At 42.3% G+C, this 115,343-nt stretch carries 114 protein-coding genes and 2 tRNA genes (2 of these 116 running past the window's edge); 53 read left to right on the plus strand and 63 right to left on the minus strand.

The features are described from left to right. On the plus strand, positions 1-1,062 hold the 3' portion of the coding sequence (locus JW872_01315) for a hypothetical protein (GenBank protein MBN1549279.1). Its footprint begins 246 nt before the window's first position; the window shows 1,062 of its 1,308 coding nt (coding positions 247-1,308); the start codon falls outside the window, past its left edge; its stop codon occupies positions 1,060-1,062. Here JW872_01315 and JW872_01320 read toward each other — a convergent pair. Next, positions 1,059-2,009, minus strand: coding sequence for a hypothetical protein (locus tag JW872_01320; GenBank protein MBN1549280.1), 951 nt, complete (start codon positions 2,007-2,009; stop codon positions 1,059-1,061). The genes JW872_01315 and JW872_01320 overlap by 4 nt on opposite strands. Positions 2,010-2,124: 115 nt before the next feature. Between JW872_01320 and JW872_01325 the strand changes: the two genes are divergently transcribed. Genes JW872_01325 through JW872_01360 form a run of 8 tightly spaced genes read left to right on the plus strand, consistent with a single transcriptional unit; the run spans position 2,125 to position 9,786 of the window. Beyond that, positions 2,125-3,345, plus strand: coding sequence for a type II secretion system F family protein (locus JW872_01325; GenBank protein MBN1549281.1), 1,221 nt, complete (start codon positions 2,125-2,127; stop codon positions 3,343-3,345). A gap of 10 nt (positions 3,346-3,355) precedes the next feature. Further along, positions 3,356-3,787: a type II secretion system major pseudopilin GspG gene (gspG, locus tag JW872_01330; GenBank protein MBN1549282.1), complete on the plus strand. Its 432-nt coding sequence runs from the start codon at positions 3,356-3,358 to the stop codon at positions 3,785-3,787. After that, positions 3,774-4,325 carry a type II secretion system protein gene (locus JW872_01335; GenBank protein ID MBN1549283.1) on the plus strand — a complete coding sequence of 184 codons (552 nt, stop codon included), beginning with the start codon at positions 3,774-3,776 and terminating at the stop codon, positions 4,323-4,325. Before gspG ends, JW872_01335 begins: the two co-directional genes overlap by 14 nt. Positions 4,326-4,338: 13 nt before the next feature. After that, complete coding sequence (locus JW872_01340) at positions 4,339-4,749, plus strand: prepilin-type N-terminal cleavage/methylation domain-containing protein (protein MBN1549284.1); 411 nt, start codon at positions 4,339-4,341, stop codon at positions 4,747-4,749. Continuing rightward, complete coding sequence (locus JW872_01345) at positions 4,746-5,630, plus strand: prepilin-type N-terminal cleavage/methylation domain-containing protein (GenBank protein ID MBN1549285.1); 885 nt, start codon at positions 4,746-4,748, stop codon at positions 5,628-5,630. The genes JW872_01340 and JW872_01345 overlap by 4 nt, the downstream gene beginning before the upstream one ends. Continuing rightward, entirely contained in the window at positions 5,627-6,670 is a 1,044-nt protein-coding gene (locus tag JW872_01350) for a hypothetical protein (protein MBN1549286.1), read from the plus strand. Before JW872_01345 ends, JW872_01350 begins: the two co-directional genes overlap by 4 nt. Before the next feature lie 15 nt (positions 6,671-6,685). Then, positions 6,686-8,323 (plus strand): MCE family protein, encoded by a 1,638-nt coding sequence (locus JW872_01355; protein MBN1549287.1) that lies wholly within the window; start codon positions 6,686-6,688, stop codon positions 8,321-8,323. A 32-nt stretch (positions 8,324-8,355) separates the two neighbouring features. After that, on the plus strand, positions 8,356-9,786 hold the full coding sequence (locus JW872_01360) for a hypothetical protein (protein MBN1549288.1): 1,431 nt from the start codon (positions 8,356-8,358) through the stop codon (positions 9,784-9,786). Here the strand turns inward: JW872_01360 and JW872_01365 are convergent. Together JW872_01365 and JW872_01370 are read right to left on the minus strand one after the other, a co-directional pair. Then, entirely contained in the window at positions 9,762-10,334 is a 573-nt protein-coding gene (locus tag JW872_01365; protein ID MBN1549289.1) for a hypothetical protein, read from the minus strand. The genes JW872_01360 and JW872_01365 overlap by 25 nt on opposite strands. Continuing rightward, complete coding sequence (locus JW872_01370) at positions 10,297-10,971, minus strand: hypothetical protein (GenBank protein MBN1549290.1); 675 nt, start codon at positions 10,969-10,971, stop codon at positions 10,297-10,299. Before JW872_01370 ends, JW872_01365 begins: the two co-directional genes overlap by 38 nt. A 112-nt stretch (positions 10,972-11,083) precedes the next feature. Between JW872_01370 and JW872_01375 the strand changes: the two genes are divergently transcribed. Further along, positions 11,084-11,569, plus strand: a complete 486-nt coding sequence (locus tag JW872_01375; GenBank protein MBN1549291.1) for a hypothetical protein — start codon at positions 11,084-11,086, stop codon at positions 11,567-11,569. Here the strand turns inward: JW872_01375 and ybeY are convergent. From ybeY to JW872_01390, 3 genes are all read right to left on the minus strand, one after another. Continuing rightward, positions 11,540-12,010, minus strand: coding sequence for an rRNA maturation RNase YbeY (ybeY, locus tag JW872_01380; GenBank protein ID MBN1549292.1), 471 nt, complete (start codon positions 12,008-12,010; stop codon positions 11,540-11,542). The two genes, JW872_01375 and ybeY, sit on opposite strands and share 30 nt — an antisense overlap. Next, on the minus strand, positions 12,007-14,457 hold the full coding sequence (locus JW872_01385; GenBank protein MBN1549293.1) for a valine--tRNA ligase: 2,451 nt from the start codon (positions 14,455-14,457) through the stop codon (positions 12,007-12,009). Before JW872_01385 ends, ybeY begins: the two co-directional genes overlap by 4 nt. An 81-nt stretch (positions 14,458-14,538) precedes the next feature. Beyond that, entirely contained in the window at positions 14,539-16,824 is a 2,286-nt protein-coding gene (locus JW872_01390) for a tetratricopeptide repeat protein (GenBank protein MBN1549294.1), read from the minus strand. 149 nt (positions 16,825-16,973) lie between these two features. Here JW872_01390 and JW872_01395 point away from each other — a divergent pair, with 149 nt between their 5' ends. The 4 genes from JW872_01395 (at position 16,974) to JW872_01410 (ending at position 20,528) form a co-directional block, all read left to right on the plus strand. Continuing rightward, positions 16,974-17,681: a hypothetical protein gene (locus JW872_01395; GenBank protein MBN1549295.1), complete on the plus strand. Its 708-nt coding sequence runs from the start codon at positions 16,974-16,976 to the stop codon at positions 17,679-17,681. A 12-nt stretch (positions 17,682-17,693) separates the two neighbouring features. Beyond that, positions 17,694-18,878 (plus strand): tyrosine--tRNA ligase, encoded by a 1,185-nt coding sequence (locus tag JW872_01400; protein ID MBN1549296.1) that lies wholly within the window; start codon positions 17,694-17,696, stop codon positions 18,876-18,878. Positions 18,879-18,970: 92 nt separating this feature from the next. Then, entirely contained in the window at positions 18,971-19,723 is a 753-nt protein-coding gene (locus JW872_01405; GenBank protein ID MBN1549297.1) for an ABC transporter ATP-binding protein, read from the plus strand. Between the two features lie 10 nt (positions 19,724-19,733). Continuing rightward, complete coding sequence (locus JW872_01410) at positions 19,734-20,528, plus strand: hypothetical protein (GenBank protein MBN1549298.1); 795 nt, start codon at positions 19,734-19,736, stop codon at positions 20,526-20,528. Here the strand turns inward: JW872_01410 and JW872_01415 are convergent. Both JW872_01415 and JW872_01420 read right to left on the minus strand, forming a co-directional pair. Beyond that, positions 20,503-21,744, minus strand: a complete 1,242-nt coding sequence (locus JW872_01415; GenBank protein MBN1549299.1) for a hypothetical protein — start codon at positions 21,742-21,744, stop codon at positions 20,503-20,505. The genes JW872_01410 and JW872_01415 overlap by 26 nt on opposite strands. A gap of 13 nt (positions 21,745-21,757) precedes the next feature. Continuing rightward, on the minus strand, positions 21,758-22,468 hold the full coding sequence (locus tag JW872_01420) for a deoxynucleoside kinase (protein MBN1549300.1): 711 nt from the start codon (positions 22,466-22,468) through the stop codon (positions 21,758-21,760). Positions 22,469-22,642: 174 nt separating this feature from the next. Here JW872_01420 and speE point away from each other — a divergent pair, with 174 nt between their 5' ends. Then, entirely contained in the window at positions 22,643-23,668 is a 1,026-nt protein-coding gene (speE, locus tag JW872_01425; protein MBN1549301.1) for a polyamine aminopropyltransferase, read from the plus strand. 46 nt (positions 23,669-23,714) lie between these two features. Here the strand turns inward: speE and JW872_01430 are convergent, their stop codons facing one another. From JW872_01430 to JW872_01440, 3 genes are all read right to left on the minus strand, one after another. Then, positions 23,715-24,128 (minus strand): hypothetical protein, encoded by a 414-nt coding sequence (locus JW872_01430; protein ID MBN1549302.1) that lies wholly within the window; start codon positions 24,126-24,128, stop codon positions 23,715-23,717. Positions 24,129-24,247: 119 nt separating this feature from the next. Further along, positions 24,248-24,769, minus strand: coding sequence for a hypothetical protein (locus JW872_01435; protein ID MBN1549303.1), 522 nt, complete (start codon positions 24,767-24,769; stop codon positions 24,248-24,250). Positions 24,770-24,895: 126 nt separating this feature from the next. Further along, positions 24,896-25,489 (minus strand): Hsp20/alpha crystallin family protein, encoded by a 594-nt coding sequence (locus tag JW872_01440; protein MBN1549304.1) that lies wholly within the window; start codon positions 25,487-25,489, stop codon positions 24,896-24,898. Positions 25,490-25,585: 96 nt separating this feature from the next. On the opposite strand from JW872_01440, the gene rlmB reads away from it, so the two are divergent. The 4 genes from rlmB to ftsZ all read left to right on the plus strand — a co-directional run bounded on the left by rlmB (position 25,586) and on the right by ftsZ (position 29,659). Beyond that, complete coding sequence (gene rlmB / locus JW872_01445; protein ID MBN1549305.1) at positions 25,586-26,317, plus strand: 23S rRNA (guanosine(2251)-2'-O)-methyltransferase RlmB; 732 nt, start codon at positions 25,586-25,588, stop codon at positions 26,315-26,317. A 145-nt stretch (positions 26,318-26,462) separates the two neighbouring features. Then, a complete protein-coding gene (locus JW872_01450) occupies positions 26,463-27,209 on the plus strand; it encodes a hypothetical protein (protein ID MBN1549306.1) in 747 nt (248 codons plus the stop codon). Beyond that, entirely contained in the window at positions 27,209-28,441 is a 1,233-nt protein-coding gene (ftsA, locus tag JW872_01455) for a cell division protein FtsA (protein MBN1549307.1), read from the plus strand. The genes JW872_01450 and ftsA overlap by 1 nt, the downstream gene beginning before the upstream one ends. A 9-nt stretch (positions 28,442-28,450) precedes the next feature. Further along, on the plus strand, positions 28,451-29,659 hold the full coding sequence (gene ftsZ / locus JW872_01460; protein MBN1549308.1) for a cell division protein FtsZ: 1,209 nt from the start codon (positions 28,451-28,453) through the stop codon (positions 29,657-29,659). Between the two features lie 108 nt (positions 29,660-29,767). Here the strand turns inward: ftsZ and JW872_01465 are convergent, their stop codons facing one another. Then, complete coding sequence (locus JW872_01465) at positions 29,768-30,361, minus strand: AbrB/MazE/SpoVT family DNA-binding domain-containing protein (GenBank protein MBN1549309.1); 594 nt, start codon at positions 30,359-30,361, stop codon at positions 29,768-29,770. 296 nt (positions 30,362-30,657) lie between these two features. On the opposite strand from JW872_01465, the gene JW872_01470 reads away from it, so the two are divergent. Further along, entirely contained in the window at positions 30,658-31,365 is a 708-nt protein-coding gene (locus tag JW872_01470) for a laccase domain-containing protein (protein MBN1549310.1), read from the plus strand. A gap of 118 nt (positions 31,366-31,483) precedes the next feature. Then, positions 31,484-34,003: a preprotein translocase subunit SecA gene (secA, locus tag JW872_01475; GenBank protein MBN1549311.1), complete on the plus strand. Its 2,520-nt coding sequence runs from the start codon at positions 31,484-31,486 to the stop codon at positions 34,001-34,003. A 4-nt stretch (positions 34,004-34,007) separates the two neighbouring features. Here the strand turns inward: secA and JW872_01480 are convergent, their stop codons facing one another. The 8 genes from JW872_01480 to JW872_01515 form a co-directional block, all read right to left on the minus strand. Next, complete coding sequence (locus tag JW872_01480; protein MBN1549312.1) at positions 34,008-34,547, minus strand: hypothetical protein; 540 nt, start codon at positions 34,545-34,547, stop codon at positions 34,008-34,010. Positions 34,548-34,556: 9 nt separating this feature from the next. Next, positions 34,557-35,030: a hypothetical protein gene (locus JW872_01485; GenBank protein MBN1549313.1), complete on the minus strand. Its 474-nt coding sequence runs from the start codon at positions 35,028-35,030 to the stop codon at positions 34,557-34,559. 67 nt (positions 35,031-35,097) lie between these two features. Beyond that, on the minus strand, positions 35,098-36,033 hold the full coding sequence (locus JW872_01490; GenBank protein ID MBN1549314.1) for a UDP-glucose 4-epimerase: 936 nt from the start codon (positions 36,031-36,033) through the stop codon (positions 35,098-35,100). A gap of 3 nt (positions 36,034-36,036) precedes the next feature. Continuing rightward, on the minus strand, positions 36,037-36,549 hold the full coding sequence (locus tag JW872_01495; GenBank protein MBN1549315.1) for a hypothetical protein: 513 nt from the start codon (positions 36,547-36,549) through the stop codon (positions 36,037-36,039). After that, entirely contained in the window at positions 36,546-37,526 is a 981-nt protein-coding gene (locus tag JW872_01500; GenBank protein ID MBN1549316.1) for a hypothetical protein, read from the minus strand. Before JW872_01500 ends, JW872_01495 begins: the two co-directional genes overlap by 4 nt. Continuing rightward, a complete protein-coding gene (locus JW872_01505) occupies positions 37,523-37,759 on the minus strand; it encodes a hypothetical protein (GenBank protein MBN1549317.1) in 237 nt (78 codons plus the stop codon). The genes JW872_01500 and JW872_01505 overlap by 4 nt, the downstream gene beginning before the upstream one ends. A 19-nt stretch (positions 37,760-37,778) precedes the next feature. Continuing rightward, complete coding sequence (locus JW872_01510; GenBank protein MBN1549318.1) at positions 37,779-38,684, minus strand: hypothetical protein; 906 nt, start codon at positions 38,682-38,684, stop codon at positions 37,779-37,781. Between the two features lie 16 nt (positions 38,685-38,700). Then, on the minus strand, positions 38,701-40,257 hold the full coding sequence (locus JW872_01515; protein ID MBN1549319.1) for a hypothetical protein: 1,557 nt from the start codon (positions 40,255-40,257) through the stop codon (positions 38,701-38,703). A 164-nt stretch (positions 40,258-40,421) separates the two neighbouring features. Here JW872_01515 and JW872_01520 point away from each other — a divergent pair, with 164 nt between their 5' ends. Continuing rightward, positions 40,422-41,666, plus strand: a complete 1,245-nt coding sequence (locus JW872_01520) for a histidine--tRNA ligase (GenBank protein MBN1549320.1) — start codon at positions 40,422-40,424, stop codon at positions 41,664-41,666. On the opposite strand, the gene JW872_01525 is transcribed toward JW872_01520, so the two are convergent. Together JW872_01525 and bamD are read right to left on the minus strand one after the other, a co-directional pair. Next, positions 41,655-42,278 carry a phosphatidate cytidylyltransferase gene (locus JW872_01525; GenBank protein ID MBN1549321.1) on the minus strand — a complete coding sequence of 208 codons (624 nt, stop codon included), beginning with the start codon at positions 42,276-42,278 and terminating at the stop codon, positions 41,655-41,657. The genes JW872_01520 and JW872_01525 overlap by 12 nt on opposite strands. An 11-nt stretch (positions 42,279-42,289) precedes the next feature. Continuing rightward, positions 42,290-43,132, minus strand: coding sequence for an outer membrane protein assembly factor BamD (gene bamD / locus JW872_01530; protein ID MBN1549322.1), 843 nt, complete (start codon positions 43,130-43,132; stop codon positions 42,290-42,292). Between the two features lie 179 nt (positions 43,133-43,311). Here bamD and tadA point away from each other — a divergent pair, with 179 nt between their 5' ends. From tadA to JW872_01550, 4 genes are all read left to right on the plus strand, one after another. Continuing rightward, positions 43,312-45,024 carry a Flp pilus assembly complex ATPase component TadA gene (gene tadA, locus JW872_01535; GenBank protein MBN1549323.1) on the plus strand — a complete coding sequence of 571 codons (1,713 nt, stop codon included), beginning with the start codon at positions 43,312-43,314 and terminating at the stop codon, positions 45,022-45,024. Then, positions 44,978-45,523: a hypothetical protein gene (locus JW872_01540; GenBank protein ID MBN1549324.1), complete on the plus strand. Its 546-nt coding sequence runs from the start codon at positions 44,978-44,980 to the stop codon at positions 45,521-45,523. The genes tadA and JW872_01540 overlap by 47 nt, the downstream gene beginning before the upstream one ends. Continuing rightward, positions 45,520-48,225, plus strand: coding sequence for a translocation/assembly module TamB domain-containing protein (locus JW872_01545; GenBank protein MBN1549325.1), 2,706 nt, complete (start codon positions 45,520-45,522; stop codon positions 48,223-48,225). Before JW872_01540 ends, JW872_01545 begins: the two co-directional genes overlap by 4 nt. A 474-nt stretch (positions 48,226-48,699) precedes the next feature. Beyond that, positions 48,700-49,296 carry a hypothetical protein gene (locus JW872_01550; protein ID MBN1549326.1) on the plus strand — a complete coding sequence of 199 codons (597 nt, stop codon included), beginning with the start codon at positions 48,700-48,702 and terminating at the stop codon, positions 49,294-49,296. Here JW872_01550 and JW872_01555 read toward each other — a convergent pair. Then, positions 49,277-50,317 carry an RluA family pseudouridine synthase gene (locus JW872_01555; protein ID MBN1549327.1) on the minus strand — a complete coding sequence of 347 codons (1,041 nt, stop codon included), beginning with the start codon at positions 50,315-50,317 and terminating at the stop codon, positions 49,277-49,279. The genes JW872_01550 and JW872_01555 overlap by 20 nt on opposite strands. 94 nt (positions 50,318-50,411) lie before the next feature. Between JW872_01555 and mgtE the strand changes: the two genes are divergently transcribed. The 4 genes from mgtE (at position 50,412) to JW872_01575 (ending at position 52,722) form a co-directional block, all read left to right on the plus strand. After that, the gene (mgtE, locus tag JW872_01560; GenBank protein ID MBN1549328.1) at positions 50,412-51,773 is read left to right on the plus strand and encodes a magnesium transporter; all 1,362 of its coding nucleotides are present in this window, start codon (positions 50,412-50,414) and stop codon (positions 51,771-51,773) included. 78 nt (positions 51,774-51,851) lie between these two features. Further along, a tRNA-Lys gene (locus JW872_01565) sits at positions 51,852-51,927 on the plus strand. A 15-nt stretch (positions 51,928-51,942) separates the two neighbouring features. Then, positions 51,943-52,020: transfer RNA gene (locus tag JW872_01570), tRNA-Glu, on the plus strand. Positions 52,021-52,077: 57 nt separating this feature from the next. Then, positions 52,078-52,722 carry a class I SAM-dependent methyltransferase gene (locus tag JW872_01575; protein ID MBN1549329.1) on the plus strand — a complete coding sequence of 215 codons (645 nt, stop codon included), beginning with the start codon at positions 52,078-52,080 and terminating at the stop codon, positions 52,720-52,722. Between the two features lie 151 nt (positions 52,723-52,873). On the opposite strand, the gene JW872_01580 is transcribed toward JW872_01575, so the two are convergent. Beyond that, the gene (locus JW872_01580; protein ID MBN1549330.1) at positions 52,874-54,115 is read right to left on the minus strand and encodes a hypothetical protein; all 1,242 of its coding nucleotides are present in this window, start codon (positions 54,113-54,115) and stop codon (positions 52,874-52,876) included. Positions 54,116-54,267: 152 nt separating this feature from the next. On the opposite strand from JW872_01580, the gene JW872_01585 reads away from it, so the two are divergent. Continuing rightward, positions 54,268-54,720, plus strand: coding sequence for a DUF1499 domain-containing protein (locus JW872_01585; GenBank protein ID MBN1549331.1), 453 nt, complete (start codon positions 54,268-54,270; stop codon positions 54,718-54,720). A gap of 202 nt (positions 54,721-54,922) precedes the next feature. On the opposite strand, the gene JW872_01590 is transcribed toward JW872_01585, so the two are convergent. Beyond that, entirely contained in the window at positions 54,923-55,126 is a 204-nt protein-coding gene (locus tag JW872_01590; protein ID MBN1549332.1) for a hypothetical protein, read from the minus strand. Positions 55,127-55,294: 168 nt separating this feature from the next. On the opposite strand from JW872_01590, the gene JW872_01595 reads away from it, so the two are divergent. The 3 genes from JW872_01595 (at position 55,295) to JW872_01605 (ending at position 57,336) form a co-directional block, all read left to right on the plus strand. Beyond that, positions 55,295-56,059, plus strand: a complete 765-nt coding sequence (locus JW872_01595; protein ID MBN1549333.1) for a hypothetical protein — start codon at positions 55,295-55,297, stop codon at positions 56,057-56,059. Between the two features lie 11 nt (positions 56,060-56,070). Then, positions 56,071-56,733: a hypothetical protein gene (locus tag JW872_01600; GenBank protein ID MBN1549334.1), complete on the plus strand. Its 663-nt coding sequence runs from the start codon at positions 56,071-56,073 to the stop codon at positions 56,731-56,733. Between the two features lie 99 nt (positions 56,734-56,832). After that, on the plus strand, positions 56,833-57,336 hold the full coding sequence (locus tag JW872_01605; GenBank protein ID MBN1549335.1) for a hypothetical protein: 504 nt from the start codon (positions 56,833-56,835) through the stop codon (positions 57,334-57,336). Here the strand turns inward: JW872_01605 and mutL are convergent, their stop codons facing one another. Continuing rightward, on the minus strand, positions 57,337-59,109 hold the full coding sequence (gene mutL / locus JW872_01610; protein ID MBN1549336.1) for a DNA mismatch repair endonuclease MutL: 1,773 nt from the start codon (positions 59,107-59,109) through the stop codon (positions 57,337-57,339). It lies immediately after the preceding gene. Between the two features lie 130 nt (positions 59,110-59,239). Here mutL and JW872_01615 point away from each other — a divergent pair, with 130 nt between their 5' ends. Beyond that, a complete protein-coding gene (locus JW872_01615) occupies positions 59,240-59,731 on the plus strand; it encodes a hypothetical protein (GenBank protein MBN1549337.1) in 492 nt (163 codons plus the stop codon). On the opposite strand, the gene JW872_01620 is transcribed toward JW872_01615, so the two are convergent. The 5 genes from JW872_01620 to JW872_01640 all read right to left on the minus strand — a co-directional run bounded on the left by JW872_01620 (position 59,706) and on the right by JW872_01640 (position 63,293). After that, positions 59,706-60,302: a PilN domain-containing protein gene (locus tag JW872_01620; protein MBN1549338.1), complete on the minus strand. Its 597-nt coding sequence runs from the start codon at positions 60,300-60,302 to the stop codon at positions 59,706-59,708. The two genes, JW872_01615 and JW872_01620, sit on opposite strands and share 26 nt — an antisense overlap. A gap of 36 nt (positions 60,303-60,338) precedes the next feature. Continuing rightward, a complete protein-coding gene (locus JW872_01625) occupies positions 60,339-61,052 on the minus strand; it encodes a hypothetical protein (protein MBN1549339.1) in 714 nt (237 codons plus the stop codon). Between the two features lie 3 nt (positions 61,053-61,055). After that, positions 61,056-61,940: a peptide chain release factor N(5)-glutamine methyltransferase gene (prmC, locus tag JW872_01630; GenBank protein ID MBN1549340.1), complete on the minus strand. Its 885-nt coding sequence runs from the start codon at positions 61,938-61,940 to the stop codon at positions 61,056-61,058. Positions 61,941-62,023: 83 nt separating this feature from the next. Further along, positions 62,024-62,632, minus strand: a complete 609-nt coding sequence (locus tag JW872_01635; protein ID MBN1549341.1) for a hypothetical protein — start codon at positions 62,630-62,632, stop codon at positions 62,024-62,026. Then, the gene (locus tag JW872_01640) at positions 62,604-63,293 is read right to left on the minus strand and encodes a ribonuclease HII (protein ID MBN1549342.1); all 690 of its coding nucleotides are present in this window, start codon (positions 63,291-63,293) and stop codon (positions 62,604-62,606) included. The genes JW872_01635 and JW872_01640 overlap by 29 nt, the downstream gene beginning before the upstream one ends. A gap of 109 nt (positions 63,294-63,402) precedes the next feature. On the opposite strand from JW872_01640, the gene JW872_01645 reads away from it, so the two are divergent. From JW872_01645 to JW872_01665, 5 genes are all read left to right on the plus strand, one after another. After that, complete coding sequence (locus JW872_01645; protein MBN1549343.1) at positions 63,403-64,077, plus strand: helix-turn-helix domain-containing protein; 675 nt, start codon at positions 63,403-63,405, stop codon at positions 64,075-64,077. A gap of 169 nt (positions 64,078-64,246) precedes the next feature. Next, entirely contained in the window at positions 64,247-64,735 is a 489-nt protein-coding gene (gene rpsF / locus JW872_01650) for a 30S ribosomal protein S6 (GenBank protein ID MBN1549344.1), read from the plus strand. 17 nt (positions 64,736-64,752) lie between these two features. Further along, a complete protein-coding gene (locus JW872_01655) occupies positions 64,753-65,043 on the plus strand; it encodes a 30S ribosomal protein S18 (protein MBN1549345.1) in 291 nt (96 codons plus the stop codon). A gap of 70 nt (positions 65,044-65,113) precedes the next feature. Further along, on the plus strand, positions 65,114-65,863 hold the full coding sequence (gene truA / locus JW872_01660; protein ID MBN1549346.1) for a tRNA pseudouridine(38-40) synthase TruA: 750 nt from the start codon (positions 65,114-65,116) through the stop codon (positions 65,861-65,863). A gap of 2 nt (positions 65,864-65,865) precedes the next feature. After that, on the plus strand, positions 65,866-66,438 hold the full coding sequence (locus JW872_01665) for a GNAT family N-acetyltransferase (protein MBN1549347.1): 573 nt from the start codon (positions 65,866-65,868) through the stop codon (positions 66,436-66,438). Between the two features lie 9 nt (positions 66,439-66,447). Here the strand turns inward: JW872_01665 and JW872_01670 are convergent, their stop codons facing one another. Beyond that, positions 66,448-67,179, minus strand: a complete 732-nt coding sequence (locus JW872_01670) for a hypothetical protein (GenBank protein ID MBN1549348.1) — start codon at positions 67,177-67,179, stop codon at positions 66,448-66,450. Further along, the gene (locus tag JW872_01675; GenBank protein ID MBN1549349.1) at positions 67,176-68,729 is read right to left on the minus strand and encodes a 2,3-bisphosphoglycerate-independent phosphoglycerate mutase; all 1,554 of its coding nucleotides are present in this window, start codon (positions 68,727-68,729) and stop codon (positions 67,176-67,178) included. Before JW872_01675 ends, JW872_01670 begins: the two co-directional genes overlap by 4 nt. 60 nt (positions 68,730-68,789) lie before the next feature. Between JW872_01675 and JW872_01680 the strand changes: the two genes are divergently transcribed. Continuing rightward, a complete protein-coding gene (locus JW872_01680) occupies positions 68,790-69,449 on the plus strand; it encodes a hypothetical protein (GenBank protein ID MBN1549350.1) in 660 nt (219 codons plus the stop codon). Positions 69,450-69,468: 19 nt separating this feature from the next. After that, entirely contained in the window at positions 69,469-70,203 is a 735-nt protein-coding gene (locus JW872_01685) for an RsmE family RNA methyltransferase (GenBank protein MBN1549351.1), read from the plus strand. Here JW872_01685 and tsaB read toward each other — a convergent pair. The 3 genes from tsaB to ruvX all read right to left on the minus strand — a co-directional run bounded on the left by tsaB (position 70,189) and on the right by ruvX (position 71,613). Then, positions 70,189-70,845 carry a tRNA (adenosine(37)-N6)-threonylcarbamoyltransferase complex dimerization subunit type 1 TsaB gene (tsaB, locus tag JW872_01690; protein ID MBN1549352.1) on the minus strand — a complete coding sequence of 219 codons (657 nt, stop codon included), beginning with the start codon at positions 70,843-70,845 and terminating at the stop codon, positions 70,189-70,191. The two genes, JW872_01685 and tsaB, sit on opposite strands and share 15 nt — an antisense overlap. Then, positions 70,842-71,021 carry a hypothetical protein gene (locus JW872_01695; protein MBN1549353.1) on the minus strand — a complete coding sequence of 60 codons (180 nt, stop codon included), beginning with the start codon at positions 71,019-71,021 and terminating at the stop codon, positions 70,842-70,844. Before JW872_01695 ends, tsaB begins: the two co-directional genes overlap by 4 nt. A gap of 193 nt (positions 71,022-71,214) precedes the next feature. Continuing rightward, positions 71,215-71,613, minus strand: a complete 399-nt coding sequence (gene ruvX / locus JW872_01700) for a Holliday junction resolvase RuvX (protein MBN1549354.1) — start codon at positions 71,611-71,613, stop codon at positions 71,215-71,217. Between the two features lie 119 nt (positions 71,614-71,732). Between ruvX and JW872_01705 the strand changes: the two genes are divergently transcribed. The 4 genes from JW872_01705 (at position 71,733) to JW872_01720 (ending at position 78,323) form a co-directional block, all read left to right on the plus strand. After that, positions 71,733-73,058, plus strand: a complete 1,326-nt coding sequence (locus tag JW872_01705) for a sodium:alanine symporter family protein (GenBank protein ID MBN1549355.1) — start codon at positions 71,733-71,735, stop codon at positions 73,056-73,058. 6 nt (positions 73,059-73,064) lie between these two features. After that, entirely contained in the window at positions 73,065-74,468 is a 1,404-nt protein-coding gene (locus JW872_01710) for a UDP-N-acetylmuramoyl-L-alanyl-D-glutamate--2,6-diaminopimelate ligase (GenBank protein ID MBN1549356.1), read from the plus strand. A gap of 134 nt (positions 74,469-74,602) precedes the next feature. Further along, positions 74,603-76,585, plus strand: a complete 1,983-nt coding sequence (locus JW872_01715) for a sodium-translocating pyrophosphatase (GenBank protein MBN1549357.1) — start codon at positions 74,603-74,605, stop codon at positions 76,583-76,585. 103 nt (positions 76,586-76,688) lie between these two features. Continuing rightward, positions 76,689-78,323: a hypothetical protein gene (locus JW872_01720; protein MBN1549358.1), complete on the plus strand. Its 1,635-nt coding sequence runs from the start codon at positions 76,689-76,691 to the stop codon at positions 78,321-78,323. A 3-nt stretch (positions 78,324-78,326) separates the two neighbouring features. On the opposite strand, the gene JW872_01725 is transcribed toward JW872_01720, so the two are convergent. Next, a complete protein-coding gene (locus JW872_01725; GenBank protein ID MBN1549359.1) occupies positions 78,327-78,710 on the minus strand; it encodes a thioredoxin family protein in 384 nt (127 codons plus the stop codon). Positions 78,711-78,866: 156 nt separating this feature from the next. Here JW872_01725 and JW872_01730 point away from each other — a divergent pair, with 156 nt between their 5' ends. Then, the gene (locus JW872_01730) at positions 78,867-80,186 is read left to right on the plus strand and encodes a hypothetical protein (GenBank protein ID MBN1549360.1); all 1,320 of its coding nucleotides are present in this window, start codon (positions 78,867-78,869) and stop codon (positions 80,184-80,186) included. 4 nt (positions 80,187-80,190) lie between these two features. Here JW872_01730 and JW872_01735 read toward each other — a convergent pair whose 3' ends face one another. Further along, the gene (locus JW872_01735) at positions 80,191-80,712 is read right to left on the minus strand and encodes a DJ-1/PfpI family protein (GenBank protein ID MBN1549361.1); all 522 of its coding nucleotides are present in this window, start codon (positions 80,710-80,712) and stop codon (positions 80,191-80,193) included. A gap of 20 nt (positions 80,713-80,732) precedes the next feature. Between JW872_01735 and JW872_01740 the strand changes: the two genes are divergently transcribed. Beyond that, the gene (locus JW872_01740; GenBank protein MBN1549362.1) at positions 80,733-80,978 is read left to right on the plus strand and encodes a hypothetical protein; all 246 of its coding nucleotides are present in this window, start codon (positions 80,733-80,735) and stop codon (positions 80,976-80,978) included. A gap of 517 nt (positions 80,979-81,495) precedes the next feature. After that, positions 81,496-83,349, plus strand: a complete 1,854-nt coding sequence (locus JW872_01745; protein MBN1549363.1) for a transketolase — start codon at positions 81,496-81,498, stop codon at positions 83,347-83,349. On the opposite strand, the gene JW872_01750 is transcribed toward JW872_01745, so the two are convergent. From JW872_01750 to JW872_01765, 4 genes are all read right to left on the minus strand, one after another. After that, on the minus strand, positions 83,338-83,802 hold the full coding sequence (locus JW872_01750; protein MBN1549364.1) for a hypothetical protein: 465 nt from the start codon (positions 83,800-83,802) through the stop codon (positions 83,338-83,340). The two genes, JW872_01745 and JW872_01750, sit on opposite strands and share 12 nt — an antisense overlap. A gap of 116 nt (positions 83,803-83,918) precedes the next feature. Then, positions 83,919-84,848 (minus strand): hypothetical protein, encoded by a 930-nt coding sequence (locus JW872_01755; protein MBN1549365.1) that lies wholly within the window; start codon positions 84,846-84,848, stop codon positions 83,919-83,921. Positions 84,849-84,949: 101 nt separating this feature from the next. Further along, positions 84,950-85,720, minus strand: coding sequence for a deoxynucleoside kinase (locus tag JW872_01760; protein MBN1549366.1), 771 nt, complete (start codon positions 85,718-85,720; stop codon positions 84,950-84,952). Between the two features lie 112 nt (positions 85,721-85,832). Then, complete coding sequence (locus JW872_01765) at positions 85,833-86,876, minus strand: AAA family ATPase (GenBank protein MBN1549367.1); 1,044 nt, start codon at positions 86,874-86,876, stop codon at positions 85,833-85,835. Between the two features lie 104 nt (positions 86,877-86,980). On the opposite strand from JW872_01765, the gene JW872_01770 reads away from it, so the two are divergent. Next, complete coding sequence (locus JW872_01770) at positions 86,981-87,643, plus strand: hypothetical protein (protein MBN1549368.1); 663 nt, start codon at positions 86,981-86,983, stop codon at positions 87,641-87,643. Here JW872_01770 and JW872_01775 read toward each other — a convergent pair. The 6 genes from JW872_01775 to dnaG all read right to left on the minus strand — a co-directional run bounded on the left by JW872_01775 (position 87,633) and on the right by dnaG (position 96,901). Beyond that, positions 87,633-89,195 carry a hypothetical protein gene (locus JW872_01775; GenBank protein MBN1549369.1) on the minus strand — a complete coding sequence of 521 codons (1,563 nt, stop codon included), beginning with the start codon at positions 89,193-89,195 and terminating at the stop codon, positions 87,633-87,635. The two genes, JW872_01770 and JW872_01775, sit on opposite strands and share 11 nt — an antisense overlap. A 71-nt stretch (positions 89,196-89,266) precedes the next feature. Then, a complete protein-coding gene (locus JW872_01780; protein MBN1549370.1) occupies positions 89,267-89,740 on the minus strand; it encodes a hypothetical protein in 474 nt (157 codons plus the stop codon). A gap of 2 nt (positions 89,741-89,742) precedes the next feature. Continuing rightward, the gene (locus tag JW872_01785; protein ID MBN1549371.1) at positions 89,743-91,305 is read right to left on the minus strand and encodes a hypothetical protein; all 1,563 of its coding nucleotides are present in this window, start codon (positions 91,303-91,305) and stop codon (positions 89,743-89,745) included. A gap of 53 nt (positions 91,306-91,358) precedes the next feature. After that, complete coding sequence (locus tag JW872_01790) at positions 91,359-92,675, minus strand: HlyC/CorC family transporter (GenBank protein MBN1549372.1); 1,317 nt, start codon at positions 92,673-92,675, stop codon at positions 91,359-91,361. Positions 92,676-93,005: 330 nt separating this feature from the next. Then, a complete protein-coding gene (gene rpoD / locus JW872_01795; GenBank protein MBN1549373.1) occupies positions 93,006-95,126 on the minus strand; it encodes an RNA polymerase sigma factor RpoD in 2,121 nt (706 codons plus the stop codon). Then, a complete protein-coding gene (gene dnaG, locus JW872_01800; protein MBN1549374.1) occupies positions 95,123-96,901 on the minus strand; it encodes a DNA primase in 1,779 nt (592 codons plus the stop codon). Before dnaG ends, rpoD begins: the two co-directional genes overlap by 4 nt. Before the next feature lie 75 nt (positions 96,902-96,976). Here dnaG and JW872_01805 point away from each other — a divergent pair, with 75 nt between their 5' ends. Continuing rightward, entirely contained in the window at positions 96,977-97,432 is a 456-nt protein-coding gene (locus JW872_01805; GenBank protein ID MBN1549375.1) for an ankyrin repeat domain-containing protein, read from the plus strand. On the opposite strand, the gene JW872_01810 is transcribed toward JW872_01805, so the two are convergent. From JW872_01810 to JW872_01820, 3 genes are all read right to left on the minus strand, one after another. Beyond that, a complete protein-coding gene (locus tag JW872_01810) occupies positions 97,386-98,180 on the minus strand; it encodes a prolipoprotein diacylglyceryl transferase (GenBank protein MBN1549376.1) in 795 nt (264 codons plus the stop codon). The genes JW872_01805 and JW872_01810 overlap by 47 nt on opposite strands. 24 nt (positions 98,181-98,204) lie before the next feature. Beyond that, positions 98,205-100,001 (minus strand): tRNA uridine-5-carboxymethylaminomethyl(34) synthesis enzyme MnmG, encoded by a 1,797-nt coding sequence (mnmG, locus tag JW872_01815; protein ID MBN1549377.1) that lies wholly within the window; start codon positions 99,999-100,001, stop codon positions 98,205-98,207. Between the two features lie 123 nt (positions 100,002-100,124). Further along, a complete protein-coding gene (locus JW872_01820; GenBank protein MBN1549378.1) occupies positions 100,125-100,769 on the minus strand; it encodes a hypothetical protein in 645 nt (214 codons plus the stop codon). A gap of 347 nt (positions 100,770-101,116) precedes the next feature. Between JW872_01820 and JW872_01825 the strand changes: the two genes are divergently transcribed. Continuing rightward, positions 101,117-102,178 carry a phospho-N-acetylmuramoyl-pentapeptide-transferase gene (locus JW872_01825; protein ID MBN1549379.1) on the plus strand — a complete coding sequence of 354 codons (1,062 nt, stop codon included), beginning with the start codon at positions 101,117-101,119 and terminating at the stop codon, positions 102,176-102,178. A gap of 160 nt (positions 102,179-102,338) precedes the next feature. On the opposite strand, the gene JW872_01830 is transcribed toward JW872_01825, so the two are convergent. The 12 genes from JW872_01830 to JW872_01885 all read right to left on the minus strand — a co-directional run bounded on the left by JW872_01830 (position 102,339) and on the right by JW872_01885 (position 115,070). Then, on the minus strand, positions 102,339-103,169 hold the full coding sequence (locus JW872_01830; GenBank protein MBN1549380.1) for an ankyrin repeat domain-containing protein: 831 nt from the start codon (positions 103,167-103,169) through the stop codon (positions 102,339-102,341). A 28-nt stretch (positions 103,170-103,197) separates the two neighbouring features. Beyond that, positions 103,198-104,754 carry an ankyrin repeat domain-containing protein gene (locus tag JW872_01835; protein ID MBN1549381.1) on the minus strand — a complete coding sequence of 519 codons (1,557 nt, stop codon included), beginning with the start codon at positions 104,752-104,754 and terminating at the stop codon, positions 103,198-103,200. 229 nt (positions 104,755-104,983) lie between these two features. Further along, positions 104,984-105,592, minus strand: a complete 609-nt coding sequence (locus tag JW872_01840; protein MBN1549382.1) for an ankyrin repeat domain-containing protein — start codon at positions 105,590-105,592, stop codon at positions 104,984-104,986. Positions 105,593-105,932: 340 nt separating this feature from the next. Further along, positions 105,933-107,222: an APC family permease gene (locus tag JW872_01845; protein MBN1549383.1), complete on the minus strand. Its 1,290-nt coding sequence runs from the start codon at positions 107,220-107,222 to the stop codon at positions 105,933-105,935. Positions 107,223-107,238: 16 nt separating this feature from the next. Then, positions 107,239-108,576 (minus strand): APC family permease, encoded by a 1,338-nt coding sequence (locus tag JW872_01850; GenBank protein ID MBN1549384.1) that lies wholly within the window; start codon positions 108,574-108,576, stop codon positions 107,239-107,241. A 151-nt stretch (positions 108,577-108,727) separates the two neighbouring features. Next, positions 108,728-109,357 carry a hypothetical protein gene (locus JW872_01855; GenBank protein ID MBN1549385.1) on the minus strand — a complete coding sequence of 210 codons (630 nt, stop codon included), beginning with the start codon at positions 109,355-109,357 and terminating at the stop codon, positions 108,728-108,730. Positions 109,358-109,413: 56 nt separating this feature from the next. Continuing rightward, positions 109,414-110,157, minus strand: a complete 744-nt coding sequence (locus JW872_01860) for an RNA methyltransferase (GenBank protein MBN1549386.1) — start codon at positions 110,155-110,157, stop codon at positions 109,414-109,416. Then, positions 110,158-111,291 carry a tRNA-guanosine(34) transglycosylase gene (locus JW872_01865; GenBank protein MBN1549387.1) on the minus strand — a complete coding sequence of 378 codons (1,134 nt, stop codon included), beginning with the start codon at positions 111,289-111,291 and terminating at the stop codon, positions 110,158-110,160. Between the two features lie 6 nt (positions 111,292-111,297). After that, positions 111,298-111,957: a queuosine precursor transporter gene (locus JW872_01870; protein MBN1549388.1), complete on the minus strand. Its 660-nt coding sequence runs from the start codon at positions 111,955-111,957 to the stop codon at positions 111,298-111,300. Between the two features lie 93 nt (positions 111,958-112,050). Then, complete coding sequence (locus JW872_01875) at positions 112,051-112,602, minus strand: hypothetical protein (protein MBN1549389.1); 552 nt, start codon at positions 112,600-112,602, stop codon at positions 112,051-112,053. A gap of 54 nt (positions 112,603-112,656) precedes the next feature. Further along, positions 112,657-113,619, minus strand: coding sequence for a UDP-N-acetylmuramate dehydrogenase (gene murB, locus JW872_01880; protein ID MBN1549390.1), 963 nt, complete (start codon positions 113,617-113,619; stop codon positions 112,657-112,659). Between the two features lie 122 nt (positions 113,620-113,741). Next, positions 113,742-115,070: a hypothetical protein gene (locus tag JW872_01885; protein MBN1549391.1), complete on the minus strand. Its 1,329-nt coding sequence runs from the start codon at positions 115,068-115,070 to the stop codon at positions 113,742-113,744. A 102-nt stretch (positions 115,071-115,172) separates the two neighbouring features. Between JW872_01885 and JW872_01890 the strand changes: the two genes are divergently transcribed. Continuing rightward, positions 115,173-115,343: the beginning of a leucine-rich repeat domain-containing protein gene (locus JW872_01890; GenBank protein MBN1549392.1), read on the plus strand. The gene runs 3,015 nt beyond the window's last position; the window shows 171 of its 3,186 coding nt (coding positions 1-171); it begins with the start codon at positions 115,173-115,175; the stop codon falls past the right edge of the window.

The raw sequence follows: 115,343 nt of genomic DNA on the forward strand, positions 1-115,343 counted from the left end.
TCTGAAACAGATGTTTTGCAGATTTGGGAATGCGAACAAAATGCGTTAGCTATGTTGAAAGGGTTGCCGTCATCGACAAATCTAGGGAGCTTTGCACAGCTTGCCAACATTGATGATGACGATGGAGTGCGGGGGCATATTGTCCTTACCGGTGATCTGTCTATGCAGGCAAACGTTCCGTTTCATTTTCGTTGGTATCTGCCGCATGGATTTATTTTTGGAGCTTATCTTCCTGTGTTATCCATGAAGCTTGATGATATTTCTATTATTGATCGTACACAATCGATTACTGCGGAAGACCTGTTGGTTAAAAGTGTGCTTACCAATAACATTGTAGCTAATGTTCGTGCACTAACTGGAATCAAGTTGTGCGGGTGGGAGCAAGTTGGTATAGGTGATCTATCCTTTATGATGGATTGGCAGCGTAACTATCCACAAGCAAAAGAATTACTCAAAAATGTTCGGCCTCGTTTACGAGTTGGACTTACATTGCCGACAGGAAAGAAAACTGATGAAGATGAACTTCTTTCAGTACCATTCGGGAATGATGGCTCGTTTGGCGTTGTCTTTGGGGGGGGGCTCGATCTGACCCTTGGGTATAAACTCAAAGTTGGTGCTGATGCAGAGTTTCTCAACTTATTTAACAATATGCGCGAGCGGCGAATTAAGACATATAACACACAAACTGAACACCTATTCCCAGTCAAGGTCGGTGTATTAAAGGATTATGGTTTTACTGAACGCTTCAATCTCTATCTTGAATTTTTTGAAGTCGTTAAAGGGCTCACGCTCAGAGGGACTTACCAATACTATCAGCACCACGAGGATGAATTGAAGGTAATTGGCAATCAGTATTCTAGTATTATTGCGAATACGTCACAGCGGTTTGAAGAGTGGACAATGCACAATGTCATTCTTAATCTGAATTACGACTTTCGCCACATTGTTTCAGATGACTCATGGTTTAAGCCGTACATTGCATTCTTTTATAAAAAAGGAACCAATGGCAAAAATTGTGTTCTTACCGATACTTTTGGATTTACGTTTAGCCTGAGTTTTTAGGTTGGGACCACGTCTGTAATCATGCCAGATTCAAATGCTTGTTTCTTTGCAAGACCCTCATACAGTGTGCGCTGCAGTGCTTGAGCCTTTGTTTCTAAGAGCTCTTCTTGCTCTTCGATGCTTGTTAAAGCTGAGTTGGTTTGTGTGGCGTAGAGAGCTTCTTCAAAGAAATCAAGATCAAGCATACTTGCTGTTGTATCTACAAAGTATCTAATGCGATGTGTTAGTGACCATGCAAGCTCATTAAGATCATCGTAATCACCCACAATATGTGCATCTGCAAGTCGTGCGACATGCTCTGCAATGGAGTTCATGTTAGACCAGAGTTCGCGATCTTTTGGATCCCATACTAACTTGCTGAGCCCAATTTCTATGAAGCGGATTATGGATTGGCGGAGATACTCAAGAGGAATCTCTTGGTAGGCATCAGGATCTATAGTGACAAGCAATTTTTCTGATAACGTATCGATATGAGTGCGCGGATTGTCTTTAAATCCGCGCCACTGATTAATAAGGCCGTCAACCAAAATTTTGCGAATTTCTTCTTTACGTTCTTCAGGATCGCGGGGGCTTGCTTTAAACCAGTACCCAACCCTGTCGGGAAGAAGTTCCAAAAATCCTGCGAAAGTATAAGCGTTTACGTGGGAACATCCCTTTAATTTTTGTCCGAATAAGGAGAAAGCTGCTTTCACGTATTCACGATCTTCACCGGACTCTTTTGCATGAATAAGGAACTGGTCAAGGTGACTCATGTTGTGTGGAAGAAAGTCTTCTGCATAATGCCTTGAGTTGTAAACTGATTCGAAAAAGAGTTCTAATCCTGAAGGAATTTTGAGAGGCAAAAGGAATAAGTCGAGATTGGGGTTATTCTCAAGTGTGTCATATGCTTGCAAACCTGATAGTATTACAGTAAAGATCAATAGTAAGACGCATTTTTTGATATTCATACCCAACCCTTTTAGATGAATAGCGCTTGTACTGCTTTTTCATCTTCGATTGTAGCATGGCGTAAGGGCCAAGCGCAATGAGCATGACCGGTAGACGGGTAAAGTTGAGGTTTGTATGGCATTATATTTGTATCAAGCGTTTAATAAGGCTGGTAAGAAAATTACCGGAACCTTAGATGCCTCTTCAGGAACTGCTGTACGCGATCAACTAGGTAAAAGGGGGCTGTATCCAATTTCTGTTATTCCTTCTTCACCTGAAAAAGAGCGTGGATTTCGGCTTGCAAGTCTCTTTGAGCGATCTGTGTCAATTAAAGACAAGATTATGTTTACTAAACAGTTTGCTGTCCTTCTCAAATCAGGAGTTGCTCTTGTAGATGCCCTTGAATTGCTTGTCGATCAATTTGAGGGACGGTTTAGATCAATATTGATTACCATCAAAGATAATGTGCGTGAAGGTAAGTCATTAGCAGAGTCGCTTGGTGCGTATCCAAAGGTATTTGATACTACCTATGTCCAATTGGTTCGTGCGGGTGAGGCAACGGGTAGACTTGAAATAATTCTAGAACGTTTAACAAGTTATTTAGAAAAGACTGATGACCTTAATAAGCGTGTTAAATCTGCCATGACCTATCCACTGATTCAGATTGGTATTATTGGTGTGATTATGATTTTTCTCATGACGTTCGTGGTCCCCAAATTGGCGGAAACATTTCAACGCCAAGGACAAGAACTTCCTGGCATGACAAAAGCGCTTATGTCTATTTCTTATTTTCTTTCTCATTATTACCTTGTGCTCTTATTATTGCTGGTGGGTGTAGTTGCTTTGTTTGAGTACTGGCGTAGTACCGAGGCCGGAGGACGGTTGTTAGATCGCATTAAGTTGAAGCTTCCCATTGTGAAATATTTTACACGTATGAGTGCTGTAGTTCAGTTCAGCAGGACCTTAGGTATGCTTGTTGAGGGTGGTGTGAATCTTGCAGAGTCTCTTGATATAGTTGTGAAGATTATTGATAACAAAATTTTAGCTCAAGAGCTTCGTGAGGCCCGTGACAAAATTATAAAACAGGGTAAGATTGCCCAGTTTCTCAAGCAGACGGATATTTTCCCACCAATAGCCGTCCATCTTATCAAAACAGGAGAGGAGAGTGGGAGTTTAGATACCATGTTGATGACCGTTGCAGAGAACTATGAGGTAGAGCTCAATGAGCTGGCTGATGGCTTATCGACAGCTCTGCAGCCGCTCATGCTTCTAATCATGGCAGTTGTCGTAGGATTTATTGTGTATTCAATTGCGCGGCCGCTTATGAGCCAAAGTGCTCTTGCGGGTATTATGTAGGAGGAATTGTATGCAGATTCACAGTCGTCCCAAACATGTTAAGTCAGGATTTACGTTAATCGAAATTATTATTGCAATCGCAATAATGAGTTTCATGATGGCTGTTGTTGCACCAGGGGTGTATAAATGGCTTGGATTTGGAAAGGTTCGTCAAACAGAAGCAAATGTTAAGGTGCTTCAAACATCAATCTTGCATTTCAACTTGGATACTAATGGTTATCCACAGCGGTTGGAAGATCTTGTTCGTCGTCCCTCAGATGAGCGACTTTCTGCAAAATGGCGAGGTCCATATGTTGAAGGATCAAATATACCTGACGATGGTTGGGGTGAGCCATTTGTATATCGCGTAAAACCGGGGGCACAGCCGCCATATGAACTGTATTCATACGGTGAAAACGGTCCTGACGCTCCTCGGGAGGAGTGGATAGGTGTCAAACACTAAGGGGTTTTCCCTCCTCGAGATTATCGTTGCCATAGCATTGCTTGCATTTGCAACGTCAATTGTTGTTCCTGCATTGCGCCAGCGACGTGTAACCTATCAACGTGATGATTTGGTGATTAATTTGAATGCACTTATGAAGCTTGGTTGGGAGCAAGCAATCATTACAGGTAAGGTGCATCGTGTTTGGTTTAATTTGGGTAAGAATCTTATCGAAATCCAAGTTCAGCAAGATAAGAATTCTGGTCAGGATAAATCCTTTATCCGGATAGACTCGGAGTATTTGCGGCCTTCATATGAATGGGCACAATCGCTTCAGCTTAAAGACTTTTTCATCGAGGGCGAGGATGAGCTACATAAGCATCACCAAACAGATGAAGTGTGGTTTTTTATCACTCCCGACGGGCTGACACAGAATGTATCGTTGAATATATTTGATACACAAGATACGCAACAGTCTGATGCAGGTGCTGGATTTAGTTTAATACTAAATCCGTTTACTGCGCAGTTTTCCGTACAATCATCGTTTTACTATCCATAAGGAAGGTACGGGTATGCATTATCGTGGGTTCACGTTTGTTGAGGTTGTTCTGACTATTGCCTTAATTGGCTTTATTCTGACGCCATTGCTTGTAGTTCAGAATAACGTTCTACGTTTGGTGATGAAATCCAGTGATCGCGCACGACGTATCTTCATCCTTAAGAACGCGTTTTCTGAAGCAGCCATCAATGTAGATAATGAAGAAGATGTCACGAATCGTTCTTTTGAAAAACAGTATGAAGTTCCCCATATGTCATTAAAGTATACTGTTATGCCGATTGTGAAAGAGTCATCACTGAAAGGGTTTTCAGAAGTGTATCTTTTGAAAGCTTATGGTTCCTGGCAGCGCATGTATCAGGAACACTCTGAAACCATGATCAGTTTCTTATTTGTGCCTCCTAACGAGAAAAAGGAATCGTCATGAGGCGCGGGTTCACTTTGATTGAAATTGTCATAGGACTGGCGCTATCCTCATTACTGGCAGCTGCGTTATATAGTTCATTATTTCAAACACAACGAACACAATCATTAGTAGATTCATTTTCTGAATTGGATTCTTCATTGCTTTTGATAATGCATCAATTGGAACATGATTTTGCAGGAGCCGTAGTTTTTTGCGAGCCAAAGAAACAAACAAAGAAAGAAGCAGATAAAACAAAAACTCTCAAGCAACAGTTTTTTGGAGCTTGTCACGATGATACTTTTAGCATTGTGACGTTTCTTTCTACCAATCCATTGAGTCGTTATGCTGTGACAACACCGCGCCTTGTTCGTATTGCCTATCGTTTGAAAAAAAATCAAGGGAACGGCCTCTATTCGTTGATGCGGCAAGAGTCAGACAATCTACATTGGTTTTCGCAGCGTGAAGAAGAACAACCAAAACCGATACTTTTATCCGGTGCTATTGAAGTATTGTCATTAGACTATATCGTAACTGACACGAGTGGAGAAAAGTCGGAGGTCAAAACATATAGAGAATGGAATAGTGATGCAGAAAAGAAGGATAAGAAGCAGCCAGATGTCGCGACTCCATCGTATATAGGCATAACGTTGACCATGCGTGATAGTGTAACAAGCCGCTCAGAGACTGTTTCATGTAAATTTCCAATCTATTCAACAAAGCAGTGGTGTTATGAGTTGAAACCACAAGAGAAGCAAGTTGATCAGTCCAAGCAACAGGTTGAGCGACCGAAGAAAAATGCTTCGGTTCTTCCACAGGGACTTTCTTTTAAAAAACAAAGTGTACGTCCCAAAAAACGAACCATCACATTAGCGCGTCCTGCACGAGGAAAAAGGAAATCATGAAGACGCAGAGATCGGGTTATATTCTCGTTTTGGCCCTTTTGTTGTTGACGTTAGGCATCGTGATCACAACAAATATTTTTAATACCGGATCAGTGTATAGTATGCAGACGCGAACACTTGTTGATCGTGAAAAGGCTCGTCAAGTGGCTGTAGGTGGCCTGGAGCTTGCTAAGCGTGAATTAACAATTACGCTCACTGATGAACAAAAAGAAAAGCAAAAAAATGATTCTGCGTTAGAGACTAAACTTCTTCTTGCACACCTGTTGCCTGTATTAAATCGTATGCAGCGTTTCGTGCTCAAAGAAGCGGTTGATGGACTTGATGGAGAAGTTGGGATTTGTATTAGTTCTGAGTTCGGGAAAATTAATCTAAATGTCTTGTATGATTTCAAAAATAAGAAATTTATTGGAGAAGGTAATCCCCAGGGCGATATGAGAAAGGTTGCACAAGCGGTATTCAATAAACTTCCCAGGGCGGAACAGGATGGAATGTTTGCTGCATTTGAGCGCTTTTTAAAAAAACAGGAACAACCACTTAGTGACACGACCGAGCTGTTAAGTATTAAGGAATTTCAGCAATTTGGTAATGACCTTTTCTATCAACCGCCACTTTCTAAAGAGAGCAGGACCGTTGCATTGACTGATATATTTACCGTTGAAAGAACTACAGCAGAATTAAATCCATGGCTCTTGTCTAATTCATTGTGTATACTACTCGGATTGCAAGCGGCAGAGGTAAATGATATTTCCAATAGGAAGTCTGAGGGTAAAAAATGGGCACAGAATTTTGTGAACAAATGGACCCTAGAAAATGATTGGAATACTAGATTGCAACCGATTTATAAGAAAGATTTCGCAAGTCTTCCGAAGGAATTTGTTTCTCTTTTGAACACACAATTTGAATCCGGTACATTTTCTGTGCTAAGTTATGGGAAAGTTGGTAACATTACGCAACGAGTTTATGCCATTCTAGAGAAACAAACGGCGGTGCAAAAAGGGAGAGATCTCCCGTTTGTTGTAAAAAAAATGTATTGGTTTTGATAAAGGGGATGAACGTTGCAAGTAAAAACCGAAACACGAGTTGGCGTTTTTATCATCATTGCCATCGGTATCTTCTTTTATATGACGTTCCAGATTGGCGTCTTTCGGCTTGATCGTAGTAACTACGTCCAATACACGGTGTATTTTGAAGATGTTTCTGGATTACAGAAAAAATCGGATATCAAAATTGCCGGCGTAAAAGTTGGGTGGGTTGAGTCGGTTGATCTTTTGCAAGATGAGATGCAGGCCAAAGCTCATATAATGGTTCAGAAGAAATATCGTTTGCATCGTGATGCATATGCGATTGTCCGTCAGGATGGTCTGTTGGGTACTAAATACTTAGAAATTGTTCCAGGAGATCCCCTTTTGCCTGGACTTGGATCTGGTGAATCTTTGAGTAAGCCTGGTAAGTCGCCCGTTGATATCGATGAGTTACTTCAGCAGTTTAAGGATATTGCAACAAATGTAGAGGATGCGACTGACTCTATCAGACATGCTATTGGTGGTGACGACGGAAAGACTAAGCTCAAAGAAACATTTGATGATCTTAATGCTGCCGCAGATCGCATGGCAGAATTCTCCTCAACCTTTAACAGAATTTTGACGAATAACGAAACAAATGTTGATTCCATCATGTCCGATTTCAAAAACTTTAGTCATGATTTGAAAGATGGATGGCCCACGATGCAACAAAGTATTGAACGTATTTCTGATGTAGTTGATCGTGACTTTCAACGTTTGACTGACAAGTTTGAATCAACAGCAGAATCTCTTGAGGAAGCGGCTATTCAAGCGCGCCAAGGATTACGGAGCTTTGGTGAAGTTGCAGATAAATTGAATGAGGGGCGGGGTCTACTTGGCAAACTTATCACCGAAGATGAGACGTACCACGATATTAAGTATGCTGTTCAAGGCCTCAAAAATTATTTTGCCAAGATGGAGCGTGTTGGCATTGTCTTTGATGCGCACTCAGAAGCAATGTGGGGTAAAGCAGAATATTTCTATGATCCGCTCGATGAAGATTTTTACATGCAGGATGCTAAGGGTTATTTTGGTGTAAGAATTCATCCAACAGAAGATTATTTCTTTGTTATGCAAGGCGTTTCAAGTCGCAAAGGATGGATAGAGCGAGAACATATTGAACGGGTTGTTGAGCCAATTTTGATTGAACGCATTGATGAGTCGCTTCGAATGGGTGATGAAGTGACAACAACATCTGTTCCGGTAACGATTATGGCGCCAGAACCTGGTGTAGAACATATTACGACACGTCACCAACGAGACAGTCGTCTCAGATGGAACTTGCAACTTGCTAAGGCGTACAAGGATCTTGCGATTCGCTTCGGATTGTTTGAAAGTTCGGCAGGTGTAGCAATCGATTATGACTTACCATTGCATTCTGATAGTTTCCGTTGGATTACCAGTATAGAATTGTATGACTTCCTTGGGGATTATCGTATTAATGATGGTAATCCTCACCTCAAGTGGTTGAACAGGGTCTTTGTCTTCGATCATCTATACATGACCTTCGGTGCTGATGACTTTATCAGTAAACACAACGCCAATGCATTCTTTGGTGTCGGATTACGGTTTGGCGATGATGATATCAAGTATCTAGTGTCAAAAGCTGGAACTGGTTCGTTGCTGGAATAATCTGTCTCTACCATAGTCCGATAGGTTACGCGATGACAATGCGGCTTATCTTCTTGTGTTATATAGGTACTTGTTGTGGGGCTCCCGTATCATTGTTGGAACAATCGGCTTATTGTCTGGGATGTACAGTAACTATTCCTCTTACCAATGCAGGTGCGCCCGATCTTTCAAAGCTTGCATCGTACATTTACCATCTCTCGGATAGCAATGAACGAGCGCGCGCCATAATTGTTGATGAAGTTCGTAAACGATACGGCTCTATGCTTGCTCAGATAGAACAACAATGGTTTCCAGATGATTGTTCAACAAGTGATTGTCTTGCCAGTCGCTGGTACCACGAGAAGGATGTTCCTGCGTGTGCAACGAGGCAGTATGTCTATAATTATCCAAACCCAACACAAGATAGTCTATGGTTTCTATTGCCGCATGATGAGCATGATGTAGCCTTAGGCAACGATGCGAATTGTGCTGATCAGACTCTCAGAGCTTTAAAGTTGCTTGCATCGTATCATGCGCATGACCGTGGACATCGTATTCGTATGTTTTCGTGCAATGTGCGTACGACTATGCAGGCCATCCATGCGTTTATCCAAGAAGAGTATGAAGATGGTATTGCGCCGCTTGTATGTGTTACTCATCGAGAAAGCAGTCCTTTAGTACAGGAACTTGCTATGACCTATTCTGTTGATTTGTATCTTCATCTAGGAAATGGATATAATCCCGAACACGGTAGGGGTGTTCCGGTACTGAAAATTCCTTATCAAGAAGAACAGCATCGATCCTGGTGGTCACGCGCATTGCCAACGCTGCTTGTTGGTGGTGTGGAAAAGACAGCAACGTTTGTTAGCAAACAAGTGTTACTTGCAGCTCGTACACCGCAGGGATACACCAGAATTATGACAGCGGCGCGTTCAGTAGGTGGTGATGTGGTAATGAATGGTCTTCATCAAACAACCCGTCTTGGTGCATATCTTATGAAGAATCCTGCCCTTGGTCATTATGCATATGCGGCGGCGGTTATTGTTCCTTTGGCATGGGATGCATACAAAGCATATAGCAATGACAGTGGTGCGATAGAGGCAGGAAGCAATAGATATTGCCACAGTGGAGGAATTACTCTGCAGATGTCGGTTCTGAATCGGGAAAGTACATACGCAGAACTACCTAAAATGATCAAGGCATTACCCTATATTATGAGGGATATTATCGAGCATTTTCAATTTCATGTAGTACGGGGAGGCACTTTTTGTGTTGATATAAATGAGGCATATGATCCACCATATGTGATTATGCTTGCGCCTCAACAGATGTTGCATGTTCCTGACTATCCTGTTGTTCTATGGCCTTCTCAGATATTCTATGACCATAGAGATTCTGCTGGTTGCTATGACCAAGAAGTTGGAGAGAGTACGCGCCAATCAGAGTTACTTGTGCGGCGTTACGCGGTTATTGTGCCAAAATAAAGTAGTTGTTGTGATAATGTTTTGGCCTGTTCGTATTGTCGTTTGATTGTGAGATTTTCCAGTTCTTGGATAGTTTGCTGTTGTTGTTTAAGTGACTCAGCGGTTATTTGTAGTAGGCGGCCAAGGCAACAGTACCACAGTAATTGTGCATACCAATGTTGTCGTTGTAGAAGATGTAGTTGGTTTACAATTTGATCCAGAGGAGAGGAAGTGCTAGATGTAGGCGGTTGCGCGAGTACTACAATTATGAGCAAGAATAGAGATTGAATCGTGTCATGATGTATAGTCTGTTTTGGTGCAGTAGATTCTTTCGGGAGATGGCTTTTGAGAAGGACAATAGCTGTTGTATTCTCGTGTTGTTGTGCGTGATCACAGAGTGTATCAATAAGTCTAGGCGTTAATCGGTGTAGTCCAAACAGTTGTAGTTGGCGTATGAGTGTTACATCTCCTCCACATTCTATGGTTTTTTTGAGTTGTGCAATATTTACTGCGTTGACATTCCAATGGGTGCTACTCAGGAGAACACATAACGTTATTATCTTTTTCATAATAGTTCTTTTTTTTGAATACTTGTGTCCATGTAAGCATATAATGAGAAAGGGTGTTAAGTTGCTCAATACTAGTTTGTGCTTGCTCTTGCATAAGAATATGGTTACGAAAGAACATGGTGAGAGGGGTCTTAGCAATGAACGAGCGCAGTGAAAGATAATTTTGTAACATTTCCTTTTCGCCAATGATATCATTGAGTGCCGCTATACACGGCTCGAGCTGGTTGTATTCATTTTCGCAATATTTTACGTGGACCTCGTACAAAAGATCTTCGTCATTGTAGGAATGGTATCGCAGCCATGTTGCCCAAGAGTCAGGAGATGAGAGAATGTGCTCTCCACGCTTTATAATCGCAATACAATAGAGAAAAACGAGACTACCCCCTGCGAGAAACAATGAGTGTATAGGGTTATACCGTGATGTTGTCGCAGGAAGAGCTGTTGGTTCTTGAATTTGATGAATATGTGTTACGGCATGGGTTCCATGGATTAAGATTCCATGAGATCCTGAGTAACTTTGTATAGGTTCTGATTGTTTGAAAGCGAGAGCCCCAAGTGTTGCTGAAAAAAGATAAGGTAGTGCTTTTGAAATAACAACACCGCCGGCGGCTACTATGCCGCCTGCAATTGACCACATACGCATCCCTTCCCCCAAAGAGCATCTCTTTTCTACACTAAGGGCCGTAAGTTATAAAAGGCAAGGGTTTGTCCGTAAGAATATCAAAAACTATCTATGTAAGGAGTCTGATATGAAGAGTATTTTATTTTTTATTCCTGGTGCAGTGGAATTATGTATACTTTACCTGGCTATTCTTATTGCTTCGCTGATTTTTATGAAGCAAAGAGGTATTACAAATAAAGCATTGATTTGTATATCATTGTTCTTTGCATATCTACTTCAGATATTATTCTGGACGTTGCTTATTGATCATTTTATTCCTTGGCTGATCTCCATGTATGGGGTTAACCCTCTTCGACAATTAAACCCATTTGTAGGGTACATTTCGTGGCCGGCAACGTTGATCAACCTCGGGGTGCAAATGGTATTTACCCTTGTCCTTAACGTACGTGTGATGCTTGGTCTATTTGCAGTTGTTGGCAAACCGATACAACCTCGTTTAACGCTAACTATTGCAATGATCTTGAGTACGGTCGTCGGTTATTTATTTAAGTATTCGATTGGAGCGGGATTGTTCAGATTATTGTTACGAGCTTCTGTTTTTAGCCTTCGATAATACCGAAAGTAGCTCATTCTCTTTGGCTTGCATTTGTTCGTATTCCTGATCTGTTTGATGATCGTATCCGAGCAAATGACAGATACCATGCACAATCAATATGCGTAGATGATCCTGGAGTGTCCGTTGCAGCTCATGGGCGCCTTCACGAGCAAAGGCTGGTGCAATAATAATATCTCCGAGGTTTTTCTCATCGTCATTGTGTGGCTTTATACGTTTGCCAGGGCGCAGATCGTGGTGCATGGGAAACGAAAGAACATCAGTGACATAATCCTTGTCTCGGTATTGTTTATTGTATTGATGCATGCCAGCATCTGAGATAAAAAGAATGCCGATATCAAAATCGCCATAACCAAGAGATGTTAATAATTCTTGTATATCTTTTTTGATGACAGCCTTATCAAGCGATATAAGTGATTGCTCATTCTTGATGGTAATCATGCATCCACCACAATGGTTGCAAATAATTGACCATCATGCTTTATCATTTCAGTAGTACCAGTAGATGCGTATGTAATAGTTTCCGCTTGAGTAACTCCGAAGAGCGTTGCTTCATTCTGTTGGAACACAGGGAGAACATCTTGATTTTCTATTACTAAGGTTAATGTCTTGAGTGGAGTTTTTAATGAAAGTTGCTGTTCTGTTTTTAGCCGCCTGACCGCATCAATTACGGCAAGCAGATGTAACATGTCATTAGCGCTATGCTGATAGTTGTATGAGATTTGTATGTCTTCAAACCGTGTTTGATGCAGGGATTTTGGCATGCCCAGGGTTCTATAAAGTTTTTGATAAATAGTTTCAGTAATGTGTGGTAAGTATGGCGCATACCATTGTAAAATTCTTAATCCAACATGATGGAGTGTCCATCTGGTTGCAGTAACGATTGCGGCATCGTAGCTCGTTTCATTGAATAATTGGTGCTTGATAATCTCAAGATAGTTGTCGCAGAAATCATGCCAGAAAAATCTTTCAATGGTAGATAACGCAAGTCCAAACTCATGTTTTTCAAGGTATGACTGGTAGCTTGTAAAAGTTGCACTCGCCTTGTGAAGCAGCCATTCATTTGTGGTGCCAAGAGAGTCAGGTTTTTTATTAGGTGTTTTTATGATGTGTTCTTTTGTAAATAAGAATGCGTTCCATAACTTGGTGACTAACTTGCCACCAATTTTCAATTGGTTATCTGAGAATGGAACATCGTGACCTAAGCTTCCAGATGCGGTCCAATAGCGAATGGCATCAGCAGAATAGGTTGCCAGTAGATTTTCTGGGGTAAGCCGTACATTGCCACGTGACTTAGAGATTTTTTCTTTTGAATCACTCAACACATGTCCTGAAATAACAATATCATTCCAAGGTATAATTTGTTGGTGCATCCATGCCTTGACGATAGTATAGAATGCCCATGTGCGAATGATATCATGTGCTTGGGGCCGCATACTCATTGGCAAGAAAGACGTGGATTCAAAAACATCGCTATGATTTTCATACAAACTTTTACATAAAAACGGTGTTAGTGAAGATGTGTTCCATGTGTCCATGATGTCAGTATCAGGAGTAATGTTGGAACCCTTACACTGAGGGCATGATGTCGGGGCATCGGTTTCTTGTGGGTCTACAGGCAGCTGTGAGCTATCTGCAAGAATCACTTCGTTGCATTTGGTGCAGTGCCAGGCTGGGAATGGGATACCATAGAACCTTTGACGTGACAGACACCAATCCCAACTAATATTTTCTACCCAATTAATATAACGTGGCTTCATAAATGAAGGATACCAATTGATGGTATCTGCGAGCTCAATAAACTTCTGTTTATGGTCTAAAATATTTAGGAACCATTGCGTGAGCATGACGTATTCGATTTCTTTTTTGCAGCGCTCGTGGACATTGACAGAATGAGTGATGGCTTTCTGTTGGACCAATGCCCCCGCTTCTTTGAGCACTTCAATTGTTTTTGCTCGAGCCGCCGCAACGCGAAGCCCTGCAAGAATGCCAGTATTTTGCGTCCATTTGCCATCAAGGCCAACAGATTTTTTGAATGGGAGGTTATATTTTTTGTACCAAGCAATGTCAGTCTTATCACCAAAGGTGCAGACCATCACTAATCCTGTTCCTTTTTCTGGATCAACATCTTCATCTGTCATAATGGGGACGTCAAAATTGAACACCGGAACAATAGCTCGCTTTCCTTTTAGATGCTGATAGCGGCTGTCATGTGGATGATAGAGTAGCGCAACACATGATGGCAGCAATTCAGGCCGTGTAGTCCCTACAACCAATGGCTTACTGTCTGAGCTGGTAAACACTATATCATTGAAATGTGAAGCAACCTCTTTATCATCGAGTTCTGCTTGTGCAACTGATGTACAGCATGTAGTGCAAAACAAGGCAGGTTCGTGTTTGCGGTAAATAAATCCTTTTTTATAGAGTCGTATAAAGGATTCTTGAGAAATTTTTCGCACTCGATCATCAATAGTGGAATAACATGCGCTCCAATCGACTGAAAGACCCATGGCGCGCCATAGTTTTTCAAATGCCTGTTCGGCTTCCTTGGTTTCTGCTAGACAGAGCTTGATAAAATCTGATCGCTTCATATTGGGAGCGTATACGTCTTTTTTCTTTTCAACATATCGCTCAGTTGGAAGTCCATTATCATCGAAGCCAAATGGATAAAAAACTGAGTAACCCGACATTCGTTTATAACGTGCAATGATATCGGTTTGTGTGTAGGAGAAGATATGGCCGATATGCAGGGTTCCGGAGACTGTCGGAGGTGGGGTGTCTATGGTATAGGACATCCCTGGGTTATTGGCGCGGGAATAGGTCTGCTCCTGTTCCCACTGCTCCTGTATGGCACGCTCAGCTTGTAAATGGGTATATTTCTTATCCATAGGTACTATCGATTATGGTTACAAGGCATAGAATTTTGATGTTTTATCAGGATACTTGCCCCGATACTGATAGTCAAAACTCTAGGCCATACGATCTAGTTCTATTAAGGCATTCCGAGCAATTTGTTTAAGTTCTGCAGGTAATTCGCGATGATTCAATGCTCGGTTGAGAATAAATCGGGCTTGCTGGTAGTTACCAGTTTTGGTATGGCATGCTGCAATTCTTAGATCAATATGCTGGAGCTTTTCCTCCAAAGATTTCGCTTTCTCGAAGCATTCAAGCGCCTCAGTGATTTCATTAAGATTAAAATGACATTCTGCAAGATTGTTGTATCCGAGCGCATGGTTTGGTTGTAACGATAAGAGCATTGCATAGCATTGTTTTGCTTCAAAATACTCCTGCTTTGAAAAGTGATAATTGCCAAGATTGAGAGCTGCTTGGGTTTTGATTGAAATGACGCCCTCATTCGCGGGAGCTTTGAATGTGAGAATGTGACGTAAAATATGTGAGACTTCTTCTTTGCGATCAAGAATCATAGCCATGATAGCGTATTCATTCCATCCAAAAATATTTAGGTCAAAATCTGCTTCGGTACACGCTTTTCTGAATGAGTCATATGCTTTTTCAAAGAGCTCTTTTTGTTGGCCTTTGTCAGAGACGGTTTGTGCCCAAAATTTATATGCACGTCCCTGATTATAATAAGCCTTTCCATAATGTGGTCGAACTCTAAAGGCTCCTTCTAATGCATTAATTGCTTCAGGATATCGCTTTTGTTTAATGAAAAATGAACCGAGATTATTGTACCCTTCTGGGTAAGATGGATTTATTTCCAAGCTTTGCCGTAATGTGTCAATTGCTGCATCCATGCGTCCTAGATGAGAGTAGGAAACGGCAAGATTATTGAGTGGGTCAGAATATAAGTGATCCATTTTGTATGCTTTTTTGAAATAAGGAACTGCTTCTGCAAACTTATTCTGGTCTGCGAGGGCAACTCCAAAATTATTATATGCACGGGCTCGTTTTGGCGCGACCTTCAAAATAGCTCCCCAAAATTCTTCTTTGGTTCGCCAGACTTTATTACGCTCTAATGTTGCAAAACTTAGCGGCAATGCAAGGCATGATGCGATGACGGCCAGGAACGATGGCTTTGCAAATTGTCTTTCTGAAAAGTGGCCAATTTTTTTGATAACGAATACAATTCCGGCTGCTATAAGTAAAAGCCAACCAACAGATCCAAGATATGTTTTATAATCGGCTAGAAGTTCTGGTGTTGGAATAATACTTGCGCGGGGTAGGATACTGATAAAGAACCAAATTAAGCCAAATGCAATAACATTCGCCTTATTGCGATAGAGAAGATAAAGAATAAAGGCCCCGATAATCAGCAGGATTAAAAATGGTCCAATACAGTCTGGCGCAAAGAAGTTATCAACAAGCATCCAATCGTAATCAACACTAATATTGAATGGCCACACAAAGATCCAGAGATAATGAAGGATTACTTTGAATTCTGAAATGAAATAATGCAGCGGATAGATTTTGTCTGTTCGCTCTGTGGTAATCATGTTTCCAACATTATTATCTGCATGTGTTTGAAGGGTTGCAATATCGGTAAAGAATTTCGGTCGTAGATAATAGACAAACCAATAGATTACGATGCTAAAGACAATGGCATGAATCCATAAACGTTTTTTGAATGACATCCAATTGCCTTGAGCAACAAAAAACCAATCAGTAGCGATGATCAGGAGCGGCGAAATGATGGTGGATTCCTTGGCGCCTGTTGAGAATGCTGCAAGAGCAAATAAAAGGCCAGTTAATAACCACCTCATGATTCCATTTTGTACATAGCAACGTGCTAAAAATGTTACGGCCATTCCGACAACTAGTAGCCCTGCGACACCTTCCATGCGGCCTTGAATCACATATGAAACAGTTTGTGTTTGAGTAGGGTGCAAGAGAAATAAAATGCTTGTAACAAGTGCAATAAGGAATGCGTTTTTTTTGAAAAATGATGATGCTTTGAGATTAGAGAGCCCAAGGACTGCAAACAAAAATACGAGGATGGAACTTATGATATGGATGATAACATTGAAGATCCTAAAGTAGTACGGGTTCTCTCCACCCATTCCAAAATTCACAGAGTTGAGCCATAGACCAATCCAGCGGGCACCAGCGAAAAATTGGTTATAAAGATTGAGTTCACGTATTTGATAGAATTTTTTTATGTTTGCGTCATCATCAAATTGGAATGGATAGTGAAGTGATGGGTAATAAGTAATGATGCCTGCGATAACTAAACCTATGATAGGTACTAACCAGTGATAGAGTGTCAGTCTGGATGCCAATGATTCTTTTCTACTCATCAGGAACTCCTTTGTCTGATTGACATGAGGGTAGTCTACTGAGAGGGTTTTGTTTGTCGAGGATTGATTCATTGACCGGGTACACCGGATCTTATACGATATTTTTGATAGAATCCTTTCTCAAAGCTTATTTTAGAAATGGGTGATGTATGAATTTAAAGACGGCAGGATTACTCAGTTCCTTTATTTCCTCAGCAATTGCTTATGTCGTTGCTGTTGTTGTGAGTGGTTATATCCAAGCATGGTTTTCAAAAAAACTTGGTGATGATACCGCAGAGCGCCATGGCTTTTTATCTTTGAATCCAATGATCCATATTGATGTTATTGGGTTTATTGTCTTTATCTGGACGGGATATATTGGATGGGGAACAATCGTTCCTATTAATCCACAAAATTTTTCTGGAAAGTATAAACAGCTTGAGTTTGCGTTAGTGCATTTTAGTCGGCCATTAGCAAATTTGTTCTGTGCATTTATCGTGTTATTTATGACAGTTGTATTTTTTGGTGGGCTTACATTGCCTATTCCTCAACCTCACCTGGTGGCAACTATGACACCGCTTGCCAATGCTCTTAAATTGATACTAGCAAAGACGGCCTTACTCAATATTTCATTTGCAGCATATAGTGTACTTATGTCGTTGGTTTATATGGTGCTCCCTTGGTTTGCTCGTAAAACCACGGCGTCATGGATGTTTAGTGATGTGTTGTTCTTGATTGTAATGTTTTTTGCATTGATCGCGTTTTGGGAGCCGCTCATGCATATTTTTTGGATGATTATCATGGGTCTTGAAATTATGGTGTGGAAGATATGGTCGGGACTTCTTTCACTTTTTGGGCTTATGAAACTCTATCGATAACGAAAGTAATTCATGAAGGCTTTAGAAATTATAAAAAAGAATGCAGTGCAGATTTTGCCTGAGCAGGAATTAGAAAAAAAACTTAAAAGCCAAAAAAAGCTTAAAATTAAATTGGGTATGGATCCAACGGCTCCAGATCTTCATCTTGGACATGCGGTGGTATTGCGTAAGATGCGTGAATTTCAAGACCTTGGGCATGATGTGATTTTTTTGGTCGGCGACTTTACGGCACGGATTGGTGATCCAACCGGTCGTTCCAAAACACGTCCACCATTAACCGAAGAGGAGATCAAAAAAAATACACAAACATATTTTGAGCAGGTCAAAAAAATTCTTAATCCTAGTACGGTAACTATTCGTCATAATTCTGAATGGCTTGATCTTCTTCCAATAAAGGAAATGGTCAAACTATGTGCGAAAGTTACGCTTGCGCGACTTACCGAACGTGAAGATTTTGCGACACGTATCGTGAGCCAAACACCCATTGGATTTCACGAACTTTTATATCCACTTTTTCAGGGATATGACTCTGTTGCCTTAAAATCTGATGTTGAGTTGGGCGGCACGGACCAAACGTTTAATCTACTGATGGGTCGGTTTTTACAAGAGCAATATGGGCAAGAGCCCCAGGTAATTCTTACTATGCCACTCCTTCGTGGGCTTGATGGTATAAATAAGATGTCTAAATCACTGGGGAATGCCGTGGGGATTGATGAACCTGCAGACCAGGCATATGGCAAATTAATGTCGATCTCAGATGAGCTTATGTGGCATTATTTTGGACTGCTGCTTAATAAAACATCTCAGGAGATCGAGAGTATGAAACATACAGTTGTGGATGGTTCACGTCATCCTATGGATCTCAAAAAACAGATGGCGCACGGTATCATTGAAGCGTTTTGGTCCAAAAAAGATGCCGATGCTGCACAAGAGCAGTTTGAGGCTGTCTTTCAAAAACGGGATTATTCAAAGGCGCAACAAGTGGCTTTTGCTCGAGGAACAGACAACCCCTTGTGGATTATTGATTTTCTCCGTCTTTTTGGCGCAATTACTACATCTTCAGAAGGGCGACGACTTATCCAAGCAGGTGCTGTTTCTATCGATGGTGAGGTGATCAAAGATTTCAAGGCACAGGTTTTCTGGAGATCTGGCATGCATGTGAAGGCTGGAAAACATAAGATTTATACGATCAAATAATGCCTCTCGTTGGAATGTCTTTCAGAAAAGTGCTACAGTAGGACTTACCTGACGTTTTCCTTTTAGAAATGTTGTGTTCGATGAGGCAGAGTATGTCACAGGATTTTTTGCGTTTGCATAATCTCAAAAAGTATTACTACGCCAATGGGCGCGTTACTAAGGCACTTGATGGTGTATCATTTTCCATCGGAGCTGGCGAGATTATGTCGTTGCTCGGTGTAAACGGTGCGGGCAAAACAACGCTTTCTGCATTACTCATTACATTGACTCGACCAACGGACGGGGATATAACGTGCAATGGGGTTTCTATCTACAAAGATATTCCCGCGTTTCGCAAACTAGTTGGTTTTTGTCCGCAAAAGCCCAATCTTAATGAAGACTTAACAATAGAACAGTTACTCTGGTTCTCCGGAAAATATTATGGACTTCCTGAGGCAAGGTTGAAGGAACGCATGGAGCATTTGCTTGATGCGTATTCGTTGCAACCATATCGCACATCAAAACCTGACGTATTGTCAGGGGGTTATGCGCGGCGGGTGCTTATTGCACGCGCCTTGATTCACGATCCCAAGCTTCTTGTTCTCGATGAGCCGACCGTTGGGCTTGATCCTCATATTCGACACCAGCTCTGGGAAAATATTCGTGATCTCAAAAAACAGGGAGTTTCTGTTTTGTTAACGACGCACTACCTAGATGAGGCAGATGTGCTTTCAGATCGTGTATGTATTTTGGATAAGGGCAAGTTAAAGCTTATTGACACCCCAAGTAACCTGAAAGCAATGCATAACAAGAGTACGCTTGAATCATTATTTATAACTCTCATGAATGAAGAACCTAAGGATTAGTAGGAAGCTCATGCAGAATCGCATTCAACAATATGCTGCTGTTATGTGGCAGCTTCTTAAAACGGACTTTGTGGTATTTCGACAGAATTTTCTAGATGATGTTATCAATATTTTTGTTTGGTTAGTAAGTTTCGTAGCGATTGTGGCACATATCTATCCTAAGATGGGACTTACCAGTTCCTTTGGTATGTTGTTTGCATTTTCTATGATGGCAGGCGAAAGTTATTGGCGTATTTGGAATAGTAGCTTCTTACTTATTGATGATCTTGAGGGAAAGCGAATCATTGATTATTACTGTACATTGCCGATTCCATCTTGGATGGTCTTTCTTAAGGAAATTTTGGCATTTATGTACAAGAGTCTTATCTTTGGAGCCATAATGTTCCCAATCCTTCTTATACTTCTCGGGGACTATATGGTGTGGGACTCCTTTTCTAGCATGAAACTTATTTTTATGTTTCTTGCTGCCACATGTTTTACTGCAACAATGTTTCTTTTCCTTTCGAGTTTTATCGTCGATCGCAATAATCTCCGAAAGATTGGTATTCGTATTTTATTTCCATTATGGATGTCCGGCGCGGCTGAATTTCCATATAGGGTTATACAGGCAGCGCTTCCTACATGGGCTGGTTCATTACTCCTATTGAATCCAGTGATTTACCTTATGGAAGGAATGCATAATGCAACGCTTGGGCCTTCAGGCTTCTTCCCATTTTGGATCTGCATGGTGGTTACTCTGTGCGTTTCAGTCGCATTTGGGATTGTTGGGATTATTCGATTTAAGCGACGGCTTGATCTTGTTTAAAGATGACCGAATTTTTCTCTGCGCAACTAGCAAGTTTTAAAAGCCTAAACGAATCAACTTTTCTATAAATTTCACCGTTAGCTTTCAGCAATTGTAGACTTGCGTTTTGACGATGTAATGCAACGAGTTCTTCTATTGAGTGAACTTTATACAAAACTTTATCCAGCGGTTGCTCAACGACCTTACCGTATCCAAGTGCATATCCACGCGCTCCAATTAGTGTGTTTTCTTCTGTATTAATAACAAAAAGCCCACCTGGGACCCAAAGAAGATCTCCGTTTTTAAGAAGTTCGTCTGGCTGTAGTGCGGTAAGATGCTGCGATGCAATCAGAGTTGTTTTGAAAGGATAAGGTAATCCTGCTATTTGTGCCATGCGTAATATAAATGAAGACGCATCATAGCCAGAATGGGGTTGTTCTATTTCATCCCTTGTCCATATTCCTGCCGTTTGATCCAAATAGGATACGTCTACGCATTGTGCTGGTTTATTGGCATACCAGTGACATAGGCTATTCCCACCCCAAGAAAATGGAATAACTTTATCTGGAGGGCAGCTTGTTAAGAGATTTTTAATTAATAGCATAAAGAGCTGTTGGGATTCTGGTAAGGTGCGAGCAAGTTGGGGTAAGCAGTGTCCTTTTGGAACGTGAATCATACGCACAGAGTTGGTTTTGAAATTGGGTACAACTAAGCAATATGTGATATCGGTATCCTCTGCTTCTTGTCGAATAAATTTGGTCCCTAAAGAATAGGTCTGGCCTACTTCTGTATCAGTGTAAGGCAAGGTTAGTGTAACTGTTTTTTTGGCAGCATCGCTAGACGGGATTGCATCAATAACAATACCAGCTAATTGTGAAAGTGGCGTGAGATTTTTCTCGAGGACCCAATAACATTGTTCGAGGCCCCCTCCAGGATCTTGATCATAATAAAGAGTTGGTATTCTGCACAATACTTGGCCATCTTTTCGTGTGACTATTTCAACCTGTTCATTATAGAGACCCTGATATCCACGAGGGCAATGATAAGTTTGATGTTCTATTGATAATGGAAGAGCCGCTACCAATTCTTCAGCAGAAGTACTAGCGGCTACGGCTAGCTCGCTTGGTTCCCTAAATGTCATGTCTGCAACAGGAACAGTTATGACGGCCCACTCAGCACATAAAGAAGTTGTGACTAGAAAAGTTAGGCTTAACATTGTTTGAAATAACATTTTCATGCTATGACCTTTCTTACCAAACTGTACTAATTTGATGTTTTTGTTGGATTATTTTCTTGTGGAGTCTCTCAATTTCATCGATAAATGCAGCGACCTTTTTCGCGTGTGCCTTCATGATGGAAGGGTGCGCTTCGAATTCTTCGTTGCATTCCAAAACTAATACAGGGGTTTCTTTAAGCTCGGGAAGTACATTCTCTTTTTTAATGAGAAATCGCTCATGGCAATCATGGATTTGTTCAAGGTATTTAAGCGGAATAGTTGTTTCTGAGCTTCGACCTCGTTTTGTTGTTCGCTCAAGTGATGTTGTGGGATCTGTCTTGAGGTAGATAAATCCTTGTGGAGTGGTGCACTTGTTCTTGACTAAAAAATGGAACCATTGATTATAGATATCCCATTCCATGCTGGTCATCAGTCCTGTTTCATAGCCATTGAGGGCAAAACAATAGTGCCCAGAATAGATTGAACGCTCTGCAATATGGTATGGGGATGGATGTACCTGTTCTTTCATGTGCTCTTGGACACGGCAGGCCATCGCAAAGGTTTCCATTGTATAAGCCCAACGGTGTGGATTTTTGTAGAAATATGCGAGAATCGATTCGCCGTGAGAGTCGCTTTGCCAGCTTTGTCGCGGTTCCAGTGTGACAGAGACGTACGGAAGATGCTCGGCAAGAAGATTTAAAAAGGTGGATTTTCCCGCTCCGATGTTACCTTCCACTATGTACATACATGCTCCTCTTCATCAAAAAACCACCGTAAACTTGGCGATCAGTATAGAGTAATGTCATAGTCATGACAAAAGAAAAATCGAAGATAGTAAAGTCGGCTTGACAGGGGGGAGAAAGGTGTCAAACTTGCACCCATATTTTTCTGTTTTACCTCATAAAATCTAAGGATGGCTATGAGAAAAATTGCAGTCTACATGCTTTATTTTGTGGCAGTATCTAGTCGGATTTTTCCCATACAAGAAACCCTTTTAACGATACCTTCAAGTGAAAACACATTGTGGCATATACAGAGGTCTGGAAACGAAAAGCAGACGATCTTTATGGAAAATTTTGAGCTTACGCGAGGTGCGACGCTTGCTATTGAGATTGAGGGAGATGGTCCGCTAGAAAAAGTGGTCTCACCCTTTCAGACCATTGAGGTGTACCAAACAAAGCCATTCGGGAAAATGCTCGTCAATGATGGCGTTATCATGCTGACCCAGTACGATAACTATGCCTACCATGAAATGATTGCGCACGTGCCGCTGATGTCACATCCTTACCCTAAAAGAGTATTGATTGTTGGTGGTGGAGACGGTGGAACATTGAAAGAGGTATTGAAGCATGGGTGTGTTGAAGAAGTTGTATTATGCGAGATTGATGAAGAAGTGATCAATATCTGTAAACGTCATTTTCCCGAATTGACCAAAGCATATAATGATCCTCGAGTCACCATTGTTATCGATGATGCGGCTGCGTATGTTGCAACAAAAAAGGACTACTTTGATGTGATCTGTGTTGATTCAACTGATCCGATTGGCCCAGGCATTGTTTTATTTGAAGTTCCTTTCTATGAAAACATGAGAGATGCCTTGACTGAAGATGGTATTGCTGTTGCACAGGGAGAATCAATGTATTATCACCGTGACGCCATTAAAGGCTGGGTAGATCGTAATAAATCTATTTTTCCCATATCACTGTACTACTACACTGTGATGCCGACCTATCCAAGTGGTACCATTGGATTCCTGTTCTGTTCCAAGAAATATCGTCCATTGGAGTATACATGCGAAGATTGGTTTGAGCAGCGAGTTAAAGCATTGCCTGATTTACATTACTATACAGAAGATGTGCATGCGGCATCGTTTATGCTTTTGAATGCTATGTCCAATGTCCAAAAAGTCGATGATCTTGATATCCTTGATATCGAATGGGATTAACTAGGAAAGCAAAAGGAAGCGATTATTCGCTTCCTTTTTTAGTGTGTTATTGTTGGACGTATTGCGCTTCTGGTTCAAAGGCAATGGCGAAATTTTTCCTACTGCGACGCAAAAACATATTCGTAAGTTTGTGAAGTGCATAGGTTGCTACGCCACATCCCAGTGTTATCAAGAACATATTTGTCGGAATATCGCCTAGACTGTTAAGCCGGCTACCAGTTAATGTGAGCGTTGCTCCAAGAAATGTGACTGAAGCAAACATCGCTTTAAATAAGGTTCCCATGCCATATCCACTCAGATGCGCTGCTCCAAATAGCATAGCCCGGTCGCGCATACATTCTTCGTCCTCTGTTGGTCTGTGGACCACAACGATTTTTTCTGCGCGGGGTGAATGAATTCCGTAAGATAAGGATGACGCCAGAAGAGTCAGTGCAAGGCTGGAATATAAAGTAGATTTCATAATAACGACCTCCATGATGTTGATACATGCACATTGACGAAATTTCAGAATAGGTGCTCTGGAAGCGTTCGTCAAAAAATAGGGCCGGTATTGCCGGCCCTATCGGTAAAATGGATATGTTAGTGCTCTGCTCGAAGGGCTGTGAGTGCTTCTTGTGCTTGTTTAGCCAAGGGCCTATTCCTCCGGGTCTGAGATTCGGAATCTCCACCAGCTCTAATAAGCCCGTCTTCTGCGAGTGCTCTCACGTCAAAGGCATTTGCCCAAGCGAATTTTCCCCACCAAGATTCTTTGACCAGATTAAGGTCATTACCAGTTCTACGTGCGTTCATATACAATCTAGCCAGTCTATCCGCGAGGAAGTTATGCATAGGTAGACGCGCAAGAAATGCAGTGATGAGTATGCCAGCTTCCTTAACATTGCTTTTGATTGCTTTATGTTTGAAAAGCCCTGTGTCCTGAAGAACCCTATTGGTCGATGGTATCGAGTGGCCTACAAACACTCCAACCATATAACCGCAGCCTATCATGATGGCAAGAGACCGAAGAACTTCGCCAGCTGTGGGGGGTACAGCAGCATGCAAGGGCTGCGAACTTGGTAGTGCAATGAGCAAGCCTGCTAAAGCAACTTTATAACGATTCATAAGGATGCTCCTAAAAAATGAAAGTGGTACAGAAAATTTAGTATTTAATGTATCAGGTTGTTTTTGTTGTGCAAGAAAAAAGGCCCGAATATATCGGACCTTTTTTGATAATCGCGTTAAGCTATTTTACAGTGGCAATTCTGTTTTGTCGCCTTGTATGAGTTCCTTTTCATACTCTTGCGTTACTGCCTTAGTTGCTTCATCTACTGCTGTCTTTGATTCCTCTGTAGCGATTGCGATGGTAGTTGGGCCTTGTTTGACCAGTGGCATTGTGATGATAAGGATACCATCCTTATACGAAGCAATTGTTCTGGCGGCATCAACTTCATGTGGAAGTGAGCGAATAAACTCGTACGCGCGCGCAGTTTCTGCATGGTCATCACGCGCTGAACTACGGGCTGACAATTTTAACATGTTGCGCTCGATACTGAGTTTAAAATGATCAGGATCAAAGTTAGGAAGGACAAGGGAAGCTATTAGGCTTCCATCCTTTGTTTCCAGTTTCATTGTTGCTTGTGATTCATGATCTGAGAATGCATCAAAAAAACTATCCCAACGATTATCGAAAAAAACATCGAAGCGCTTATTGAGCTCTTCGAATTCGTGATGAACTCTATCGAACTCCTCTAAAAGTGCGTCGTGTATGGTAGCATTTTTTGCATTAAGCACTCCTAACTGAACGATAAGTAACGTTGCTACAAAAGCGTGTCGTAGATTCATAAAAGCCTCCTCTATTTACGTAATTTTGCGTTAACGCTACGCTTACCAAGCAGAAACACTATAGCAAAAATACCCCTTGATTTAAATAGGATAGATATGACCAAAAAGCGAGTAGAGCTACAAACTGAGTTACTATATGGGCTCCATCCTGTTCATGAGGTGCTTCTTGCCAGGCGGCGCAAACTGGTCAGACTCTACACGACGAAACCTGAGCCAAAGGGCTTTGCTCAGATAAAAAAACTTATTCAAAATCAACGGGTTCCTATCCAATATGTCCCCCGAGCAACCTTAGCCTCGATGGCACAAACAACAGATCATCAAGGTGTAGTTGCATATGCTGCTCCATATCCATTTAGGAAAAAACCATTTGATACACAAAAGCATCCCTTTTTAATCATGCTTGATGGCATTCAAGATCCACGGAATCTTGGAGCGATTCTTCGTTCTGCGTATTGCATTGGAGTTGATGGTGCCATGGTAACACAAAAACAATCCGCGCCACTCAATGCGGTGGCCCTTAAATCATCAGCAGGGCTTGCTGAGCGTCTTGAGATTATGATGGTGCCATCAGCGCAGGCGGCTGTGCATCTTTTAAAAGAATCTGGTTATTCATTGTACTTGGCGACGACGGATAAAGCTCACAATGCTCTTGAAGTTTCTTATGCAAAACCTTTGTGTGTTGTCATTGGAAGTGAGGGACAAGGAATAACGACCGCCATCTTACATGAAGGCGAGCGCATTCAGTTGCCTCAGGTCGCAGACGATGTGTCATACAACGCATCAGTCGCTGCAGGGATCCTTCTCTTTCTTATTCGTCATCGCATATAGCAAAGCTGAATTGCGATATGCTATATGCCTTCTTTATTATGAGGCTCGCTATCAAAATATTGACTATCATAACGCAGAAACGTTATGAAGATAGGAGATCATTTGCATAAAAGGGATATGCAATGGTGGAAAGAGGAGAGTGGTAATGAAGGCCGTACGAAGTGCCGTCATCTTGGGCATGGTAGTGCTCGCCGTGATGTGGAGCTTTGCACGTAAGTCCACACCGGTTCCGGCTGTGGTGCTCTTTTCTTTTGATGAATTTCTTTCACGTTCTGAACAGGACAAACTTATTATCTATTGTGCGGATCATATTCGATCGAAAGGGCTTGTGGGATTGCAAGCCGTTAAGGATGTATTTGCTTCGTTGGCAGATATATCAGCGAGACGAGCATCATCAAAAGCATTTACTGTTCATGTAACGTCTGCGCAGCCGAGATTATTTGTTAACAACACATATGTTCTTGCACAGGGTCCGGTATTATTGCCGTGTAGTGTCTATGCGCAAACAACACTGGAACAGCTGCCAAAAATGACCGTTGCGCATGATGAGTTTCGGCGCACGACACTTCCCAGGGATATGGAGTCATTTATCGTTAATAACGGAAGCGATATGCTACATCAGTTTGATGTAACGTGGCTAAGCCCAACATCTATTATTGCATATAACAGGGATGCTCGTGATTTTGCAATTTTGTGTGGCCAGGAGACGGTACCAAATCGAGAAGGTATTGCTACATGTCGCTCAATCTACACACAGCTCAAACCAAAGTTACAACAATGCGTTTGTGCTGATGTTCGCTTTGATAATCAAATTATTGCGTTTTATGAAAAAAAAGATCTGTTACAACAGGAACCATGTAGTGACATGATAATCAGGAAGGGGATCAGGTAATGGCACGAATAGCTCAGGATACGGTATGGACTGCAATTGATATTGGAACAACGAAAATATGCGTGTTGATTGCACAACATCTGGGTGATAATACATTTGACGTTTTGGGCTTTGGAAAGACCCCTTCTGAGGGATTGAGCAAGGGTGTTGTAGTTGATATTGCTAAAACGGTGGGATCAATTAAACGAGCTGTTCAGGAAGCTGAGTTGATGGCCGGTATGACTATCGACGTTGCTCATATTGGTGTTTCTGGTGCTCATATTAAGTCACTTAATTCACATGGCGTTGTGCCTATAAAACGTGGCGAAGTGCGGCATGAAGATATACAAAATGTTATTGCCTCAGCGCAGGCGGTACCTGTTCCTGAGGGGCAACAAATTCTTCATGTCTTACCGCAATATTTTGTTGTGGACGGTCAAGAAAAGGTTCAGGATCCTCTTGGAATGTACGGTATTCGCCTTGAAGCACAAGTTCATATTATTACTGGTTCGGTGGCGTCGGTACAAAATCTTATCAAATGTTGTGAAATGGCAGGCGTAAGAGCTGGAGATATTGTTTTGGAGCAGCTTGCATCTGCTGAGGCAGTATTAACAAACGATGAACGGGAGTTGGGTGTTGCCGTTCTTGATATTGGGGGCGGGACGTCTGATCTCGCCTTATATCAAAATGGAAGTATTCGACATACCATGGTCCTTCCGATTGCAGGGAATCACTTCACAAATGATCTGGCTATTGGATTACATACTACACTCAGAGATGCCGAGCGGGTGAAACGAGAGCATGGTCTGGCCTTGCTTGAACTTTTAGAAGATGACGATGTACTCGAAGTAGAAATGGTACAGGGAAATGAAAAGAAAATTATTTTCCTGAAGGACTTAGTGTCAATCATTCAGCCGCGTTCTTATGAGTTATTGTCATTGGTACATGAAGAAGTGATCAAATATCATTTACAAGCATTTATGCGATCTGGGCTTGTTTTAACTGGTGGCGGATCGCTTTTGCGCGGCATGAAAGAGCTTGCAGAGGAGCTGTTTGAAGTTCCGGTTCGTATTGGTGTGCCGTCATCAAGTTATGCCTTGCCGGATGTATTGCAGTCTCCGGTTTACGCGACGGCATACGGATTATTGGTACATGTGGTCAAAAAAGAAGGGGGACGCGCGTTCACACGAGAAGGCTATGTTGTAGGTAGAATTTTGGATCGAATGAAATCTTGGGTATCAGATTTTTTTTAAGGAGTAGTGATGATCGAATTTGAAAGGGAGAAAGAGAATTTATCGGTTGCAGTGGTAAAAGTAGTTGGTGTTGGTGGTGCAGGCGGCAATACGCTTAACAGCATGATAGAAGCTGGTTTTGAGGGCATTGAATTCATTGCAACCAATACTGATGCACAAGCATTACGGATGTCGAAAGCTTCGCATTGTATTCAACTCGGTGTGAAATCTACCAAGGGGTTAGGGTCAGGGGCAAATCCAGAACTCGGTAGACGAGCGGCAGAAGAAGATCTTGATAAGGTGTTAGAAGCTGTAGGTGATGCTGACATTGTATTCTTGTCTGCTGGTATGGGCGGTGGTACCGGATCAGGTGGTTTGCCTGTTATTGCGCGTGCACTCAAACAAAACGGCATTCTTACCGTTGCCATCGTAACGAAACCGTTTGTGTTTGAAGGGAAACGGAGAGCTCGTATTGCAGATGAAGCGATAGAGGCTTTGAAGTCTGATGTAGATACATTGATTGTGATCCCAAATCAGAAGCTTTTGGGCGTTGTTGACCAAAACGTTTCGATGATTGATGCGTTTTCTATGATCAATAATATTTTGAATCAATCGGTTAGAGCTATTTCAGACATTATTTCTAAGCCGGGACATATTAATGTTGATTTTGCAGATATGCGTGAGATCATGCAAGGCATGGGGCTTGCTGTTATGGGCACCGCTCGTGGAACGGGCGAAAGCCGCGCACGTCGTGCTGCAGAAGAAGCAATCAGCTCACCATTGTTGGAGAATATGTCTATTGCTGGCGCACGCGGTGTTTTGCTGAATATCTCGGGTGGTGTGGATCTTGGGCTTCATGAAATTAGTGAAGCTGCATCTGTTGTCTATGAACAAGCAGATGAAGATGCAAATATCATTCTTGGATCAGTGATTAACCATGACTTGCATGATGAGATTGTGGTGACCATTATCGCAACAGGGTTTAATACTGAGAAGAAACAAAAACCACAACTAGCAAAGAAGGAAGTCGATATTAAGCAAGCGGTATTAAGTGCAGCAGAGCTTCTTGATGAGCCAGAACATGAAATTGTTGCCGCACCGCAAGAGATTGCACCAAAAGAGCAGATTGCTGCTCCGGTGGAAGATCTTCCAGAAGCAGGAATGCTTGATATTGATGATCTTGATGTTCCAACGTTTTTGCGTAAGGAAATGAATCAAAAAACAGTTGATAGTGAATAATAACGAAGAACGATGCGGGCGGGTGGCACGGTTTCGTACACCCGCTTTGTTTTGTAGAACCGTTACGTAATACTCCTCCCGTTCAGACACGGGAGGAGTATGGTATTGTTATTTTTTGGTTGTGATACTACCAGATGGAACTCCAAGTGATGCATTTACGTCTTGCATTTCCTTATCCATCTGAGCAAGCTTTGGGGCATACTTGAGACGAAGGGTCAAAAATTCTTTGAGCCAGTCTTTTGAGGAAGAATCACCGTCATACTTTTTAGAAAGCAGATCAAGCTCTCGCTTGAATTCCTCACTATTAAGCAGCTGGATTTCGCCCATATATTTCTTCATTATTTTCCCGTAGGCTTCTTGCAATTTCTTTGCATTTTCAGTTCCCGGTAGCCACTCTTCAAGTGCTTTCATGTAATGAGGATCGCTTTCCAAACCTTTGTAGGATGTGCGGAGATTAGCTTCTATCATGTCGAAGACAGGATTTCTTGGAGTGTTATATGATGCTGACCTTGTATGTATATTTTCAATGTCTAACATCATAGAATCGGTAGCTTTTGCTGCTTCTTCGGCTCTAACTATAAGGGTGTCGCCCTCTATTCTTAGTTTGACCACAGAATCTTCGTTGATATTCAGAAGGGCTAAGATGCTGCGATCGAGCACTAGAGCATTGCTGTTTCCATATTTAACAAGTTTTTTAAGCATAGTATTTCTCCTGATAGTGAGGTGTTATTAATGTGCGGCCTAGTAATCATGAATAGTACGCAGTATTTACTAGGAATGATACATAGTATTGTATAATGTATCTACATTGTCAAATATTGTTAGAAAAAAGATTTGGGCATGGCTGGAATGAGGGGGTGCAGGCGTCTTTTTTATAGTATGTATCATCTCTGGTTGCGAAGGACTTAGGGGATGAGTGGGTTCACATATTGACATGTACCTCTCTTCAATGCATTCCTAAGGTAATGCCCAGAGAGGGCTATGCCCGAAGAGGTGGTATGTATCCCGACCAGTTCCGTTACTCCTATATATTTAGCGATGCACGTTACGCATTCAGAACACAAGATTTTTCTGGCGAGACTGGCGCATCACTCTTAAAGTGTGAGCCCTTTCAACAGATACATGAATGTGACGCTCTCATTTTTTTAAAACAAGTCCATGGGACCAATGGTGTGGCAATAGGATCACGTGATGAGGCGAAGAGATTTACAGTTTTTTCAACGCATGCAGATTATGCAATGACACATGTTCCACGTGTTGCTCTAGGTGTAATTACTGCCGATTGTGTTCCACTTTTATTCTATGATTCCAGAAATAGAGTGGTTGCCGCTGCACATGGTGGTTGGCGTGGAACGGTTGCTGGCATTGGGGGCATTGTTATTGATCATATGAAGCGAGAGTATGGTACGCACCCAGCAGACCTTGAGGTTCGCATTGGTCCCTCGGCTGGACCATGCTGCTATGAAGTTGGTGATGAGGTTCTTGTACATGTTCGGCGCTACTCCTGGGGACATCAGGTTATCTCGGGAAGGATTTTTGATTTGCCTGGATTTCATCATAGATACCTATCAGAATGTGGCGTTCTTCAGGGAAAAATTCAGATGGAGGACCATTGCTGCACGATCTGCAATAAGGCTTATTGCTCCGTGAGAAGACAGTCGGGAACACTTGATCGGCAATTTTCTCTTGTGATGTTATCGAGGTAAATTGTTGATAGGTTGCTTTTTTGATACCCTGGAACCAACGAATATTAGTTTCTAGCCTTGGGGGTATTCCCCGATCGTAAGGATCATAGTGAGTATTATTCAGAAGTTTTTGACTGTGATGATTGGTACTGCCAACGCCCGTCAATTAAAAAAACTCCAACCAACTATTGATACAATCAATGCATTGGAACCTGAAATTAATGGTCTCAGTGATGATCAACTCAAAATAAAAACTGTCGAATTTCGTGAGCGACTTAAGGGGGGCGCAACTCTTGATGATCTGCTTCCTGAAGCCTACGCTGTTGTTCGTGAAGCCTCCAAGCGCGTGTTGGGACTACGTCATTTTGATGAGCAGCTTATGGGTGGTATTGTTCTGCATCAAGGTAAAATTGCAGAAATGAAAACCGGTGAAGGTAAGACGCTTACTGCGACTTTACCATTATACCTTAATGCGCTGTCTGGAAAGGGTGCACACCTAGTGACTGTGAACGATTACCTGGCACGTCGTGACGCTCGGCGCGAGGGTCAAATATATACATTTTTAGGATTGACGGTTGGGATTATTCAACATGGCCTGACGGATGTAGAACGTAAGACGGCATACAACTGTGATGTTGTCTATGGTACGAATAGTGAATTTGGATTTGACTACCTGCGCGATAATATGAAGTTTCGTTTGACGGATTATGTGCAGCGTGATTTGAACTATGTCATTATTGACGAAGTTGACTCGATCTTGATTGATGAAGCACGAACTCCACTTATTATTTCTGGTCCAACAGATGAGGGTAGCAAGCTTTATCTTCTTGCTGATAAAGTCGTGCGTCGTTTGCGTGAAAAGGATGACTATGAAATCGATATCAAAGATCGCAATGTCCAGCTGACAGAAGCTGGTGTTGACAAGATAGAATCTGCGTTCAGCATCAAAAATCTTTATGCGGTTGAGCATCTCAATATTCTACATCACATTCAGCAAGCTCTTAGGGCTCATGCGATCTTTAAGTTGGATGTTGACTATGTAGTTCGTGACAATCAAGTGCTTATTGTCGATGAGTTTACGGGAAGGATTTTACCAGGTCGTCGATACAGTGACGGGTTGCATCAAGCGTTAGAAGCAAAAGAAGGCGTAAAGATTGAGCGTGAAAGCCAAACGCTCGCATCGATTACTTTGCAAAACTTTTTCCGTATGTATAAAAAATTATCTGGTATGACTGGTACCGCTGCAACGGAAGCCGAAGAATTCCATAATATCTACAAGCTGGATGTGGTTTCTGTCCCTACACATGAATTGATGATCCGTGATGATAAAGATGATCTTATTTTCTTAACAAAAAATGCCAAGTACAAGGCAATTGTTCAGGATATTCAAGAGCGTCATGCCAAGGGTCAACCGGTGTTGATAGGTACTGTTGCTATTGAGACCTCTGAATTTATTAGTCAGGTATTGTCGATGAGTGGCCTTCCGCATGAAGTATTGAATGCCAAGCAGCATGCACGTGAAGCAGAAATAATTGAATGTGCGGGTGAACCGGGACGCGTTACGATTGCTACAAACATGGCTGGTCGTGGTACTGACATTAAATTAACCCCAACATCAAAAGCGGCAGGTGGATTGTATATTCTTGGCACTGAACGCCATGAAAGTAGGCGTATCGATAACCAGCTTAGGGGGCGTTCTGGCAGACAAGGTGATCCGGGTGAGTCTCGTTTCTATATTTCGTTAGAAGATGATCTTATCCGCCGGTTTGGCGGAGATCTAATGCAACGACGTATGACTATGGCTGGCATGACTGAGGATGAGGTAATCGAATCTCGCATGATCTCAAAGATGATAGAGAATGCTCAGGAGAAGGTAGAAAAAGATAACTTTGATAAACGTAAAAATACGCTTGAGTATGATGACGTACTCAATCAACAACGTAAGGTTGTGTACCAATTTCGTCGAGATATTTTGGATGGCGAAGAACATATCTTTGACCTTGTTCGCGATATGATCATTGGTACAGTCCAAGATATATTACTTCGTATTGCTCCAAAGCGTTCATTGCAGCCAGAGCAAGTGACAGAAGCTTTTGATGTGATGAGTAAGCTAACGGGGCTTCCCGTTGAAGAGTTTCGTAACGCTGGTTTAAATACTGCCAATACCGATACACTCAAAACAGGTTTGGTGGAATTTCTTGTGAACAAATATCAGATGTATCGTACTCAGTCAGATGCCCCTGCCCTTAAGGAAGCAGAAAAGTGGCTCATGCTTGAGACGCTTGATCATGCCTGGAAACAGCATATGTTGAACCTCGATTCGCTTCGTGATGGCATCGGGTTACGTGGGGTTGGGCAAAAGAATCCGCTTATTGAGTATAAGCTTGAAGCGTTTGATATGTTTAAGGAGATTATGGAGCAGATCAGATTTGATGTGGTGCATCATATCTTCCACCTCAATCTTGAACGCTTTAATAGTCATGATATTGAGCAGAAACGTGAGCGTGAGCTCGAGGCATTGAACTTCATTAGTTCAGGTGATTCTACTACTGGAGATGAAAGCTCGAAAACCTATGCGCGTGGCGAAGACAAGATCGGCCGCAACGACCCGTGTCCTTGCGGCTCTGGAAAAAAATACAAAAAATGTTGTATGAAGTAAGCGCCTACTTTACGATTTCCATAGCAGGTGTGTCCCCAAAATATTTTGTTCCTATGATAGCAACCTGATTATTGTTGTTGTCTCTAACATGAAACTTGAAGACTTCTGATGTTTTATCTTCAAATTTGGTGGATGAGGCAGGAAGTGATGCGTGGTAGCTTAGTGTAGATAGGTTTAATTGTGTGTTGCCATCATGGTTTGAGAGCCAGTCTACGCGATAGGCGAGGTTAAAGAAGAGTGGGGATTTTTTATCTTCAACGTATATAAAGAAGGCAGCAGTATTAGGCAAGAGCTTCTGAGCCCCGGGTGCTATTCTAAAATCGCCACTGAGCTGTGTAAAGTCGGTTCCCATTTGTCTACGCTTGCTTCCTGGTTCTGGAACAAATATTTTGGTCCACTCTTTTCCGCTGTTTGGATTAACAAGGTTACTAGCTGGACCGGGGACAACAATTACATTGTTTTGATCATTAACGAGGGTAAAATTTACTGCAGCAGATGCTCCTAGTATTTGCAGTGATAACACTATAAGCGTCGTTCTTTTCATTCTTTCTCCTTACATAGTGAACAACATATCATACCGAGTTTTTTGTGACACTTGAGCTTCTTTAGACTCTTTTGGCACGGGAATATTTGCTATGGCAAATGTGAATGTGAAAGATGTGTCTTGTATGACGATCAATCCATCTGTATCTGCGGCGGTAACAATAGAGTTAACATTTAAAATAATCTGCGGTTTGTTTAGGGTGGATTCTTGTGGATTGGGTGACTCCACAGATGAGAGAGAAAGGAGATAAGCTTTTTTTACCGCTAAACCTTGATGAATGTATATAACTATGGTTTGGCTAGGTTGCATGTCCCCAACCTTGTGGGATGATTCGGCTTCCAGGGCTATGGTTGCATTGCTAGCATTTTTTCCGCCGAGAGTAGATATTAACACTTGTGCGCCAAAATCATTTACGATAGTAACATGCACACCTTCTGAAGAACAGCCTAATGCAATTAGGGCTAGTAGATATCTATATGTCATTTATTTTCCTTAAAGTTGTTATACGGCAGCATAGAAAAATCGATTATTTTTTTACAAGAGTTGTGTATTAAAGTATTACGTTCGATTGTATCGTGTGGTATCCATATCGCTGGTAATATGCAATAGAAGAACGGATGATAAATGGTATATCTGAGTAGCGTGGTTTCCATGCGAGAATGTCATATGTCCGTGATGCATCAATTGGTCTGCCAGGCATGCATTGTTGTGCTGTGGTTATATAGGAAACTGGTCTTTTCGTAATTTGTTCTATACAGGCAACAATATCTTGTAATGAAGTATTTTTCCCAATACCCACATTAAATATGTCTGAATAGTTGGTTTGTTCTAAGTGAAAGAGTGCCTTTACATATGCGTCAGCAAGATCTTGTATATGAATATAGTCGTGAAATACATGAGTATTGTTTAGGGATATCAGCTGTTGTGTGTGTGCTGCATGGATGAGCTCTGGAATGGGGTTGCCGATAGAGGACGATTGTGGTGCTAATGTAGCCTCAGGTAATGCACCAGATGCAATATCATGTCGTAAAATAATGGTTGAAATGTTATGTGAAGAAGTTAGTTCTAAGAGCATTTGTTCTACAACGTCTTTGCTAATGCGGTATGCGTTGCTAGGGTAATGATGTTGTGTACATAGTGAAAAAGGCTGTTCTTCAAGGACAGAACTATGTGATTTGAAGAGGAGCTGTGTCACGTTATGTTCAATCATGGATTCGATGAGTCGTAGTGTTGAGGCGACGTTGGTGGTGTAGGGAAAGGCTGTATGTGTTTCTGCACAGTGTATAACTGCGGTGATACGATAATGAGTAAAAAGATCATGGAGTACTTGCTTATCACAGAAGTCATCTTGCACTATGGTCGCCCATGGGTAAGCGAGAGTCTCTTTTGTATCTAGAAGCACTACTTGGTAGCCATGTCTAGCTACGGCGTAAGCAATATGAGAACCACAGTATCCCAATCCTCCAGTGATCAGGATAGAGTTCATAGGTTATTGTCCCTGTTGATTTGTGCAGTCTTCTAGAAGTTTGATGCCTTGTTCATCATACAGGCGCGCTTGTACGAGCTGTTGTGTTTGTTGATTAAGTTGATCTATTTGGAGTTTTTTTGTTTCTAGTTCGAGTATAAGTGCGTTGCGCTCTTCTGCGATTGGCCCTTGAATTCCTTCGATAACTTCAATAGTTAATTGGCGTTGTGTCTCCGATTGTCCTATAACCATTGTATCTTGGACTTTATTTTTGATTTGTGCTTTTTCATTTTTATTTAAAGAACTTTGTTGTGCTGCGGCATCGAGAGCAAGGAGAGTTAAGTTTCTATTGCCAACAGAGTTGCCGAGTTCATATTCAATGGTATCTATTGCAGAAAAAAATGCGCTCAATGTCCCAGAACTTTTTGCAGAGTTTAATGCCGCATATGCACGATCCATGGGTGTTGGTACAACGATGGGGCATAGCGCTACATTGGTATAAAAAATCATAATCACAATGATACTGTAGTGTTTCATTCGGAATCCTTTTCGGATTGATTTCTTTCCGTTCGTTTGTTCATGAATGGACGAATTTCTATGAATGAAGGAATATCACGATTAAACAAGTTAGCTTTTAATTGTTCGCAGCTATTTTCTTTTAAGAAGGAAAAGGCTTGACTTTTATATGCGCTATAAAGAGCGCCGAATTTTCCAGTAAATCCAATCGGTGTTTTCGTTACATCTAATACAAATGTTTCAATATCCGGGGATCCAAGCCCTCCCATAAAAGAGGTGCAATACTCTATGTAATCGCTAGAAGAAGTTGGCTGGATAGGAGTATCCGGGGTATTGCTATACAATACATTTATTGTCAGTACAAAGGCATCGAGTTGTGAAAAACAGGGATAATTTTGGGGCAAATCAGATGGCGTGATATTGGATGTATCAAAGAACTGTCTGGTGAGACTGTTGGCAATTTCATGCTTCGTTATTTTTCCTTTTATTCCTTTGAGCGGAATGCCATCAATGATATTCTGCAATTCTTGTTTGCTGATATCGAAGTTGGCATGTTCCATGAACAGTGCTTTCTGATTTTTTATTTTTTCGTTGAACGGTTGAGCTTTTGATTCCTCTTCAAGAAGGAGTTCTTTGAGATCAGGTTCATTGTTTGGTGTTGATGTGGTGATGAGATGCCAATAAAGATCTTCTGCAGTACTAACTGCTGTTGGGTGGGGACGTACAATTGGAAGAGGTATATATGTACCATTGTCATCATAAAATGGTGTGAAGAGACCATCATATTGACCATTTAAGAACCATGGATAACCATGATCTAGGTCTATCTGTGGTAATGCACGAGTTACTTTATCTTCGTCATATACTAGTGATTCTGGGAGGGGAAATGCCTGGAGATATATTTCTGGAACAAAATATGGTTCTCCATGAGGCATAATGGGTTCTTGGGCATTGAGCCCCCATATCGATACCAAAAGAATTAGCAATCTGTTGGTCATCCGTTTCCCCTTCCTTCTTGTTCATGTCGGAGGCCTACAAGAACAAGATTAAAAAGAACTTCTTTTTGGATGATGGTATCGATATCTTCTTGGTTTTGTTTGAGTGTCGATCCAATGGTATCTCTAGTACAGTTATTTGCTGTTGTTTCTGTTATTGTTTTCCTATAGATGAAAAAAGGTGTCAGCGAAATGAGGCTAATAATCAGTGCCAGGCCGAAACGTTTATAATTCACGCAATTATTCCTTTTTTGATTAACATGGAGGAAGTGTTCCTTGTACTATTTCCTTCAGTTGATTCAAATTAATTACGCACGATTTTTTCTCTGGAGAGAAACGGAGCCCATCTTGAAGATTGCTAAAAAGGTGGCTGTTCTCGTCTTTTAAAATAGTCAAATCAGTTAGGTATGTTTTTTGTTCCAATTGTGTAAGTAGTTGCGATGCATCACGCAGCGGCTTTCTTACTTTTTCTATAACATCAGAACATTCTGTATATGTTGAGTCAGTAATACTTGGAGTTGTTTCATCTATATTGGATAGTGTAGTACAGATACTATTACGCAAGATGGTATTTTTACGTGATTCTTTAATGAGGGTCTGAAGGTCTGGGCAGGTTGTTGTTTTCCCCGCAATTTGTTGTTGCAGGCTATCGATAATACCTTCTTGTGTTTGAATAGTAGATTCAAGTTGTCTCATGGTTGCTTGGTCGGCTATGAGACTTGCACTACAGGTTTCGAGATCTTGTTGTAAGTGAGAAGCATCGACATCTGTAGTTGGTACAGATCGCGGGACAGTCGCCATGAGCCGGTCGAGTGTGGTGTCAATGAATGCCTTTTGTTCAGTTGTTCCACCCGTATCGCGGGATTGTTCAATCTTAGCTTGAATTGTTTGATATTCAGTATCAGAAATTTGGCTAGCATTTTTTGTATTAGCAGCATCAAGGGAGACGGCCAATAGGTAGATTTGTTTCATAAAGAATCTACTACCTAAAAGACTGTTAAAATTGTTGCAGCCATTAGTATATGCCTGAACAATCTCCTGTGATGTTTGCGCATTTTGCACTGCAGCTCTAATCTCTTGCAATTTTATATCGGCCTGCTGGCTTAATGATGCATGTAGAAGTAATGGCATGCATAAGAGAAGTGGGAGATATTTCTTCATGACTGTTTTCCTTTTTTTAAATTGAGAATCCAGCTTTGAACCAAACTTCCCATCTGTCTGCGATTGGATTTGAGGAGCCAAATTCGTATAATCCACCAAACCCAAGGAATGGCGGAACTGCTTGATCATCCCAGTGGATTCCAATAGAACCATATAGCATGAAACTAATCGAAGAAGGATGTAGTGCAGAGCTTAGGTCGAGATCGGATTCCTTTATTGGTTTATAGCGATCGGTATTGTTAGCTGTATCAACGGCTAGGACATTGAGATCTACATCGTTGAATATCAATCCGTAATTCCACATATGCATGTCAGCGTAACTCATGCTTTCTGCGGCGGTTCCTCCAGCTGCAGCATTGACGCCTGCAATAGCAGGGCCTTCCTCCCATTTGCATGCAAGCTCACCATCTTCTGTTTGGCTGTAGTATGAGTTGAATCCAACTTCTGCACGAAGTCGTCGATGGTTAACGACAAAGGCGGTATTGGTTTGGAAAAATCCGCCAGGTCTGATCTTCATTTTCTTGGTAAGATAGTTAATACCCGGTGATGTTGTGGTTGCTGCAGAATCAGTAAAGACGTTGATATAGCGGCTCCATGATTTATCTTTGAGGTCAAAGGAGCGCATTTCGTCGCTTTCGAATAAATAATGACTGCGTTGATCGGTGCACCACCAGATAGATGTAGTATCATTGTTCCATATTTTGAATCCTACAGCACCGCCCCAGAGTACACCCCAGTGTTTGTTGTTTCCTATCATTGGCTCAAAAACATAGGTTGCTTGTGGTCTGTTTCCTGTTGGGAAAATAATACCAGCAAATGTAGTGCGGTAGCATTTTTGATCGCGTACAGAATCTTGTCCAACTCTAATTTCAAAATCAGAAATTCCTGTTTTATCAAGAGATCCAGGATAGATCTTGCCGTAGTTCCAGGAAGATTGATTCATGGCTGCGGCTACACTTGCAGGATATCCTGAACGAATCGTGACATTGACTGTATTGGTTAACATTGTTTCTTGAAGGTTCATGGCATTAGAAACATGAATTATTGGAGCTGTTGTATCAATCCACCAGCCTTTATCTTCATCATCCGAGAGCGACTGTTTGTAGTTGAGCGCCGTTCCAATAAAACTTTGTTTTGGGCTAAACGTAATGCGACTGGCAAAGTTATAGTCTTCGGAGATGATATTAAAATTGTGTGCAAGGATATCGTAGTTATCATCTTTAAAATTTTGTGAGCCTCCTGCGTAATATGCTCCAACAGCCGCTGCAGTATCGGGATTTGGTCCTTCTGCAATAATAATTGAATTTTTATGCCATGGTAAAAAAAAGCGCGCTAAACGATCAGAGGCTGTTGTTTGTCCACCAAAAACGGTTGTCTGGAAGCATCCCCAGATCCCATTCTTTTTCCCCAACATGCGGTCGCGATATTGATTAAGATGTTCTGGGCTTCCTGTTGTATATTGCGGACGTATAGAAAAGAAAGTATGGCTTGTTGCTTCATCAGCATGTGAATCTATGGATAATATGATTGAGGGACCTATGAGAGCAAGTGCCAAAAGTAATAACTTCTTCATATAAAACTCTCCTTATGAGTAGTCAATGCCCTTTTTTTCGGGAATCGATATGAGAGACATACCACGCGGTTATTATAGCTGTCAATCTATGTACAAGCGGGTATTGTTTTCCTAGACTACTTTAAGAGAGTGATACAATTGTTCTTTAATCAGTGAGTGGATGTATGATACGGCGTGTTAAAGGGACTCAGGATTTTCTTGACCTAACTTTATTTAATTTTTTTATAGCACAATCAAAAGAACATCTCGCCCAATATCACTTTAATGAAATTGCGACTCCGATCATAGAACCCACTGAGCTTTTTAAACGGTCTCTCGGTTTGGAAACAGATATTGTTACCAAGGAGATGTATACTCTCAATACGGAGTCTGAATCAATCTGCTTGCGTCCAGAGGGCACCGCATCAACAGTTCGCGCATTTATTGAAAATGGTATTCAGACGGTGCCATGGAAGGTGTTTCTATGGGGGCCAATGTTTCGTCATGAGCGACCACAAAAAGGTCGCTACCGACAATTTCATCAATTAAGCTTAGAAGTAATTGGTTCCGATTCTATAGCACAAGATGCGCATATGATCGCTATGCTTGACCGGCTCTTTTCAGATCGGTTTAAGCTTGATTCTTATGCTCTCCATATTAATTTTCTAGGGACCATGGAGGATCGTGCGGCGTTTAGAAAAATTCTTGAGAAATTTCTTAATGAGCATGTTGATCAGATTTGTGCGACATGTAAGGTGCGTAAAGATAAGAACATCATGCGCGTGTATGACTGTAAAGAAGTGTCATGCCAGACCCTATATAGAAAAGCGCCGGTGTTAACTGAATACCTCTCTAAAGCGTCTGCCGATGAATGGCAGCAGCTTCAGGAGTATCTTGATAGTACGAATGTAGCTTATACAGTTATGCCAACACTTGTCCGTGGCTTGGATTATTATAATAAAACAGTCTTTGAGTTTGTAAGTCCGCATCTTGGTGCACAAAGTGCGTTCTGCGGTGGTGGTCGTTATGATCATCTTGTATCTGCATTGGGAGGTAAAAAAGATCAACCTTCAGTTGGCGCAGCTATTGGCATCGAGCGCATGTTATTGTTATTAGATCCTATCAAGGACGCATTGCCGATTTACAAAGAACCACGTCTCCATGTGATTATGCCACTTTCCACAGACCAACATACTCTTGCGTTGTTGATTGCATATCAAACACTCCAACATGGACTATATACGGAAGTACTTCTCGAGGGTGATTCAGTTAAGAGTATGATGCGTAAAGCTAATAAGCTTGGCGCAACGTACTGTCTATTGATTGGGTCTGAAGAGCAAGATAATAAGACTGTCAAAGTCAAACATATGACCACAGGGGAAGAAGCAACTGTTGCTCATGCAGATTTAATTGCCTATCTACAGCAATAAACGAGCCAGTTCGTTTCGTAAGACATAAAAAGTAAATGCGGTAAGTAGCACACTGTCAAAGCGGTCCAGGAGCCCGCCGTGTCCGGGAAGCAGTGATCCTGTATCTTTGATATTATTTTTTCGTTTAAGCCAGGAGACAAAAAGATCGCCAAGAAAAGCGGTGGCACAAAGCATAAGCCCATATCCAATTCGTATAAACAAAGCTTCATGATGTGTGAGCAGTACAAACAGTGTCGTGGTAATAATTATTGCTCCTATAAGGCCTTCCCACGTTTTTTTTGGACTAAGTCGTGGGACGAGTTTGTAGTGTCCGATTAATGTTCCAGTGATGTATGCACTTACATCAAAGGTAAAGACAAGAAGAAACAAGTATACAATTAGTGGACGATAATCAGTCCGATTGAGCGCAATGATTGTTATAAAGCCTAGTGTAGTATAGATGGTTGCGAGATTCTGGTAGCGTTTCAAGTATGGAAGCTCCCAGCCAACAATTACAATAAAGAGAGTAAATAGGAGTAGTGAAAAGATAAGTGGGCGTGGAAATATAAAAAATAGTAACAGGGCTACACCGAATGCGATTCCAGTGAGGCTGCGTTGTACGAAAGATTTCACGGTTTTCTTTCTTAGAACATGGCTGAGTAACGACGCTTATGACCAATGGCAAGCTGCTGATCCTTGTTGATCAAGGGGAGAGCATGTGTAGCAATTTGCTCCTGAAGTTTTTGCGCTTTCTCGATGTCATTTTGCTTTTCAGCAAGCGCGCATTCAAGGCGTAAGGTTTTCACCTCAATATTAGAGATGCTTGTTTTAAATTCATCCTTGATATGAGCAAGCCGTTGTTCGGCGGCTGTGAATTTGTTGTTGTTGAGATAGTATTCAAACACATTAACCTCGCTCTCAAATAGCTTATTGTAGCATTGACGTCGAATTGATTTTACCTCTTTTAGATACTGAGTATTGGTTGGTTGTTCTAAGTAGGTTTGAGCAGTTTGAAGGGCTTCACGAGTCTTGGTTTGGTCTCGGTCTGGTTCTAATGTTTCGTAAAAACAGCATAGCAGCGTTTTATAGTTGACGTACTCAGTTTTATCGCTTCCTGGGTATAATGTAAGATATTCTCGATAGAATTCTTCTGCTTTGGCAAGATGTCCCAAGTCAAAACAAAGATCGGCACGTTCAAGCCGTAGTTGTTTCAGGAGATCAAGATCATCGCTATGCCCGAGCATGTACTCGATGTGTTCGAATGCCATGATCTTGTTGGTTGCTAATAACTTATTTTTTCGTTGTTCCAACTCTTCAATAGACAACTCTGTCATGAGCTTGCGTTTATGTGACGTCCGTTCCTTTTGTTGCGCACGTCGGGCGTAGTATTCTTCCTTGAGGGGATTTGCTATTTGTGGTGGCGTGCTCTTCTTGCCATAGCATATGGCAAAAGTCAGGAGGAGTGGCACTAATAATCGTATGGACATGGATAGCCTCCGCACAGGGGTTCATAATCATATGATCGAGAGTATAGAAAAGTTGCCGTAGTCGGTAAAGCTCGAGGCTTTTCTTGAGAAGCGTCTGCGAGTCATAGTAGGATCATTCTCGTGTGTATGGTATTCTGTGAAAAACAAAGAATCTGCCGCATGATTTGAGGTTGTGCTGAATGAGAAATAAAGACCTAGAATCCCTGCTGATAACAAAAGGATTGGTGACTCAGGAACAGCTAGACGCATGTAAAAAAGAGGCTGTCGAGCAGGGGATATCTCTTGAAGAATGTTTGGTCAACAAAGGCCTGGTTAATCCAGAGGCTCTTGCGCAGATCTATGCAGAACAAAGTGGTCTTCAATACTTTGAGGCTCTTACTGAAGATATGGCGGATCCACTTTTGCTTGCTCGTGTTCCACTGAAATTTTTACGTGATAATCATGTTATTCCTGTTAAGGTAGATGGGGATCTTGTTTTTGTTGCTGCAGTTCCCTATAACTTTCGGCCTCTTGATGATCTTGCACTTATTTTTGGTTCGCCTAATCGTGTTGCGGTTGCGTCTTCCAAGGTGATTGTTGATAGTATTAATCGTTTTTATCCACTCGAGGGCACAAAGGAAATGCTTGAAGAGCTGGAAGAAGAACAATCAGTCGGCGACGAGGTTATCGATTTCGATGAGATTACCGAGACCGACATTCTTGGAATGGCAAGTGAGGCTCCTGTTATTAAATTGGTGAACCATATTTTGTATCAGGCAGTAAAACGGGGTGCGTCGGATATTCACGTTGAGCCATTCGAAAAAGAGGTACGTATTCGCTACCGTATAGATGGTGTTATGTATACGGTCGAAACGCCGCCAAAGCGTGTGCAAGCGGCATTAATTTCACGTATCAAAATCATGTCAAATCTTAACATTGCTGAAAAGCGAAAACCACAAGATGGTCGTATTCAAATTAAAGTAGCTGACAAATCCATTGATATTCGTGTGTCGATTATTCCGGTGACATTTGGCGAGCGCGTGGTCATGCGTTTGCTTGATAAAACGCGAGCATTCTTAGATATTGAACAGCTTGGTTTTTCTGAACGTGATCTTGGTATTGTCAAAAAGTGTATAGAGCGTTCCAATGGTATTTTCTTTGTGTCCGGTCCGACTGGTTCTGGTAAAACGTCGACTTTGTACTCGATCTTGAACCGATTGAATTCAACTGAGGTCAATATAATGACTGTTGAGGATCCAGTTGAATACCAGATGACAGGAGTTGCGCAGATCCAAGTTAAGGAAAAGATCGGTCTGACATTTGCAGCTGCGCTTCGTTCCATCTTGCGACAAGATCCGGATATAATCATGGTTGGTGAAACACGTGATCAAGAAACGGCACAGATTTCTATTCAGGCTGCGCTTACCGGTCACTTAGTGTTGAGTACGATTCATACCAATAATGCTCCCGCAACCATTACTCGTCTGCTCGATATGGGTATTGAACCATTCCTGATAGCGTCGACGGTTGTTGCCATTGTGGCGCAGCGATTAGTTCGCCAATTGTGTAATGACTGTAAGCAAGCATATAAACCAGAAGCTGCTCAAATTAAACAACTTAGACTTACCGATGCAGAAGCGGCTCAGATTACCTTCTACCAGCCTGTTGGTTGTCATGAATGCGAAGAAACAGGATATAAGGGCCGTTTTGCAATCTTCGAGGTTATGGAAATGACGCCAGCGGTTGCTCAATTGACGATGCAGCAAGCTGATGCGATTGCAATACGTAAGCAAGCATTGGCAGATGGCATGGTGCTTCTGATTACACATGGTCTTGAAAATATAAAAGAAGGCAAAACAACGATCGATGAAGTCTTGGCAGTTGCTAACATGGAAGGTGACATTGACGTCTAGATGTAGTAGCGGTGTTTCGCTTCTTGAGACTGTTGTTGTGTGTGCATTGCTTTCACTGATTGTTACGCTGAGTTTTCCGCATATTACTCCGTTTTTCTATGAGTCAAAGGTAAAAACCGAATTACACATGCTCATGAATGCATGTGAGTTGCAACAGCAGCGTGCTGTGATGGAGCAACGTTCATGTACTATCGTGCTGCATCCTGAATGTCATGCGTACTCATATGATGATATGACCGTGACGTTCCCACCAGAGGTGCGATTTCATCTTGGTGATGGAATCAAAGGTCCTCCAGCGGCACCGAGAAATTTCCCCTCCGATGTGGTAACCTTTGAGCGGCATACGATTACCTTCTATGCAGAAGGAACAATACAAGCAGGGAGTATCTACTGTAGTGATCCAGCGCATCGATGTCAGTATGCGTTGACAATTCCAGTTGAAGGTCCTCCGCGGGTGTGTCTATATCGGTATAATGGGCGCTGGATTGCGATAACATGAGTTACATAAAAACAATCATTAAAAGTTTTAATGCCATTGCGCTTGGTATGTGTGTGGCGTTGTATCTTTTGCAGTTTAACGGCACGATTTATTCAGTGGTGCAGCAGCGATTGCAAGAGTATTTGAGCTCTGCCTTTGATTGCTCATTTTCATGTCAGGTATCTGAGATTAATTTTTTTACGCCACATCTTGTTCTAGATAATCTTTCTGTGGTTCCTCGTTCAGGAGCTAGAACATGGTCATGGAGGAGTAAAAGAGCAGTAGTTACAGCTCCATGGTGGAAGATAATAACGAAGCGCATCGGAGAGTTAGATATTACGCTGTATGGCTATACGGCTTTTTCTGAAATGGATCTTGGTTCTCTTGCAATTTTGCCACATTATCAAAAAATTTTTGGCGCAGAAGGTATTGATGTCCCTGTATTTTTGAAGCGTTTATCTATACCTAATGGGACCTTTGAATGTGCTGAGTTGCGAACTGGTATCACTTTGAATACATCCGTTCATAGCACGTTTGCAAGCGTTGGTGATTTTATGAAAGTAACAATATACCCAACGGGTGGAACAATCACGCGCCTTGGGACAACATATGCACATACGCTTTTGGGTTCAATTCGATATATTGGGGAGCTAGAGCCAAAAATTGACTGCTCTTTAACTGTTGAACTTCCACAGTTACAAGGAGAACAACGATGTTTTGTGGTTGGATCATATGCACATAATGATCTGGAATTCCGTGTGTATACCAGTGACCGTGACTTACTTATCGAGCCGCTTAGTATTGATCGGCATGGTCATTATATGTGTCGTGCAAAGCTTCCATGGAGTTATGTTAGTTCAGTGGTATTTGATCAGTCTGTTGGCGATGGAGCTGGATCATGTGTGCTACAACTTCAAGGGTCTATGTCAGATCCTCTCCATACAGCGCATGGTATGTGTTCGTTGTCTGATGTGCTAATGGGTTTTGTACCTATTACTAAAGCGTGGTGTTCTATTTCAGCATGCGAGCAGTCGTGGAAGGGTATGATCGAATGTTCCTGTACGGGCAACAACGAAATAATCGGGTCGTGGGAGTTGAGCCAGGAAGGCAATGGGCTTGTATCCTTGACAAATAAAACTGTATTAGGGCTACCGAGTTTGTTCCATTATAGGATTCAACCTCGTGATCTTATGGTACAACTTTCGTGTAATACTCAAGGAGATGGGGAGCTCGTTGGTATCGGTCATATCACGGATGCGGTGTTGGATACCGTTTCTTCTGCAACTATTCAGGGCAAAAAAAATGGGAGGGAAGTCGCTGGTGAAGTGGAATGGCTAGATCGACATCTTGCTGTACGGGCAAGTGTGACTGATACAGTGCACATTAAGCATGCCAGCTATGCAGAGGGGAATAAATTACTTGCACTACTGTCATCAGACGATACGAGTTGCCGTTTAAGTGGTGATGTTGATTATGCATTATTGCGTTCCTGTGTACCTCGTTTAGTGCGAGATGATGTTGTTGGTGAAGGCCGATTTCATGTCGAGATTGAACCGTATGATACTGTGATCTCAGGCTCTGTTACGTTACAAGACGGGATGATCAAAGTTCCACGTATGTACAATGTGGTTGACGGGTTCTCCATGAACTTCCAATTTGATCCTGTTCATCGTAGCGCAAAAATAAATGATTTGGTGTGTTCTCTCCATCGTGGTAATGTTGCTATATCATCTGCACGTGTACTGTTTGATACTTCGTATACCCCAACATTTTTTCATGTTCCACTAAGCTTTGACCAGTGCTTTGTGAGCTGGCAGCGTGATTTATTTGCGGTAACATCGGGTCATCTGATGATACGTGATCATCCGATTTCAAGTATGGAGATTGACGGCACCATTGTGTTAGATCGCTCGCAATCAAAAGGTAATATCATGTCGGGTGATATGTCGTATTCATTCTTTATGTCTCCCGGCAGCGCATTAGGATTCAATCCGTTTATGAATGTATTTATTGAGACACGGCATCCATTGATCGTTGGAACGTCATTATGGGATGCGGAAGCTATGATGCGTGTATCTTTACATGGGCCATTAGAAAAGTTAGCGGTATTAGGAACGATAGAGCTGCTTTCTGGTAAGATCAAGTTTCCGTATAAACCGCTTACCGTGACGCATGGACGCTTAGAGTTGGTGCCATATCGTCTAGAAAATCCTGGCATTGAGCTGACGGCCAAGGGTCGTATTAAAAAATACGCAGTAACGATGCGTGTTGTGGGGACATTGGAAGATCCGCATATTATGTTTGAATCAAGCCCTGCGCTTACTGAAGAACAAATTATAGCATTACTGCTTGCGGGATCTGAAGAGAGCTCTTTGAGCATCTTGATGCCGGCATTGATCATGCAGAATCTTCAATATATTTTGTTTGGACCGGCACAGTCGCAGGAAAAGCTTGAAGAATATTTTAGGGGATTACTGAAGCCGTTAAGTTATGTTCGGTTTATTCCAAAGTTTTCTGATCAGTCGGGGCGTGGGGGATTAAAGGGTATTATAGAAGTAGATGTGAGTGATCATTTGACTGGTCGCATCGAGCAAGGATTTTCATTGTCCGAAGATACGAGGTTTGAGGTTGACTATCAGTTGTCAGATGATATTAGTCTCCGAGGGATAAAGGATGAGCGTGGAAACCTTGGTGGTGAAGTAGAAATGAAATGGAAATTTTAGCGCATATACACAATATGGGAGCTTACATGCGCGCGAATGACTTTCCCTTGGTCTTTTGTTGCTTTTCAATGTTGTGTGGACGTGGATATTCAACCAGATTCACCATTACAGTACGTTACACATATACCATGTTGTAGATGTTAACGATGTGATGAAACGAGAAGCGATGTTGTTCCGTCTATTTTCGAAAATCGTATTTGCTATGATCTGGCGAGCTTAGAGGAGGACGTAAGGAGGGGGGCATAGTTTATCTGCTCGCGCGATCCGGCGCTTGTTTGATCTTGAGACAAATGAGTTTCTTGCTGAGCGTGCCCGCGAGCGCCTAGGCGCTTTGCTGCAGCAGGACTTTGAGAATAAATTTAAAGGACAATCTCTTGAATCATGTCGACAATTGGTGGTCTTTAGTATAGGAGTTGTGGGAGCATTGTTTTTTATGAACAATTTTTTGTAGTGCATAAGAGAGGAAAGGACGGTATGAAATGCTGGTATGTATGTGTAGTTCTTTGTACTATTTATGCTCAGGCAGTTGATGTGCATTTTACATCATCAACTAAGCTTAGAAACGAACTGTGCCGCTATATCGACCGTGAACAAAAAAGTATCAATGCCGCGCTTTATTGTTTTACCGATGTCCATGTTGCAAGGTCATTAGTCCGCGCGCACAAACGGGGTGTCTCTATTACGTTGCTTGTATGCAAGACGGCGCTCGAAGGGGAATGGACCAAGGTTCCTGATATTGCTACTTATGATATCCCGGTATTGGTATATTATGGTGATGGGATTATGCACCATAAGTTTTTTATATTTGGATCCAATGATCGACATAAATCATGTGTATGGACAGGGTCATACAATCCTACACATGCTGCTACGTCAAAAAACTGTGAGAATGTGATCATCGAAGATGATATCAAAGTTGTCCATGCATACGAGCGTGAATTTAAGCGTTTGTGTAGGCACAAAAATACTAAACAGTATCGTCAAAAAGTAGTGCAAGCATCTCGGATTGATACTTCGTTTGTAATTCCTCGTGAGATAGAGGGAAGGTTACTCATGAGACCGGCTGCTTAAGTCGCTTGATTGCTGTCTCAAAATCTTTTGGCACTGGGCATTCAAATGAATATTCTTTCTCATTAAATGTAAATGCAAGTGTATGCGCATGAAGTGCATGTCGCTTAATGAGTTTGGATCCGGTTCCGTAGGTGGTGTCTCCTAGTAGGGGATGCCCAAGCGCGGCTAGGTGGACACGAATTTGATGGGTGCGTCCTGTGGCAGGGACACATTCTATGAGGGCTGCGTTTTCAAAGTATTGTATTACCTTGTAAAAGGTTTGGGCAAAGCGAGCTGTTTTACGCGCTTTCTCTGGAACAACGTGAGTCATTTTATGTTTATAGACACGGTGTCGATCAATCCACCACGAGATTGTTCCTGATTCATCTGGATGTCCCTGAACTAATGCGAGATATGTTTTTCTGATTTTACGCTCTTTAAACAATTCTCCAAATATCATATGTGCATAATTTGTGCGTGTGATCACCATAATCCCCGAGGTGTTCTTATCAAGGCGATGTACGATGCCAGGACGAGCAGTATCACCTATCTCGCGTATATCTTCGAACTTAGTTAGGAGCCAGTCTACTAGAGTTGCATCATGGGGTTTGGTTGTGGACGCGTGTGTGATCAGGCCGGCTGGTTTACAGATAATTAAAAAATGCCCATCTATATGGAGTATTGGAATGTCTAGATTTTTGGGAAGTTCCTGGGGAGTAATAATGCTTTTTTCCTGCGGGAAAGTGACCGTTATCACATCATTCATTTTCACTAGTGTGCTGATCTTTGTGATGATTTTGTCATTGAGTTTGATGAGGCCACGTGTAAAACATGACTTAAAAAAGCTTCTTGAATGACTAGGAAACCGCTTAGAGACTACGATGTCTATGCGGTGCTGGTCATCATCATATGTCGCGGTAAAGCTATGAACTGATTCTGGCGTTGGGATCTCGTTTTTCTTCATAAGCTTCAAGCTAAAATAATTACCTGTAAAGTCAAATGGACAATCAGAGGGCATTGGATTACGATGAGGTCGTACCATGTGTCTTGCTGATCGGTGATCAGAAACTCTTGATCCCTCTAAGAAAGGCATGTCATCCTGAACCAAGAAAAAGTATGCAAGGATGGGAAGAGTTATGATACCAGGAAGCATTTTTAGTGGCGTCAAGGAAAATATAGAGGTGGTCCTTGAAAAAAAAGAGCCTATTGGCCTCGCTCTTTGGGATTCCCTAGTCGTACTTCATCCAGCTGATATCGCAACCTTTTTGGGTGATCTTGATAGGGCCCACGCCAAAAAATTGTTTCTCACATTTCCCAAGACATTGCAGGCATCGGTGTTTCAGGATTTATCTGAATCGCTCAAGGTTTTTGTGCTCTCGTTTCTTTCAGATAAGGATAGAGCGGAGATCCTTGGGGCTACGCCTCTTGATGAGCTAACAGATTTGTTTGAGGATCTTTCTGACGATGATCTTAAGCGGTATCTTAAACTTCTTCATAAAAAAGATCGGGACACGGTCATTTCATTGTTGCAATTCGACCCGGAATCTGCGGGTGGGATTATGGCGACGGATGTTGTGACCCTAATCGAAGATTTCACCGTAGAAAACAGTATTCATGTTCTTCAGCGCTTACAACCAGATCAGGATCTTCATCGTCGTATTTTTGTAACGAATCAAGAACAGAACTTGGTGGGGTACGTAAACCTCGAGGATTTAGTGATACATTCACCATCAACGCGGATCTCTGCCTTTATGAGGAAGAATGAGCTTGTGGTTCAGGTAACGGAAGATCAGGAGTCTGTGGCGCATCAGATGGTTCACTATGGCCTTGTCACGGTGCCTGTTGTAGATCAACGCGGTATTTTTCTGGGAGTGATTACGACCGATAAACTTGTGGATATTATCGAGCAAGAGGCAAGTGAAAATGTCTATAAGATGTCTGCAATGGCACCAATCAAAGAGCGCTATTTTGAGACGCCATTTTTTAAAATGGCATATGAGCGAGGATCAATCCTTGGTGTTCTTCTCGTGGCGCAAACCTTATCCTCGATTATTGTTGAACATTATGAAGCAGTGCTTACTGGGTTTCTAACCTACTTCATCACGATGTTAGTCAGTACGGGTGGCAACGCAAGTAGCCAAACGTCTGCGATCGTTATTCAGGGGATGGCATCTGGTGAGATTACCCCGAATAATATGATGCGTTTTGTCAAGCGAGAACTCCTTATGGCGGTCTTTCTTGGCGGGGTGCTTGGTCTCTTTTCATTCATTAGAATTTTAATTACCCATGGCACAGGACGGTTGCTTAGTGGTATAGCGGTTAGTTCGTCACTAGCGCTCCTTGTCTTAGTGTCGGTTGTGCTGGGTAGTTCTATTCCTCTCCTTCTCAAGAAATTACGTCTTGATCCAGCTCTTTCCGCTGGTCCTGGGTTAGCTACGCTTATGGATATTCTTGGGCTCTTTATTTACTGCTATGTAAGTTATTTAATCCTGGGTTAAACCAGCGTTGCCAATCTTGACAAAGAATAGCCTGAACTATAGCTTTAAAGCACGTATCGTATACAATGCGAATACCGTGAGCCGCTAGCTCAGTTGGTAGAGCACCAGCCTTTTAAGCTGAGGGTCGATGGTTCGAGTCCATCGCGGCTCACCAGTTTTCTTGAAATGCGTCCCTATCGTCTAGCCTGGTCTAGGACATCGCCCTTTCACGGCGAAAACAAGGGTTCGAATCCCTTTGGGGACGCCAAATTTTATCTGCTCTCTTTCTCCTATCTAACTGGCTGGTTTTAAGGTGGGTGTTGGAATGATGAACTATTTCTTTTATAGCCTCGTAGTTATTGCTATCTCGCTGTTTCTATTTTTTATCATTTGGCGGTTTGTTTCTCAAAAACGGAATATCCCTTGTCCGTCATGGCTAGGATGGATGATTGAGAGAGATAATCCCTTTACTAGACTTAATCAATCTGCAGAAATCATTAAGTCGTTAAGGCTACAGAGTGGGATGTATGTACTGGATGCAGGGTGTGGTCCCGGTAGAATTACTATACCTGTGGCTAAACAAGTGACGGCCGCAGGAAACGTGACGGCCATAGATGTTCAAAAAGAAATGCTGGATCTGACAAAAGAAAAAGCACAACAGGCGGGACTTGATAATATTGATTTTGTGCATGCAGCATTAGGTGATGGAATGCTTGAGCATAATATCTACGATAGGGCCTTATTAGTAACGGTTTTAGGAGAAATTCCTCAGCAAAAAAGAGCATTGGAAGAAGTTTTTAATGCGCTAAAGCCAGGAGGTATTCTTTCGATAACGGAAACTATTTTTGATCCACATTATCAAAGAATTAAGAATGTTAGGGCTCTTGCCAAAAAAGTGGGCTTTACGCAGAAGAGAATCGTCTCTGATTTTTTTTCATATAATCTCATGTTAGAAAAACCGCTATCATGATAGCGGTTTGGCAAGAAAAAGTTCAATCAGCAGAAGAATAAAGCTCTTTCAGGAGGTGGTAATTTTTTTCTTAAAGCTTTGAGCTTTATGCGCAATATCGGCCGATTTTTCAGTGATTTCTCCATGATGGTTCTTTCGGATCATGTGCTTGTTAATTCCTGCAGAGTTGTTGTAGTAACGATAACCAATATGATGTTTGCGCAAACAAGGTCATTGGGTACGAGCTGTCTATATGTGAGTATGGGAAGTAAATTGACATTCCATGCACCTGTTTCATATTGTGTCCCGTTGTATTGCCGAGTACGGCATCTTTAATGGCCAAGTGTGCTTGTGTAATTTCCTCTACAAGTTCTGGATAGATAGCCTGGTTTTCAAGCTCTTGCTTGAGTAGATTGAAAACTTGCCATAAGTCTGTGTATACGGGAACGAAGCAAAAATTAACGCTGTTGCTTCGTATTTTTCCTAAGATTGATACCATTTCAGGATCGTGTTCAATGATGTCGAGTAACATAAGACAGACACGATCGAGTTGTTCACGCACAGCATAAGCCTTCTTACAATTGATGACCGATAGGGTGTAGTTGCCAAGCTCAGCACGAGATTCATAGTAGGTGCCATAATCTGTGAGCATTTCTTTCGTGAGCTCTGTTGGTGAATTTAATGTCGCAAGTGCACATGCTAATCCATGATATTCAAATCCATCTGATAGTTCACAATTTTGGCATGCTACAAGATAGTTGGTATATGGCGCAATTTGATATGCATGCTCTAAAGATGCTCCTAAACAAACATCCATGCCAACGAGATCAAGATGTCGGCCTCCAAGAATGTCGGTGATATTTTCGAGCACAGCTATCATCTGGTGATTATCTAAGCATTTTTGCGTTGTTTCATTGAGCAGAATAGCTTTAGAGTGTTCCTCTTGTAGAAGAGGAACGGGTAACGATTCGCAGAGCTCACACGCCTGAAACGCATCATCATCTTCTACCTCCCATTTTTTTGTTTCGGGATTATATGTTGGTGTAAGAATCCCATGGCCATGGCCCCAGAATATCAATGCATGGTAGGTTGAGGAGCCTGCATATGCCCATTGTGCGGCATCGGTTATATCGTGCACATAATTATTAGTAAGTTCTACACACGAATCTTGGATGAAGATTCCCTGTTTGATGCGGTATCTCCATGCAATATTGTCATATGAATGAAGTTGAACGCGAATATCAACCTGATCATTGAGCTGTGTGCAGCGTGCTAAATCATTGAGATTGCGCCATGCTGCATCATGAAGATCTTGCATTGGTTCCATATAGATGAGAACTGACCAGACTGATTCTTGCGCGATAGATATATGTGCTAGTGCACATAATACAATGACACGAAGCAGAAGATTCATTCTTATCCTTTTTATCTCAAGAGAGTTTTTTATTATATTTCATTCGTTATCGTTTTGCAGTAGTGTTAATCGATTTGAATTCTATAAGGTAGTTGAATGGGCTGCAAGGCTATGTCTTTTTTGAAGGTATAGTGTAAGGGAAGAAGTAAAATATGGTTAATATCACTATTAATCGTCTGTTGTTTGGGCTGTTTGTGGTTGGAATATTTCAACCACTATGTGGTTTAGGTGTCAATGATGGAAGTTTAACACCGTGTGATAGCCAATGGCATTGTGTTATTACTCAAAATGTTAATGGCGAAAAACCAAATGCTGAGCCATTAACATATCACTGCTCTCGACAAGAGGCGCAACAAACTCTGAAAGATATTCTTTCAAAGTTTACACGTACTACTGTTGTCGAAGAGCGACCGGGATATATTCATGCTATTTGTGAGAGTAGATTGTGGAAATTTATTGATGATGTTGAGTTTTATCTTCCTCCTGACCTGTCTGTGATTCATATTCGTTCTGCGTCTAGAACCGGAATATATGATTTTGGTGTTAATAAGAGACGTGTTAAGCGGTTGAAAAGACTATTTTCTGAGATATTAGTTGCAGAGTGAACTTGTGGATGCTCTACACTGTTTCCGCTTTTAAGATAAAAGACTCGCTATAGATTTATGTATAGTCATGGCTACTTTGTTTCTAATGTGATGCATAGGGATCACACAAAAATATTCCCCAGATAAACTTCATAACCTCCATAAGGTAAAAGATATATCTGGAGAATATAATTTTTTACAGATATGTGTTCAAGATAAGCGCTTATTTCTTTTTCCGGAGCATTGGGAGGCCTGTGCGCTTATTCTCCATAACCTCATATCCAGCAGGAAGTGCGTCGATTGCATTTGATCCTGCCTTACCAGCAAAGTAATAAATCGTTTGCTTGCGACCACCAGCTAGCTTTACAAGTTTTGAGTGGAGATAGTACATTTTCCCACTCTTTTTTGATTTTACGCTATATGCCATAGTTTCACCTTTATGAAAATATGTGAGATACAACCGTTTCAACCGTACTATAATCTTCTACAAAAAATCTAGATCAAACAGCAAGAGATTTGGACTCTTGAGTTTTACGTGTGTGCTTTCTTAAACTAACATGCAAGGGAAAATAATTCATATAAGAAGGATGACCTAATGGAGCGGATTGAAATTCTCAGTGCCATGAGGCATGCGCAGTCCACGGCATGGAAATATAAGAAAATATTGCTGAATCTTTACCTGATTTTGTTTATTGTTGAGATTGCAAATTTTTTCTTGCCTCTCTCGTTAGTTGCATCAATCATGTTTGGATTGTTTGGCATTTATTGGACGCTTGTCAAGACAAAATTGCTGTTGTCGCTCCATGACCGTACCTCATATGCATGGAAGAGCGTGAGGCCTTCCTTCGATAATTTTATCAGTTATTTTTCACTTTTGCTTGGAGTTGTGATTTTGGTTCTGCCACTCATCATATTTCCTGGTGCATTTATCGCCACGCATATGAAGATACTAACTTTTAAAAATGTTCTTGCCATAGATGTTATTTTGGGCATGGTTCTCCTTGTGTTGTATCTTCGTTACATGTTTGTCCTGCCACTTGTAGTTGATAAAAATTATGGACCAATGAAGGCGCTTCGACAGAGTGCTTTGATAACCAAAGGCAGATTACTACATTTGTTTTTCTTAATGTTTATTTTTGAGTTTCCGTTTTTCTTGCGTATGCTCGTGAGCTACGCCTACATGAGTACATTTTTCCAGGAGAAATTAGCTCGCGCAGTAGGTGTGCAACCACTATATGTTTCCTTGGGAATACAAAAAGTGGTAACGTTGGGAGCAGTAGTAGCGTGGTTTACCATTGTTCCAGTTGCTGCGCTAACATTTATTCACGTGTATAGGTTGTTGGAACCAAAGAAACGATGAAAGGAGTCGTTATGCAAGCGATCAATGTTATTGATCTCGTGAAGCGCGGATTTAACCGCGCAATAGAAAACATCGGTCTTTTTCTTGGTGCAGAGCTTTCTGCGGCAGGCCTGTTTTTTGTAGTAATTTCAATATTGGGAATTCTTTCTGTATTAATCTCTAGGACTTTCGGAATAACTTTTCCCTTAAAATCAGCCCCTCCTGTTTGGGGATGGCTTTTTATGGCAGTTATATTTGTTGGTTTCCTTGTCCTCATTGATATAATGGCAATGGGCTTTATAAGGCTTAGTTTGAGAATTGAAGATGGCCAAGCTGCTGGTATAAGGACACTTTTTGAAGCAAAACATCTAGTATGGCGCTATATTGGCGTATCCTTCTTGTATAAAATGATTATGCTTGGCGGATCCATGCTCTTTGTTGTCCCAGGAATTATTTGGGGCATTCAGTTTAGTTTTGCAACAAGAGTGTTGGTTGATAGAGAGGTGGGCATTATAGATGCGCTTCGCGCATCGTCTCGTCTTACCGAAGGGCACAAGCTTAACCTCTTTGCTATTTATCTCATACTCTTCATCTTGAATGGAATCGGATCGGCCCTCTATGGAATTGGTATGCTCTTTGTGTTCCCTATAGGACTTATGATTTCGACGGCAGCTTATCGCAGGCTGGCTTCCTAAGGTAGATTTGGATGCTTTAACTCTTGATTTTGTGCTCTGTGATTATGTACTCTGATAATTGAAGAGTCTGTTGCTTGAAATACTAGGTCAGGGGATTCCATGAATCGGATAAACACTTTGGGTTTATTCCTCATGATCATAGTAGGGGGGGGGCTGGAAGCAGCCAGCTACCAGCGCTCGAAAAGGTATAGCCATGATTATGGTTGGAGACGGCCGTGTCGTGGCTGGTATGTCTATAAAGCTCCTGAATCATACCGAGCTCAAGAGCCTCAACGCCAGCGTGTCTGGTGGGGTGAACGATGGTGGGGTCTTGGATGGTCCCAATATCCTCATTACTGGACGTATGGTCGTGCGGTTAAGCTTGGCTTGCCTGTGCTTGCCGAAGAAGGCCGCTGGGACGAAATAGAACAAAAATTAGAGACAGAGATTGCATTTTTACAGGACAAGGTTGAGACCTTCCGACAACACAACGCATCTCGACATGGTGTTATGATTGCATCTTTGAACAAACAAATCGATCAGCTTCAGGGGTATCTCAAGGACGCTCGAAACTACCGAGCTACACCGTTAGAGCATAGCGAGTTTGAACGGACCACTAAGTAATTAGAGTCTGCGTTTGAATTTCTTTTCTATATCGTGTGTGGTGAGGAGCCATCCTGTCGGACGGCCGTGCGGACAAGAGAACCTGTTGCTGGTCTTATTAAGATCATTTACGAGTTGCTGCATGTGGTTATGCGTCAACTCATCTCCTGCTTTTATCGCAGCCTTGCATGCCATTTGAGCATGCAATTTTTCATTGATGATCTTATTTAAACCTTCAGGATCAAGATCCTTATGCTCGTGAATCCAACTTACAAATATTTTAAGTAATTCAGTATAGTTGAGCGATTTTGCGTGTACTGGTGTTGCTGTTACCACAATCTGATTACTACTTAGATGATCAATGATAATGCCGTGATGATGTAATAATGATTGATAAGTCATCAGTAGGATGCAATCGTCTGGTGGCAGGGTGACATGTGTCGGAAATAGCAACTGTACCGTTGCTACGGATCCAAAGCGTTGTGCGAACTGTTCATATAAAATGCGTTCGTGTGCAGCATGCTGGTCCAAAAGATAGATTCCCTCTTCGTGTTCCAGGATGATGTATGTTTTGTGCGCTTGGCCGAGTACCTGCCATGTTGGCTCTGTATCAATTTTTTGTTGTGGTTGTTCGCTAATTGTCTGAATGTGTGTCTGTGATACTCGTGGTACATGACGGAATGTGAGGGGTGGTGGTGTATGTTCTGATCCAGCAGTGTAGTTTATGTGAGGGCGAAATGGATGCTCATCAAAGTTAAATGTGACCTTTGCAACTGTTGTGGTTTTTTTAAGTTGTTCTGAAAGCTGCATCTCTAAAGCTTGTGTAACTGCATGCGTGACCATGGATTCGATGCGTTTTGGATGAAGCAATTTGATTTCTTCCTTACGTGGGTGGATGTTAACATCAATAGTTTGTGGCGGAAGATCTAAGCAAATGCATGCTGCAGGATAACGCCCAGGCTGAAGAACATTCAGATAGCCTTTTAATAATGCACGTGAGATGCCCAGATTTTTGATCCATCGTTTGTTCACAAACAGATAGATAGCATTGCGATCATATCGTGCGTAGTGATGTGATGAAATGACACCCGTTAGTGTTCCATCTTGGTTCGTTGTTGGCTGAAGCGGAATAAGGTGTGGTGCAATCGATGTATCAAGTACCTGCTGTGCGCGCTCTTGTATGGATGTTGTAGCAGGACAAATATTGATGACCGTTCCATTGTGGGTAAGTTTGAAACTTAATGGTGGATGTGCTAATGCGTATGCCTGAAAGAGTGTTAGCATATGTCGCCACTCGGTTGCGTCTATCTTCAGAAATTTGTGTCGCGCTGGAACATTATAAAAAAGCTTCTGTACGGCAATGTCGGTTCCTGTTTCACATGCGCCGATGGTAACATTATCAACTACTCCTGCATTCAGATTAACATGGGTGCCTTCATGTGTATCAGGTTCTTTTGTTTTCAGAATGATAGTGCTAACAGCGGCAATACTTGAAAGCGCTTCACCACGAAAACCGTAAGTAGCGATAGTGGGTAAATCGGCAATCGACATTATTTTACTGGTTGCATGGTGTTTGAAGCATTCCTGCGCATCGTCACGGTGCATGCCATGGCCGTTATCTACGACGCGAATGAGTTTTTTCCCAGCCTCTTCTATATGCACTGTGATGCTGGTCGCTTTTGCATCGAGAGCATTCTCAAGTAATTCTTTTAGGACATTGGCAGGGCGTTCTGCGACTTCGCCAGCCGCAATTTTATGTGCTTCGTGTGGTGGAAGTTGTCGTATTCGTGCCATAATCTTTTTGCTTTTTAAAATAAGATATGTGCATAAATGATAGCATGCTTAGTTTTAAATGGGGAGTCAGTAGTCTTGTTTTTCGCTCGTTTCATTTTTTACACTGTAGAAAACAAGAAAGGAGTTGCATATGAAACGCATACTATGGATTGTAGGATTATTATGTGTGGGTACCATTGTATCAAAGAATGAATCTCAAAAAGTTGTGAATGTTTTAAAAATAAAAAACAACACAGGCCTCACGCTCCAGGTGCAAGTGTATTTTTTGCATGCTAATCCAGATACAGGTAATCAAGATCGAGTATTCCCTTGCCTCCATGAAGTGCAGTTGAACGAACAGATGCAAGAATGGGTATGCAGAACTACATACATGTTCCCCGCGCTACCTAACCTAGATAAATTGAAAAACAAATTGCAGGGTCTCGAATTGACGAAAGCAGAGCGTACGGTTGGGCCGTATCTTGATGTTGAAGTTCTTGATAAAGCTGTTCGTGTTAAACCAATTTCACAAAAACGTATTCTCCCAGCGGGTATCTATTCTATTGAAAAAGTGTCAGAGCAGAAGGTACAAGTTAAAGAGAGTCCTATAACTGAGATTACCATTGAAGCTGTGCTTCAGTAGGCTCGACGATTGCTTTAACACAAAATTGTGTTGTTAGGTCGCCAGTATCGGTCTCACGTGATGCTAGTGAGGCAAGGTGTGCTTTTTTCACCGAGGGAATAGTATCCAATTTTTCGGTAAATGCGTTGAGTGCATAGACGTCGCGGGAAATGCCTTCAATACTGAGTGATGTTTCTGTAATGCTCACTTGAGTGAGCCTGACATCATGGGGCAAGATCGGAGCGAGGCCGTATACAACCGTAAAAGGAATCCACGATCGCATAACTTGTTTTAGTTCAGCAAACTCTTTGGTGAGCGATTCTTTTTGTTCGATTAACGTGCGCTTATTTTGTGCGCTATCCTCGAACCCAGATACTTGTTGTTTAAGAACGGTAATATCTGCGTGTAATCTACGTACATCTCGTTGTTTCTCAAGATAGGTGTGTGACATAACTGCAAGAATTCCAAAGAGAGAAATCATTGAGGTATACATCCATACAACAATAGCCCTTTGTTTTTTTGGTGGAACTGGATTAATGAAATTAATTGAGTTTTCTAGCTTCTTTTTTTGCGTCATGGTTCCGTACATCATAACAAGACCTTCCCCTACAATACTACACCCGACATATTAATGCATCTCGTATGTTTGTTTCCCTAAAAGATATAGGCCAAATCCTTCTGCAAGCGCAGCATGATCATGCTGCGTAGTGGTGCGCTTGTGGCCATTCATATTCAAGTTTCCTAAGATGGTTATTTTTTGTGCCTCAGGATTTCCTTTTCTTAATTCCTTCAAGTGCAAATGTGCTTGTAGAAGTGCCATGGTTGATGTGGTTATATGAATCAAGTTAAGTTTGCAGCGAATTGCAAGCAACTGATACTGAAATAACAACTCCTGTGACATGCCACAAAAGTACCATGGGGCCTCATGATGTTCCTTGGTATCCTGTAAGCAGTAATAATTCCATACCATCTGATTAGAATGCGTGTCAGCAAATCCTGGTTCATTGAAGAGTTTTTGCTCAAAGGCTTCTAAGTCAGCGACCGGTTTTTTCATCATGGCTTGTTTTTCAATGACTCCTTTGCCAGATAGAGCAAAGATAATACATGCGTTTTTTAGGTTATGTTTCTCAAGGAAGGTGGTGATAAGTGTATCGAGTCTCGTGGGGTTAAAGATGCGCAAAGTTGCTTCTGGGCGAGTTTCGATAAGAAGTTGTTTCAACGCCTTAATATCATACGGTGCGGGCCCCTGTTTACTTGGCGCTATCCAACTGAGTGTGATAGTCCTTGGTGTAATATTGACCCCGACAATATCTTTAGTAACTCGTGGAATAAAATTAAGCACGGTTTATAACTCCGCATACACGATTCTATCGTTCCCTGACATATCCTTATACAAGCGCACATTATGAAAGCCTGCCTGCTGAGCTAGTTGGTGTACAGCAGGTCCTTGTTTGTACCCAAATTCAATAACCATTTGCGGTATTCCTCGCTGTTTCATTTCGTCATTTGGTTTGAGGTGTGCGTGTGCTCCATTAATGATTTCTTTAATAATTTTTAAACCTTTATCATCGGCGCGTAATGCTTTATGATCCTCCCATTCAGTGACTGACGGATCAAGAGTGCTCCACTCTTGTTCAGAAATGTATGGAGGATTAGAAACGATCAGGTCAAATTTTTGTCCTTTAGGAATGGATGAAAAGGTATCTGAGTGGATAAGTTGTATATTATTGACATGATTATGTCGTGCATTTTTTTTACTGAGGGCAAGAGCCTGTGACGAGATATCGGATGCCCATATGGTGGCTTCAGGTAATGCATGTGCTAGGCTGACGCTGATACATCCTGTACCAGTGCCGATATCTAGAATAGCAAGATGTTTCTGCTCAAGGGTGAGTAATTGTTCTACTAAGCCAATGACCCATTCTTCAGTTTCTGGTCGTGGGATGAGGATTGGTGGCTCTACATAGATTTCAAGCTCCCAAAATGGAACGGTTCCCATGATGTACTGTAGTGGTCTATGGAGCTCAACATGATCATGAATAAGTTGTTTTAATAGGTTATGTTGTTCTGGTAAGAGCGTAACAGTGGCATTAACCAACAGCTCCCCTTTGGTTTTTCCAGTAACGCGTGCCAGAAGCCACCACGCAGCTTGTTGCCGTGATGCCGTATCTTTGTATCGTTCTTGCAATTGTCTCTCGATAGTTTTGACGAGATCGTGCAGACATTCCATGAAGCCTCCCCACAGTTTGATATTGTAATAGTGTATAGATGTTCGGCATGTGAAGGGAAGATTTTTTGTGACACGTAAGATGATTAGAGCTGCTGGGGCAGTAATGATTGTGCGCGATGTGCAAAGAGTTTCGTTCTGCGATAATCATTCCCGGTTAATAGTGAAAATTGATCGAAGAATGAACTAATATGAGCGGGTGTTAGTAAGTGGCGAGTGCTGAGATGTTGTAAGAGTGCTAATAGCAACTCGTCAAGGTTAAAGAGTATGCCTCCGGCGCCAAAAAGCATGTGTAGATATGTTGTTTTTGCCGCTAACATGCGATAGTCGGTGTCTGTTGCTGGCGTAACAAATGCATGAATCTTTGCTGGTTCTGGGCTCACCATATAATAGAATGCTTCTTTTTCTTTATATCCGATCAAGAGGCACGAAAATGTCGTTTTCAGAAATTCAAAAATCTGTGGTTGCTCCTTCAGCAGTTCCTCTTCTGTTTTTTGATATGGAAAGGGATAACGTGTTGGATCCATCGATCCTGTTTGTACTTGGTGTACGATTCCAAACAGAATTCGTTTATTTGATGCTACGGTTACCAATGATCCGAATGCGGGGAACGAATCCCATTTCCAGCTTTGAGCAGTAAAACCTTGGAGTGAGCTATCAATAATCTCAGCAAATGCGTGCTTGGTTTCTTTCATCAGATTCCTTTGAATGCTGCAAGATGGTCTGCAAAAATGACATACGGTGAATACACGAGGCCCCATGATCAACAACGGCCTGGCAGTGATGTGGTGTTGCGTATCCCTTATGTCCTCCTAATGTATACCCAGGAATAGAGCGGGCGAGACGTTTCATATGGTCATCTCGATAGACTTTGGCCAGAATTGATGCGGCTGCGATAGAGCGTGACCAATGCTCTCCGCGAGGTGCAGAATGAATGGCTACATGCGGAAAAGTGTGGCTAAAGGTAAGGGGCATTGCGTCGACAAGTATGCCTGTGATACGGTCAATGCCGCATTGTGTTACCGCCTGCAGAATCGCTCGTTTCATGGCAATAAGTGTTGTTTGATAAATATTCAAGCGATCAATAGTTAGAGCGCTGCCCCAGCCGAATCCATACCAACTGTGTTGGCGGATCCAGACGGCAGTTTCTTGGCGGGTTGCCGCGTCTAAAAGTTTCGAATCTTTGAGATTGGGGTGAGAGGCATGAGGATGTAAAACTACTGCGGCGGTGAGTACGGATCCTGCGAGACATCCGCGGCCTACTTCGTCGACTCCACAGACCATATTACCTGCCTTCCAGGCATCCATTTCAAAGGAATCTTTCAGGGGAAATTGATTGTGGTTTATGTTTTTCATGGAGTATGTTCCCATTTGACACTGGAAGGTGCCGGTGTACTATTAGAAATATCGAAAATATGCCCACCCTAAACGGGTTGCAGGTAAACATGGCAGAAGGAGTTGGATGATGTCAAGGTCGACAGAATTGCGGGTCAAAGAGTTGCTCCGAGAAAAGGGCTGGACTACCAAGATTCTTGCAGAAAAAACCGGGATGTCAGAGAGTTACCTCACACATATCAAAAATGGTACTCGTCGCTGGAATGAAGATTCTCTCAGAAAATTAGCAAATGCTTTTGAATTGAGCCCTATCGAGCTTTTTGCACAGCGTCGCAAGCGTACGGATAATATTGATAGTAATGTGAGCTTGCCTGATCGATCTGATATAGAACTCAGGGTACAGGTTGTACCGGTTATGGGAGAAATTCCTTCAAATCCATCTCCGTATAATAACCAATTGATGCAGATTACGACAGGATTCAAGGATGTCTTTGTTCCTTTATTAAATGCTAGTGATAGTTCAATGTTTGCTCTAAGCATGGAAAATAATTCCCTTTCCCCGTTTGCAATCAAGGGTGATATGATTGTGATATCTCCAGAAGTGTGGACTCGCTCAGGTGATATTGCGGCAGTTGAGTATGGAAACGATACTCCAGTAAAGGGGATCATGCGGGTGACTTATACGGACGATTTTATTGTGCTTGAATCGGTCAATCAAAAGGTTGCTCCTATCGCCTTGGTTAGGGGTAAGGACCATTTCAGAATTATTGGTCGAGTTGTTCAGCGAATTCAAAAATTTATCTAAGCTGGTATTTGGGCAGTTCAGCCATAATCCAGACATTTAGAAAGAGATTCTATTGGGATGCTAGTAAAAAACGGGCATTCTGGTAGAATTTTCACATGTACTAAATAAAACCATGGTGGGTTTTATACTGCCGTTAGGCAAATTCCACTTAGTATTAGGAGTCACATCTATGGTGCGTTATGAAACGCTTTTCTTAACTATTCCAGAACTAACACAGGATGAATTTCAGGCGATCGAGTCAGCCTTTGATAAGGCGATTAGAGATGCCAAAGGGATCCAGCTCTCTTGTGAACGATGGGGCAAGTATAAGCTTGCATATCCAGTCCAGCGCAAAGATTATGGGATCTATGGACTCGTTCGTTTTGAAGTAGACGAAGCTGTCCGTAAGGATCTTTTGGATACCATCCGCTCTCTCCTTTCCATTAAATTTAACGATAAGGTGATGCGTTTTATGACAGCGAAGCTTGATATCAATGCTTCATTGGCATATCACCGTCCTGAGTCTCTTGAAGAAACTCCAGGACGTGAAGCAGAAACCTTCTTGAAAACAGGCAAGGTGGATCGTCTTCTTTCCAAGACACGCGAATCAGCAGAAGCGGCTTCGTCTGAGCAAGGACAGGCTGATGAACGTTTTTCAGAAGACGAAGATAGTGAATAGGCTATAAGGAAAGAACGATGTCAAAAAAAGCGAAATTAAAGATTAGTTCCCGTTTATTAAATAAGAAGGTCCGCAGAAAGAACGGCTTCTCACGTAAAAAGCATTGCCGTTTTTGTGGCAGTGTCGATCAAGAACACTTGATTGACTATAAGAGCAGCCATTTTTTGAGGGGCTTCCTTACTGAACGTGGTAAGATTTTACCGTCACGAATTTCTGGAACTTGCTGCTTCCATCAACGTCGGTTGAGCAGCGTGATTAAACAAGCACGTTCCATGGCACTCTTGCCATATTGTGCGGCACGGTTCTAATATCGTTTTGGAACAAAAACTAAGATAAAAAGGCTTGCTGATTGGCAGGCCTTTTTTGTGAGGAAAACGCATGCGTCACACCTACAAGCTAACTGTTGCTTATGATGGTGCCAATTATCATGGATGGCAGGAGCAACAAGGATACCCATCTATCTACGGAGCATTAGCAGAAACGTTTCAAGCAACATTCAATGTGCCTTGTCGTCTTTTTGGAGCATCGCGTACTGATGCAGGTGTCCATGCTTTGGGGCAAGTCGTGCGCCTACAAACAGACTTGGAGATTGATTCGTATAGGCTTATGGACGCGTGGAACAATCGGCTTCCTGAGGCAATGGTGATTAGAGATATACAACAGGTCGATGCGTCATTTCATCCATGTCATAATGTGAAACAAAAAACATATTGGTACCATGTTTTCACTGAACGGCCCGTACCGTTCTTTGTTCGATATGGTTGGTATGTGCGACTTCCTCTGAATAAAAAAAAATTGCATGATGCGCTTCAGGTATTCATTGGTGAACATGATTTCCGTTCATTTATTTCCACCGGTGAAGATTATGAGAGTACCGTGAAGACAATAGATAGCATCGAAATTGAACAACTTGATGCAGTGCAGGGGTATCGTATTATTGTAAAAGGTCATTCGTTTTTACATCACATGGTCCGCCGGCTTGTAGGGGCTGCTGTGCATGTTGCAACGCATGAACACCTGTCAACTGATGATATTCACCGGGCGCTAGCTGAAAAAGATCCGAATCAAATTTTACCGAATGCTCCGGCACAGGGCTTGATGTTGCACTCAATTGTGTACGAGGAATAAGCATGCATAAAAAAATAAAGGTACTTCTCATAAGTGCAGTAGCAGCAGGTTTATGTATATGGGGCATCTCATATCATACGTCGCAAGAAGTCATAAAACGTTCGCCGATTGCAGATTATGTTGATGCAAGGGATCGTGATTTTGTGCTTCATTTGTTTGACGAGAATTGGTACTGGTTGTTGACACATGGTCGGGATGAATATTCTCCTGAATTTATGCTAGATCATCGCTCACGAACTCAAGATCCAAAAGATTTCGGAAAGCTAACCTTAAAAGTTTTTCTTGTGGAGGATCAACCAGTTGGGTTTGTTGGTTATCTTATGGAAACCTTTTTTAAAGGTAAGGTTCTCTTTCTTGCCGTTGACTCACCACAGCGTGGTAATCGGTTTGGGGAGCAACTTTTGAGATATGCATGTAAAGCATTATTCGAAAAGGGTGCACGCGTTGTACAGCTCTTAACACGTACAGATAACAAATCAGCACAAGCGTTGTATAAACGTGTTGGTTTCAAAGTGGTGTGGAAAAATGAAGGCTTTGTCTATTTTGAAGTCAAGCCGGATACATTTAAAGAGTAATGACGGAAATTATTCCGAGATATCATAAGAAATTCTTATCTGGCCCTTTTTTTCTTTGAGCTTTCTGATTGTAATTGTTCCAATCTCGGATGTATTTTTTACATGTGTTCCCCCGCATGGTACTCCAAATTTTCCGTACAATACGACCCGTGTGGGCTTATCAACGGGAATATAGTCTGGAACCGAGGAACAATATTGTGTTAACTGATCTTTTGGAACAAATAGTATTGTCGTAGGTATTTGTTGATTAATATAGTTCTCGCAAGCAGATTCAAGATCCTTTTTAAGGGCATCGACATTTACTCCTCCGAGGCTCCCTTCGTATTCTACATAAGGGCCCTGTGGGAAGTGATAGGCTTTGGTAGGGATCCAAGGAAGTTGCACGGAGTTCATGGCCATATCAAGAAGATGGCCAGCTGAATGAAGCCTGCTGTGCAAGCTTCTTCTTTCACCATCTACCAGACATTTGACTGTATCTCCGGCCGAAAATGGATTACCAGTAAATGTTCCTATATGGTAGACCGTTCCATCCGAGAATCTCACTTCTCCTACATTGAAGGATGATGATGCATTTTGTATTGTTCCTTGATCATATGGTTGTCCACCGCCCTGAGGATAAAAAATAGTCTGATCAAGAATGACTTTGAAGCGTTGTGGGTCCGCTTCATCAGGAATAACATCTACCACGCAGGCTGTACAATCTAGTAATTGCATTTCCTTATCATATAGAAGCTTTGTCATGTATTTTTCCTTTTCATTTCTTTGGGAACGGGTAGTCCCATCTCATGCAAAATAAATGGTGCAATATCAGCTAGCTCTTTCAATGGAAGTTTGCGGTCGTGTTTTCCATTATTTATCTCAATAAATGGTACCTTATTATTGGTGTGTGCTGTCTTGGGCTGTCCAGTCGCATTGTCAAGCATGTCCTCTGCATTGCCGTGATCTGCTGTAACGTACATAACACCATTGAGTTTATGGACAACTGCGTATAGTTTTTTTAGCTCGCGGTCGAGACATTCGACTGCTTTTTTTGTTGCTTCAAAATCTCCGGAATGACCGACCATGTCAGCGTTTGCATAGTTGATGACATAGAAATCTTTTGGATCAGTTTCAAGTGAATTAATGACTGCATCTGTGATTGCTCGTGCAGACATTTCGGGATGTTCAATATATGTTTTTGTCTTCAGTGATGGGATCAGTGCTCGTGTTTCTGTGGCTAACGTTGCCTCTTTCCCTCCATTGAAAAAGTAGGTGACATGTGCGTACTTTTCCGTTTCAGCAATGGTAAAGATTGTCTTACCGTGTGCCGCCAATATTTCTTTTAGAGTATGTTTGATTGGATGAGACGGTAGCAAAATGTCGGTTTCAAGTGTTGCATCATATTCAGTTGGTGTAATGAACCATGCGAGTTGATATTCCTTTGCAAAGGGAATAGTTTCTGGAAGCACAAAACAACGCGTAAGTTGTCGTGCACGATCAGGGCGCACGTTGAAAAAGATGATGCCATCTCCGTCTTGGATAGTGCAGTTCTTTGTAACCTGTGCTGGGAAAATAAATTCATCAAAAATCTTTTTATGATATTGTTCCTTAAGTATTTCTTTCCATGGTCGAGGGGTTTCTGGTTGTGTAAGAGCGCGGTAGCTTTTTTCGATCCGATCCCAGTTAGCATCTCGATCCATGGCATAGTAACGCCCATGAATCGAGCCGATGACACAGCTTTTGGCGCGCTTGCATTCTTTTTCCAGTCTAGTGAGGGCTTTCTCTGCGGATTTAGGCGGGACATCTCGTCCGTCAAGAAAGGCATGCACAATGGTACGGATGTCCATTTCAGAAAGCATCTTGATCAATGCATACAGGTGCTGTTCATGACTATGTACACCGGCATCCGATAGGAGCCCCATCAAATGTACACGGGCTTTGGTATTGTGGAGACGTGTTGCAGGAGTATCCAGAAACGATTCTTGAACGTTATCCTGGATTCGCTGAAGCCGATCTAGAAGGAGAGGGTGCTTGAAGAGGGTGCCATCATCCATTGCTTTATGCAGGCTTAAGATTGCGCTAGGTATGGTACGTCCGGTTCCAATTGTAAGATGTCCTACCTCAGAATTACCAATCGTTCCAGGAAGTAGACCTACGCTGGTTCCCGCGGCATCAAGAAGAGTATGCGGGTATGTGAGGAGCCAGGAATCAAGAGTTGGAGTATGAGCATAGTGCGCCGCATTATACTCTGCAGAAGGGCTAAACCCAAATCCATCAAGGATGACCAGCAAGTGGGGCTTCGTTGTCTTCATATGAGTTATCCTTTATACTGGCGCGGTAGCCAAATCTTTCTTATTTCAACAAGGAACTCTATGTCATTCTCTCGTGTGTTGCTCTGTATAGTACTGTCTTTCTCTTTTTTTTCTACTGGTCATGCGGGTGATGAGACGCCTATTCAGCCTGACGCATGCGATTTATATTTTGTTTTATGCAAAACTAAAGAGCTTGCGACTGATGATCCTATGCAACAGATGTTGTTTTTCCAAGCCCATCCTGAGCTGCCTGCAGCAAAATTTGACTGCGGACGGTTGGCTTCTGGTATGCCAATAAAACTCGATACTATTACTGAAGAAGAGATGGTTATGTTTCCGCTTGCGCGCTTGATGCAACTGCAAACAGTCCGGGCAATCGTTCTTGCAACAGAGTTGAAAGACAATCAAGCCATTCTTCAGGATGGAACATCATTTACAATTCCAGTCGGTTATATGGTTTTATTAGCTGTCTTATGTGTCCGTGAAGACATGAATAATTTGTTAACACAACAAAACGAACCGATAGTCGAGTCATCGATTGATGCGCTTGAAGACCAGGAGCTGGGTATTGATCTCAATGGGTTACTTGATGCATATTTTGATGAAAATTCACAACCACTTCAAACAGAATTGCCGTGGTATAAAATGATGCAACTTCGTGTTGCAGGATTTCTCTATAATGTATACGCCAATATTCGCCAATGGTGGCATAGGGCGTAGCAAGGCATGAAGGAGAGATATGTTAGATTGTGGACATGAATTTGCGTTTTATACACAAGGGCCACTTCCCAAAGAAGAAACAGTGCTCGATGACCCTATACTTGTGCGACGTATTATTACGGTTGTAAGATTGCATCCAGACGAACATTTTATTCTCTTTAATGCTTCTCATTCTGTACGATGTCGCATTATTAAATTGGTTAAGCGAACACTTACGATTGCGCCAGAAAAACTACGTGAACATATAGTTTATACACCAAAGGTTACTGCGGTTGTTCCCTTATTAAAAAGAGAAGCCCTTGAGCAGACAATATACTCATTAGTCGAACTTGGTGTTAATGATATTCAATTGATTATTACAGCTAAATCACAACAAGAATTGCGATTATCAACTCGACAGCGACTGGAGCGTATTATGATTGCTGCGGCAGAGCAGTCGAAACATTTCGCGTTGCCACATTTTAGCGAAGTGGCCATGCTTGAGGAATTGTTACAGTTGAACAACGTAGCGAAACGGATTCTTTTTGATCCGGATGGACGAATGTTGTGGGATGTTATGAGTGATATTCGCGCGGTTCATGTTCAGCATGTTGTCTGTATGATTGGTCCTGAAGGGGCATTAACAACCGAGGAGCGACAGCGCAGTGTGGATGCAGGATATGTGTTATGTGCATTAACGCCAACAGTCCTTCGCTCATCTCAGGCATGTAGTCTTGGCATTGGTGTAGTGCGGGCTCTCTTACGAACTCGTTGATTGCTTTAAATAGAGTGGTTTAATTTGGGCTACAAATGCACTTTTATCTTTTCTTTGTGTAAGACTCAACTCTCCAATTGTTGCTACTGAGCAGTGTTCGGGAGCATCAGGAAATTGTGCATGATTGCCTAATATAGTTTGTATTATTTCCTTATTTATATGTGCGCCATTACCGATAAATGATAGAGATGCTTTTGGATAACGCATTAGCACCTCATTTAAGAGAGCAGTGATATTGCGATACCCTTTGATCAGTTCTTCATGATCTTGAATTGCAAAATACACATCATGATTGAATGCGTTAAGCAAAGCAATGACAGGACGCTGTAGTATGCGTGCTTCATGTAATAGTGCATCAAGGCCGTCAATGCCAAGAAGTGGAACTTTGCTCGCAAAAGAGATGCCATTAACTGTTGCAATAACTACACGCAGTGTAGTAAAAGGACCAGGCCCTTGATTTACTACTATATATGAAAGGTCCTGTAATGTTAGTAATGCAACACCAAGAGTGTCTTTAATAGTTTGTGCGAGTAGCTTACTTGCTTGTTTTTTTGGTAATGACAGTCTTGTTATAAGATGATCGGCTCTGTACAGCGCAATATCGATTGTCTCATAGGTGTTTGTCAGAGCAAGATAGTTCACTTAGTATTCTTCACTTTTTGTTGTTGATAAAAGATGCTAAACGCATCGGACTCAATTGTCCGCTCCTTCTTTGCAATGATCTTACCACAATTTAAGCATTTCCACCCGGTGAAATTTAGAAAATGATCAAAGAAAGACTGCAGCACCATAAGCCCTGAACATTTTGTGCATTTCATTGCCTCTCTCCCTTTTAACTCTCCATATTGATTCGTGTTCGTCTTGGTAGCGTGTGACTTCACTACATTATTTTCACGTACGATGCAATATGTTGGTACCTCTTATCACTCTATTAAACAAATGATCTTATTGTCAATAAGGGTTCATGGAGTGGCTGAGTTGTGTACACACTGGATATATTTTTGTGTTGCGCTATAAACGTTGCGATTCAAGATATGATTGTAAAACAACGGCGGCGGCGATGGCATGAGACCTTTTTTTATCGCGTTGTTTTGCTTGTCGTTGCACGACTGATGCTTGTTTGCTTGAGAGTCGTTCGTCCCAAAAAGTCCAAATTATAGTAGGAAATATTTTTTCAAGATGTTCTTTGTAGGTAATGGTTTTTTTTGTTTGTTCGCTTTCGGTGCCGCGTAATGTCTTTGGTAGGCCAACGACAATTGTCGAAATGTCTTCGTCGATAATTAATTTTTTGAGGTATGATTCCAGATCAGCAGTAGTAACAGTTGTGTGGGGTTGAGCAATCATCCGAAGCCTATCTGAAATTGCTATGCCAGTCCACACATCTCCTACGTCAAGAGCGGCACATTTCATGGATTTTCCTTATCGTTAAGATGCTTTTCATATTCATTTCACTTAAATATAGTATACTCACCTTTATTTGCTCGCACACTGGTGTGTGCATTATTTCATTACTATGAGGAGTCATACGCATGGATATTAATGCGGCAATCCTGAAAATAGGGGAAGTAGTTTGGGGATGGCCGATGGTTGCTTTTGTGCTCATCGCGTGTCTTGTTTTGATGGTTGCGTTGCGCTTTGTACAGTTTAGGTATTTTTTCCATGCCTGGCGTGTGACCTTTGCTCCATCTTCGGATGCATCAACTAAATCAGATATGACTCCATTCCAGGCATTTGTGAATGCACTGAGTTCAAGTATCGGAAACGGAAGCCTTGCGGGCGTTGCAACGGCTATTTACTCCGGTGGTCCTGGAGCTGCACTATGGATCTTTGTTTTTGGTTTTCTGGCCATGGGACTTCGTTTTTCTGAGGCATATCTTGGTACCGTATTTAATGCAAAAGATGCCGGTGAAACATTCGGTGGCCCATTCATTTATCTGAAGAAAGTTCCAGGTGGTGTAATTCTCGCAAATGTGTTTGCGATTTTCTTCTTTCTCATCGGTATGGTGAGTGGTAATGCAATGCAGGCTAACTCAGTCAGTTTAAGTTTAGATCGTGCTTTTGGTATTTCTCCATGGTATGTAGCTGTGGCTCTCTTTTTATTTGTACTATATGCATTGTTGGGTGGTGCACATCGTATTGTGATTTTATCCGAAGCGATTACGCCAATTAAAGTAGCTCTCTTTTTTATTTCTGCATTTATCGTGTTTGGCTATCATTACACAACCTTAATTCCCGCTCTTTTGCTTATTATTAAGAGTGGTTTGTCTATCAAGGCGTTCACTGGTGGTGCGATTGGTTATACAATTCAGCAGGCAATGAGGTTTGGTGTTGCCCGTACCATAAATTCAAGTGAAGCCGGGCTTGGCACGGCTGCTGTATTCTTCGGTGCTTCCGGCGGGAAGCGACCAGTAGATAATGGTTTTATGGCAATGTTGGGTACGTTTATTAGTGCAAATCTTGTGTGCTTTCTGCTGGCATGGATTATTGTGGCAAGTGGAGTATGGAATAGTGGTCTCACTAGTACTCCATTAACAAGCGCTGCATTTGAGACAGTCTTTGGTACTGCTGGCGGATGGATTGTTACCTTTCTTGCAGTAACCTTCGGTATAGGTGTGCTTGTTGCATATAGCTATGCTGCGCGTATGTCATGGTTATTCCTTACCAAAAATAAACATTTGTGGTTATTTAATATTATTTTCCCATCGGTTGCCTTGGTTGGCGCTGTGGCAAAAGTTGATATTATCTGGAATTCAGGTGACATCATCAACGCATGTCTCATTGTGATGAATATGTATGGAATCTTGTGGCTTCTACCAATGATTCGTCGTGATGTTCTTGCATACAAAGGAAAGTAATTTTTAATGATGCCGGCAACATTTCCTGTTACCGCACATACTGATTATGTTGGCCCTGGGTCGACATTTGTCGCGATCCAGGGGTTAAAACTTGACGGTGTTTCGTTTATTCCCAAGGCAATTAGAAAAGGGGCTTCTCGTATTGTGTTACATGAGGATGTTTCCTTGTCAGAAGAGTTACAAGCTTTAATTGATGCTGCTCATGTAACAGTAGAGCGTGTTTCTGATACCCGTCGAGCCCTTGCGCAATTGAGTGCTCAAGCAGCTGGTTATCCCGCACAAATGTTGACGATCATTGGGATTACGGGAACAAAAGGAAAAACAACAACGACATTTCTCATAGAACATCTTCTACGACATGCGGGTATCAAAGTGGCGCGATTAAGTACTGTGAGCAACGCGATTGATGGTTATGTATTACGAGCGCCATTAACAACTGCACAGCCCGATTATCTGCACATGTTTTTCAAGAAGTGTATAGAGCAGGATGTAAGGCATGTTGTGATGGAAGTATCTGCCCAGGCTGTGACATTGGGCAGAGTTGATGGTATTTCATTTGATAAAGTTATATTTACTAATTTTTCGCAAGAACACGGCGAATTTTATACATCTATGCAAGAGTACTTCTTGGCCAAAGTTTCTTTATTCCATCAGTGCCCACAAGATGGCAATATCTTTGTGAATGCAGATGATGCGGCTGGTCGCAAGATCCTCAAAAAAAATCCACACTTTCGTTCCTTTTCAATACAGGATCTTGCTGATGTTGCAGGGTCGCGCAAGGGTATTTCGTTTGTAATCAAACACGAAAATGTAGTACATACGATGGTATGCCCTTCGCTAGTTGGTTCATACAATGTCTCTAATCTTTTAGCAGCAGTTCGCGTGACATTCGCGCTTGGCGTTGATCCTAAAGATATACAGAATGCTCTGAAGCAACCATTTATTGTTCCTGGTCGTATGGATCGCTTTGCGTTAGCTAATGGAGCAGATTGTGTTATTGATTATGCACACAATCCTGCATCGTATGAGGCAGTTTTATCGGTGTTGAGAGAATTATATTCACACGTGATTGTCGTGTTTGGTGCTGGCGGTGAGCGTGATGCGGCCAAGCGACCTATGATGGGTGAGATTGCTGCGCGATATGCGGATGTTGTGATCCTTACATCTGACAATCCACGTTCCGAGGATCCTCAAGATATTATCAATGACATCATGAAGGGAATTGTGCCTCGCAAAAATAAGCACATTCTGTCTGAACTGAATCGTGAAAAAGCGATACATTTGGCGTATCGGTTATCCAAACAGGGTGGTGTAATAGCCTTACTCGGGAAGGGCCCAGATGAATACCAGGAGGTCCAGGGGAAAAAGATCCCGTTTCACGAAAAACAGATTATTTCTCATCTGTGCTAAACCGACGGTTCTCGAAGAAGAGTATTCCTTAATTTTTGGCTGCCAGAAACGCCCTTTACAAAGGGGCTTCATCCCTCTATTCTAAGGTAGTTTTCCGCAATAATTTATCTACTTATCTAACCGTGAGGCGTTGTATGGATAATTTCTATTCCATTCTTTCGGCTGGTGTTGCCGTTTTGGGGCTCCTAGTTGTTGTAGGACTGCTCAAAAAAATTGGTTCGTTTGTGGTTCATCACAAAAAAGCTCAGCATATTGCTGATGCGATTCGTTCGGGGGCTATGACCTTCCTCAAAGAGGAATATAAGATTATTGCAGTTGTTGCTGCCATAGTGGCAATTGTTTTAGCGATTGCTCTTAGTACGGCGGCAGCTCTCTTTTTTGTATGTGGTGCTACGCTCTCTCTTATGACCGGTTATATTGGCATGCATGCGGCAACCAAAGCGAACGTGAGAACTACGTTAGCGGCTAAAGAGCAGGGAGAACACGCGGCCTTTCTTATGGCGTTTTCTGGGGGCGGTATTATGGGGCTTTCCGTAGCAAGTTTTGGTTTGCTTGGATTGGGTTCCATGTTCTATTTTTACTATGGGCAGCCTCACTTTACGACCTATATTACTGCATTTAGCTTAGGTGCTTCGTTAGTGGCATTCTTTGCTCGTGTTGGTGGGGGTATTTATACTAAATCAGCTGATGTTGGGGCGGATCTTGTGGGTAAGGTTGAAGCGGGTATTCCAGAAGATGATCCTCGTAACCCCGCGGTGATTGCAGATAATGTTGGTGACTGCGTTGGTGATACAGCTGGCATGGGTGCCGATATCTATGAATCGTACTTGGGTGCAATGGTATCATCGATGATCATTGCGATTACAAGTACAAGCTATGCAGCGGCTAGCTATGTTTCTCTTCCGATTATGTTGGCAACCTTCGGTTTATTAGGTTCAATTATCAGTTTAGTCTCTACACTTTTCTTCAGATTGAAGCCTGCAACAATGCTTCGCAATGCGTCCTATATATCAATTGTTTTTTTGATCGGTGCGGCCTACTTCTACCTTGATTCTGCGAATATGGATATGCAGCTGCTTATTTCAATTATACTCGGCTGTGTAGGTGGGATTGCAGTTGGTTTGATTACCGAATATTACACTGCTGGAGAACCTGTTAAAAAATTGGCAGATAGTTCTCGTTCAGGTGCAGCAACCAATATTATCTATGGATTGTCTGTTGGTATGGAATCGAACGTTGCCCCAGTTGTGTTGCTTTCCCTTGCGATTCTTGGTTCATTCTTCTTTGGGGGAGGCCTATTTGGTGTATCTCTTTCTGCCGTAGCAATGCTTGCAACGGTTGGTATAACGATGACCGTTGATGCATATGGTCCTATCGCGGATAATGCGGGAGGAATCGCTGAAATGGCTGGATTTGACCCATCAGTCAGAAAGATCACGGATCGTCTTGATTCACTTGGTAATACAACAGCTGCGATGGGTAAAGGATTTGCAATAGGATCCGCCTTGTTGACTGCGCTGGCTATGTTCTCTGCATATTCGCTTGAAGCAAAACTTGGAACTCTTGACCTGATCAACCCAGTTGTAGTCGCGGGCCTGTTCATTGGTGGTGTTATGCCATTTTTAATTTCTGCATTAACGATGCGCGCAGTTGGTGAAACTGCGCTTGAAATGGTTATGGAAGTGCGTCGCCAGTTCAAAGAGATTCCCGGTCTTTTACTTGGTACTGCTGAGCCGGACTATGAACGCTGTGTTGCCATCAGTACCCGTGCATCTCTTCGTAAAATGATGTTGCCGGGTATTTTAACCGTGCTGCTTCCTGTAGCTGTTCGTTATGGATTCAGGGCCTCTGGTAAACTAGCCCTAGGCGGTATGCTTGTTGGTGCAACTCTTGTATCGGTATTGTTGGCGCTTATGATGGCTAACGGTGGTGGCGCGTGGGATAATGCTAAAAAATATATCGAAGCGGGAAATCTTGGTGGTAAGGGTTCAGATGCTCACAAGGCAGCTGTGATTGGTGACACTGTAGGTGATCCATTCAAGGATACATCAGGACCAGCACTTAATATTCTGATTAAATTGATGTCGGTTATTGCGTTGTTACTTGCAGCAATGTAATCGATCATATAAACAACACATGCGCCAGAGAATTTATTGGATTCTCTGGCGCTTTTTTATATGCTTCGCTCTAGTTTGTTAAACCCAGAAAAAAGAGTTTCGTATGAAGCGAATATTCATAATAAGTTGTGTAGTATTAGGGTGTTTAGCACAAGAGGATTCTTTTTGGATAAATCGCACGCTAGCTGCAATGACAACGCACGAAAAAGTAGCACAGTTAGTGATGCCTGCAATTCCGTATGATCCTGATGCAGAAGGGCTGCAAGATCAACTATTTACTTTTAAACTTCCGGATGGCTTGAATCGTTCTTACGCGGAGCATATGGTCAAAGAATATGGAGTGGGCGGGTTCTTATTGATCTGTGAAGTTGGATCAGTTTGTAATCATGCGGCATTTGCTAACCATCTTCAATCTCTCAGTCGAATACCCCTCTTATTCGCACAAGATTTTGAACCTGGTAAGCTGCGACATCCTGAACTTTTGAGATTACCTCTGCAAATGACGCTCGGCGCACTTAAAAACGAACAACTTATTTACGAGGTTGGGGAAGTTCTCGGGACAAGAGCACGACGACTTGGGGTACATATTATTTTTGCTCCTGTTGCCGACGTCAATAATAATCCGCATAATCCCGTTATTGGTATGAGATCGTTTGGTGACCAGCCGGGTGATGTTGCTCGAAAAGCTCATCTTTTAATGGAGGGAATTAGGCAGCATGCGATTCCAGTTATGAAACATGTTCCTGGCCATGGTGATACAACAGTTGATTCCCATCTAGGATTACCAAAAATTCTCCATAGCAGGGGGCGCTTGGAATCGATTGAGTTTGTTCCATTTAAGTATTTGATAGCAAATGGTATTGATGCTGCAATGACGGCGCATATAGTCTTTTCTGAATTGGATGCAGATGTTCCTGTGACATTGTCTCGTAAAGTCATTAGATCGTTGCTTAGAGGGGAATGGGGGTTTAAAGGTGCTCTGTTTTCCGATGCACTTAATATGCATGCACTGACTGAGCATTATAGCCCTGAAGAGATTGCTCTTAAGGCGTACCACGCGGGCAATACTGTATTAGTATTTCCGACCGATGTTCCACGCGTAATCCAGGCCCTTGTTTCCAGTGTTGAGTCTGGTGCTATTATGCCTAACGATCTTGATGAGCGTGTTCGTGCTGTATTACGTCTTAAGGCTCGTTGTGGTCTAGACCGTGAACGGTACGTTACTGAATTACAGGATCCCGAAGAACTAAATACCCACTATGTTCGTACATTAAAACAACGGCTTTACTCCCAAGCTGTTACATGTATCGGCAATCGGCCGGTAGCACAATCTGATGCCCAAGTCCTTTGCATTGGTTCAGCCGTACCATTCTCAGACACCATGAACAACGCAGGACATATAGTGGTAAGGGTTCCGGCATATAGTGGCTATGAAGAGCAAGTTGATACATTCTTGGCAAAGGGCGATGGGCCGATTGTTATTGCGTTATCTGATATGACTAAGTTCCCACAATCATATTTTGGATTGGATCAATTTATGATCATTAACATTAACGCAGCAGTTGAAAGACGACCAGTTCATGTCGTACTGTTTGGCAGCCCGTATGCCGCGTCCTTTTTTGATAAAAAGATAACTATCATCCAAGCGTTCGAGGACGACGCTGATGCACAAATTGCTGCTGCCCAGGTTCTTCTAGGTAAGTGTGATGTACAGGGCCGTATGCCGGTAGAGCTGTGATAGCTAGTTTATTTGTTCTAAGAAACTGTCGAGCTCTATTTTAAGTTGGCTCTTAGTTTTCTTGCCGGTTACACGCTTAATAACAGCACCTTTGTTAATGAAAAGGAATGTTGGAATACTTATAACATTGAAGGTGCCTGCGAGTCCCGTATTTACATTCATTTTTAAAAATGTGATTGATTTATAGTTGGCATCATTGGAGCATTCAAGAAATATTGGTGCCATTGTTTTGCAAGGGTTGCACCAGTCCGCATAGACATCAATCACAGCAGCTCCGTTTAAAGTAAGTACCGCATCGAGATTGGTTTGATTGTTGATGATTCCTACATCAGCGCATAAAAGTGAGCTTGCTAAAAGTAGTGATCCCATATAAAGAAGATGTTTCATACTTTATTCCTTTTTAATGGTGTTACGTAAGAACCATTGTACAGCCTAAGGGGCTCTTTCGATGACGTCAAATGTATCTAAGGCGAGATATATCATTGCATTTTTGCCAGAATCTGCCATAAGAAAGTGCAATGCGCTACGCAAGAAAGGTAGGCTATGAAAACAATTCGCTGTTCCTATCGAGTCTCATCTTGTCTCAAAGAAGAAGATTTTTCCGCTACTGCTCGGTGTCTACAACAAGAACGAGACCGGATTGGCTCTACGTACCAACAAATGCGCTACGATGATGATCGGGCTTCGGTTGTTGTCATCCAGGATAAAAGGATACTTCGTGATGTACAGCGAGTTATAGCCGAGAAAAAGTGTCTCGAGCCTCGAGCTATGATTGTGATTGGTATTGGTGGTTCAAACTTAGGAACACTTGCGGTGCACCAAGCATTGCATGGAGCATTGTATAACGAGCGCCATCCAGCTATGCAAGTGTATTTTGCCGATACAGTTGATAGTGATTCATTGTCATGTCAGATTGCGATTGTGCAAGAGATTCTTGCTGTAGGTGATAATGTTCTGCTTAACGTAGTTACCAAATCAGGAGCGACAACAGAGACCATTGCATGTTTTGAGTTGTTTCTTGGGGTGCTGAAGGAATATAGACCAAAGAACTATCACGAATATATTGTGGTGACATCAGATGCAGATTCTCAGTTGGCCCAGTTTGCATATCAAGAACAGATGACGGTCCTAGATATTCCTGAAAAAATTGGTGGCCGTTATTCTGTGTTTACCGCGGTCGGATTGTTTCCCTTAGGAATGCTTGGTGTTGATTTGGAAGAACTACTTGCCGGTGCACGTGCGGGACTACAAACCTGTGTACAAGAATCTCTTGATGATAACCCCGCACTTGCCAGTGCTGTGGTGAAGTATTTGGTAAGCAAACATGGTGTTGTAATAAGTGATTTTTTTACCTTTTCAAAAGATCTTGCTGGTATCGGGCTGTGGTACCGACAGTTAATGGGTGAAAGTTTGGGAAAGACGCGTGATAATGGGACTGTAGTTGGTATGACTCCAACCGTTTCTATTGGTAGTATCGATCTTCATTCAGTAGGACAGCTGTATCTTGGTGGTCCCAAGGATAAGATTACGACGTTTCTCGCTGTTGCTCACAATAAGACCAAGCTTGAGGTGCCAACTATTCCTGATCTCGATCGTTGTGTTTCCAATATCCAAGGAGTTTCAGTTTCTTTTCTCATGGAAGCAATTATTTCTGGAGTGCAAACAGCTTACACCAAGCACCATCGTCCGTGTATGAGCCTTATGCTTCCTGAAAAGACGGAATATTGGATTGGATATCTCATGCAAATGTATATGGTTGAGATGATGTTTCTTGGAGTGTTATTTGAGGTGAACCCGTTTGATCAGCCACATGTTGAGCTGTACAAAAAAGAAACTAGAATCTTGCTTTCGGGCAGATTGTAACGAGTTAAAGCCTAAAAATGTTGATAATTTCTTGTGCGAAATCTGCCGAGGCCTGAGGTCCCGATGCTGTGATAATATTTCCATCACGGACTACGGGCTTATCAACATAAGTAACATCGTATCCATCGAAAATACCAGGAAGAGCATTATCACCATTCCAGCCTGTTGCGTGCTTGCCCTTGAGAACGCCAGCCTTTGCTAAGATTCTTGGTGCTATGCAAATGGCTCCATAGATCTTGTTATGTTTGTGTGCTTCAGAAAGAAGATGGTAACTCAAGGGAATATCAAGATGATCCAATGCCCCCGATCCTCCAATGAAGAATATTCCGTCATAAGCGGTTGTGGAAATGTTATCTAATGTGATATCAACAATTGCCGGTGTTTGATTGTTGGAAACGGCACCAGGTTTGTCACTTGCTGTTACAACTTTAAAATTTGCTTTTTCCAAAAACTTTTTTGTCGTTTCGTATTCGATTTGCTGATACCCGTTGCTTGCAATGACGAGGAAAATAATCGGATATGACATGAGGAGCCCCTCTAAACTTTGTGGTTTCTGAGAGCGTTTTTAAAATCCTTGATGTTCTTTTCCCAGGGGAAACTGTTATATATCTGCAGATGTTACTTGTTCCGAAAGCTTTATTCAAGGTTGGTACTAAAGTGTGTATTACCCATGAACGAGCATTGCCAACCTGGCGGGTTGCTCCGTTATCTATCAGTGTTACATCTATCCCATTGTATACTGCAGTTACACACTTTGTTTTACATGGGATTTGCACGATGCGTGGTTCTTGAGAGACTACATGTATTGATGTTCCCAAGATGAGCATACTGATAATCAGGGCTCTGACGGTTTTTTTATACAGTACTCCTCCAATCATAATGATGGGAAGAAGACAGAGGATAGGGGTGATGGCCTGTGGTATTCCGTAGAGCCATGATGACGAGCTCAGGTTACCAAGATAGGCCCAGATGTACGTAAGTTGTTCAAGAATGAATACTAAGGGGTATGAAGGAAGGTGTATGAGTTCCAAGAAGAAGATGCATGACGATACAAAAAGAAAGACGAACAAGAGCGGCATAAATATGAGGTTCCCAAGGAACGTTGCCATAGAAACCGGAAGGCCCCACCATGCGAGAAAAGGAAGTGACGTTGCTGTGACAATACATTGCGCTTGAAGGAAGCGAGCGAGCCATCGAGAACATGCGGTTAGAATTAGGGCGATTGTTTTCACGTGAAGTTCTTTTGTACTAAGATCCTATCTTGAGAGAGCTAGTATAAAAAATTGTGAGAGTAAAGAAAGTAATTCATATGAATGATCTGATAACCGCACTGAAATCTAAAGCGTATCACTTGCGTGTATCATCAGTAAGAATGACAACACAGGCAGGCTCGGGACATGTAACTTCAGCGCTATCTGCAGCAGATATTGTTACGGCATTATTTTTTCATGTTATGCGATATGATCCACATAATCCATCCAATCCTGATAGTGATCGGTTTATTCTTTCTAAGGGTCATGCTGTTCCTGTTGTCTATGCAGCATGGAAGGAGTTGGGGATTATTAGCGATCGTGAGATGATGACCTATCGCGATATTACCTCTGTACTTGAAGGACATCCAACATCACGATTTGATCGTAACGAAGTAGCGACGGGATCGTTGGGTCAAGGTCTTTCGATTGGTATTGGTATGGCATTAAGCGCTCGCTTAGACAGTCGTGATTTTAGAACCTATGTCTTGATGGGCGACAGTGAGATTTCTGAAGGTTCGGTGTGGGAGGCCGTTGAACTTGCTGCACATTACCGCCTCAATACCGTAACAGCTATCGTTGATGTAAATCGTTTAGGACAAGTGGGAGAGTCATTATTTGGTAATGACCTAGTCGCCTACAAAAAACGATTTGAGGCATTTGGATGGCACGCATTCACCGTAGATGGTCATGATATGCAGGCATTGTTACAAGTATTCGATCAAGCAACTGCAATTATTGATAAGCCAACGATTATTCTTGCAAAAACGAGGAAAGGATATGGCCTTACAGCGTGCGAAGATCAAAATGGATATCACGGTAAAGCCGTTCCATTAGACCAACTTGATGCCGCATTAGATACGCTTAAAAAACGTTTCCCGGAATCATTATACTGTGGCGGAACAGAGACAATGCCACGGTTGCCACGACGAATAAACAAGGCAGTGCCCGAGATGAGTAAGCCAGAGTCTCCTGTATATACTGTTGGAGATTACGTGGCGACACGGGTTGCATGTGGTCATACGTTAGCGGCCCTAGGCTGTGAAGATCCCGATATGGTGGTATTGGATGCTGAAGTAAAGAATTCAACATTTACCGAATTGTTTGAGAAAAATCATCCTCAACGATTTATACAAAGTTTTATTGCGGAACAAGCTATGATCGGCATGGGAGTTGGTTTGGCTGTGCGAGGTAAGCATGTGTATGCGGGAACGTTTGCAGCATTTGTATCCCGTGCTTTTGATCAACTGCGCATGGCTGCGATTGGTCGCTCTACGATTAAAATAATAGGTTCACATGCAGGTGTCTCGATTGGGCAAGATGGCCCTTCCCAAATGGGGCTTGAAGACATTGCCATGATGCGTACACTTCCTGGTTCTGTGGTGCTTTATCCGTGCGATGCGGTTAGTACGCAGGCTTTGGTTCGTGAGATGCACTCATATGACGACGGGATTACATACCTACGTACGACACGTGCTCCAACACCAGTGATCTATGAGAGCGGTGCGAAATTCACAATTGGTGGGTTCTCAATGCTACGTACGAGTGACAGTGATGTTGCATGTATTATTGCCGCAGGCATTACTGTATTTGAAGCGCTTAAGGCATATAACGAACTACAACAGAATGGTATATCGATTGCAGTTATGGATCTGTATTGCGTGAAGCCAATTAACTTTGATGGAATTGTTCAAGCGGCGCATCGCGCAAACAAAACCATCATAACGGTTGAGGACCACTATTATGAAGGCGGAATCGGTGAATCGGTTGCTGCTGGTCTTGCGAGTGCAGACTGTACCATTCGCTCGTTAGCTGTTACCAAATTACCACGATCAGGATCAAAAGACGCACTTATGGAATATGAACAGATTAGCGCGGCTGCGATTGTTCAAGAGCTCAAACTACTTGTTTGATTTTTTTACACGTTCCAACATAGGTTGGACAACCAATTGGTTCTTGTTGTTCAGTGTAAGTTCATATGTTTGATTGTCTGTGTCGGAAAGTTCCACCTTATAATCGCCACCAACTTCAGGTCCTTGGGACATAAGGTATGCATTATTAGGAATTTTCCCCATGACTACGTTCATAACCGTGTTGCTACCAAGGCCTGTTCCGCGCTTTTCAAACCAGTAGAGTTTATTAAGTTCGATATCTGTTTTCTCACCTCCCGTCTTGCTGTTTAAACTAGCATTGATGAGAAATCCTTCGGTTGTTGGCCGACCATGTATTGTTCCATCATCAATCACAAAACGGGCAGTGATTGCATATGGGGTTTTGTTGACAAATGTGATGTTTATGGAATCGCTAGCTTGCGTATTTACAAAGGTCAAAGCAGTAGTTGTAATGAACAGTATCTGTTTTTTCATAGTTACACTCCTTTGGTCAAAACAGAATGGTTATCACGCAAGGCGTATCAAAATGGAAGGGCACTGGTCAAGTAACTCATGAGAATGGATGAAGGTGATAGGCATAGAACATGTTATCAAGCTTTCTTTTTTGTCTTAATTTTGAGGACATATTCAACATCTGTTTTGTTGAACGCAGGATTCTCTTTTTCTTGAGCATGCCAGCTTCTAAGTTCTTGTAAGATTTGAGGAAGAATAGTGATGAAGTGCGATAGAAGAAACTCGGTGTGTGCAATTGCTCGGCCGTTATACTTGATGGCCGTTTGGAATGTATATGGATTCAGTTGGAATGTGCGTTTGGAAAAAAACGGCTTTGTCTTCTTTTTTCTTTGTTCATGATATATGCCTTGAGGATCCATAATTTGAAGCATATCAGCGTGGGAGTACAGTGAATAAATTGTTTTGAAGAATGGATCGTTCACATAACATGCAGTTTCATTTTGTATTGGTGTACCAAGCATAATGAGCTCATCTATTACAAGCTTATTGTTGGGCAGCCTTACTTTAGCAAGATTGAGCGCTACGTTGCCACCATGGCTGTGGGTAATAAGCCTAATTTTAGGGGCCTGTCCATGCTTAGTAGTATAGGCGTAGTGCTCACGTTGTAGTTCCCGATAGAGATCTCTTGCTGCAAGTTCACGTGCCTGGAAACTCAGTGCTCCTGACCAACCAAATGCATAAAATGAATCGAGATCAAATTGTCGTGCATCCTCGCGGGCTAAGATCTGAGCGATTGTTTTAAGATGATAGGTCTCTGGAAGATCTGATGCCTTCCATAGACCTATGTTAGGGCAGGTATGAAACTTCTTGAAGACGGGATTATTAAAGGTTCCGTGGATCCACACTGTTATGATTGGCTCAGCGGCTTCTTCCCTTGTCTGATGTCGTGTCGCTCCTGATGAGATCATGAGATAGCGTTTTTTTATAGGGCAACGCGATCCTACACAGCTGGCGCTTGCCAACAGCACGACAAGGGATGTGATGTAGCCAGCTACTCTACGAGACATACTTTTGAGCTTCCGTACTTTCATATACCTATACGGTAACACTATAAAGCACCTAGGAGAGACGTCAAAGATTGCTCATCTCAAGAAGGCTTTTGATTGTACTAGTTGCATGATTCTAGATCAGTGATGAACGCTTTAACTTGATGAACGTATTCTGCGAATACGGCAGGATCAAAAATGTCTAGATCTCTATCGAGTACGAGAACAGGTATTTCTTTATACTCCCGAGGGGTGATACCGTTTTTACGAATAAGCCAATCGTCATGGTTAAATGATAATTTTTCTAAATACTCTAGTGGAACGCCTGCCTCCTCAGATCGATTACGCATCTTGAGGCGCGTGAAGCATATTTCGGGAGATGTTTTGAGGTAGATGAATCCATCTGGTTTTGGTGCATCGGCTACATGTTTTTTAAAGAGCTCATTACAGAGTTCCCACTCAAGCGGATTGAGCTGATTGGTTTCCTTAAAGTTACGAGCAAAACAGAAATAACACGAGTAAATTGAGCGTTCGAGCAGTGCGACAGGAGCATCTTGATCGGTAGCATGTTCTTGATTTTTAATATGGGTTAGAAAGGCATAGGTCTGAAAGGAATATGCCCAGCGATTAGAATCGGTATATAATTCTTGGAGCAGATTATATCCATTTACGTTTTGCCATGATTCAACGGGCTCAGGCAAGAACGAAACATCTTGAAGAGCTTCAGATAACATTCTTAAGAATGTTGTCTTTCCGGCACCAATGTTGCCTTCAACCATTATTTGTAATGGTTCCCGTATTACTATGGTAGGAGCTGCTTCTTCTTGTGTAGTAGGATACGTAGTACAATATAGTGAGAGTAGCGCTAACGAAAAAAGACGACATTTCTGCATGAGCAACTCCTAAAATTGAGCATAAGAATGACCAAAAACATGCTAAGTGTTTCAAACTTTTTTCAAAAAAGAAAGAAGGAATGTATAACTCATTGAGAGCTATAGGTAGGTCTTAATATAGCTTTTGTTGGCGTATGGAAGAAGCTGCTACATCGAGGTGCTGCATGGTAATCATTGCGGCATCCTCACGCGCAGCGTTCAATGCAGAACACCTTACCATCTCTTTGAGGTCTGCATTGTTAAATCCATGAGTATCATCGGCAAGTTGTTCGTAATCTAATGTTGGATCAACCCGATTATTGGGGATCTTATCTAAGTAATGTTTTAATACTGCGACACGATTATTTTTTGATGGGAGCGGAACATGCGCAATAACATCAAATCGTCCAGCTCGTTTAAGTGCGGGATCCAAATCTTGAGGGTCATTAGTTGCTGCTAGTACAATAATACGTTCATCTTGATCAAACCCATCCATTTGATCAAGTAATGCGTTGAGTGTACGACGGCTTTCAGTGTCATGGCCTGCCATAGCAAATCGACTACCAATTGCATCGATATCATCAATAAAAATAATGACGCGACTTATAGGATTGCGTTGTAAAAAAAAGCGTGCCTGATCGAATAGTTGCCGAATACGTAGTGGCCCTGTGCCGACATAAATTTCAATAAACTCACTTGCAGAACAATGAATGAAGCCGCAATGAGTTTCTCCTGCAATGGCGCGTGCGAGTGATGTTTTCCCTGTGCCGGGAGGTCCAACTAGAAGGACACCGCGGGGTGGATTAATGCCAAATCGTTTGAATTTGTCAGTGTTTTGTATGAATGACAGTAGGTCAACTATTTCTTGTGGGACCGTTCCAGCAATATCATTAAAGGTATAATCAGGGGGATGTACGTCTATTTTATGTTTACTCGGTTCCAGAGGGTTTTGTGTATTTTGATAAGGATTGTTTGTGGGATAAGTAGATGGATCATTGGGGTCAAATTCACAATCTTCAACAAATCGGTCCCAATTATATTTGTTGAGATCAGTCATAAATGGGCGCATGCTATCACGAAAACCTGACGCAATTTTACCTAATATATTTTCCTTTTTTGGATACAGTATCGGTAGATACATGAACGTGATAAGACAGATGAGGATGATTCGTTTCATGTAATTCCTTTGTCTCGAAGCATCGTGACGTTTATTGCCATTATAACGTGAAGAACTATAATTTTAAGCATTGCAATCATAGATCCCGTTTGCGAAAGATATTGATGACACGTACGTACGCTATATTACTAAGTGGGCTTATGGCTATTGTTGGTCTTCCTGGATGTACGCACGTATGGAAGAAAAAGCCTCGTTTGTCATTGTATACATTTACCGATGTTAAAGATGATATTACGATTGTCGTTAAACCGCTTAATAATCATGAGTCATTGGAGCGACTCAAAGTAAATCCACTGAAAAAAGGATACCAGCCAATTCAGATACGTATGCATAATTCAAGTGGTGATTACTACGTATTGCATCCGTGGCAGATCAGTGTTCCATTGATAGCACCGAAACAAGTTGCACGAGAATTTTATATCAATGTGCCAACAATGTTGGGATGGTTTCTTGTGGTTGGATGGGTTGGTGTAATGTGGTTTAACCCATTATCATATCTAATTCCGGCGGGGATTGTTGGTATATTTGCATGGCCTGAAGCGAATAGAACGATGAAGAAGCGATTTCGTCATGATGCAATAAGTCGTGGAGTTGAGAGCGTCATAATACCTCCAAACGGTTCTATTGATCGTCTTATCTTTGCGATGCAGGAGGATGCAACCAGACCATTCTCAGTATCCGTTGCTAATCAGCGTACCAACCGTTTGGTTGGATTTGATGTCCGTTTGCATGAGATGCTTGAGGATGGCAGGTCCCCTATCTCCTAAGATTCCAGACTGTCACGTCATCAAGGGAACGTAATGCGTTGATGTTCTCTCTCGAAAGAGTACTTCCAGATACATCAAGAACAAAAGGTTCTGAGCGTTCTTGGAAAAATTCAACGGGGATTTCCTTGATTTTAGTCTGACGTATATACAATGTGCTAAGTCTAGGAAAAAGTTCTAATACCTCTATGGGCAGATCTTCAAGAGGGTTATCGTTTAGTTTCAGTTCAGCAATATCATTAAGGTCGTAGGCGCGCACTCGTAATGCCTCGGCGAGTCCTTCTAAAGAGGTCAGGTGCAGTCCGCTCAGATTAAGTCTTTTTTGGTCATTGGCATTGCGCTCAAGTGGAGGAATCTCGCCGCCAGCACGCAAATAACTATCAATGGTCCATATTGCAACCAAGGTTGCACCGTCAGGATCAACGTAGGGTTCGTGTTCTGGAGAAATCTTCACATATTCTTCCGCGATGAGTGAGACAATTTCTTGTGGAAGCCGATCATAAAGGAAGGCGACACTTCTCGCATACGGACCATTGCGATTCTCTAGCATTTGTTGGGCTACGCGTTGAGCGGTTTGTAGTTTGAGCGTATTGATCTTGCGTTCTGGAGGTGGCGCAGCTGCTTCTTGCTCAATGATCTGCTCTTGGTGCCGCAATGTTTTGTATGCATTCTCAATAGTAGATGTAAGAGATCTGTTCTCTTTTAATTTGTCATGTAAGGGCTGTATCTCTTTTGCTATGAATTCATCATATTTTTGCGCATCAGATTCATCGAATCCTTGCACAGTTCGATTCTCCTGGAAGAGCCCATGAAAAGCCTCCATGAGTTGCCCAGGGGATTGCTCGAGTTCGTTGAATGTATCGAGACGACCATGATAAGCAAATACACTGCGAATAGCTATTCTGTTTTGAGTAAAAAAATCTAATTGTTTTTCAACAATAAAGTGTCGTATTTTTTCAGCTTTGCCGGTTAAATTATAGCTAATAAACCGTATAGTCGATTGAACATAGATGGGCGCTGTTTCTGTTACAAAGAGTGTAAGTGAGCTGACAGCATTGCCTACCTGTTCCAAGAAGGAATTGACAAGTTCTTTTGCTCTTTGAATAGGAAGATCAGAATGTGCAGCATATGCCTCCTGGGCGTTGGGCTGTCGTAATATATCACGTTCTTGATAAAGCGCATCGCACTCTGAACGTAGTTGATTTGTGTCATTGACGAGCTCATCAATAGCTAGTTGACGCTGATTATATTGAGCGATGCTTCCGTTAAGCTCGTCCATTCTTGTGCGCTCTGTGTTTGTCAGCGTTGATCTTTTTGCTAGTTCTTCTGCTTCTCTGCGCCACCGTTCAAAGTCAACAAGTTTTTCTATTTGTTGTCGTTGTTGTTCTTCAATTTCTTTGTTTTTCTCTCTTAATCTTTGTTCTCTGTTGCGTATTTCTCTGGAGATTTCTTTATCTAGTCGTCGCTCTGATTTTGCTGCCTCTGTGGGGGGAGCATATAACGATACGTTCATCAAAACCGGACATAACATCAGGAGATATCTTGAAATTTGCATTGTGTTCCTTTTCTCTTAAAATACGCAGCTTTCTAAAAAGAATACCTTTTCAAATGTTGGCGATTCAAGCATTAGTTATTTTGTGGTTGCATTATTTTTACACACCCCAAATAATATCGTAACTTACGCATGAGTTCTTGTTGCGGTGTCTGTGGTGAGCGGGTTGCTTTGGTTGCTTCGTATTGTTCGGCTAGATCAGGACGATGTGATTTAACGACAAGCTCTAGCCCTGCGGCAATGATTGAACAAATTCCACCAATAATTTTTGCAGGATCTCTTGTTGCAACAGCGACACCAAATCCAGTGAGCATGCGAGCAATAGTAGAACAAAAGATCATTGCCTCCTTGTTATTTGTCTTAGGTTGTTCGGCGGATGAATCAGATGAATTCGTTGTTTCTGATATTGGAATAATGCCTGTTTGCTGATATTCATGAAGCATCTGTAAAAATTGTTCTTCTGAGATGCTTGGAAGATCATGATTATCTTCAACGCATAGTGTGCTGCACCCCAGTATAAAAGTAGTGTAGCGAACAAACCGTTTCATAATTACCATTCCGTTTGGGCGTTGAGAGAGAGTGTAAAATCTTTTCCGATTCCTGAACTTAGGGGCGTGATATCAGCGCTGAGCTGTAATTTCCATGGTGTGTCGTCTATATCGAGCTTGCCGAAGAATGACCCTAATACTTTGAACTGAAAGGCTCCTGTTCGACGAGCAATAGTAAGATCATGTGTTTGGAGGAGCTCAGGCTCTCTGTCCCATGTAATGGTTTCAGCTTGATGTCCCCAAAAATCTACACCGAAATTGAAGCCAAGGTTTTCTGGTTCGTATGCGAATACGCTCGTTACTTTGAATAATATTTTAGGTTGTACTCGCACGTGCACTCGATCGGGGAAGAACATATCTAATAAGCGTGCATTTAAGAATCGTAAGTTGCTTGCTGCGGTAGCGCTATCGGTGCTGCTAAAATCACGTTGTGCAAACGCGGCCAGGTTTGCAGGTTCAAGGATAAACCGAATTTCTGATGCTGGGAAAATGTGCTCAAATGCCAGGCGATTGTACCATTTGGTGGTATCGCTGAGAGTAAAAGTAGGTTCAAGGAATATGCCGAGACCGGTATGCCCATGATCACCTAGTGGTTTTTCTAGAAGCATTTCTGAAAGCCTTTCAAGAACACGTCGTCCAATCAGTGTGATATTACGTGCCAGTTCATCCTTGAGCTCAACGGCCGTAAGATTAAGTTCAAAAATTTCACACAGATCTATGGTTGGTCGATCAGGGCAACCGGCATCCAACTCAAAGGTCGATCCATATACGCCCTTTTGTACTGAGAATGCCGTTGGTATTGTTGCCTCACCACCGAATAGCATATGCAAGCGTTTTGTTGTGAGGAGATTATACCCGATAGCAAGTCGTGTATCACCAATACCAAGACGGTCGCTAATGAGGTAATTTGCGGTGAACTGATCATCTGCCGCTTGACTGCTTGTTGGGAAGAATTTCAGAGCAGTTTGCTTTATTTCTTCTTGTTTTTCCAAGTCGAGTTGGTAATTGCGTTCTTGATAGTATACGGGCAGCTTGAGATCGATTGTCCATCCATATATGTTCTTGGCTAGCTCAGCAAGAAATCCAATACGTCGTTGCTCTACTGTTGCTTCACTAAAGAGACCAAAGACATGATTGACATCCATGTAAAACACATCGCTATCCTTGCCAGGGCTAGCGAGTAGAATATCACCACAAGGTTTTGTTCTAACAGCAGTGAGAAATTCCTGCACCGCGGTTACGAGTCCTGGGTCCTGCAGGGCAAGTACCGAATCGATAGATTTGCTTTGCTTTGTAAAACAGCTGTGGGGCGTTTGGTTCCAGAATAGATGAATTTGCGCAAGCCAGTCATTATTATGCGGTGGATGTGCGGAGAGCGTAGGATAATCAAGAAGAGATCTATGGTTGAGTCCTGCAGTACGAAGAAATACTTCTTCTTCTAAGATTGCAACGCCGAAGCAATTATATAATGCAGGGACAAGATACGTAGAATAAGAACATTCTTGGGCTGTTGCCTGATATGATGTGAATACACAAAAGAGCAAAAGAACGATGCGACGCTTCATGAACAGCTACCCTCTTTAACTAACATGCTTGAACACATAAGCTAGCGATTTTTTTAGGTCGCTTCAACTTGCTGCTCCTGTTGAGGTGGAATCTGCGTTTCTTCAAACGCAATAATCTCTTGGATCCGTTTTTGCGTAGCACTATGTACCTGAAAACAGTATGACTTATACAATAGACGTTCCCCCTTTGTGGGTAAGTGTTGAAGACGTTCGGTTAAAAATCCTGCGAGCGTCAGTGCATCATGTGAATCAAATGTAAGATGTAGTTGTTTTTGGACATCAGTGAGTGGCGTATTTCCCTCAATGAGCCAACCGCCTCTCTCGAGCGGAATGATTTTCTTAGAGGCAAATTCATTCTCGTCATTAATATCGCCGACAATCTCTTCAAGAATATCTTCAAGTGTAACAAGGCCAGCAAATCCACCAAATTCATTTACAATGATTGCCATATGAATGTTTTTGACTTTGAATTCTTGAAGTAACTGGTTGATACGAATGCTTTCAGGTATAAACAATACTGGACGCATGAGTTCCCTGAGTGATTTTGTTTCGTGTTTGGCAAGAAGCATTAACACATCTTTTTGGTAGATCATGCCAACTATATTATCACGTACGCTCTCGTAGACAGGGAGTCGCGAGAAACTTGTATGCCCAAAAATATCAAGTGCATCTTGCAGTGAGGCATCGTTACTAATGCTCACAACATCAACGGCAGGTACGAGAATTTCTTTGACCTGTTTTTGGTTAAGAGAAAAGATGCTTTGAAGCATTTGTGACTTTTCGCCCTCGATTAATCCTTTTTCGTATACGTAACTGATAAGAAACTGAATTTCTTTTTCTGATATAGCGCCTTCTTCTTCTGGTTTACCTCCAATTCGACATGTAATAGCAGACGAAAGTTTTGTAAGACTTTGTACCAGTGGTGTGAGGATGAAGTAAATGATATTGGTAAACCAAAGCGTTGACTGAAAAATGCGTTCACCGTGTGTTTTTGCAAAGCTTTTTGGAATAATCTCACCAAAAATTAAGATTGCAAGTGTTGCTATGCCAACGCCCAAGGTGAATCCAAGACGACCAGAAAAGTTTAGTGCCGCAAATACATCTTTCATGACATGAGTGACCAGAGCAGCTGTTGCAGTATTCCAAAAGCTACTTGCAATAAGAATAGTTACAAGAATGCGATGAGGGTTTTTTTCTAGTTCTTGCAGTAGAAGAGTGTATCGTTTTTTTGTTGTAGCGATTTCTTTGATTTTAAATAGTCGAATTGCAGTCACAGCAGTTTCGAGAAACGATGCAAATGCCAAACAGATAAGTGATACAAGAAACAATGGGAACTTTATATATAAAAGATTACCAAGTGACAGGTTCATATGGTTCTCACAAATATAATAAGGTTAATATTTCGATGGATACTAGCAAATTCTTTTTCAAAAAACGATCGCTGATTTTGTCAAAAAAGTATGGGGTTTTACAAACGGAGTAATAGAGCGTCAAATTTGGTGCGTGAAACAGATCGGGGCACAATAACGAACTGTGGCCAATGGTTCGCATCATTGTTCTAGACACAAGACAAAGAGGGCGTTGAATGAATTCAGCGCCCTCGCAGAACTACAGCCTGTTGATGTTCGAGGAGCATCACTTGCATAGAGCTTTGATTATGTTGCAATGCTAAGAGATGCGCGCTTCAATATTTATGGTCCTTACTCAATAGAATCGTCATTAGAAATGTTGTCAAACTCTTTGTCGAAGAACGATTGTAGTTTCTTACTTCGAGATGGATGACGTAGTTTGCGTAGTGCCTTCACTTCAATCTGACGGATACGCTCACGTGTGACTGAGAAGTCCTTACCAACTTCTTCCAGGGTGTGTTCTGACGCAACATCAATACCAAAACGCATTTTAAGTACTTTTTCTTCCCGTGGTGTTAATGTCTTAAGAACTTCGCGAACCTTTTCCTTAAGATCATTATTGGCAACGGTATCTGCAGGTGAGTACTCATTTTCGTTCTCGATAAAGTCCTTGATGAATGCATCGTCACTATCTCCTACAGGAGTTTCAAGTGAGATTGGCTCCTTGGAAATTTTGATGATGTTTTTGATTTTTTTCTCATCAAGGTTGAGTTCTTTTGCAAGTTCAGCATGTGTTGGTTCTCGTCCATGTTCTTGCAGAAATGTACGCTTGATTTTATTGATCTTATTGAGAGTTTCTACCATATGAACAGGGACACGAATGGTTCGTGACTGGTCTGCAATTGCACGTGTGATTGCCTGACGAATCCACCATGTTGCGTAGGTAGAGAATTTAAATCCACGTTCAAATTCAAATTTCTCAACTGCCTTCATCAGGCCAATATTACCTTCCTGAATTAAATCGAGGAAATGTAATCCACGGTTGAGATATTTTTTTGCAAGGTTGACCACAAGACGCAAGTTAGCCTGTGCAAGCTCGTCCTTTGCTTCTTTGTCTTTGAGTTGCCCATCTTGGAGTTGTTTATAGAGTTCGAAAATGCGATCTCTTGAAAGACCCATTTCTCCTTCAACCTTTTTGATTGCTTTTTGAGCCGCTCTGAGCGAGCGTTCAATTTCTTCTTTTTGTGCTAGCTGTTCTTCGGTTGGTTTTTTCACTTTTTGTACGATATCGAGCGCTTCTTGATAGCCTACAATTGCAGTTTCTTTTTCACTAATTTTTGCAATTGATTTTTCAATGCGCTTACCAAGCTTACGGATAAACTTATTGGCGATACGTATTGATCTGATTGTTTCACTAATCTCTTCTTTATTTTTTTTAACTTTGGCAAGCATTTCCTGTTTTTTTTCTTCTGAATCAAGCTTGCCACGATAACTGTGATAGATCCGTTCTTCGTTTGTAATCAGATTGGCTATTGCATCAATAGTCTTGAGCAATGATTCTGTTTCAAGTTCAAACTTAGGTAGATTTTCTTCATCAAATTCAGAAAATTGAATCACATCTTTAAGCTGTACTGCATTTTTTCTAATACGATCTCCAAGTGCGACAAACTCTTTATGGACAAATGGGAATCGTGAAATTGCATCAATCGATTCACGTTTTCCCGTCGCAATCTTATCTGCGATGATGGCTTCAGTTTTTTTATTAAGTAATGGTTTTCGCCCAATATCGCGGAGATAACTTTTTACACCATCGGTTGGTTGTGGTGAATCAAGTGTTCGACGGACGAGCTTTTCATCAACATCTTCATGTTCCTCTTCGTCATCGTCGCTTTGACTTACTTGTTCATCATCGTCGTCATCAACGTCTGTTGTTAAAGATGACTCAAGTTTTGTTTTGATTTCACGATCAGCGAGGGCTTCCTCTTTTTCAAATGAGTCAAGCTCATCGTCAGTATTCAGTTCGTCTTGTAGAACAAGGTCTACATTTTCTTTGTCGAGAGTTTTCAGGATAGCATTTGCTTCAGGCTCTGAAAGTTGGTTCTTTTCAATAAACTCGGCGAGCTCTTCATAGCTTAAGACCCCGCTGATTTTGCCACGTTCAATCAGTTCAGCGATACGTTGTTCTTTAAGAACGTCGGGTTCCTTCACGCCTGATTTTTTTGTAGATGCCTTTTGTGGTTTGACGATCTTTTTTTTCGCCAATGATTCTGTAGGTACTGTATCCAGTTTTTTAGGAGAAGCTTTTTTTTCAGGCTTTTTTTGTGCAGGAGCTGCCAGTTTTTTAGTTTTTGGTGTGACAGCATTTGCTACTGAACTTGCAACTCGTCGCACCAATGACCCGAGGCCGCGTCGGTTTTTGGTAGGAGGGTTCGTGATTTTTGCTACTGAATTTCGGTTCGTTTTTTTCTTCATAAAAGTCCCCTGCGTAAAAGCGTCTTTTTCAGCGTCTGAAACGTTGTGAGCAACTCGGTAATTTTTTCGTTGTCCTGTTCTTGTTCTGCCTGGTTGAGCCGCGTCTTAATATCGCTCACGATACTCTTCCAATGTTTTTTTTGAAATTGTGCAAACAGGTGCTCGAAAGCTGACTCTGGATCCTCTGTATCATACTCAGCTATGACTTGCGAAATGATACGTTGTTCCTGTTGGCCCAGTTCGTCAAAAAATGCCGCAAAACTCGTATCGGGATTTTGCCTGTACTTTACTAGTCTCTTTTCCAGAAGGGATCGTAACTGATCCGAGAAGTACCGAACTATATATCTACCGTGTCCCGCTGCAACCAATCTCACATCGTCCATTATAACAGAAAATAACTTTTTTTCTAAAGAGCCTACGTGTTGCAATACGTCAGAGGTTTGGGGCAGGGGCAGTGGTATTTTTGGAGGAGTATGGGCATTAGTTCCCTTATCAAGGGCTCGTTTGAGTTCGTTGCTGAGTGACTCGAAGGGGATATCAAAGGCCTGGGCGGCCTTTTGAAGGAGAAGATCCCGTTTTAGGGTATCAGGAATAGAACTAAGAAGATCTATGACTTTTTGTGTTGTTCTGAGTTTTTCAGAGAGGGATTTACCTTTGAAGTCCTTTCCTAAGCTTGCAACAAAGAACATGAAGATATCCTGTGCACGCGCGATATATGATCGAAGATTGCCTCCTTGTTTTAGAAAGGATGCAGGATCATGCTCCTTGGGAAGGGTAATGACTTTAAGATCGACATCTGCTTTCCAGCAGAGCTCAGCGAGTCGTAGCATAGCCTTTCTGCCTGCATCGTCACCATCGTACAATACATATATTGTATGAGCTTGACGGGAAAGTATGGTGAGATGTTCAAGGGTACAAGCCGTGCCTAAGGTTGCGACGGTATTATGGTAGCCGGCCTGAACCATGGCAAGACAGTCGGTATAGCCTTCGACTAAAAAGACCGTCTCTTGTTGCTGAATATGTGGTTTTGCTAGGTTGAGCCCGAATAGTAAGGAGCCTTTAGTGAAATACTCGTTCTCTCGCGAGTTGTAATATCGTGCGCGATTATCGTTGGGTTGGAAAACACGACCGCCAAACCCGCAATAGCGGCCTAAATGGTCTGTAATCGGGAAGATTAAGCGTTCTTCAAATGGTGAATATAAGACGGTTCGTCCTTCAGTGACAATGTGGGCCTTAATCAAATCCTGTGTTAGAAAATTATCTTTATTTACGAAATTTATCAGTTTACGAATCGATTCGAGTCCTCCGGGAAAATAGCCGATTTTAAATTGTGCCAAAGTATCTAATGAGAATCCTCGTTCGAGAAGATGATCCCTTGCTTTTTGGTTGGCTTCAAGGTTTCGGGCGCACCAGGTAGCTACAAATTCGCATAGTGAAAAATACTTCTTTTTATCCGATGTTCGTTCGGCTTCCTGTTTTGCATCGAAGGTTATCGATTCGGGGAGTTCTAGGTTATAGCGATCAACTAAATGGTGAACGGCTTCTATTTGTGAGCAGTTTTCTGCGCGTGCAATGAAGGCAATGACATCACCACTAGCTTGGCATCCAAAACAGTAAAAGATTTCTTTGTGGGGGCTTACCGTGAATGATCCGGTACGTTCGCTGTGGAATGGACATGCTCCCTTGAGATAGGTGCCAGCTTTTTTCAGTGTGGTATACTCATGAATCACATCAACAATAGAAAGTTGAGATTTTACGTAACTGAATATGTTCATTGTGGCCATTATCTTTGGGTGTTATTGATTTGTGATAGTGTACCGCATTTCCCAAAAACAGAAACATGGAGGTTTATGGTGGTTAGGCACGGTATTGTCGTGGTATGTTTATGCGTTTTTGCAGAATCTCTTGTAGCAGTCAAAATTAGCCCGCAAAAGGGTAGACGGCGGCGTCGAGTTGCCTTTGATATTCCTGGGGATCGACTGTTATTGGATGCGATAAAAGATGAAGACCTTCAAGAAATCCGACGTTTATCTGCATTTGTTAATACACCTCTTCCAACGGGTGACTTGCCTTTGTATAGAGCGGCTCGAACAAGTCGGATTCCATGCATACAGGCCTTGATTGATGCAGGAGCAGATTTAGGTATAGTTGACCGAACGGGCTGCACTGCAGGTGATGTAGCACTTGTCTCGGGGCGTCGTGATGTTAGTAGGTTTCTTAGAGATGCACGAATGAGGCAGGCCTCTAAGCGTTGGTTTCCTAAGTTGTTTTCCTTTTTTGGTAAGTGCATGCAAGTAACAAAATGAGTGACACAGCTGCAAGTGTGAGTGCAATCCATTGATAGTATGAAAACTCGATAGTAATATCTCGCGCTATAAAGGCACGGATAGTCCTATCGCCTCTAAAAAAATCGGTGACGAATCTAATAATGTTGACGAAAAATAAATAGAGCATGAATTGCTGCCCTGGTTTTTTAAGAAGATGCTGGAAGAAAAAATGCATTAACAAAAAGAGAAGAAACAATAGGCCAGCGCTATACAGCTGTGAAGGATGTAATGCGATACAAAGTGGAGCTGCGCCTTCAGGATTGGTAAATGTCACGGCCCATGCAACAGCTGTCGGTGCGCCATAACAGCAGCCTGCAAAGAAACATCCTACTCTTCCAAATGCTTGGGCAAGGGCAGCATACGGAGCAATCATATCAAGAAAATGCAGCACAGGTATTTTATGATGACGAAGATAAAAAATTAAAAATACGAGTACGCCAAGAATGGTTCCAAGAATTGAAAGACCGAATCCTTCTCCGATCGTAATAGCATGCCAATAGTCGTTGATGGATTGTACCTCTGTGAAGACATACATGAGGTGGCCGCCAATGAGGCCTGCAAGTATGCTCCAACTAATAAGCGTGTAAAAATGTGTCTCTGAAATAAGTTTCTTCCTAGTCGGATGTGTTCGTAAAAAATACAACGCACAAATGAGGCCTAATACAATTGCCAGACCATAACTGTGAATGGCAATGGGGCCGTAAATATCTGCGATGCGCGGATACATATAATCTCCTTTTGATACGATCTTCTATCGCTTGTACTGAGATTTCAAAATGAGCAATGACAACGCTGCTGGTGTCATACCAGGAATCAACGATGCATCAGCAATGGTCTTTGGCATATGCCGGCGAAGTTTCTGACGTAGTTCCGTCGAAAGTCCTGACATAGTTTCGTATGATAATGATGTAGGAATTTCAAGTGTTTTATACTTATGTGTTTTTTCAATCTCTTTTTGTTCGCGATGTAAGTATGGCTCATATCGAACTGTTGCGTGAATAGTTTGCACAGCACGATCTGATAAATCCTGTCCAATCAATGCTTTTAATTCTGAGGGAGTATGTGTATCAAATAGACTAATTAGTTCAACAAATGTGTACTGCTGCTTCAGTTGTATCAATGTTGCATCAATTTGTTGTTGTTCATTTTTGATTGCTTGGTGCTGTTTATCTGAGATCAATCCAAACCGATGAGCTTTCTCTCCTAGTCGTGCAAAGGTATTGTCTTGGCGCAAAAGAAGCCGCCGTTCGGCGCGTGATGTAAACATCCGATATGGTTCATCAACACCAAGCGTAACCAGGTCATTGATCATGACGCCAATATAACTTTCTTCTCGTTCAAGTATGAATGGCTCTGTATGCCCTTGTGTTTTGCGTGCTGCATTTACACCTGCGACTAAACCTTGTGCTGCCGCCTCTTCATAGCCGGTCGTACCATTGATTTGTCCTGCACAAAAGAGATTGCTAATGACGTTTGTTTCTAGACTATGAGATAGTTGTTCTGGAAATACGAAATCGTATTCAACTGCATATCCGGGTTTAGTAATAATAGCGTTCTCAAAGCCTTTAATCGATCGAATGTACTTCTCTTGTACATCATATGGAAGTGATGTTGAAAGGCCGTTTGGATATATTTCATCAGAGCTTGTACTTTCGGGTTCAACAAATACATGATGTGATATTTTATCGGGAAAACGGAAAATTTTATCTTCAATTGATGGACAGTACCGAGGACCAATACCGGTGATATTTCCAGAAAACAATGCCGATCGATTAAGGTTCTCATAGATAATTTTGTGAGTTGTTTCGTTGGTATGCGTTATGAAACAATCTAATGTTGTTGTTGTTTTGTGTGGTGTAAATTCAAACAGATAATCAAGGTCATGTGCATCTTGTTGTTCCATGATATCGAAGTTGAGACTAGAGCGTAGCAACCGTGGCGGTGTTCCTGTTTTTAAACGACCAAGTTTAAGTCCATGGGCTGCGAGCGACCCAGATAAGCCATATGCTGCTGGTTCTCCGTGACGGCCAGATTCTTGTTGTTCATTACCAATGTGGGTAATGCCCTTCAAGAATGTTCCTGTGGTGAGTACTACTGCATGGCCTTTATATGTTTTACTGTCTTCTGTTGTGACACCAGCAACTTTTCCATCGCTAACTAATAATCGATCAACGAGGCCATTGACGATGCTGAGGTTTGGAGTGAGGGCAAGACGTTCTTGGCTGAGTTTGCTGTATGCATGTTTATCAATTTGGAGCCGGAGGCCATGGACAGCGGGTCCTTTGCTTGTATTGAGCATGCGGGCTTGGAGATAGGTTTTCGTGCAGAGTTCTGGCATCAGGCCACCAAGCGCACTGATTTCGAACACAATATGTCCCTTGCCGACACCCCCAATAGCAGGGTTACAAGACATTCGACCAATGGCGTTATGGTCCATGGAGACAAGGAGCGTCTTGGATCCAAGACGCGCTGAAGCGTATGCGGCTTCTATGCCAGCATGGCCTCCTCCAACAATGATGACATCAAAATGATTAGTGCTGTGGTTCATGATCGTCATTCTATATAAAGCAAAAAACTGGCCCCCAATAAGGACCAGTTTATGCGATTGTTAACATTCTCGCAAAGATCTGCATGCGCCAGACAGAGTCTGACGTAGCCCTCCATTTCCCTTTTACGAGAATGACTTAACGCGTGATTTCAAGAGACGACCCAATTCTAGCTGACGAGCCATCGATGGCCTACAGAATCTTTCTTGAACAGCCGTCGGGAGCAGCTGCTGAAAGCGAGGTTCGTCTAGTCTGCCAAATTTTTTGTTAATTCTCAAAATATCTCTTTCACCGATGCACGAATTAAGAATTTCACGAGCTTCGGTTTTGACCTCACTCATTTCAGGAAGGTCTGGTCCATCCAGGAGCGTTTGAAGCATCAGACAGAACATATCCCATTGTGAGACGAGTTTGCATGATCTTGGAATGCGAAGTGGAGTTGTATTGTTTTGGTTAAGAAATTGGTACACAATTGCTTCTACAAGTATGAGCTTTGTTTGATATGACAATTCAAATACGGTAGCTTCTTTTTCCTCTTGTGAAAGCTCTTGGATTTTGATGTTCGTAAGCGCTTGGAATTCAAGGTTACCTTGTCCCTTAGGAGCATGTGCAATTTTTTGTGCAGTGACGAGCATTTGGTTGAAGAGGTATGCTCGAAGTGCATCTTCGTGCTGTTCAATGTCAGCAAAAACCTCTTGTGGATTGTCAGTAGCAGCTGTCAATGTCAGGGTACTGAGTAATGACATAGTAAAAATATGTACACGTTTCATATAATATCCTCCGTCTTGAAACAGAAGTTTTTATTGTGTTCGTTGTATTACAATAACCAGAAAAACCTCAGGAGAGGTTCTTGATATGCGAGTAGTCGGTGAGGTGGTGCGTGTGGTAGGTCAGATGAGTTTTTCCATTTATTTTCACCATTTATTTCTTCCTATCACTACAAAAAAACTTTACTATCTAATTTGTGTCCGTAGCCATCCCAACGGAATCTACGGTAGCAAAATCAGTCTAGCGGACGCAAGATTCCTGTCAAAAGGGCGCTAGTTGCTATGCCCAGTGGGCAGGGGAGATTAAATAGAAAGTGAAGGGGCTTTTGCTCCCATGAGGTGACATCAATATGTATCATATATCAGTGTTTTTTAAGGAGAAAATCCACTTTTTAAATGTTCTTCATTATGTCAGTTTTCGGGCTATGGCGGGGCTTCTTTCGTCGGTGCTTTTCTCATTTCTTCTAGGCAATCGATTTATCAGGTTTTCGCAAAAAGTTTACAGAAGCAAGGCTCGGGCATGGACTCCAGAGCGTCATCGATCTAAGGATGACATGCCAACTATGGGCGGTCTTTTTATCCTGACTACAGTTATAATCAATGTTTTGTTGTGGGCGAATTTGGGACAGGCAAGGGTCTGGTTATTCTTGGCTTGTTTAGTTGGCTACGGTGTGATTGGTTTCTATGATGACTGGTCAAAAATAAAACAAAGAAATGGCATGTCCGCGCGTAATAAATTTGTGCTACAAGTGCTACTTGCAGTTGTGTTGATCATTGGATTGATTTTGTTTGCGCGACTATCTACAACGATAAGCTTTCCATTTTTGAAGTGGTTGAATCCGGATCTTGGATGGGGGTATGTGCCGTGGGCAGTGTTTGTTATGGTCGCCATGAGTAATGCCGTTAATCTCACAGATGGTCTTGACGGACTTGCGATTGGATCATTGATCTCAACGTTTGCGACGTTTTCTATTGTGGGTTACTTGGCTGGTCATAGTGGCATGGCAATGTACCTCAATATACCCTTTGCTGATACATCTGAGATGGCAGTGATTGGTGCGATCTTGGTTGGATCATCAATTGGGTTTTTGTGGTACAACGCGTATCCCGCACAAATCTTTATGGGCGATGTTGGCTCACTTGCGCTAGGTGCTGGATTAGGTTTAATAGCGCTCATGGCAAAGCAAGAACTTCTTTTGCCAATTGCTGGAGGAGTGTTTGTTGTTGAAACACTTTCAGTGATTGTACAAGTTGTTTCGTTTAAATATTTGGGGAGACGTATTTTCCGCATGGCGCCAATCCACCATCACTTCGAATTGAAGGGGTGGCAGGAATCCAAGATTACTGTGCGTTTTGCAATTATTACGTTGTTACTGTGTTTGGTGTCGTTGATGACTCTGAAGATGCGGTAGGCTGTTTATACTCATTTAGATTGTCTTTCGCTGTAATCCTGTAACAGTTGGATAAGCTTGGTAGAACGTCTTAAAGTCCTTGCAATATCTAATGGGGTCCCATCTCTTACATCTCCTTCACAAACAGAGGCGCCATGTTGTAAAAGAAGCTTGATAAGCCTTAAAGGTCAGTTTTCTCTACGAATTGCAGCGATGAGAGGTGTCTCTGCGTATATATCTCTTGCATTTGGGCTTGCTCCACGTTCGAGTAGAGTTCTAACAACAGCTTCCATGCTAGGTGTTGAGAATCGAGCCGATTTAATAGCGCGATGTAGTGGGGTGACTCCTTGCCATATTGCTCCAAGCATCGGGGGTCTGTGGTGATAGCCAATATCGGTTCTAGCACCGTGTCGAAGCAGTAATGATACCATTTTTCTGATCCCATTTCTGCTGCAAGACCTAAGGCAGAATCCCCTTCCCGGTTAATTGGAGCGTTGGGACTGACGCCGGCTTGTAATAAAATTTGCATAAAATCATGATGATCTTGGGTCTGTGGTCCATCAGCTTTTATGGGCCCGTCATCTTGTTTCATAATCATACTGAGCGCTGTTCTTCTTCTTCCATCTACTTCGTTTACTAATGTTGCATCATGTTCTAGCAATAAGCGGGCTACCTGAGCTTGCTCTCTTGCCTCTGTAGAAACCCAGAGCGTGCCGAACGAGCTATCTGTGGCGCTATGCAGAGGTGTTCTTCCGAGAGAACATTTTTTCTTAGGATCTGCTTCATTCCTCAAAAGAAGTCGAGCCGTCTTATGGTCTCCACGACGAGCTGCGATATACAGAGCTGTTTCACCTCCTTCATTTTGTTCATTGACACTCGAAGGTGAGGTGGCAAGAATCCGTTCTACTTCAGCTCGATCTTGCTGTTCAACCGCTTCGTGAATAGGCCTACTCAGGATAGTGAACGAGAATCCAAGCGTAACAAGAATAGCTGTAATATCCATATGCTTCACGATAGTGTACTCCTCTTGGTCAGGTTGTTTATGCTTGATCCCCACCATTTTCTCGTAACAATTGGATGAGAGGCTCGCATTTTCTTGCTTCTGCTGTTTGAAGTGGAGTAGATCCTGAAAAGTCCGGTAGGGTGGCGTTGGCCCCATATCGTATGAGAAGAGCCGAAATTTTTGCAAAATTACTCAAAACCGCGCCGAGTAGAGGAGTCCTTCCACAATATCCTCCTTGAATTATTTGTGCGTTAGGGTTCGCACCGCGTTCAAGAAGAAGCTGAACGAGGGGTAGCCTTTCTTCCTCTGTAAATCCTACGGAGCGGCTACGGTTATGGGACCAAACGGCAAGATGTAAGGCGGTTTGTCCCATTAACGTTCCTTCATCTACCCGTGCTCCGTGTTCTAAGAGAGCTTGTGCTAAGGATACTTGATTTGTCTCTACTGCATAATGTAAAGGTGGGTGGCCCTCAAAGTCTGGGATATTTGGATCCGCGTCATGCTCTAATAGAAGTGTCCCCATGGTCTGGCATTCTTCGGGTGTAGCAAAACAGTTTCCGTTGTACAGATTTTGAAAGGCTACAACGTGTAAAGGCGTTGCTCCTCCAAAGCGAGAATTCAAAGCACGAAACTTTCCTTCGTCTCTTTTCACGTTAGGGTTTGCGCCTTTTCTTAGCAGCATTCGAAGGATATTTATTTTATTTTTTCCATCCACAATGATGTCATGAAGAAGTAGTTGAGTATCTGCCGGATCAGCTCTTTCTAATAAATATTCAGTTAATGGCTCATGTCCCTTTATTACTGCAAGATGAAGTGGGGTCTGACCATCTCTATTCCGCTGTTGCATGTCGGCGTGGTACTCTAGTAGAAGCGCGGCTGTTAATACATGCCCTGCCTCTGCAGCGTTATGAAGAGACGTTTTTTGAAAAAAACCTGGTGCATCTACGAGCGCACCGTTTTCCAGTAGGAATCTTGCATAGGATGTGTTTCCATATTTTGCCGCTTCGTGAAGTGGCGTGTCTTGAACCATGGCCCCCGCATTAACATCGGCACCACGAGCCAAAAATTCTTTTGCTAGAGCGCACTGTCCTTCCTCTTGTTTGACATGGTGCATGGTGATGGAATGCAATAGCGTGCAGCCATGGTTATCTTTTGTGGCCACAGAGGCACCACGGTGCATCAATAACAGGCACTCAGGAGTACGGAGCCATATTGACATAGATTGAAGGGGAGTGTTTCCGTAATTGTCGCGAGCTTCAATATCAGCACCATTCTCGAGAAGAGGGACCATGTGTTTTGCTTGAGCATTATGCAGGGGGGTTTTCCCATGCTTGTCTCTCGCATTAACGTTCGCACCGTTTGCTATCAACAGCCTCGTAATTTCAACGGGTTGATGTATAACCGCTATATGAAGTGGTGTTTCGCCGTCTTCATTCTGTTCATTAAGCTCCTTAGGGTTGCGAGTGGAGACGGAGGAAATATATGATGCTAGCACTTCCGATTCTCCCCGCCTCACAAAGTCATGAATATCCGTAGCCAAACCTAGATGTGAGGAAAACATTGTCCACAGGACAAGTACACTTCTTTTATACATTATAACGACTCCCTTGATTACAAGCATACATTTTCGCGGGACAGGGTATCACACGGAGTATGCCGTGTCTTGTGGGATGGCCTCGGGGGTGGATTATAGTTTACTGTAGGAGCTATCAGCCACGTAGATAATTGTTATTTCCAAAATCAGAAAAAAGACGCAATTATTTTCGGGTAACTTCCGGATATAATTGCTGGCAGTAACTAAGATCACTGTTCGTGTGCAATTATTACACTATTGCTGTGTCTGATGTCGCTGATGACTCTGAAGATGCGTTAGATTTTTGTAGGAAATCTTTCCCAAGGTGATAAAATGTTTTTGCAGTGTAGTAGATGCTAGGGAAAGAGAATCCTGAGGCAGCTAGCAGGAAGAGACTTTTTGAGGTTGCACTAGACCTGAATAATTGTGGTATCTCCACAAGTAAAGAGGTTATCCAGGCGAATATGAGCCCCTTAAACGCGGTACGGTACATTTCTGGTATTGCGGTTTCTTTTGCTGTTTTTTCGGAAGAGGCAGGTCTATCCATTGATCGATTCAAGCCATATGCAGCCAGACAGGAGAGAAGCAGTACCGATGCTGTGGTGGTAAGCTGGGGATCAGCTCCATAATACAGAAGAAGTGTGACCGCTCGAAGGTCTCTGTTGCTAACCGCAATAGCAAAAGGAGTATCTCCGCGCTCATCCTGTTCATTAATCTGTAACGACCGATCACCACTGCTGAGCCACTGCTCTAAAGATTTTATGTCTCCTGTCCTTATTGCTTTATGAGCCTCATTGCTCCTTACCATAAACGAGAAGCCAAGTATAAAAAACGTAATTGCAGGTCTTGCGTATCCCATGATAATTTCTCGGTTGAATCGGTTTGTGTTTTGTCATCACATGTTCGACTGCCAGGGCAACCCTCACGGATAATATAGCATACGAAGTCAGCCGTGTCTTCTGTAAGGGCCTTATTTATGGTGATTAGAAGGTCTTTTTAGCTCTAATGAGGTAAGCATGAATCTGTTGGTTGGTAGTTCTGCTGCATTTTGGAGCTGGCCGGGTCTAGCTTAAAGGCGGTCGTTACTCTTTGATGAATCAACCATGCTGTGTTGAGAGACGAATCCTGAGTGCAAAGCGGCGTATCGTCCTGAGCCAGACATTCAGCGGAGAGCTAGTACAGGGAGCATGCTTTCATATTTAGGGTCTCTTGGTTACAACATAAAGCGCAAATCCAACTGCGAGAATCGTAATAATAACGATACCTGCAGTTAACTGTGATGCCAGCATAGTTTGGATACCAACCCCCATCAAAACTAAACAACTGATGAGCGCAAGCCATCCGGTCCATCGTTGCGCCTTGATTTTTCCACGCGATGTTCCGACGAGAAATCCGATAACACTGATGCCAAAGGTAAGTGTTGGCCCAAGTGCTCCAATCTGCTGGAGTATTGTCTGTGCTCCGCCGCTCGCCATAAGATAGGCCACACAAATAATTCCTTCTACAATCACACCAGCGTATGGTGTTCCATGCTTATTTAGCTGTGTCATGAGATGTGCAAATGGAATATGACCATTGCGTGCAAGAGTGTATAGGTTCCAGTGATTACTGAATAATAGTCCATATGCACCGCCCAATGCTGAAAATGCAATGGCTGTATGTGCTGTCGTGCTTAACCAGAGTACAAGCTGCTGACTTTGAGGGAAGAGTGACGCGAATAGTGCCGGGAATGCGTCAAGAAACGATGAGAATGACCCAAGTCGTGGTCCAATAAGTAGGTACATACTTGTTTGAAACAGAACAGTAATGATCAGTACGGTGAGATATGAAAAGTACAATGACCTAGACGCATTGCGTTCTGGATTCTCGATTGAACGGCTGAGTGAACAACTCATCTCAAAGCTAATAAATGCGTATAAAACATAGGGCAATGATGTTGTAATGCCGCCCCAATAATATGGTCCAGCGGCGATGAACTCTGGCTTAAAATACGTAATTGTTGCCAGGAATGTTCCGATAATTGGCAAGGCTTTGAGTACTATAAACATTTTGGTAATCATAGTGCCAACTTTAAGATTATGCATGTTGAGGTAGATGAACAATGCGAGTGTGACGAGATCTAACGTAAATGTTGGTACCCATTGTAGTGGCACAAAGAATGTTTGTAATAGTGATGAAGAGACATGGATCATGAGTGTGCCTGACGCAAGCTTGCCGACGAAATAAATCCAGCCGCTTATGAATCCCCAGAATATTCCTAGAGTATTTTTGCTATATGCATAAAATCCTCCATCGGGATAGGTGTTTACGAGTGAACCTATGACATATAAGAGGGGGAGTAATAGTGCTGCTACGACTATGTAACTTACACTGCCGGCCATGCCGGAAAGATGTGCCAGTAATACCGTGTTAATGAAGGCTCCGGTTCCGAGCATGATATTGACGTTCAGAAGCGTTGCCTCAAATAATGAAAGCTTGTGAGATGACATGATAAACTGCCTTGGATTATTTTTGTTCCACCTTACACACAGGATATTTGTAATACCTGTAGAGGCTAGTGATAGCGTACATGCTTGTTCCAAAGAGCGCCATAGTCAGATATAGATACAGTGAACCTGCACCATACAAAACCAGATTACGTAGACATGCGCCAAGTAAGATTGCGCAGCTTGCCAATCCAAGCCAGGGAACCCATCGTCTGATCGAAAATGATTCTCCTTTATAGTGTGCATAGGCAAGTCCAAGAACGCTTAATGTGTATGCTGTCGTTGGGCCAAGAGCTCCAAGTTGTTGGAGTATCATTTGATTGCCATTGGTAACTAGTAAGTAGCCAAAGACGATTAGGCCTTCAACGAGTACGCAGAGTGCTGGAATATGGTGCTTGTTGAACTTGAGCAGGCGGTGGCTAAAGAAGATGTGTTTATGGTTAGCAAGTGTATGTAGGTTCCAGTGATTACTAAAAAAGATGCCATACGAACCACCGAGCGCTGATGCTGCAATGGCAATATGCAGAATCGATATGAGCTTGCGTGCAAATACCTGGTAATACGGAAGCAATGTTTTGACAAACGTGGGTATTGCACCCATATAATTTTCTTGTGCAAGCAGTGCGTCTCCGCCAGTACTGCTATAAAACAGAAGTTGATATAGCGCACTGATTACAGCAACAACGATGTATGAGTACAAGACTGCTCGTGGCCCATCTCGTTCTGGATTTTTGAGCGTTTGACTCAGTGAACAGCTTGCTTCAAATCCAATGTATGAGTAGAGAACATACGGAATTGTCGCGGGGATTCCTGCACATAAGAACATGTCGGGTCTAAATTGTGCATGTCCGGTTAGATACAGACCACCAAGAAACACAAACATGATAGGCGTTAGTTTTGTGAGAATAAAAAAGTAACCCACACGGTTACTGATCTTGAGATTGAGCGTGTTGAGGAGTGTGAAAAATCCTACCACAACTAGATCAAGAAAGAGGGTTGAAAATGGCCGTAACCAAGCCACGGCATTTTGCATCAAGAGGCTGAATACATGGATCTTGAGGCCAGCCGATGCCAGCTTGGTTGAGAAGTAGATCCAAGAACTGAAAAATCCTGTAAACCGATTTAGGTTGCTTTTGCCGTAGGTATAAAAGCCTCCGAATGGGTATTTCTCCAAAAGGGCCGCGATGCACAAGATAAGGGGAAGGATTAAAAGCGCTACGATAATATAGGATGTAAAGCCAAGAAAACCAGCAAGCTTGGGAAGCAGGACGGTGTTGATGAAGATGCCAGAACCCAACATGATGTTGATGTTGACAAAAATCACGGAAAGAAGAGATAGATTGTTGTGTTTTGGCATATCAACTGAACTTTCTTATTGTTTTACTACGACGAGACAAATCCCTCTTCTGAGGCCTGTCTCACATTTCATTATTGCGGGGTCCCCATACTGTATCAAAAAATCGACTTTTTGGCCAGGAATCCCAGATCTGCTTGCAGTATGGATGGTTTTACTCGGTAGTCTGAATATCTGGTTTAAGTTCTATTGCCTTCATCTCAAACCATGGACCATTCTTCAGGCTCTGGGGTAGCGAGTTAATGGTAATATGAATTTTACCCTTGAGATCATTAATACAGATGGAGACGGCAGGCAACACTTTTTTAGTTATCTTGCCCGTAGTTGGTTTGATAGTTAGTCGTTCTCTGACCAATATAACACTGTTATTATAGCCACAATTTCTTTTTTGGTAGGTGTTATAACAGCATATCTTACGGGTTACTGTTTTGTCAGAGAAGATTACTTTTTGGGTAATACAGGTCTCAGGCAGCTTCCATCCTGCAGGTGGATTAGGTGGTATATCGTTGGTGCCACGTATTAGGCATGGGAGAGAATCGGGGTCTCTATTTGGATCATCCCCAAGCGGCTCAATATCTTGAGGAAGCGGCTCGAGAAGGCGGTCTAACGTTTTTCCAGGTTCAATAACTGGCACTTTGCCTTCTGGCGTTGTAACAAGTGCATTGAGGGCGCGGTGGCAGGTTAGTTCACAGGGAACGTCAGTATTATTGGTGATGCGAGATAGGTAAACATCGATGCTGTAACATGAGAATGGAATGAATAGTAGTGCCAATTTTATTTTCATGTGAGGACTCCTTTGTTGAGTACTGTACAGGTGTGATGGCACGTGTGGCAATGGTTTTAATGTGACCAGATTAGGTACGCAATAATGGAACCTGCAATCGCTGCATTCAAGCTTTCTGCAGGACCAGGCATAGGGAGTGTTATGTGCACATCAGAGCTCTCCTTGATTTCAGATGTGAGTCCATGTGCTTCACTGCCAATGACAAGAAGCGCCTCGTCAGCATTGATGACTTTCGGCTCCGCGCCACCAGAGATGACGGTTGCGGCAAGTTGTAGCGAGCCTTTGTGTGTAAGTACATCGTGCCATGACCACCGGAAGATACGAAGGGAGGTAATAGTGCCGGCACTTGCCTGAACTACTTTTGGATTATATGGATCAACACCACCTATCAGTACAATTGATGAACGGTTCAAAGCAACACTGGTGCGTATAAGTGTTCCCATGTTTCCAGGATCAGAAATATTGGCCAAGATGAGGCCTGAAGATAAAACATCTGGCTTGGGGTGTGGGGGAATAACAAACGTGGCAAGAAGGCCGCTTGGTGTTGTTGCCGATGAGATTTTTTCCATAACATGATCACTTACAAGAATGATCTTGGAATCCCCAGTCATTTTTTGTGCATGAATTAACATTGCATGTGTGCTGTACAGGGTGTGAAGTTCTGTTCCTGCCGTGAGGATCGTTTTGATGGTGCGCGTGCCTTCAGCAAGAAAGAGGTTTTGGTTATACCTTTCTTTTACTGAGGTAAGCCTGGTAACGGTTTTTATATTCTCATTGTGGACTGAGGTTATCTCGTTCATTTAGATCTCGTCGTTTAGAATATTTTGACGATACTCTGACATAAGTGTGACCATAAAGTGAAGGTTATGAATGGTTGCCAGAATATACCCGGTCATTTCCTTTGCCTTGAATAAGTGATGCAGATATGCACGTGTGTAATGAGTACATGTGTGACATGCGCATGCTGGATCAACGGGTTCAAAAGCAGTTTTATTTGTTGTGTTGAGAATTTTTATGTTACCGCGTTTGGTAAACAATAGTCCGTGTCGTGCACAACGCGTTGGATGTGAGCTGTCGAATGTATCGATGCCGAGTTTGACAATCGGATGAATGGATTCTAGGTCACCAATTCCGAGAAGATGATTGGGTTTATTTTGCGGCATATGTGGCATCAAAAATGTGAGAAGCTCAACCATTTCTTCACGATTTTTCCCAATGCTTCCTCCGATAGCGTAGCCATCAAACGGCAATGTTTTGAGATAGTCGATACTTTTTTTGCGGAGATTTTGATCAATCCCTCCGTGGACAACAGCGTACATTGCTTGATTGTTTGGATTTTTCATATGTTCGTCTAGTGAGCGTTTTTCCCAGCGATGTGTGCGTTCTACTGATGATTCTAACTTTTTGGGATCGATATGATATGGTGGTAGCTCGTCGAGCGGGATAATGATATCAGCCCCTAGATCTTTTTGTGCACGTACTGATGATTCGGGCGTGAGAAGAACCCTCGTTCCGTCTCGATACGATCTAAAAAGAACACCGTCATCGGTGATCTTGAGGACCGAACCGTCATGCTTCTTTTTACCCTTGCTCTTGAGTTCGTCCTTAACGGTTCCATATGCCAAGCTGAACACTTGGAAACCACCAGAATCAGTTATGAGCGGCATATTTCGGTTCATGAACGAGTGCAATCCGCCGGCTTGTTTGATGACTTTGGTTCCTGGTTGGAGCATGAGGTGGTATGTGTTGCAGAACATGAGTTGGAGCCCAATATCCTCGACTGTTTTGCTATCAAGTGCTTTGAGGGTGGCGTTCGTGCCAACCGCGACAAACGAAGGGGTCTCAATGACTCCATGTGGTGTGTAGATGCGCCCAACACGTGCACGTGACTTTCTTGATTGATGAATGATCTCGAATTTGAACTGCTGTGACATGATGCCTTAACGAGGTTGGAAATATTTGGTCAGTCCTACAAATGGTGTTGCTATAGCAATCACACTCAATTTGATAGCGTAACTGACGATCATGATGTGCGCAAGCGAGTGCACGACGCCATAAAGCCCCAATATGCTGAATAAGATTGTGTCAACTAGCTGGGTTGCTGAGATGCTCAGATAGTTGCGTGTGACTAGGGATGCAAAAGGAAGTTTATACTTGAGAATCGCATATAAGCGAGTGTCGAGATAAAGGACGATCAGGTAGGTGACCAATGATGCGATTACAATCCGTGGCATGACACCAAGTATGGCAGTAAAATGAGGATGCTGCGTATCAACTGAAGCAGGCGTATAGGCGAGGTGGATCATGCTTAGCAGCATGGTTACAAGTGAGGTGAAGAAGGTTACCCAAATGGTCCGTTGTGCCGTGGCACGATCGTAAAACTCTTGGATCAGGTTAATGCCGAGTGTGATACCGACAACAAAAGCATCAGTTGGTGTCACGGTTAGACCAAAGAGGGTGATTTGCTTAGTTACAAAGAGATTCATGAGTACTGCGAAGATACACATGAGTCCTATCAGCGCCTGTAGGCCGATGCGGTTTGCGACGATCAATGTGGCGCTGATCATCGTGATATGTAATAGAAAAATTAATTCATTCATAAGAGATCAATTCATTTTTAGGATAGTGTAGATTCTTTTAGGGAGATTATTATTTGCACCTTAATATAAAACAGCATCGTTATACCTCTTTTCTTATGTATGTAATTTCTGAGCGAGAATTGTATGAATCAATGCTTCTTCTAATTCTTCTTGACGAGCTTCTCTAGTGCGACGATTTCGAGTAGCAAAGTAATTTCTGGCTGCGGCATATGATAAACCCAACATTGCCACTCCTGCGAGAGGGAGACCGATATCAATTGCAGTGATATTAAGGCAAGAGGATCCAGCACAACTAAGTAGATGTAATAAATTATCACCTCCCATAAAAAGAGCCAGAGCTCCAAGTGGAGAACATATGCAGATATTTGCCCAGCAACCAGCTTGTTCTTCATCAAGATCTTTTTTAAGACTAGCTTCTCTATATTGAGTATTTCTTTTTAGGACTCGTGCTGCCGTTTCTAATATGATCTCTCGTGATGGAGGATTGTCTGCCGCCTGGGGAGGCCTATCCATACAAAATGAGGGTTTGATAGATAGCAAAATGATTATAAATATTGATCCATATAAGCAAGGGTTGCTCCAGCTTGAATAATTAGACTTTCTTTGATTGGAAAGCGGTCCCTTTTTGGATTGTTTGAGCGTCATACTTTTCCTTATCGTTATATTTTTATTTGAAAAAATGAGAGTAGCTCATTTGATTTATAGCAATGGATATTTGCTAAAACCAACAAGTTGACATTCCGGTTGTGGAATGATTCCGTATGCGTCAAATACTTTCTGCTGCATAGTACGTGCTAGCGTGATGATATCGTGTGATGTCGCTGTGCCACGATTGATGATCATGTTGGCATGTTGGTACGAAATGATTGCATCACCAGCGGTAAGCTCCCCTTTCATGCCAAGTTTGTCTAAATAGTAGGCAATGAAGATCATCTTGCGGCCGTTAATCTCAAGCGTGACTTCATCGGGTGTAAAATTTCTAAAGAAACTACCGCATGTATGTGTCTTTGGGTATCGGCGTTCTCTGTGTCGTATGATCTCATGTCGTCGACCAAGAGCAAAGGCTGCGTCTGTTTGAGACAGTGGTGCAAGTTTGAATGTGGTGCTGACAAGTATGTGTTGCTTGTCAAATAGTTTGGATTGATCGTATCCAAATTGAAACCACTCAGCATCGACTGTGGTAATCTCGCCCGTTTTTACATTCATAACCTGTCCTGAAACAATGAAGTCACTGAGCCCATGCTCAAAGTAGTGCACGTTAATGTAGGTTGAACCTCCGACAGTACCTGGAATGCCGCTAAAGACTTCAAGGCCACCAAGCTGGTGTTCAAGGCTAGTTATGATGAGCGCATTTAGTGTGGTGCCTGCTTCAGCAGTTACAAGATCATCAGTAATGGTGATGTTGGTCATGTGTGGTTTGATAACAAGGCCATCACAACCTTCATCACTAATAAGTATATTTGCACCTGATCCGAGGATGAAAATAGGAAGTGAATTATCGTGTGCAAAGGTGCGTGCATACTGGAGTTCATCAACGGTTGTTGGTTCACTAAAATAAGCTGCAGGTCCGCCTGTTCGGAAGAATGTTTTGTCGTGAAGCGGTATGTTGGTGCGTAGCGATTGTGGTAGCGGTGTAGGGTGATTGATTTGTAATTTCATCACAGTTCGATCGTTTATGACGGACAATATTTGTCACAGTATACGATCTTTTGGGATGTCATAAAAGTAAGAAAAAAGAAGCTATGAATCACCGATACTTTTGTAATGGCAGTTACTTGAAAATGTTACTCTAACATGTCCAGCTGGATACGGCGTAATTCTTGCTGTTGTCTGCGTTGTCTTTCAAGTTCAGTTATGCGATCTGCAATTTCAAGAGAGGCCGCAAGGTAGTGAGCCTTAGGAGCTAGAGCTTCAGGCGACTCTCTTTGCTCATACGGTTCATGAAGAGCAATCCTCGCGACGAAACCATCTAAAACTCCATTAGGAATTCCCGCAAAAAGTCGATCTGCGATTTTTATAAGTAATTCTTGAGCTCTAGATGTAGTTTCTTCATCTCCTTGAGTATGGGCAAGAGTTGTAACAAATTGACGACCTTGTCCTTCAAGTAGAGGTAATGCTCCTCGATCGCGAGATTTTACACAATGCTCCCATATTCTAAGCCATGTTTGTGCTTCAACAAAGAGAGAGGCTTGAGTTTCAAAGTTCATTACTGGCTCTGATAGTCTAGAGCGAGTCGCAGCCTCTCGTGCTTGTGATATGAAGAATGCAGAAAGTATTTCTGCTTGTTGTTCAAGTCGTGGTCTTAGTTGTTCGAAATGAGCATCAAATTCGGCATCAGAAGGGGGGGGGCTAAAGGTGAAGGCTTTTGCTTTCAGGACTGCACCCAATGCTGCAATTTGTTGACTTCCAACTGTGCGGAGCTCAGTTTCAGTTTCCGTTAAGCGACGCGAGATTTCTTGTTCAGAAGTGTACAGTTGCAAAAGACGTCTTATGTGTGCCTCTGCATAAGGTTCCGAACCGATACGACTTTCAAGTTTATTCATTCGGCGTCGATAACTAAACATCGCTAAAGTGCCAGTGGGACGGTCTGCAAGAAGACGTAATGCTGTTTTTGTATACACCTTGCCCACTGCATCCATGTGTGAGTATGGTCTTTCCTTGGTGGCATCACATACTGCACACATGCACGCATCCCATTCTGGATCGTGTTGAGCTTGTTCGTGCAGATTAGATGCAAGTATTGCAAAGCGTGCTTTCATGCTAGAAACAGCTTGAATCACTCGAAGCAAATAGGAGCGTGCGTTGTTGTGGTCTCCTGCTTCTATCCGTTGCTCATACGTTTCGTTAACTCTTATGAAAAACTGTTCCATCTGACTTCTGAAGTAGTCTTGATCGACAAAGCGTGATTGCCCTGAAATTTGATCGCGTAGATTGTCATGCAGCAAGATTGCTACACGTTCGGCAAAATCTTCTAGTGGTATAGTTTGGTGAGCTAAAGCATTCAGAGCAGCTTCAAACCTTTCTTTTGGAAATGGCCGCTGCTCCATTGCTTTGAGGGAGCATCCGAAGTGTAAAACTAATAGGGGAATAAGAAGAGCTGCATTTTTAGGCATGACCCACTTTCTTCTGTGTTGCGCTTTCAATTATTGCATTCGACGAGACGAGTATACTATACATTCAACTAGGAAAAAAGTGCTTGTATCGAGGAGAATAGCGTGAAATATAGCGGGAGTTTTGTTTGTGGTGTGTTGTTTGCAACCTCATTCGGCATGATGTACGGAATTACGTTTATGGAGAGGGCTCATCCTGATAATACTATTGAACTCCCAGCAGAAATAGTTGCAGCGTCACCCTATTTAAGTCAGCAACCAGATGCAAGGATAGAG

The organism is Candidatus Babeliales bacterium, from assembly GCA_016929235.1.
In the GTDB taxonomy this organism is placed as follows: Bacteria; Babelota; Babeliae; order Babelales; family JABCYS01; genus JAFGJD01.

Coding starts and splice junctions, on each gene's coding strand:
- JW872_01320 (MBN1549280.1), bottom strand. CDS start 2,009: ATGAATATCAAAAAATGCGTCTTACTATTGATCTTTACTGTAATACTA.
- JW872_01325 (MBN1549281.1), top strand. CDS start 2,125: ATGGCATTATATTTGTATCAAGCGTTTAATAAGGCTGGTAAGAAAATT.
- gspG (MBN1549282.1), top strand. CDS start 3,356: ATGCAGATTCACAGTCGTCCCAAACATGTTAAGTCAGGATTTACGTTA.
- JW872_01340 (MBN1549284.1), top strand. CDS start 4,339: ATGCATTATCGTGGGTTCACGTTTGTTGAGGTTGTTCTGACTATTGCC.
- JW872_01345 (MBN1549285.1), top strand. CDS start 4,746: ATGAGGCGCGGGTTCACTTTGATTGAAATTGTCATAGGACTGGCGCTA.
- JW872_01350 (MBN1549286.1), top strand. CDS start 5,627: ATGAAGACGCAGAGATCGGGTTATATTCTCGTTTTGGCCCTTTTGTTG.
- JW872_01360 (MBN1549288.1), top strand. CDS start 8,356: ATGACAATGCGGCTTATCTTCTTGTGTTATATAGGTACTTGTTGTGGG.
- JW872_01365 (MBN1549289.1), bottom strand. CDS start 10,334: ATGAAAAAGATAATAACGTTATGTGTTCTCCTGAGTAGCACCCATTGG.
- JW872_01370 (MBN1549290.1), bottom strand. CDS start 10,971: ATGTGGTCAATTGCAGGCGGCATAGTAGCCGCCGGCGGTGTTGTTATT.
- JW872_01375 (MBN1549291.1), top strand. CDS start 11,084: ATGAAGAGTATTTTATTTTTTATTCCTGGTGCAGTGGAATTATGTATA.
- ybeY (MBN1549292.1), bottom strand. CDS start 12,010: ATGATTACCATCAAGAATGAGCAATCACTTATATCGCTTGATAAGGCT.
- JW872_01385 (MBN1549293.1), bottom strand. CDS start 14,457: ATGGATAAGAAATATACCCATTTACAAGCTGAGCGTGCCATACAGGAG.
- JW872_01390 (MBN1549294.1), bottom strand. CDS start 16,824: ATGAGTAGAAAAGAATCATTGGCATCCAGACTGACACTCTATCACTGG.
- JW872_01395 (MBN1549295.1), top strand. CDS start 16,974: ATGAATTTAAAGACGGCAGGATTACTCAGTTCCTTTATTTCCTCAGCA.
- JW872_01400 (MBN1549296.1), top strand. CDS start 17,694: ATGAAGGCTTTAGAAATTATAAAAAAGAATGCAGTGCAGATTTTGCCT.
- JW872_01405 (MBN1549297.1), top strand. CDS start 18,971: ATGTCACAGGATTTTTTGCGTTTGCATAATCTCAAAAAGTATTACTAC.
- JW872_01410 (MBN1549298.1), top strand. CDS start 19,734: ATGCAGAATCGCATTCAACAATATGCTGCTGTTATGTGGCAGCTTCTT.
- JW872_01415 (MBN1549299.1), bottom strand. CDS start 21,744: ATGAAAATGTTATTTCAAACAATGTTAAGCCTAACTTTTCTAGTCACA.
- JW872_01420 (MBN1549300.1), bottom strand. CDS start 22,468: ATGTACATAGTGGAAGGTAACATCGGAGCGGGAAAATCCACCTTTTTA.
- speE (MBN1549301.1), top strand. CDS start 22,643: ATGAGAAAAATTGCAGTCTACATGCTTTATTTTGTGGCAGTATCTAGT.
- JW872_01430 (MBN1549302.1), bottom strand. CDS start 24,128: ATGAAATCTACTTTATATTCCAGCCTTGCACTGACTCTTCTGGCGTCA.
- JW872_01435 (MBN1549303.1), bottom strand. CDS start 24,769: ATGAATCGTTATAAAGTTGCTTTAGCAGGCTTGCTCATTGCACTACCA.
- JW872_01440 (MBN1549304.1), bottom strand. CDS start 25,489: ATGAATCTACGACACGCTTTTGTAGCAACGTTACTTATCGTTCAGTTA.
- rlmB (MBN1549305.1), top strand. CDS start 25,586: ATGACCAAAAAGCGAGTAGAGCTACAAACTGAGTTACTATATGGGCTC.
- JW872_01450 (MBN1549306.1), top strand. CDS start 26,463: ATGAAGGCCGTACGAAGTGCCGTCATCTTGGGCATGGTAGTGCTCGCC.
- ftsA (MBN1549307.1), top strand. CDS start 27,209: ATGGCACGAATAGCTCAGGATACGGTATGGACTGCAATTGATATTGGA.
- ftsZ (MBN1549308.1), top strand. CDS start 28,451: ATGATCGAATTTGAAAGGGAGAAAGAGAATTTATCGGTTGCAGTGGTA.
- JW872_01465 (MBN1549309.1), bottom strand. CDS start 30,361: ATGCTTAAAAAACTTGTTAAATATGGAAACAGCAATGCTCTAGTGCTC.
- JW872_01470 (MBN1549310.1), top strand. CDS start 30,658: ATGTATCCCGACCAGTTCCGTTACTCCTATATATTTAGCGATGCACGT.
- secA (MBN1549311.1), top strand. CDS start 31,484: ATGATTGGTACTGCCAACGCCCGTCAATTAAAAAAACTCCAACCAACT.
- JW872_01480 (MBN1549312.1), bottom strand. CDS start 34,547: ATGAAAAGAACGACGCTTATAGTGTTATCACTGCAAATACTAGGAGCA.
- JW872_01485 (MBN1549313.1), bottom strand. CDS start 35,030: ATGACATATAGATATCTACTAGCCCTAATTGCATTAGGCTGTTCTTCA.
- JW872_01490 (MBN1549314.1), bottom strand. CDS start 36,033: ATGAACTCTATCCTGATCACTGGAGGATTGGGATACTGTGGTTCTCAT.
- JW872_01495 (MBN1549315.1), bottom strand. CDS start 36,549: ATGAAACACTACAGTATCATTGTGATTATGATTTTTTATACCAATGTA.
- JW872_01500 (MBN1549316.1), bottom strand. CDS start 37,526: ATGACCAACAGATTGCTAATTCTTTTGGTATCGATATGGGGGCTCAAT.
- JW872_01510 (MBN1549318.1), bottom strand. CDS start 38,684: ATGAAGAAATATCTCCCACTTCTCTTATGCATGCCATTACTTCTACAT.
- JW872_01515 (MBN1549319.1), bottom strand. CDS start 40,257: ATGAAGAAGTTATTACTTTTGGCACTTGCTCTCATAGGTCCCTCAATC.
- JW872_01520 (MBN1549320.1), top strand. CDS start 40,422: ATGATACGGCGTGTTAAAGGGACTCAGGATTTTCTTGACCTAACTTTA.
- bamD (MBN1549322.1), bottom strand. CDS start 43,132: ATGTCCATACGATTATTAGTGCCACTCCTCCTGACTTTTGCCATATGC.
- tadA (MBN1549323.1), top strand. CDS start 43,312: ATGAGAAATAAAGACCTAGAATCCCTGCTGATAACAAAAGGATTGGTG.
- JW872_01540 (MBN1549324.1), top strand. CDS start 44,978: ATGAAGTCTTGGCAGTTGCTAACATGGAAGGTGACATTGACGTCTAGA.
- JW872_01545 (MBN1549325.1), top strand. CDS start 45,520: ATGAGTTACATAAAAACAATCATTAAAAGTTTTAATGCCATTGCGCTT.
- JW872_01550 (MBN1549326.1), top strand. CDS start 48,700: ATGAAATGCTGGTATGTATGTGTAGTTCTTTGTACTATTTATGCTCAG.
- JW872_01555 (MBN1549327.1), bottom strand. CDS start 50,317: ATGGTACGACCTCATCGTAATCCAATGCCCTCTGATTGTCCATTTGAC.
- mgtE (MBN1549328.1), top strand. CDS start 50,412: ATGATACCAGGAAGCATTTTTAGTGGCGTCAAGGAAAATATAGAGGTG.
- JW872_01575 (MBN1549329.1), top strand. CDS start 52,078: ATGATGAACTATTTCTTTTATAGCCTCGTAGTTATTGCTATCTCGCTG.
- JW872_01580 (MBN1549330.1), bottom strand. CDS start 54,115: ATGAATCTTCTGCTTCGTGTCATTGTATTATGTGCACTAGCACATATA.
- JW872_01585 (MBN1549331.1), top strand. CDS start 54,268: ATGGTTAATATCACTATTAATCGTCTGTTGTTTGGGCTGTTTGTGGTT.
- JW872_01590 (MBN1549332.1), bottom strand. CDS start 55,126: ATGGCATATAGCGTAAAATCAAAAAAGAGTGGGAAAATGTACTATCTC.
- JW872_01595 (MBN1549333.1), top strand. CDS start 55,295: ATGGAGCGGATTGAAATTCTCAGTGCCATGAGGCATGCGCAGTCCACG.
- JW872_01600 (MBN1549334.1), top strand. CDS start 56,071: ATGCAAGCGATCAATGTTATTGATCTCGTGAAGCGCGGATTTAACCGC.
- JW872_01605 (MBN1549335.1), top strand. CDS start 56,833: ATGAATCGGATAAACACTTTGGGTTTATTCCTCATGATCATAGTAGGG.
- mutL (MBN1549336.1), bottom strand. CDS start 59,109: ATGGCACGAATACGACAACTTCCACCACACGAAGCACATAAAATTGCG.
- JW872_01615 (MBN1549337.1), top strand. CDS start 59,240: ATGAAACGCATACTATGGATTGTAGGATTATTATGTGTGGGTACCATT.
- JW872_01620 (MBN1549338.1), bottom strand. CDS start 60,302: ATGATGTACGGAACCATGACGCAAAAAAAGAAGCTAGAAAACTCAATT.
- prmC (MBN1549340.1), bottom strand. CDS start 61,940: ATGGAATGTCTGCACGATCTCGTCAAAACTATCGAGAGACAATTGCAA.
- JW872_01635 (MBN1549341.1), bottom strand. CDS start 62,632: ATGAAAGAAACCAAGCACGCATTTGCTGAGATTATTGATAGCTCACTC.
- JW872_01640 (MBN1549342.1), bottom strand. CDS start 63,293: ATGAAAAACATAAACCACAATCAATTTCCCCTGAAAGATTCCTTTGAA.
- JW872_01645 (MBN1549343.1), top strand. CDS start 63,403: ATGTCAAGGTCGACAGAATTGCGGGTCAAAGAGTTGCTCCGAGAAAAG.
- rpsF (MBN1549344.1), top strand. CDS start 64,247: ATGGTGCGTTATGAAACGCTTTTCTTAACTATTCCAGAACTAACACAG.
- JW872_01655 (MBN1549345.1), top strand. CDS start 64,753: ATGTCAAAAAAAGCGAAATTAAAGATTAGTTCCCGTTTATTAAATAAG.
- truA (MBN1549346.1), top strand. CDS start 65,114: ATGCGTCACACCTACAAGCTAACTGTTGCTTATGATGGTGCCAATTAT.
- JW872_01665 (MBN1549347.1), top strand. CDS start 65,866: ATGCATAAAAAAATAAAGGTACTTCTCATAAGTGCAGTAGCAGCAGGT.
- JW872_01670 (MBN1549348.1), bottom strand. CDS start 67,179: ATGACAAAGCTTCTATATGATAAGGAAATGCAATTACTAGATTGTACA.
- JW872_01675 (MBN1549349.1), bottom strand. CDS start 68,729: ATGAAGACAACGAAGCCCCACTTGCTGGTCATCCTTGATGGATTTGGG.
- JW872_01680 (MBN1549350.1), top strand. CDS start 68,790: ATGTCATTCTCTCGTGTGTTGCTCTGTATAGTACTGTCTTTCTCTTTT.
- JW872_01685 (MBN1549351.1), top strand. CDS start 69,469: ATGTTAGATTGTGGACATGAATTTGCGTTTTATACACAAGGGCCACTT.
- JW872_01695 (MBN1549353.1), bottom strand. CDS start 71,021: ATGAAATGCACAAAATGTTCAGGGCTTATGGTGCTGCAGTCTTTCTTT.
- ruvX (MBN1549354.1), bottom strand. CDS start 71,613: ATGAAATGTGCCGCTCTTGACGTAGGAGATGTGTGGACTGGCATAGCA.
- JW872_01705 (MBN1549355.1), top strand. CDS start 71,733: ATGGATATTAATGCGGCAATCCTGAAAATAGGGGAAGTAGTTTGGGGA.
- JW872_01710 (MBN1549356.1), top strand. CDS start 73,065: ATGATGCCGGCAACATTTCCTGTTACCGCACATACTGATTATGTTGGC.
- JW872_01715 (MBN1549357.1), top strand. CDS start 74,603: ATGGATAATTTCTATTCCATTCTTTCGGCTGGTGTTGCCGTTTTGGGG.
- JW872_01720 (MBN1549358.1), top strand. CDS start 76,689: ATGAAGCGAATATTCATAATAAGTTGTGTAGTATTAGGGTGTTTAGCA.
- JW872_01725 (MBN1549359.1), bottom strand. CDS start 78,710: ATGAAACATCTTCTTTATATGGGATCACTACTTTTAGCAAGCTCACTT.
- JW872_01730 (MBN1549360.1), top strand. CDS start 78,867: ATGAAAACAATTCGCTGTTCCTATCGAGTCTCATCTTGTCTCAAAGAA.
- JW872_01735 (MBN1549361.1), bottom strand. CDS start 80,712: ATGTCATATCCGATTATTTTCCTCGTCATTGCAAGCAACGGGTATCAG.
- JW872_01745 (MBN1549363.1), top strand. CDS start 81,496: ATGAATGATCTGATAACCGCACTGAAATCTAAAGCGTATCACTTGCGT.
- JW872_01750 (MBN1549364.1), bottom strand. CDS start 83,802: ATGAAAAAACAGATACTGTTCATTACAACTACTGCTTTGACCTTTGTA.
- JW872_01755 (MBN1549365.1), bottom strand. CDS start 84,848: ATGTCTCGTAGAGTAGCTGGCTACATCACATCCCTTGTCGTGCTGTTG.
- JW872_01760 (MBN1549366.1), bottom strand. CDS start 85,720: ATGCAGAAATGTCGTCTTTTTTCGTTAGCGCTACTCTCACTATATTGT.
- JW872_01765 (MBN1549367.1), bottom strand. CDS start 86,876: ATGAAACGAATCATCCTCATCTGTCTTATCACGTTCATGTATCTACCG.
- JW872_01770 (MBN1549368.1), top strand. CDS start 86,981: ATGACACGTACGTACGCTATATTACTAAGTGGGCTTATGGCTATTGTT.
- JW872_01775 (MBN1549369.1), bottom strand. CDS start 89,195: ATGCAAATTTCAAGATATCTCCTGATGTTATGTCCGGTTTTGATGAAC.
- JW872_01780 (MBN1549370.1), bottom strand. CDS start 89,740: ATGAAACGGTTTGTTCGCTACACTACTTTTATACTGGGGTGCAGCACA.
- JW872_01785 (MBN1549371.1), bottom strand. CDS start 91,305: ATGAAGCGTCGCATCGTTCTTTTGCTCTTTTGTGTATTCACATCATAT.
- JW872_01790 (MBN1549372.1), bottom strand. CDS start 92,675: ATGAACCTGTCACTTGGTAATCTTTTATATATAAAGTTCCCATTGTTT.
- rpoD (MBN1549373.1), bottom strand. CDS start 95,126: ATGAAGAAAAAAACGAACCGAAATTCAGTAGCAAAAATCACGAACCCT.
- dnaG (MBN1549374.1), bottom strand. CDS start 96,901: ATGAACATATTCAGTTACGTAAAATCTCAACTTTCTATTGTTGATGTG.
- JW872_01805 (MBN1549375.1), top strand. CDS start 96,977: ATGGTGGTTAGGCACGGTATTGTCGTGGTATGTTTATGCGTTTTTGCA.
- JW872_01810 (MBN1549376.1), bottom strand. CDS start 98,180: ATGTATCCGCGCATCGCAGATATTTACGGCCCCATTGCCATTCACAGT.
- mnmG (MBN1549377.1), bottom strand. CDS start 100,001: ATGAACCACAGCACTAATCATTTTGATGTCATCATTGTTGGAGGAGGC.
- JW872_01820 (MBN1549378.1), bottom strand. CDS start 100,769: ATGAAACGTGTACATATTTTTACTATGTCATTACTCAGTACCCTGACA.
- JW872_01825 (MBN1549379.1), top strand. CDS start 101,117: ATGTATCATATATCAGTGTTTTTTAAGGAGAAAATCCACTTTTTAAAT.
- JW872_01835 (MBN1549381.1), bottom strand. CDS start 104,754: ATGTATAAAAGAAGTGTACTTGTCCTGTGGACAATGTTTTCCTCACAT.
- JW872_01840 (MBN1549382.1), bottom strand. CDS start 105,592: ATGGGATACGCAAGACCTGCAATTACGTTTTTTATACTTGGCTTCTCG.
- JW872_01845 (MBN1549383.1), bottom strand. CDS start 107,222: ATGTCATCTCACAAGCTTTCATTATTTGAGGCAACGCTTCTGAACGTC.
- JW872_01850 (MBN1549384.1), bottom strand. CDS start 108,576: ATGCCAAAACACAACAATCTATCTCTTCTTTCCGTGATTTTTGTCAAC.
- JW872_01855 (MBN1549385.1), bottom strand. CDS start 109,357: ATGAAAATAAAATTGGCACTACTATTCATTCCATTCTCATGTTACAGC.
- JW872_01860 (MBN1549386.1), bottom strand. CDS start 110,157: ATGAACGAGATAACCTCAGTCCACAATGAGAATATAAAAACCGTTACC.
- JW872_01865 (MBN1549387.1), bottom strand. CDS start 111,291: ATGTCACAGCAGTTCAAATTCGAGATCATTCATCAATCAAGAAAGTCA.
- JW872_01870 (MBN1549388.1), bottom strand. CDS start 111,957: ATGAATGAATTAATTTTTCTATTACATATCACGATGATCAGCGCCACA.
- JW872_01875 (MBN1549389.1), bottom strand. CDS start 112,602: ATGACGCTCAAACAATCCAAAAAGGGACCGCTTTCCAATCAAAGAAAG.
- JW872_01885 (MBN1549391.1), bottom strand. CDS start 115,070: ATGCCTAAAAATGCAGCTCTTCTTATTCCCCTATTAGTTTTACACTTC.